General features: G+C 64.3%; 85 protein-coding genes and 1 tRNA gene (1 of these 86 running past the window's edge). 32 read left to right on the plus strand and 54 right to left on the minus strand.

Features of this window, described 5'->3' with window-relative positions; all coding sequences use genetic code 11:
• From HYH07_RS20645 to murJ, 6 genes are all read right to left on the minus strand, one after another.
• On the minus strand, positions 1–428 hold the 5' portion of the coding sequence (locus HYH07_RS20645) for a Fur family transcriptional regulator (RefSeq protein WP_220004221.1). Its footprint begins 28 nt before the window's first position; only the first 428 of its 456 coding nucleotides appear in the window; it begins with the start codon at positions 426–428; its stop codon lies beyond the left edge, outside the window.
• Between the two features lie 38 nt (positions 429–466).
• A complete protein-coding gene (gene rimI, locus HYH07_RS20650) occupies positions 467–952 on the minus strand; it encodes a ribosomal protein S18-alanine N-acetyltransferase (protein ID WP_220004222.1) in 486 nt (161 codons plus the stop codon).
• A complete protein-coding gene (tsaB, locus tag HYH07_RS20655) occupies positions 949–1,641 on the minus strand; it encodes a tRNA (adenosine(37)-N6)-threonylcarbamoyltransferase complex dimerization subunit type 1 TsaB (protein ID WP_220004223.1) in 693 nt (230 codons plus the stop codon). The genes rimI and tsaB overlap by 4 nt, the downstream gene beginning before the upstream one ends.
• Positions 1,642–1,843: 202 nt before the next feature.
• A complete protein-coding gene (locus HYH07_RS20660) occupies positions 1,844–2,413 on the minus strand; it encodes a NifU family protein (RefSeq protein WP_220004224.1) in 570 nt (189 codons plus the stop codon).
• A 198-nt stretch (positions 2,414–2,611) separates the two neighbouring features.
• A complete protein-coding gene (trpS, locus tag HYH07_RS20665) occupies positions 2,612–3,664 on the minus strand; it encodes a tryptophan--tRNA ligase (protein WP_220004225.1) in 1,053 nt (350 codons plus the stop codon).
• A gap of 67 nt (positions 3,665–3,731) precedes the next feature.
• On the minus strand, positions 3,732–5,264 hold the full coding sequence (murJ, locus tag HYH07_RS20670) for a murein biosynthesis integral membrane protein MurJ (RefSeq protein WP_220004226.1): 1,533 nt from the start codon (positions 5,262–5,264) through the stop codon (positions 3,732–3,734).
• Positions 5,265–5,390: 126 nt separating this feature from the next.
• On the opposite strand from murJ, the gene HYH07_RS20675 reads away from it, so the two are divergent.
• Entirely contained in the window at positions 5,391–6,392 is a 1,002-nt protein-coding gene (locus tag HYH07_RS20675) for an adenosine kinase (RefSeq protein ID WP_057746929.1), read from the plus strand.
• Between the two features lie 188 nt (positions 6,393–6,580).
• Here HYH07_RS20675 and HYH07_RS20680 read toward each other — a convergent pair whose 3' ends face one another.
• On the minus strand, positions 6,581–7,774 hold the full coding sequence (locus HYH07_RS20680; RefSeq protein WP_220004227.1) for a serine hydrolase: 1,194 nt from the start codon (positions 7,772–7,774) through the stop codon (positions 6,581–6,583).
• Between the two features lie 338 nt (positions 7,775–8,112).
• On the opposite strand from HYH07_RS20680, the gene HYH07_RS20685 reads away from it, so the two are divergent.
• Together HYH07_RS20685 and HYH07_RS20690 are read left to right on the plus strand one after the other, a co-directional pair.
• Positions 8,113–8,433, plus strand: a complete 321-nt coding sequence (locus tag HYH07_RS20685; RefSeq protein ID WP_057746926.1) for a hypothetical protein — start codon at positions 8,113–8,115, stop codon at positions 8,431–8,433.
• Between the two features lie 160 nt (positions 8,434–8,593).
• Complete coding sequence (locus HYH07_RS20690; protein ID WP_220004228.1) at positions 8,594–10,087, plus strand: NAD-dependent succinate-semialdehyde dehydrogenase; 1,494 nt, start codon at positions 8,594–8,596, stop codon at positions 10,085–10,087.
• A 154-nt stretch (positions 10,088–10,241) separates the two neighbouring features.
• Here the strand turns inward: HYH07_RS20690 and HYH07_RS20695 are convergent, their stop codons facing one another.
• Together HYH07_RS20695 and HYH07_RS20700 are read right to left on the minus strand one after the other, a co-directional pair.
• Positions 10,242–11,156, minus strand: coding sequence for a phosphoribosylaminoimidazolesuccinocarboxamide synthase (locus tag HYH07_RS20695; RefSeq protein ID WP_220004229.1), 915 nt, complete (start codon positions 11,154–11,156; stop codon positions 10,242–10,244).
• Positions 11,157–11,219: 63 nt separating this feature from the next.
• Entirely contained in the window at positions 11,220–12,137 is a 918-nt protein-coding gene (locus HYH07_RS20700; protein ID WP_057746920.1) for a pirin family protein, read from the minus strand.
• Between the two features lie 411 nt (positions 12,138–12,548).
• Here HYH07_RS20700 and HYH07_RS20705 point away from each other — a divergent pair, with 411 nt between their 5' ends.
• Together HYH07_RS20705 and HYH07_RS20710 are read left to right on the plus strand one after the other, a co-directional pair.
• Positions 12,549–13,610 (plus strand): helix-turn-helix domain-containing protein, encoded by a 1,062-nt coding sequence (locus HYH07_RS20705; protein WP_220004230.1) that lies wholly within the window; start codon positions 12,549–12,551, stop codon positions 13,608–13,610.
• Positions 13,611–13,754: 144 nt separating this feature from the next.
• Positions 13,755–15,182, plus strand: coding sequence for a serine hydrolase (locus tag HYH07_RS20710; RefSeq protein ID WP_220004231.1), 1,428 nt, complete (start codon positions 13,755–13,757; stop codon positions 15,180–15,182).
• A 4-nt stretch (positions 15,183–15,186) separates the two neighbouring features.
• Here HYH07_RS20710 and HYH07_RS20715 read toward each other — a convergent pair whose 3' ends face one another.
• Complete coding sequence (locus HYH07_RS20715) at positions 15,187–16,557, minus strand: MmgE/PrpD family protein (protein ID WP_220004232.1); 1,371 nt, start codon at positions 16,555–16,557, stop codon at positions 15,187–15,189.
• Positions 16,558–16,680: 123 nt separating this feature from the next.
• Here HYH07_RS20715 and HYH07_RS20720 point away from each other — a divergent pair, with 123 nt between their 5' ends.
• The gene (locus HYH07_RS20720; protein WP_220004233.1) at positions 16,681–17,796 is read left to right on the plus strand and encodes an aromatic acid exporter family protein; all 1,116 of its coding nucleotides are present in this window, start codon (positions 16,681–16,683) and stop codon (positions 17,794–17,796) included.
• A 24-nt stretch (positions 17,797–17,820) separates the two neighbouring features.
• On the opposite strand, the gene HYH07_RS20725 is transcribed toward HYH07_RS20720, so the two are convergent.
• From HYH07_RS20725 to rpsT, 12 genes are all read right to left on the minus strand, one after another.
• On the minus strand, positions 17,821–18,309 hold the full coding sequence (locus tag HYH07_RS20725) for a DUF2867 domain-containing protein (protein WP_220004234.1): 489 nt from the start codon (positions 18,307–18,309) through the stop codon (positions 17,821–17,823).
• Positions 18,306–19,697: an MATE family efflux transporter gene (locus tag HYH07_RS20730; RefSeq protein ID WP_220004235.1), complete on the minus strand. Its 1,392-nt coding sequence runs from the start codon at positions 19,695–19,697 to the stop codon at positions 18,306–18,308. Before HYH07_RS20730 ends, HYH07_RS20725 begins: the two co-directional genes overlap by 4 nt.
• Before the next feature lie 302 nt (positions 19,698–19,999).
• Positions 20,000–21,295: a UDP-N-acetylglucosamine 1-carboxyvinyltransferase gene (murA, locus tag HYH07_RS20735; RefSeq protein ID WP_220004236.1), complete on the minus strand. Its 1,296-nt coding sequence runs from the start codon at positions 21,293–21,295 to the stop codon at positions 20,000–20,002.
• Positions 21,296–21,562: 267 nt separating this feature from the next.
• Entirely contained in the window at positions 21,563–22,201 is a 639-nt protein-coding gene (locus HYH07_RS20740; protein ID WP_228749674.1) for a phospholipid scramblase-related protein, read from the minus strand.
• A gap of 284 nt (positions 22,202–22,485) precedes the next feature.
• Positions 22,486–24,921, minus strand: coding sequence for a DNA topoisomerase (ATP-hydrolyzing) subunit B (gene gyrB / locus HYH07_RS20745; protein WP_220004238.1), 2,436 nt, complete (start codon positions 24,919–24,921; stop codon positions 22,486–22,488).
• Positions 24,922–25,337: 416 nt separating this feature from the next.
• Positions 25,338–26,021, minus strand: coding sequence for a hypothetical protein (locus HYH07_RS20750; protein WP_220004239.1), 684 nt, complete (start codon positions 26,019–26,021; stop codon positions 25,338–25,340).
• A 133-nt stretch (positions 26,022–26,154) separates the two neighbouring features.
• Positions 26,155–28,320: a hypothetical protein gene (locus tag HYH07_RS20755; RefSeq protein ID WP_220004240.1), complete on the minus strand. Its 2,166-nt coding sequence runs from the start codon at positions 28,318–28,320 to the stop codon at positions 26,155–26,157.
• A gap of 155 nt (positions 28,321–28,475) precedes the next feature.
• Positions 28,476–29,234: a hypothetical protein gene (locus HYH07_RS20760; protein ID WP_220004241.1), complete on the minus strand. Its 759-nt coding sequence runs from the start codon at positions 29,232–29,234 to the stop codon at positions 28,476–28,478.
• 120 nt (positions 29,235–29,354) lie between these two features.
• Positions 29,355–30,491, minus strand: coding sequence for a DNA replication/repair protein RecF (gene recF / locus HYH07_RS20765; protein WP_220004242.1), 1,137 nt, complete (start codon positions 30,489–30,491; stop codon positions 29,355–29,357).
• Positions 30,492–30,748: 257 nt separating this feature from the next.
• Positions 30,749–31,867 (minus strand): DNA polymerase III subunit beta, encoded by a 1,119-nt coding sequence (dnaN, locus tag HYH07_RS20770; protein WP_057754036.1) that lies wholly within the window; start codon positions 31,865–31,867, stop codon positions 30,749–30,751.
• A 426-nt stretch (positions 31,868–32,293) separates the two neighbouring features.
• Positions 32,294–33,706: a chromosomal replication initiator protein DnaA gene (gene dnaA / locus HYH07_RS20775; protein WP_220004291.1), complete on the minus strand. Its 1,413-nt coding sequence runs from the start codon at positions 33,704–33,706 to the stop codon at positions 32,294–32,296.
• A 1,319-nt stretch (positions 33,707–35,025) separates the two neighbouring features.
• Positions 35,026–35,292 (minus strand): 30S ribosomal protein S20, encoded by a 267-nt coding sequence (rpsT, locus tag HYH07_RS20780; protein ID WP_057754033.1) that lies wholly within the window; start codon positions 35,290–35,292, stop codon positions 35,026–35,028.
• A gap of 389 nt (positions 35,293–35,681) precedes the next feature.
• Here rpsT and HYH07_RS20785 point away from each other — a divergent pair, with 389 nt between their 5' ends.
• The 3 genes from HYH07_RS20785 to HYH07_RS20795 all read left to right on the plus strand — a co-directional run bounded on the left by HYH07_RS20785 (position 35,682) and on the right by HYH07_RS20795 (position 37,825).
• Positions 35,682–35,999, plus strand: coding sequence for a hypothetical protein (locus tag HYH07_RS20785; protein WP_057754029.1), 318 nt, complete (start codon positions 35,682–35,684; stop codon positions 35,997–35,999).
• Positions 36,000–36,202: 203 nt separating this feature from the next.
• Positions 36,203–36,859, plus strand: coding sequence for a peptide-methionine (S)-S-oxide reductase MsrA (gene msrA, locus HYH07_RS20790; RefSeq protein ID WP_220004243.1), 657 nt, complete (start codon positions 36,203–36,205; stop codon positions 36,857–36,859).
• A gap of 246 nt (positions 36,860–37,105) precedes the next feature.
• Positions 37,106–37,825 carry a polysaccharide biosynthesis/export family protein gene (locus HYH07_RS20795; RefSeq protein WP_220004244.1) on the plus strand — a complete coding sequence of 240 codons (720 nt, stop codon included), beginning with the start codon at positions 37,106–37,108 and terminating at the stop codon, positions 37,823–37,825.
• Between the two features lie 195 nt (positions 37,826–38,020).
• Here the strand turns inward: HYH07_RS20795 and HYH07_RS20800 are convergent, their stop codons facing one another.
• The 3 genes from HYH07_RS20800 to HYH07_RS20810 all read right to left on the minus strand — a co-directional run bounded on the left by HYH07_RS20800 (position 38,021) and on the right by HYH07_RS20810 (position 40,050).
• Positions 38,021–38,692, minus strand: coding sequence for a dienelactone hydrolase family protein (locus HYH07_RS20800; RefSeq protein WP_220004245.1), 672 nt, complete (start codon positions 38,690–38,692; stop codon positions 38,021–38,023).
• 228 nt (positions 38,693–38,920) lie between these two features.
• Positions 38,921–39,262, minus strand: a complete 342-nt coding sequence (locus HYH07_RS20805; RefSeq protein WP_220004246.1) for a hypothetical protein — start codon at positions 39,260–39,262, stop codon at positions 38,921–38,923.
• Between the two features lie 23 nt (positions 39,263–39,285).
• Positions 39,286–40,050: an alpha/beta fold hydrolase gene (locus HYH07_RS20810; RefSeq protein WP_220004247.1), complete on the minus strand. Its 765-nt coding sequence runs from the start codon at positions 40,048–40,050 to the stop codon at positions 39,286–39,288.
• A 426-nt stretch (positions 40,051–40,476) separates the two neighbouring features.
• Between HYH07_RS20810 and HYH07_RS20815 the strand changes: the two genes are divergently transcribed.
• The 8 genes from HYH07_RS20815 (at position 40,477) to HYH07_RS20850 (ending at position 47,665) form a co-directional block, all read left to right on the plus strand.
• Positions 40,477–40,968 (plus strand): (2Fe-2S)-binding protein, encoded by a 492-nt coding sequence (locus HYH07_RS20815; protein ID WP_057754010.1) that lies wholly within the window; start codon positions 40,477–40,479, stop codon positions 40,966–40,968.
• Positions 40,965–43,259 (plus strand): xanthine dehydrogenase family protein molybdopterin-binding subunit, encoded by a 2,295-nt coding sequence (locus HYH07_RS20820; protein ID WP_220004248.1) that lies wholly within the window; start codon positions 40,965–40,967, stop codon positions 43,257–43,259. The genes HYH07_RS20815 and HYH07_RS20820 overlap by 4 nt, the downstream gene beginning before the upstream one ends.
• 391 nt (positions 43,260–43,650) lie before the next feature.
• Positions 43,651–44,745 carry an HD-GYP domain-containing protein gene (locus HYH07_RS20825; RefSeq protein WP_220004249.1) on the plus strand — a complete coding sequence of 365 codons (1,095 nt, stop codon included), beginning with the start codon at positions 43,651–43,653 and terminating at the stop codon, positions 44,743–44,745.
• Between the two features lie 73 nt (positions 44,746–44,818).
• A complete protein-coding gene (locus HYH07_RS20830) occupies positions 44,819–45,034 on the plus strand; it encodes a hypothetical protein (RefSeq protein ID WP_220004250.1) in 216 nt (71 codons plus the stop codon).
• A 1-nt stretch (position 45,035) separates the two neighbouring features.
• Positions 45,036–46,010, plus strand: coding sequence for a tripartite tricarboxylate transporter substrate binding protein (locus HYH07_RS20835; protein ID WP_220004251.1), 975 nt, complete (start codon positions 45,036–45,038; stop codon positions 46,008–46,010).
• A gap of 102 nt (positions 46,011–46,112) precedes the next feature.
• On the plus strand, positions 46,113–46,565 hold the full coding sequence (locus tag HYH07_RS20840; protein ID WP_220004252.1) for a helix-turn-helix transcriptional regulator: 453 nt from the start codon (positions 46,113–46,115) through the stop codon (positions 46,563–46,565).
• Positions 46,565–46,909 carry an SRPBCC domain-containing protein gene (locus tag HYH07_RS20845; protein WP_245317233.1) on the plus strand — a complete coding sequence of 115 codons (345 nt, stop codon included), beginning with the start codon at positions 46,565–46,567 and terminating at the stop codon, positions 46,907–46,909. The genes HYH07_RS20840 and HYH07_RS20845 overlap by 1 nt, the downstream gene beginning before the upstream one ends.
• Positions 46,910–46,930: 21 nt before the next feature.
• Positions 46,931–47,665: a thioredoxin family protein gene (locus HYH07_RS20850; RefSeq protein WP_220004253.1), complete on the plus strand. Its 735-nt coding sequence runs from the start codon at positions 46,931–46,933 to the stop codon at positions 47,663–47,665.
• Positions 47,666–47,727: 62 nt separating this feature from the next.
• Here the strand turns inward: HYH07_RS20850 and HYH07_RS20855 are convergent, their stop codons facing one another.
• Positions 47,728–48,978 carry a S1C family serine protease gene (locus HYH07_RS20855; protein ID WP_220004254.1) on the minus strand — a complete coding sequence of 417 codons (1,251 nt, stop codon included), beginning with the start codon at positions 48,976–48,978 and terminating at the stop codon, positions 47,728–47,730.
• A gap of 198 nt (positions 48,979–49,176) precedes the next feature.
• Here HYH07_RS20855 and HYH07_RS20860 point away from each other — a divergent pair, with 198 nt between their 5' ends.
• The 4 genes from HYH07_RS20860 to HYH07_RS20875 all read left to right on the plus strand — a co-directional run bounded on the left by HYH07_RS20860 (position 49,177) and on the right by HYH07_RS20875 (position 51,517).
• Positions 49,177–49,794, plus strand: a complete 618-nt coding sequence (locus HYH07_RS20860) for a hypothetical protein (protein ID WP_220004292.1) — start codon at positions 49,177–49,179, stop codon at positions 49,792–49,794.
• Positions 49,781–50,155: a transcriptional regulator gene (locus HYH07_RS20865; protein ID WP_057754138.1), complete on the plus strand. Its 375-nt coding sequence runs from the start codon at positions 49,781–49,783 to the stop codon at positions 50,153–50,155. Before HYH07_RS20860 ends, HYH07_RS20865 begins: the two co-directional genes overlap by 14 nt.
• Positions 50,156–50,185: 30 nt before the next feature.
• A complete protein-coding gene (locus HYH07_RS20870; RefSeq protein WP_220004255.1) occupies positions 50,186–50,926 on the plus strand; it encodes a di-trans,poly-cis-decaprenylcistransferase in 741 nt (246 codons plus the stop codon).
• A gap of 105 nt (positions 50,927–51,031) precedes the next feature.
• Positions 51,032–51,517, plus strand: coding sequence for a Crp/Fnr family transcriptional regulator (locus HYH07_RS20875; RefSeq protein ID WP_220004256.1), 486 nt, complete (start codon positions 51,032–51,034; stop codon positions 51,515–51,517).
• Here HYH07_RS20875 and HYH07_RS20880 read toward each other — a convergent pair.
• Positions 51,456–52,283: a metallophosphoesterase gene (locus HYH07_RS20880; protein WP_220004257.1), complete on the minus strand. Its 828-nt coding sequence runs from the start codon at positions 52,281–52,283 to the stop codon at positions 51,456–51,458. The genes HYH07_RS20875 and HYH07_RS20880 overlap by 62 nt on opposite strands.
• Before the next feature lie 202 nt (positions 52,284–52,485).
• Here HYH07_RS20880 and HYH07_RS20885 point away from each other — a divergent pair, with 202 nt between their 5' ends.
• Together HYH07_RS20885 and HYH07_RS20890 are read left to right on the plus strand one after the other, a co-directional pair.
• Positions 52,486–53,175, plus strand: a complete 690-nt coding sequence (locus tag HYH07_RS20885) for a DNA-3-methyladenine glycosylase I (protein ID WP_220004258.1) — start codon at positions 52,486–52,488, stop codon at positions 53,173–53,175.
• 234 nt (positions 53,176–53,409) lie between these two features.
• Positions 53,410–53,703, plus strand: coding sequence for a hypothetical protein (locus HYH07_RS20890; protein ID WP_057753974.1), 294 nt, complete (start codon positions 53,410–53,412; stop codon positions 53,701–53,703).
• Between the two features lie 93 nt (positions 53,704–53,796).
• On the opposite strand, the gene HYH07_RS20895 is transcribed toward HYH07_RS20890, so the two are convergent.
• The 4 genes from HYH07_RS20895 to HYH07_RS20910 form a co-directional block, all read right to left on the minus strand.
• A complete protein-coding gene (locus tag HYH07_RS20895; RefSeq protein ID WP_057753964.1) occupies positions 53,797–54,390 on the minus strand; it encodes a TadE/TadG family type IV pilus assembly protein in 594 nt (197 codons plus the stop codon).
• Positions 54,387–54,947 carry a TadE/TadG family type IV pilus assembly protein gene (locus HYH07_RS20900; protein WP_220004259.1) on the minus strand — a complete coding sequence of 187 codons (561 nt, stop codon included), beginning with the start codon at positions 54,945–54,947 and terminating at the stop codon, positions 54,387–54,389. Before HYH07_RS20900 ends, HYH07_RS20895 begins: the two co-directional genes overlap by 4 nt.
• 9 nt (positions 54,948–54,956) lie before the next feature.
• A complete protein-coding gene (locus HYH07_RS20905; RefSeq protein WP_220004293.1) occupies positions 54,957–56,339 on the minus strand; it encodes a TadE/TadG family type IV pilus assembly protein in 1,383 nt (460 codons plus the stop codon).
• A 336-nt stretch (positions 56,340–56,675) separates the two neighbouring features.
• Complete coding sequence (locus HYH07_RS20910) at positions 56,676–57,215, minus strand: DinB family protein (RefSeq protein ID WP_220004260.1); 540 nt, start codon at positions 57,213–57,215, stop codon at positions 56,676–56,678.
• A 94-nt stretch (positions 57,216–57,309) separates the two neighbouring features.
• Here HYH07_RS20910 and HYH07_RS20915 point away from each other — a divergent pair, with 94 nt between their 5' ends.
• A complete protein-coding gene (locus HYH07_RS20915) occupies positions 57,310–58,185 on the plus strand; it encodes a LysR substrate-binding domain-containing protein (RefSeq protein ID WP_220004261.1) in 876 nt (291 codons plus the stop codon).
• A gap of 13 nt (positions 58,186–58,198) precedes the next feature.
• On the opposite strand, the gene HYH07_RS20920 is transcribed toward HYH07_RS20915, so the two are convergent.
• The 19 genes from HYH07_RS20920 to sthA form a co-directional block, all read right to left on the minus strand.
• Entirely contained in the window at positions 58,199–59,005 is an 807-nt protein-coding gene (locus HYH07_RS20920) for an ABC transporter permease (protein WP_220004262.1), read from the minus strand.
• Positions 59,002–59,598, minus strand: a complete 597-nt coding sequence (locus HYH07_RS20925) for an ATP-binding cassette domain-containing protein (RefSeq protein WP_220004263.1) — start codon at positions 59,596–59,598, stop codon at positions 59,002–59,004. Before HYH07_RS20925 ends, HYH07_RS20920 begins: the two co-directional genes overlap by 4 nt.
• 3 nt (positions 59,599–59,601) lie before the next feature.
• Positions 59,602–60,633, minus strand: coding sequence for a Cj0069 family protein (locus HYH07_RS20930; protein WP_220004264.1), 1,032 nt, complete (start codon positions 60,631–60,633; stop codon positions 59,602–59,604).
• A gap of 139 nt (positions 60,634–60,772) precedes the next feature.
• Positions 60,773–60,849 (minus strand) — tRNA-Arg (locus HYH07_RS20935).
• A 66-nt stretch (positions 60,850–60,915) separates the two neighbouring features.
• The gene (locus tag HYH07_RS20940) at positions 60,916–61,983 is read right to left on the minus strand and encodes a diguanylate cyclase (RefSeq protein ID WP_220004265.1); all 1,068 of its coding nucleotides are present in this window, start codon (positions 61,981–61,983) and stop codon (positions 60,916–60,918) included.
• 1 nt (position 61,984) lies between these two features.
• On the minus strand, positions 61,985–65,092 hold the full coding sequence (locus tag HYH07_RS20945) for an EAL domain-containing protein (protein ID WP_220004266.1): 3,108 nt from the start codon (positions 65,090–65,092) through the stop codon (positions 61,985–61,987).
• A 184-nt stretch (positions 65,093–65,276) separates the two neighbouring features.
• On the minus strand, positions 65,277–66,362 hold the full coding sequence (locus HYH07_RS20950; protein ID WP_220004267.1) for a branched-chain amino acid ABC transporter permease: 1,086 nt from the start codon (positions 66,360–66,362) through the stop codon (positions 65,277–65,279).
• The gene (locus HYH07_RS20955; protein WP_220004268.1) at positions 66,359–67,369 is read right to left on the minus strand and encodes a branched-chain amino acid ABC transporter permease; all 1,011 of its coding nucleotides are present in this window, start codon (positions 67,367–67,369) and stop codon (positions 66,359–66,361) included. Before HYH07_RS20955 ends, HYH07_RS20950 begins: the two co-directional genes overlap by 4 nt.
• Positions 67,366–68,088, minus strand: coding sequence for an ABC transporter ATP-binding protein (locus HYH07_RS20960; protein WP_220004269.1), 723 nt, complete (start codon positions 68,086–68,088; stop codon positions 67,366–67,368). The genes HYH07_RS20955 and HYH07_RS20960 overlap by 4 nt, the downstream gene beginning before the upstream one ends.
• Positions 68,085–68,861: an ABC transporter ATP-binding protein gene (locus HYH07_RS20965; protein WP_220004270.1), complete on the minus strand. Its 777-nt coding sequence runs from the start codon at positions 68,859–68,861 to the stop codon at positions 68,085–68,087. The genes HYH07_RS20960 and HYH07_RS20965 overlap by 4 nt, the downstream gene beginning before the upstream one ends.
• A 168-nt stretch (positions 68,862–69,029) precedes the next feature.
• On the minus strand, positions 69,030–70,214 hold the full coding sequence (locus HYH07_RS20970; RefSeq protein WP_220004271.1) for a substrate-binding domain-containing protein: 1,185 nt from the start codon (positions 70,212–70,214) through the stop codon (positions 69,030–69,032).
• Positions 70,215–70,325: 111 nt separating this feature from the next.
• Complete coding sequence (locus HYH07_RS20975) at positions 70,326–72,353, minus strand: acyl CoA:acetate/3-ketoacid CoA transferase (RefSeq protein WP_220004272.1); 2,028 nt, start codon at positions 72,351–72,353, stop codon at positions 70,326–70,328.
• A 118-nt stretch (positions 72,354–72,471) separates the two neighbouring features.
• Entirely contained in the window at positions 72,472–73,773 is a 1,302-nt protein-coding gene (locus HYH07_RS20980; RefSeq protein ID WP_228749675.1) for an MFS transporter, read from the minus strand.
• A 195-nt stretch (positions 73,774–73,968) separates the two neighbouring features.
• On the minus strand, positions 73,969–75,411 hold the full coding sequence (locus HYH07_RS20985) for a sigma-54-dependent Fis family transcriptional regulator (protein ID WP_220004274.1): 1,443 nt from the start codon (positions 75,409–75,411) through the stop codon (positions 73,969–73,971).
• A gap of 222 nt (positions 75,412–75,633) precedes the next feature.
• Positions 75,634–77,370, minus strand: coding sequence for a bifunctional diguanylate cyclase/phosphodiesterase (locus HYH07_RS20990; RefSeq protein ID WP_220004275.1), 1,737 nt, complete (start codon positions 77,368–77,370; stop codon positions 75,634–75,636).
• Positions 77,371–77,736: 366 nt separating this feature from the next.
• Complete coding sequence (locus tag HYH07_RS20995; RefSeq protein WP_057753908.1) at positions 77,737–78,702, minus strand: sensor histidine kinase; 966 nt, start codon at positions 78,700–78,702, stop codon at positions 77,737–77,739.
• 546 nt (positions 78,703–79,248) lie between these two features.
• Positions 79,249–80,625, minus strand: a complete 1,377-nt coding sequence (locus HYH07_RS21000) for a cytochrome P450 (RefSeq protein WP_220004276.1) — start codon at positions 80,623–80,625, stop codon at positions 79,249–79,251.
• Between the two features lie 128 nt (positions 80,626–80,753).
• The gene (locus tag HYH07_RS21005; RefSeq protein WP_220004277.1) at positions 80,754–81,989 is read right to left on the minus strand and encodes an LLM class flavin-dependent oxidoreductase; all 1,236 of its coding nucleotides are present in this window, start codon (positions 81,987–81,989) and stop codon (positions 80,754–80,756) included.
• Positions 81,990–82,389: 400 nt separating this feature from the next.
• Positions 82,390–83,781, minus strand: a complete 1,392-nt coding sequence (sthA, locus tag HYH07_RS21010; protein WP_220004278.1) for a Si-specific NAD(P)(+) transhydrogenase — start codon at positions 83,779–83,781, stop codon at positions 82,390–82,392.
• A 168-nt stretch (positions 83,782–83,949) separates the two neighbouring features.
• Here sthA and HYH07_RS21015 point away from each other — a divergent pair, with 168 nt between their 5' ends.
• Together HYH07_RS21015 and HYH07_RS21020 are read left to right on the plus strand one after the other, a co-directional pair.
• Positions 83,950–85,362 carry an MFS transporter gene (locus HYH07_RS21015; protein ID WP_220004279.1) on the plus strand — a complete coding sequence of 471 codons (1,413 nt, stop codon included), beginning with the start codon at positions 83,950–83,952 and terminating at the stop codon, positions 85,360–85,362.
• A 140-nt stretch (positions 85,363–85,502) separates the two neighbouring features.
• Entirely contained in the window at positions 85,503–86,687 is a 1,185-nt protein-coding gene (locus HYH07_RS21020) for a PHB depolymerase family esterase (RefSeq protein ID WP_220004280.1), read from the plus strand.
• A 12-nt stretch (positions 86,688–86,699) separates the two neighbouring features.
• On the opposite strand, the gene HYH07_RS21025 is transcribed toward HYH07_RS21020, so the two are convergent.
• Positions 86,700–87,383 carry an MBL fold metallo-hydrolase gene (locus tag HYH07_RS21025; RefSeq protein WP_220004281.1) on the minus strand — a complete coding sequence of 228 codons (684 nt, stop codon included), beginning with the start codon at positions 87,381–87,383 and terminating at the stop codon, positions 86,700–86,702.
• A gap of 169 nt (positions 87,384–87,552) precedes the next feature.
• Between HYH07_RS21025 and HYH07_RS21030 the strand changes: the two genes are divergently transcribed.
• Entirely contained in the window at positions 87,553–89,154 is a 1,602-nt protein-coding gene (locus HYH07_RS21030; RefSeq protein WP_220004282.1) for an alpha-amylase family glycosyl hydrolase, read from the plus strand.
• Positions 89,155–89,352: 198 nt separating this feature from the next.
• Here the strand turns inward: HYH07_RS21030 and HYH07_RS21035 are convergent, their stop codons facing one another.
• Positions 89,353–91,050: an alpha-amylase family protein gene (locus HYH07_RS21035; RefSeq protein WP_220004283.1), complete on the minus strand. Its 1,698-nt coding sequence runs from the start codon at positions 91,048–91,050 to the stop codon at positions 89,353–89,355.
• Between the two features lie 281 nt (positions 91,051–91,331).
• Here HYH07_RS21035 and HYH07_RS21040 point away from each other — a divergent pair, with 281 nt between their 5' ends.
• A complete protein-coding gene (locus HYH07_RS21040) occupies positions 91,332–91,823 on the plus strand; it encodes an MmcB family DNA repair protein (RefSeq protein ID WP_220004284.1) in 492 nt (163 codons plus the stop codon).
• 126 nt (positions 91,824–91,949) lie between these two features.
• Here HYH07_RS21040 and HYH07_RS21045 read toward each other — a convergent pair whose 3' ends face one another.
• Both HYH07_RS21045 and HYH07_RS21050 read right to left on the minus strand, forming a co-directional pair.
• Positions 91,950–92,504, minus strand: a complete 555-nt coding sequence (locus tag HYH07_RS21045; protein WP_027531452.1) for an ActR/PrrA/RegA family redox response regulator transcription factor — start codon at positions 92,502–92,504, stop codon at positions 91,950–91,952.
• Positions 92,505–92,607: 103 nt separating this feature from the next.
• Positions 92,608–93,918, minus strand: coding sequence for an ActS/PrrB/RegB family redox-sensitive histidine kinase (locus HYH07_RS21050; RefSeq protein ID WP_220004285.1), 1,311 nt, complete (start codon positions 93,916–93,918; stop codon positions 92,608–92,610).
• Between the two features lie 214 nt (positions 93,919–94,132).
• Here HYH07_RS21050 and HYH07_RS21055 point away from each other — a divergent pair, with 214 nt between their 5' ends.
• The 4 genes from HYH07_RS21055 to HYH07_RS21070 all read left to right on the plus strand — a co-directional run bounded on the left by HYH07_RS21055 (position 94,133) and on the right by HYH07_RS21070 (position 98,527).
• Positions 94,133–94,933, plus strand: coding sequence for an ABC transporter ATP-binding protein (locus HYH07_RS21055; RefSeq protein WP_220004286.1), 801 nt, complete (start codon positions 94,133–94,135; stop codon positions 94,931–94,933).
• Between the two features lie 153 nt (positions 94,934–95,086).
• Positions 95,087–95,905 (plus strand): ABC transporter permease, encoded by an 819-nt coding sequence (locus tag HYH07_RS21060; RefSeq protein WP_220004287.1) that lies wholly within the window; start codon positions 95,087–95,089, stop codon positions 95,903–95,905.
• Between the two features lie 120 nt (positions 95,906–96,025).
• Positions 96,026–97,354, plus strand: a complete 1,329-nt coding sequence (locus HYH07_RS21065) for a polyhydroxyalkanoate depolymerase (protein WP_220004288.1) — start codon at positions 96,026–96,028, stop codon at positions 97,352–97,354.
• Between the two features lie 333 nt (positions 97,355–97,687).
• Entirely contained in the window at positions 97,688–98,527 is an 840-nt protein-coding gene (locus HYH07_RS21070; protein WP_220004289.1) for a M48 family metallopeptidase, read from the plus strand.
• Positions 98,528–98,650: the final 123 nt, after the last annotated feature.

Genomic DNA, 98,650 nt, shown 5'->3' on the forward strand with positions numbered 1-98,650 from the left:
GGGACGCAATAGAGCTCGAGCCTGTGATCGACCAGCTTGTAGCCGAGCTTGCGGGCGATCTCCGCCTGCAGTTTCTCGATCTCTTCCGAGGTGAACTCGATCACCTTGCCGTCGCGCAGGTTGATGAGATGGTCGTGATGGCTGTCGCGCATCGTCTCGTAGCGCGCGCGGCCCTCGCGGAAATCGTGGCGTTCGATGATGCCAGCGTCCTCGAACAGCTTGACGGTGCGATAGACGGTCGAAATCGAGATCTTGTCGTCGACGGCGGCACAGCGCCGGTACAATTCCTCGACGTCGGGGTGATCGACCGCTTCCGCAAGCACGCGCGCGATCACGCGGCGCTGCTCGGTCATGCGCATGCCGGTGGCGGCACAGCGCGCCTCGATGCCGGTCGCCTTGGATGCCGAAGAAGGTTTAAGTCCGGTCATGGTGTGTCCGCCTGCGGGGGCGCTTTCTGCCATCGATGTTACGACAAGTCACGCCGCATCAGAAGCGCGTTCAATTGTTCCCCGTTCGGCTGCTTATAGTAGCGTTCGCGGCGCCCGACCACCACGAATCCGGCCCTGTCATAGAGCCGTCGTGCGGGCTGGTTGTTCTCCTCGACCTCCAGAAAGATCGTGCGCACGCCGCGGCCCGCGAGGTGACCGAGATGGGTCATCAGCAGCGTGCGGGAGAGGCCGCGGCCGCGGTGGGACTGGTCGACCGCGACCGAGAGGATTTCGGCTTCGTCCGCGCCGATCCGCGACACCGCAAAGCCGACGATTTTGCGCCCCACGCGCAAGCGGTGCACCAGCGTGTTGCGCTCGCTGAGCATGGTCTCGAATTCGCTCTCGCCCCAGCCATGCGCAAAGGACGCGCCGTGAAGCTGCGCCAGCCGTCCAGCGTCGCGTGCCGATGCCGGCTCGACGGCGGCCGTGCCGCCGCGCCACCAGTCCGAAAACCATCTCATCATGAGCTTGCGGCTGAAGCGAGCGGCGGCAATGCGGCCGGCTTTGCGTCGGGCGCCTTCAGATAAAACGGCCGCGCCGGGGTCGTGTCGGGATTGGCCGCGGCGCCGAGCCATGCGACCCAGCCGATGTCGGGTGCGGGCTGTGCATCGACGGTGACAGGCTGTGGAGCATCCTTCGGCCAGCGCTCGGCGAGAAGGTTCGCGGCGTTGCCGACCAGGTGTGGCGCGCCGAATCGCGCCGCTGCGATCGCCTCATCGATGGGGGCGATGCCTGGCTGCACCAGCTGGCTGCCGTCGCCGCCGACGATCTGGAAATAGACGTGGTCATGCCGCGCATCGATCGCCGAGATCACCGGCACCGAACCGCTCCGGCCAATGATGGGGGCCGCATAGGCCGACAAGGTCGTCAGCCCCACCGCCGGCCGCTTGGCTGCGAGCGCTAGACCGCGTGCCGCCGAAATGCCGACGCGCAAGCCGGTGAAGCTGCCGGGACCGACGGTCACAGCGATGCGGTCGAGTGCAGTGAAAGCAAGGTCCGCCGATTGCATCACGCGCGCGATCATCGGCATCAGCGCCTCGGCGTGACCGCGCTTCATCAGCATCTGCTCCTGCGCAAGGAGCTCGCCGGCGTCGGTATCGAGCACTGCGGCCGCGCACGCCTCCAGCGCGGTATCGATGGCAAGGATCAGCATGAAAAAGCGAATGACTGATGGCGAATGGTGGGCAGTCTACCGAACCAGGCGCCTGTGCGCCATGTGTCATTCACTATTCGTAGCCCCGTGGCGCCGCACTTCGTAGGGTGGGCAAAGGCGCCGTTGCGCCGTGCCCACCATTGCTATCCTACGGCAGGGAAGGTGGGCGCGCTTCGCTTTGCCCACCCTACGGCACCCGTGCTCACATCGGCCGGACTTCGACCACGTCGGGCACGAAATGCTTGAGCAAATTCTGAATGCCGTGCTGCAGCGTCGCGGTCGAGGAGGGGCAGCCCGAGCAGGCGCCCTTCATGTTGAGATAGACGATCCCGTCCTTGAAGCCGCGGAAGGTGATGTCGCCGCCGTCATTGGCGACCGCCGGCCGCACCCGCGTCTCGATCAGATCCTTGATCATGTCGACAGTCTCGGCATCTGCTTCGTCGAAGAATTCGTCCTCGTCGTCGAGATCGATGTCGCCCTGCGCTTCGCCGCCGGCGAGCAGCGGCGCGCCGGACATGTAGTGCTCCATGATGGCGCCGAGGATCGCGGGCTTGAGCTGCTGCCATTCACCGTCCGCCTTGGTGACGGTGATGAAGTCCGATCCGTAGAACACGCCGGTGACGCCGGGCACGTCGAACAGCTTTTCCGCGAGCGGCGAACGGGTTGCGGCTTCGCGGCTCGAAAATTCCATCGGGCTGCCGTCGGACACGACGCGGCCGGGAATGAACTTCAGCGTGGCGGGATTGGGGGTGGCTTCGGTTTGAATGAACATGGGTTTCTCCAGACGTCGCCGGTTCAAGGCCGGCGCGTGGCCTCTTCCCTAGCAGATGGCGACGGAGAACGCACGATCAAGACCGTTTTGCAGATAAATCAGCAAGTTAGGACCCTATTTGCCGTCCTCGCGCGCTTCTGGTTCAGTCACGCCGGGTTCGCCCTGCGGGCGCCCCGGAATGACTGTGACGATAAGCAATCACCGCCGGCGGATGAAGCCGACGATGTCCTTGGAGAGCTTCATGGTCTCCTCGGCGATGGCGCGGGCCCGGTCGGAACCCTCGTTCAGGATGGTCTCGATGTGGCCGGGGTCCGCAACCAGGCGCTTCATCTCGCCGGCGATTGGTGCGAGCTTGCTGACGCACAGCTCGGCCAGCGCGTTCTTGAAGCTGGAGAACTGGCCACCGCCGAATTCGCGGAGCACGTCGGCCTTGGAGCGGTCGGAGAGGGCGGCGAAAATGCCGACCAGATTGTCGGCCTCGGGGCGCGCTTCCAGGCCTTTCTCTTCGCTCGGCAGCGGCTCCGGGTCGGTCTTCGCCTTGCGGATCTTCTGCGCGATGGTGTCGGCGTCGTCGGTCAGGTTGATGCGCGAATTGTCCGACGCATCCGACTTCGACATCTTCTTGGTGCCGTCGCGCAAGCTCATCACCCGCGTCGCCGGCCCCGTGATCAAGGGTTCCGGCAGCGGGAAGAACAGGCCGTCATTGTTGCCCTGGGCGCGAATTGAATCGCCGAAGTCGTTGTTGAACTTCTGAGCGATGTCGCGCGAGAGCTCGAGATGCTGCTTCTGGTCCTCGCCGACGGGAACATGGGTGGCACGGTAGAGCAGGATGTCGGCGGCCATCAGCACGGGATAGTCGAACAGCCCGACCGAGGCGTTCTCGCGGTCCTTGCCGGCCTTCTCCTTGAACTGGGTCATGCGGCCGAGCCAGCCCATGCGCGCGACACAGTTGAAGATCCAGGCCAGCTCGGCGTGGCCGGAGACCTGGCTCTGGTTGAACACGATGTGCTTGTTCGGATCGATGCCGGCGGCGATAAACGCCGCGGTCACCTCGCGGGTGTTGCGCGCGAGCTCGACCGGTCCGCCCCAGACGTCCAGGCCTTGCGTGATCGCGTGCATGTCGACGACGCAATAGATGCAGTTGTGGGTTTCCTGCATCTTCACGAAGTTGACGATCGCGCCGAGGTAATTGCCGAGGTGCAGATTGCCCGTCGGCTGGACGCCTGAAAAGACCCGTTCAACGAATGGCATGGTCAGCTTCCCATAGGTATTTGGCCGTCGTTTCCAACAGCGAGGCTGCCCCGTCAAGGGCAATTCGCTAAGCGGCCCGCCTCAGTGCGGCAGCCGCCTCGCGCCAGGAGGCCGCGCCGAGGATTTGCAGGAGCAGGCCGTAGACGGCGATCCCGGCCGCGATCTGAAGGCCCAGCACCAGGAAGCGAACCAGGCCATGGGCCTCTGATGGCATCAGATCCCTGGTCAGCCAGAGCAGGGCACCCATGGCAGCTGCGGCAAGCACGATCCGCGGCAGCCGCTTGCGGGCGGTGGCGTCAAGCGAGAAGCCGAATTCGCTAGTACCTTTTCGCAGCAAGGAGGCTGCGCTGCTCCAGGCTCCAGCGGCGATACTTGCGGCAATGCCACTTGCACCGAAAAAATGCCCGAGCAGCACGGCGAGGGCGATCGCGACCACAAGGCCTTTGGCAGTTGCGAGCAGCGGCGTCATCGTGTCGCCGCGGGCGAAAAAGGCCGGCGACAGCGCCTTGATCAGCACATGCGCGGGCAGGCCCAGCGCCAGCCACATCAGCGCATGCGCTGTGGCCGCGCTGTCCTCAATGCCGAAGGCGCCATGTTCGAACAGCAGCCGCACGATCGGCTCTGCCAGCACGGCAAGGCCCAGCGTGGCCGGCAGCGCGAGCCCGCTCGCCAGTTCCAGCGCGCGCGATTCGGCATGCGCCATGGCGTCGCGGTCGCTGCTGCCGATGGCGCGAGTCAATTCCGGCACCAGCACGGTACCCATGGCGACGCCGACAATGCCGAGCGGCAGCTCGATCAGGCGGTTGGCGAAATAGAGCCAGGACACGGCCGATGGGATCGCGGAGGCGGTGATCGCGCCCGCCACCATCAGCCATTGCGGACCCGAGCTTGCGATCATGCCGGGAATGGCCTTGGCGAAAAACCCGCGCATCTCCTGGTCGAAGCTTGCGCGCAGCGGCCTCGCCAGGCGCGCGCTTCGCTGCGAGCCCAGCATCACCAGTTGCAGCAGGCCGGCAATGCCCACAGTCGCGGCCAGCATCCATGCGGAGCGAGCGGCATCGGCATGCCACAGCAGCAGCGCGGCGATGACGGCAATCAGGGCGATGTTGAACAGCAGCGGCGAGAACGCCGTGAGCGCGAATTTCCCTTGCGCATTCAGCAGCCCCATCAGCACCGTCACCGGGCCGGCAAAGGCGAGATAAGGCAGCATCAGCCGCGCGTTCTGGACGGAGAGATCGAGCGTGCCGCTGCCGACGAAGCCCGGTGCGATGATCATGATGATCAGCGGCATCAGGAGCGCAATCCCGATCGAGATCACGATCAGGGATGCGCTGACCGTGCCAAGCACGCGCCCGGCGAAGGCCGAGGCGGCCTGTTCGCCATCGCGCTCACGGACGCGCAGCCAGGCCGGGATCAGGGCGGCATTGAGTGCCCCTTCGCTGAGCAGCCGCCGCACCACGTTGACGAGCTGGAAGGCGGCCAGAAACGCATCCGCCACAGCGCCGGTGCCGAGCAGCGCCGCGATCAGGGAATCGCGGGCAAAGCCCAGCAGCCGCGAGGCCAGTGTTCCTGTGGAGACAGTCAGGAAGGAGCGGATCATCGGAGCCGTTATAATACCGTTGCTTGCCCGCGAAGGGCCGGTCGTGATAGGCCGCGAGCCAGATTTCAGCTCGACAGGAAGCGGATTTCCTCGGGGTTCGCAATCCGGCAAACAGGATCAAAGTGAATGGCTGACGTGAAATATGACGTTCTCGGCATCGGCAATGCGCTGTTCGACGTGCTGGTCCGGACCGATGAGGCCTTTTTGGTCAAGCACGGCATGACCAAGGGCAGCATGTCGCTGATCGACGAGGCGCGGGCCGCGGCCATCTACAATGACATGGGTCCGGCGACGGAAGTCTCGGGCGGGTCTGCCGCCAACACCATTGTCGGCATTGGCAGCCTGGGCGCGCGCGCTGCCTATGTCGGCAAGGTCAAGGACGACCAGATCGGCAAGCTCTATGTCCACGACATCCGCGCCGCCGGGGTCGCGTTCAATACACCGCCCGCGAAGGACGGTCCCGCCACCGGCTGCTCCTACATCCTGGTGACGGGTGATGGCGAGCGCACGATGAACACCTATCTCGGCGCGGCGCAGGACCTGTCGCCGGCCGATATCGATCCGGCCGAGATCGCCGCTGCCAAGATTGTCTATCTCGAAGGTTATCTCTGGGATCCACCGGGCGCCAAGGAAGCCTTTCTGAAAGCCTCCAGGATCGCCCACGAGGCCGGCCGCAAGGTGGCGCTGACCCTGTCGGATTCCTTCTGCGTCGGCCGCTACCGCGACGAGTTTCTCGAGCTGATGCGGGGCGGCACCGCCGACATCGTGTTCGCCAACGAGTCGGAGCTGCACTCGCTCTACGAGACCTCCGATTTCGACACCGCGCTCAGGCAGCTGCGCAGCGACGTCAAGCTCGGCGTGGTCACCCGCAGCGAGAAGGGCTGCGTCGTGGTGACGCCGACCGATGCGGTCGCAGCACCAGCCTCGCCGATCACGCAGCTGGTCGACACCACCGGCGCCGGCGACCTGTTCGCGGCGGGCTTCCTCTACGGCCTCTCGCGCGACCTCTCGCACAAGCAATGCGGCGAGCTCGGCGCGCTTGCCGCCGCCGAAGTCATCCAGCACATCGGCGCGCGCCCGCAGGTGTCGCTGCGGGAGCTGGCCCAGCAGCGCGGGCTGACGGTTTAGGGCGCTCTCTCTCCGTCATTGCGAGCGTCGTTCTCCGCTGTCATCGCCCGGCCAGTGCGCAATTGCGCACTAGGGCCGGGCGATCCAGCACTCCGAGGCCGTCGCGATTGAATCGATGCGCTGCGGCGTACTGGATCCCCCGCCTTCGCGGGGGATGACAGTCTTCGTGTTGTGAGAGCCGCAGTCCCTCACGCCGCCTTTTGCCCGCTTCCGGCATCGAGCCCGGCATAGACGCCGCGCTCGAATCCCGCGAAGGCCTGCAGGCATTTCGCATCGACAAATGGCAGCAGCTGCATCAGGATCACGCCGGTGACATCGCGCGCCGGGTCGATCCAGAAATAGGTGTTGGCGAGGCCCGCCCAGGCGAGGCTGCCGGCGCTGCGCCCCTCAGCGGTCCTGGCGGTGTTGATCATGAAGCTGAGGCCCCACTTCTTCACCTGATCCGGATAGAGATCGACGTCGTTGGTGTAAACAGGCGCCGCCGTCGTCATCTTGGTCATGTTGAGATCGCCCATCTGGTTTTGTCCCATCATGGCGACCGTCTCTGATTTCAGGACCTGATTGCCGTTGCCGCGGCCCTTGTTCAGGATCATCTGCGTAAATTTGATGTAGTCGCCCGCGGTCGAATAGAGGCCGCCGCCACCCATGTGGAATTCCGGGGTCTGCTCGAGTTCGAACGGGATCGCGGCAAGCGCGCCATCCTCGCCGCGGGCATGCATGCCGACGAGGCGCTTGCGCATGTCGTCGCTGATCTTGAAGCCGGTGTCGCTCATGCCGAGCGGCGCGAACAGATTGTCGCGCAAGTAGGCATCGAGCCGCTTGCCGCTGACGGCTTCCACGGCCTTGCCGACGAAATCGATATTGGTGCCGTATTCCCAGCGCGTGCCGGGGTCGGACACCACAGGCGTCTTCAGTGCCGCGTTCTGGCAGGTGATGATTCCGGGCGTGCCTGTTTTCTCCATGTAGCGCGCGAATTCGCCATTCCACATGTCGTAGCAGAAGCCCGCCGTGTGGGTCATGAGCTGGCGCAGCGTGATCGCGCTTTTCGCCGGCCGCAGTCTTGGCTCGCCCTTGGCATCAAAGCCTTCCAGCACTTGCGGATTGGCGAGGTCGGGCAGCACCGATCCGATCGGCGCATCGAGCGACAGCTTGCCCTGCTCGACCAGCTGCATCGCGCCCGCCGCTGTCACCGCCTTCGTCATCGAGGCGATCCAGAAGACGCTATCAACAGTCATCGCATCGGGCTTGGACAGGTCGCGCTTGCCGAACGCGCCCTGATACAGAATGTCGCTGCCGCTGGCGGCGATCGCAACAACGCCGGGAATCTCCTTGGCATCGCTTGTCTTGCGCAGAATCTCGTCGATCTGGGCTTTGCTTTGCATCAGCGTTTCCTCCGGTTTGATGATTGTTGGAAGTATTCGGATTGTCCTCCCGCGGATCGCGTGCGGCAAGCGTGGCGATATGCATCCTGTGGTCGCGATGTCGTGATTTGACGCTCTGCGTTCCGCGCGGGAGGACTGATCTGCAACACGTCTTCACAATCTGCGGTGGATGCCGCAACTGGCCGTGACCTTGGATAGGCCCGGGCGAGATGTTTTCCTGTGTTTGAAACACTTGAAACATTTTGTGCGTTGCGGCGTTCAGCTCGCGGCCCGATCGGCGGCCGACGTTTAAGACTTGAAGCAAATTTGGCGGCCGACCGGCCGCGAGGGGGCATCAGATGATTTCGACCTGGAGCGAATGGAAGCGCTATCCCCGTCCCGGACGGGGCGAAAATCTGGAAGCGCCGATCTCGCCTGGCATTTACGAGGTGCGCATCGCCGGATCAGGCGCGCTCTATTCGTTCGGCGCAGTCGACAATCTGGCCCAGGCACTGGCGCTGCTGCCGGTCGGCTCAAAGTCCTGGTTCGGCCGCCGCGATACCTCCGACGCGCCCGATCTCGAATACCGGACGTGTGCGACCTCCTCGAAGGCCAGCGCCAAGGCCGCGGCCGAACGCATGATCGGCCGCCGCGAGACCTATATGAGCGGCGCAGCCTGATCATCTCAGCACTATGAGCGCTATACCTCTCCCCCTCGGGGAGAGGTGAAGAACTGAGCGCTCTAACTTTAGCTGTCGGCAGATGTGCGTTGCGGGGCGGTGCATTGCGCGCTGTCTCTCCTTATATTCCGGGCCAATCGATGACCCCAGGAGCAACGCTATGACCCCGACCGCCGCTGCACGCGCCCAGCACGCCACCGTCAACCTGCGTGACCGGTTGAAGGACCCCTCGCTGCTGAAGCAGGCCTGCTACATCGACGGCGCCTGGGTCGGCACGCCGGTGTTCGCCGTGAACAATCCCGCAACGGGGGTCGAAATCGCAAAAGTCCCGCAGCTTGGGGCCGACGACACCACCAAGGCCGTCGAAGCCGCCCAGCGCGCATTTCCGGCCTGGGCCAAGCACACCGCCAAGCAGCGCTCCAACATTTTGCGCAAATGGTTCGAGCTGATCATCGCCAATCGCGAGGATCTCGCGCTGATCCTGACCTCCGAGCAGGGCAAGCCGCTGTCAGAAGCGCTCGGCGAGGTCGACATCGGCGCTGCCTATATCGAGTTCTTCGCGGAGGAAGCCCGCCGGGTCTATGGCGAGACCATCCCGACGCAGCGGCCCGATGCGCGGCTGCTCGCGATCAAGCAGCCGATCGGCGTCTGCGGCGCCATCACGCCGTGGAATTTCCCGAACTCCATGATCACGCGCAAGGTCTCGCCGGCTTTGGCCGCGGGCTGCACCGTGGTGCTGAAGCCCGCCAACGAGACGCCGCTGTCGGCGCTGGCGCTGGCGGTGCTCGCCGAAAAGGCCGGCATTCCCAATGGCGTGCTCAACATCATTACCGGTGATGCGCCGCCGATCGGCAAGGTGCTGTGCGAGCATCCGGCGGTGCGATTCGTCGGCTTCACCGGCTCGACCGCGGTCGGCAAGATTCTCTACCAGCAGGCCTCGGTCGGCGTGAAGCGGCTCGGCCTCGAGCTCGGCGGCAATGCGCCATTCGTGGTGTTCGACGATGCCGATATCGACGCGGCCGTCGAAGGTGCGATCGTCTCGAAATACCGCAACATGGGCCAGACCTGCGTCTGCGCCAACCGCCTCTACGCCCAGGACAAGATCTACGACGAGTTCGTCAAGAAGCTGTCGGCGAAGGTCGCGGCGATGAAGATCGGCGACGGCACGGAAGCCGGCGTGACGCAGGGCCCGCTCATCAACATGAAGGCGGTCGACAAGGTCGAGCGGCACATCGCGGACGCCGTCAAGCGCGGCGCGAAGGTGGTGACCGGCGGCAAGCGCAGCGAGCTCGGGCGTTCCTTCTTCGAGCCGACCGTGCTCGCCGACGTGAAGCCGGACTCGCTGGTCTCCCAGGAGGAAACCTTCGGCCCGCTCGCGCCCGTCATCCGCTTCAAGGACGAGGCCGATGTGATCGCGATGTGCAACGCCTCGCCGTTCGGTCTTGCCTCCTATTTCTACTCCCGCGACATCGGCCGCGTCTGGCGCGTTGCCGAGGCGCTGGAATCCGGCATGGTCGGCGTCAACACCGGCCTGATCACGACGGAGGTCGCGCCGTTCGGCGGCGTCAAGGAAAGCGGCCTCGGCCGCGAAGGCTCGCATCACGGCATGGAAGAATATGTCGAGATCAAATACGTGATGATGGCGGGGGTGTAGCCCCCGACTCCTCCACGTCATTGCGAGCGAAGCGAAGCAATCCGGAATCCCTCTGCGGATTCAGTCTGGATTGCTTCGTCGCATCAGCGCAAAATTGCTTCGCAATTTTGTCGCGCGCTCCTCGCAATGACGGAACGAGACGAAATAGCGCGGCCTAAATCTTCAGCTCTTTCCCCGTCACCCGCCGATAGGCTTCCAGGTATCGCTTGCTGGTTGCCTCCACCACGCTCGCGGGCAGTGGTGGCGGCGGGGCGTCGCCGTTCCAGCGGCCGGCGCGGCGCTCGGCGTCGAGATAGTCGCGCAAGGGCTGCTTGTCGAAGCTCGCTTGCGGCTGGCCGGGCCTGTAGGCATCGACCGCCCAGAAGCGCGACGAATCCGGTGTCATGACTTCGTCGATCAGGATGATGCGGCCGTTCTTGTCGCGGCCGAACTCGAACTTGGTATCGGCGATGATGATGCCCTGCTCGCGCGCCAGCTCCTCGCCGAGCGTATAGATCGCGCGCGTCATGCTCTCGAGCGTGTAAGCGACCTCGTCGCCGACAACTTCGCGCATCTTGGCGATGGTGATGTTCTCGTCATGGCCGGTCTCGGCCTTGGTCGCCGGACTGAAGATCGCAGGCTCCAGCTTCTCGCTCTCGACGAGGCCGGCCTTGAGCTTCTCCCCCGCCAGCGTGCCGCTCGTCGCATACTCCTTCCAGGCCGAGCCGGAGAGATAGCCGCGGATCACGCATTCGATCGGAAACACGGTGGTGCGGCGGCACAGCATGGCGCGGCCGAGGATCTCGGCGCGATGCGGCTTCAACGCCGGTACGGCTGCGACGATCTCGTCGGCATCGGCGCTGATCATGTGATGCGGCACGATGCCTTCGAGCTTTCTGAACCAGTAGGCGCTGATCTGCGTGAGGACCGCACCCTTCATCGGAATGGTCTCGGCCATCACGACGTCGAAGGCGCTGATGCGGTCGGTGGTCAGCAGCAGCAGGCGGTCGTCATCGACGGCGTAGATATCGCGCACCTTGCCGCGGCCGATCTTGGTCAGGGGCAGGTCGCTGGAGAGCATGGTGGTCATCAGCACAGCTTTCGGAAGGGATATCCGGTCGCGCCTGATGGCACGACCGGAAACGGGATTAGCCTATTCCGGCAGTGGAATGAACTCATGTTCCTGCGGAACTGTGGCGAAGCGGCCGGTTTTCCAGTCCTGCTTGGCCTGCTCGATCCGCTCCTTGCTGGAGGAGACGAAATTCCACCAGATGTGGCGTGGGCCTTCCAGTGCATCGCCGCCGAGAAACATCATCCGCGTCGCCTTGAGCGCCTTCACGGTGATGCGGTCGCCGGGGCGGAAGATCAGCAGCCGTGGTCCCTCGTAGCGCTCATTGGCGATCTCGACCTCGCCGTCGACGACGTAGATCGCGCGCTCCTCGTGATCGGGGTCGAGCGGCACACTCGCGCCCGCGGCGGCCGTGACCTCGGTGTAGAACCAGGGCGAGACCATTTTCACCGGCGAGGTGATGCCGAAGGCGGAGCCTGCGATCACGCGCGCGGTAAAATCGCGCTCGGAGATCATCGGCAGGTCGCCCGCCGCATAATGCTGGAACGAAGGATCGATCTCCTCGGAGCCTTCGGGCAGCGCGATCCAGCTTTGCAGGCCGAGCATCTTCTGGCCCGAGGCGCGTTGCGCATCCGGCGTGCGCTCGGAATGGGCGATGCCGCGCCCCGCGGTCATCAGGTTCATCGCACCCGGTGCGATCTCCTGCACGTTGCCTTCGCTGTCGCGATGCATGATGGACCCGTCGAACAGATAGGTGACGGTGGCAAGCCCGATATGCGGATGCGGCCGCACGTCCATGCCCTTGCCGGAGACGAACTGCACCGGGCCGAAATGATCGAAGAAGATGAAGGGTCCGACCATTTGACGCTTGCCATGCGGCAGCGCCCGCCGCACCTCAAATCCGTCACCGAGATCGCGGGTGCGCGGCACGATGACGAGATCGAGCGCGTCGCATGTTTTGGGATCGCCGAGCACGGGATCGTTATCAGGCATCCAGCTCATGACGGGCTCCTTCCTTATTCAGCAAGCCCGATCGTAGCAGGATTTGGCGTCGTCGTCGCGACAAAGGCCGGCCATAGACTCCGCTGTCATGCCCCGCGCAGGCGGGGCATCCAGTAGGCCGCGGCCTCTCGATTCAATCATTGCTGTCTCGGCGTACTGGATCGCCCGGTCAAGCCGGGCGATGACAGCGCTGGGCACCGCTCCAGAGCTGCCGTAGGGTGGGCAAAGGCGCGTCAGCGCCGTGCCCACGGTCTTCCTCTAATCGAGAAGAAGCCGTGGGCACGCTTCGCTTTGCCCACCCTACGATTTGTGAAACTGGGCGATGACGGTCGACGTGCGGATCGTCCTTGAAAAAGTCGGAGCAACGAACGATGTTCGACCGAACGCAATCGCGATCGATCGCATCATCCGATGACCCTTGCCACTCTCGACCTCGCCTTTCGCGCCGCCAGCGTCGCGCTGCTGCTGATGCTGGCGGCGTCGCTGTTACATGACTATCGCAACGTGCTGGCTGCCCGCCTTGGCGCGGCCTTCGTGCTGGGCTCGGTCGCGCATGCGGTGAGCTATTCGCTGGATGTCACGTCGCGGGTCCCGCTCTGGCATGCGCCGCTGATCGCAATATCGACCGCCACCATCGTGGTGTTCTGGTTGTTCACGCGCGCCCTGTTCGAGGACGAGTTCCGCCTGCGCTGGTGGCATGGTTTGATCTGGGCAGCGGTCGCGGCCTACAGCTTCGCGGGCTGCGTCTGGATTGCACCGAGCGGCCATGTGCGGTTCTCAGTCACGGTGGTCAATCTGATCGTGCTCGGCTTCATCGCGCTTGCGGTCGGGCAGATGATCGCCTCCTGGCCGGCCGACCTGGTCGAGCGCCGCCGCAGCGCTCGCGTCTTTATCGTCTGCGCCATCGCGCTCTATGGCGGGCTCAACGCGGTGCTCCAGATCGCCGCTGCCGGTTACCATGTCGGCGCCGTCGCCGAAACCATCAGCGCTGGCGCGCTCACCTTGACCGTCGCGGCGATCGTCTATGCCATGATGCGCGTTGACGGGGCGGATCTGTTTCCGGCCGCCGCGGAGCCCGCAATCCCTGTTGCTTCCAGTCAGCCTGCGGTCGATGACGCCGCCGATCAAAAGCTCATCGACGCCCTGATGCGGCTGATGGCGGACGAGCGGATCTATCGTCAGGAGAACATCACCATCGGCGTGCTGGCGGGCCGGCTGAAGATTCCGGAATACCGGTTGCGTCGGCTGATCAACCAGCGGCTCGGTTACCGCAACTTCAATGTGTTCCTGAACAACCATCGCATCGAGGAGGCCAAGGCCGCGCTGGCCGATCCCGCCCAGGTCGAGGTTCCCGTCATCACCATCGCGATGGATGCCGGCTTCCAGTCCCTCGGCCCGTTCAACCGCGCCTTCAAGGCGGTGACCGGCGTGACGCCGACCGAGTACCGCCGCCTGAAGGCCGACGCGGCCTAGATTTCAGGCCCTTGAAATCACATAGGAATTCCGAAATCAATCAGCCCCGATCAGTTTCGACGAGGTCGATTTTCAAATCCGGCGAGCGCCTATCGCCCACCTCCGGCTTGCTCTCCTGCAGTCGCCCCCAGCCGGAGAAAGCCCGTGACCCGTCGCCGCAAGATCCTCCTCCTCACCACCACGATTGCCTGTGGTATCCTCGCGCTCGGCGCGGCGCGGGCCCGCGACGTGCCGAAGGTTGCCACCGGCTTCATCGCCCACACACTCTGCTCGGACATTTTCGTCTCCGGCCTCGATGTCAGGCGCGACCTCGCTGACACCGCCGATGCGATGCCCGGTGCGGGTCTTCTGACCTGGGCGATGGATCTTCGGGTCGATCGTGCGCGCAAGGACGTCACTGTGTCCCTGTTCGGCATCGGCCGCAGCCACGCCGTCTATCGCGAGGGGCTCGGTTGCACGCTGGAGCACGGGCAGGGGATCGCCGATGTCGCATTGCCGTCCGACGACAAGCAGCCCGCGTTGCTCCCCGAAATCGCCGGCCCGGGACTTGTAGCCCCGCAAAGCGAGGGCCTGGCGGCCGCGCTCGATCGCGCCTTTGCCGAGCCCGCGCAGCCGCCTTATCGCCGCACCCGCGCGATCGTCGTCATGAAGGCCGGCCGCGTCATTGCCGAGCGCTATGCCGACGGGATTGGGCCGCAGACGCAGCTGCTCGGTTTCTCCATGACGAAGTCGGTGACCTCGGCGCTGACGGGCATCCTGGTGCGCCAGGGCAAGCTGAAGCTCGACGTATCAGCGCCCATCGCCGCCTGGCAGGATCCCCGGGATCCGCGCCATGCCATCACCGTCGATCAATTGTTGCGTCACAGCGCCGGCATCGCACTCGGAAGCTCGTTGGAGGCCAGGCTTGGCTCGGTATTCGAACCGGTCAACACGATGAAATATGCCGAGGACGATATGGCGGGCTTTGCCGAGCGCGCGCCGCTCGCCACTGTGCCGGGCACGGCGTGGAATTATCACGACGGCAACTTCCTCATCCTCGCGCAGCTGATCCGCAACGCCGCCGGCGGCAAGCCCACTGACGCGCTCGCCTTGGCGCGCCGCGAATTGTTCACGCCGCTTGGCATGCACGACGTCACGCTGCAGCTCGACGCTTCAGGCACGATCGAGGGCTCCGGCGAGATGATGGCGTCCGCGCGCGACTGGGCGCGGTTCGGCCAGCTTTATCTCGACGACGGTGTCGTCGGCGGCAAGCGCATCCTGCCGGAGGGCTGGGTGAATTATTCGGCGTCCGCCACGCCGAACGCCTGGGTCGGCATCGGCGCCGGGTTCTGGACCAACCAGGGCAACAGTTTTGGCGCAAAATTTCGCGTCGACCACGGCTGGCCGCGCGATGCCTTCTTCGCCAAGGGCACGATCGGGCAGTACACGATCGTGATCCCCTCGGAGAAGCTCGTGATCGTACGCCTCGGCCGCTCGCCGAACTTTCCGCCGCAAGCCGACGGCGTATTCGATCTCGTCCGCGAGGTCGTGGCTGTCACGCGCGAGAATGGGAAGCTGGCGGGCGTGAATTAGGCGGCTATTGCCGTCCCAGCTCCGTCGCCCTGGCGACGCGGTCGAACCGCTCCAGCGTCATGATCGCGTCGGCGAATTTGTCGGCCCGTGCCTTCAGCACGGGCCGTGCCAGCGTCAGAAACTTCTGCTGCATCGCCTGCGCATCAGGGAATGAGTTCGGCTCGCCGGAGGGATCGGCGTAGAGCCGCTCGTGCACGCCGTCTTCAGTGGTGATGCTGACGCGGGCCCCGAAGGGATGGGTGCGGCCGACCTCTAGCCGGTCATCCTGCACCACGTCGAACTTGTCGGCGAGCGCGTCGATGGCGGCATCGCCCAGCCTTGCGTAATCGTCCCAGCCGAACGAGCCCTGGTCGAGCGCGAGCGCGCCGGTGAAGAACATCGAGAACTGGCCGCCGACAACAGAGGTCGGATGCCGCTTGGTGGCGGCGTCACCAGTCAGCGTGATGCCGTTGCGATGCAGGCCGATCTCGACGCGCTTGACCTGGTTGGGCGTCAGATTGTGCTCGCGCCGCATCGCGATCAGCGCGTCGATCGCGGCATGGGTGTAGCGGCAGCTCGGATAAGGCTTCACGCCGATCTTCATGGTCTCGTAGGTCTTGCCGAGCCCGGCGACCGCCTTGTCGGGATGCGCGTCGTCGGTGTAGCCGGCGAGCAGGCCGTGCTTGCCTTCGACCGATTCCGTCGCACCGACGAAATCATTGCGCGCCAAGGTCGCGGCGACCACGCCGTTCATCGCGGCGGCGCCGACCTGGTAACGCTTGTTCCAGGCGCCGTTGACAAGGAATTGCAGCGAGCCCGCAGCCTGGCTGCCGGCGACGCCGAACGCGGCGATGATTTGTTTCTCGGACAGCCCGAACAATATCGCCGCCGCAGCTGCCGCGCCGTAGGTGCCCGCCGTCGCGGTCGGATGGAAGCCGCGCGCATAATGCGAGGTGGGGTCGAGCGCGTTGCCGAGCCGGCAGCACACTTCATAGCCCGCGACGATCGCCGTCAGCACATCGCGCCCTGAAGCGCCGACCATCTCGCCGACGGCGAAAGCGGCCGGAACCACCGGTGCGCTCGGATGCAGCGAGGAATCCGCATGCGTATCGTCGAAATCGAGGGAATGGCCAAGCGCCCCGTTGAGCAGCGCCGCCACGGCCGGGGTCCAGGTCTTGGAATCGCCGAACACGGTGGCCTCGCCCCTGGCGTCGAGCGACAGCGCTTCCAGCGTCTTCAGCAGCGACGGGGTGGATTCGGCCTCGCGCCGCGCCCGGATCGCGCTGCCCAGAAAGTCCAGCGTCAGCACCTTGGCGCGGTCCAGCACCTCCGCCGGGATATCGGCGAATTTCAGCCTGGCGACATAGGCGGCGAGCGTTGCGGTTTCGTGGGCCATCGTGTTTCCTCGTTTTGGCCGGCAAGTTAGGCGGGCTGATTGTGCCTTTCAAGCAGCCAGAGGGCTGCGGGCATCAGCTATGCTTTTGGTTGGCGCGAGCGGATGGCGCAGGGGCGTTTGACGATGATTTCAGCAAGAGAACTGTTCGACCGGGTCTGGTCGCGCAGGACGCAATTGGGGCTGGCGGTCCGGGTCACCGTTGCGGCCACCGGGGCCTATGCGCTCGCCACCGCGCTGCATCTCATGCTGCCGCTCTGGGCCGTGCTGACGTCGATCATCGTGACCCAGATGAGCGTCGGCCGCTCGCTGAAGGCGACGCGCGACTACATGCTCGGCACGATCGGCGGCGCCATCTATGGCGGCGCGATCGCCATCCTGATTCCCTATTCCAGTGAACTCGGCCTGCTGGGCTTGCTGGTGCTGGCCGTGGCGCCGCTTTCCTTTCTCGCCGCGATCTATCCGAATCTCAGCTCCGCGACCGTGACGGCGGTGATCGTGCTGGTGCTGCCGTCGATGCATCATGCCGATCCCATGGCCTCGGCGATCGACCGCGTCTGCGAGGTTTCGGTCGGGGCGGTGACGGGCCTCCTGGTCTCCTTCCTGGTGCTGCCCTCGCGCGCGGTGCGCCAGATTCGCCCCAGTGCAGCGAAACTGCTCGATCTGATCGCGGAGGCCTTCGGCGAATTGCTCGCGGGCCTGACCCGCGGCCGTGACAATGATGCGCTGCATCGGATCCAGGACGGCATCGGCACCGCCATGGTCGGCATGAACACCATCGGCGCTGAAGCCGAGCGCGAGCGTTCGGCGCGGCTGTCGAGCGGCCCCGACACCGGTCCCCTGCTGCGCACGATCCTGCGGCTGCGCCACGACGTCGTGATGATCGGGCGCGCCACCGTGGTGCCGCTGCCGGCCGAGGTGCAGGTCAGGCTCGCAGGCCCCCTGGCAGAGGTGAGCGCGGCGATCCTGCGCTTCCTCAAATCTGCGGCGGAAGCCCTGCGCGAAGGCAGCGGCGCGCCGCCGATCCATCCCGTGCACGTCGCGCTTCAGCATTATTCCGAGGCGGTGGCGGCGGTGCGCCAGGATGGACTGATCCGCGGCCACACCAGCGACACCGCCGAGCGCTTCTTCGCGCTCGGCTTCTCGCTGGAGCAGATGCACCAGAATCTCTGCGACCTCGACCGTGTCGTCGGCGAATGGTCGGAGGCGGCGGCGGACGGGCCGGTGAAGGTGGCGGAGTGAGTTAGCGACAGCAAAGCAGCGGCGTCATCGCGCCGGCTGCGCGATGTCTGCCATCATGCTGCGGGCCACGAGCTTGTGGAACGGTACGATCAGCGCGAGGTAGGTCCGCCCGAGCAGATTGTTGGTCCGCACCAGCGTGGTCAAGGTCACCTGCTGGTCCGCCGCGTCACCGGCGACGTCGACCACGACGCGGAAATCGAGATGGTAGTCGTCAAACCCGGCGATCAGCCGCTCCGGCGTTTCGCTCAGCACCGGAAACAGGCCGATCATCCCGTGCGGAGCCGGAGCACCCTCGCCCGACGTCTTCAGTCCCAGGGGTTTCACCAGGAGGTTGCGCAAGCGCGTCAGCGCATCGACCCAGCGCGGCCCATGCACCACCATTCTTGTGCAGGCCTCGCGCGCGCTCAATTGCCTCGCCCCGACCTCGACACAAAAAGCATCGATGAACTGCGCGCCTGCCAGCACCGCGCCGGCATCGACATCGGGAGTGATTTCGCGAACGGTTCCTGTCATCCGGCCAGTTTGCGCGTCAGCATCCGGAATCGCAAGACCAGGAGTCCGGCATAAACGAATGATCCGATCGACAGCCCGGTCCAGACGCCGACCGCGCCGAGATCGGCGTGGAAGGCGAGCATCCAGGCGATCGGAAAGCCGACGCACCAATATCCTATTGCCGCGAACGCCAGCGTCATCCTGGTGTCATTGATGCCGCGCAGGGCGCCGCCCATGATGGTCTGGAGCGCATCGGCGATGAAGAAGGTGGCGCCGACCAGCAGCAGTGTCGCAGTGAGCTCGATCGTCGGCGCGCTGGCCGCGTCGCTGCCGAAGAACAGTCGCCCCAGCTCGTAGCGGCCAAGGACGATGCCGACAGTCAGGGCCGCCACGAACGCAATGCCGAGCACCGCCGCGACGAGCCCCGCGCGCCGAACGCCGGCCGGATCGTCACGGCCAAAGGCGTGGCCGACCCGCACCGTCGCAGCCATGCCGATGCCGAGCGGAACCATGAACAGCACGGCCGTGACCTGCAGCGCGATCTGGTGCGCGGCAAGCGCCGTGGTCGAGATCAGTCCCATCAGCAGCGCGGCCGAAGAAAACAGGCCGTATTCCAGCAGCAACGAGAACGAGATCGGCGCGCCGATCGCGATCAGCTGGCGCGTCAGGGGCCAGTCGATTCGCCAGAGGCGCGTGAGCGGATGATAGTCGGCGAACGGCTTGCGCCATCCAGCAATGGCAAGCGCGGCGATGAAGGTGCCTAGATTGATCAGCGTGGTCGCAAGCCCCGCCCCGAACAGACCGAGCTCCGGCAGCCCGAACAGGCCATGGATCAGGCAATAGACCAGCGCGAAATTCGCGGGGATCGCCGCGAGCGTGATCCACAGCGGCGCCTGCGGCCGGTTCACCGCGCTCATCATGCTGCGGATCGCGATGAAGCCGAGCGCGGGCGCGATGCCCCAGGCAAGACCATTCAGATAGCGCTGCGCCAGCGCGGCCGAGTGCGGCGCCTGTCCGAGCGCGATCAGGATGTGCTCGCCATAGAGCGGCGAGGCCATCATCGGCAGCGAGATCAGCAGTGCGACCCACAGGCCGACGCGCAAGGAGAGGCGGATGCGCCTGATGTCGCCGGCGCCGAACGCCTGGGCTGCCAGCGGCGATACCGCGGCCATCAGACCGAGCCCGAAGGTGAAGCTGACGAAATAGACGGTGTGCGCAAGTGCCGCAGCCGCGACCGCATCCTCACCGAGCCGCCCGATCAAGGCGAGATCGCTGGTGATCATCGCAATCTGTCCGAGCTGCGTCAGCATCATCGGCACGGCCAGCCGCAACGTCTCGGCGAATTCCTGCGCGAGATGGCCTTGCACGCCGGTTTGCGGCGGCTGTCGTGGTTGGACGCTGTCGAGCATGGCGGCTGCAATAGCACGGCCTCACGTCGAAAACATGGCTCGCGTGTCCCGGACGCGCGAAGCGCGAGCCGGACCCAGAAGCCGCGGGCACCGCTCGTCGCTGCATGGGCCCCGGCTCAGCAGCGCACCGCTGAAGAGGTGCTGCGCTGCGTCCGGGGCACGACACTGTCTTCAGCTTTGCAGTCTCGTAGGGTGGGCAAAGGCGCAATTGCGCCGTGCCCACGTCCTGTCAATGATTGAGAGAGATGGTGGGCACGCTGCGCTTTGCCCACCCTACGACACTGTCGTCGGGGAGAGAGCCCTCACCCCTTCCGCTCCGGCACGCGGCGGATCTTCGCGCCCAGCGCGTTCAGCCGCTCGTCGATGCGCTCATAGCCGCGCTCGATCTGGTCGGCGTTGTTGATGGTGGAGGTGCCCTCGGCGCAGACGGCGGCGAGCAGCATCGCCATGCCGGCGCGGATATCGGGCGAGCTCAGCGTCGCACCGTGCAGCCGGCTGGGGCCGGCGATGATCGCGCGATGCGGATCGCACAGCACGATGCGCGCGCCCATCCCGATCAGCTTGTCGACGAAGAACATCCTGGACTCGAACATCTTCTCGAACATCAGGATCACGCCCTCGCATTGCGTGGCGGTGACGATCGCGATCGACATCAGGTCGGCCGGGAAGGCCGGCCAGGGCTGGTCCTCCAGCTTCGGCACATGGCCGCCGAAATCGTCCTGGATCTTCAGCGTCTGGTTCGACGGAACGATCAGATCGTCGCCCTCGACGCGGCACACGATGCCGAGCCGCTCAAAGCCCATGCGGATCGAGCGCAGATGCTCGACGCCTGATCGCACGATGCGCAAGGGCGAGCGCGTCACGGCGGCCAGCCCGATCAGCGAGCCGACCTCGATATGGTCGGGCTGGATCCGGTAGGTCGCAGAGCCCAGCGTCGCCGGGCCATGGATCACCATGGTGTTGGTGCCGACGCCCTCGATTCTGGCGCCGAGCGCGACCAGGAAGTTGGCGAGGTCCTGCACATGCGGCTCAGAGGCCGCGTTGCGCAAATAAGTGACGCCATCGGCGGCGACGGCGGCGACCAGCGCATTCTCGGTCGCGGTGACGCTCGGCTCGTCCAGGAACACGTCGGCGCCTGTCAGCTTGGGGCAGCGGAATTCCAGCCGGTCCGTCGCGGCGACTTTGGCCCCCAATTGTTCCAGAGCCAGCACGTGGGTATCGAGCCGGCGCCGGCCGATCACGTCACCGCCGGGCGGCGGCAGCATCACCTCTCCGCAGCGCGCGAGCAGGGGACCTGCCAGCAGGATCGAGGCACGAATGCGGACGCAGAGCTCGGGGTCGAGATCGGCGGCGCGGATGCTCTTGGCGTGGATATGGAGCGTGTTGCGGTCAGTCCATTCCGCCGCTGCGCCGACCGAGCGGACCAGCTCGACCAGCGTCTCGGTGTCACGGATTCGCGGCACGTTCTGGAGCGTCACCGGATGCTCGGTCAGCAGCGCGGCGGCGATGATCGGCAGCGCCGAATTCTTGTTGCCGGCCGGCTCGATCGAACCCGAGAGCCGGTGACCGCCCTCGACGATGTACTGAATGGGCGCCACTGGGATCTCTCCGTCCTGTTACGGTGGGGCGGTCTGCTTTGGGGGCGGAAACTATAGGGAATTGAGCGCGGTAGCAATTGCGCTGGCAAGCTCCGAACTCGCTATTAGCCCCTCATGGTGAGGAGCGCGGAACGCGCGTCTCGAACCATGAAAGGCCCGGCTTTCGCCCGTGGCCGTCCTTCGAGATGCCCGCTGTCGCGGGCTCCTCAGGATGAGGACCTGAGTGTGAGGCGGGCAGCCCAGCCCGATGAGAGTTTGCACCGCGCCTCAATTGCGGAGCAAATTGATCACGCCGCCTTCGCCTTTGGCTTCGAAATACATGAGATCGATGTAGATCGCAGCTGCGAGAACCAGTGCTCGCTCATCTTCTGTCAGGCTGCGTTCCAGATATTCCACCAGAAAATTGTCGCGGTCGGTGAACAGTTCGGAGCCGAGGCCAGACCATTTTTTCGCAACGCGCGCGCGCTCTTGCCCTCCGCGCATGAATGGAAAGGTCCAGACGCGCCAGAAGGGCGATGTGACTTCGAGCACCACTCTCCCCTGCGCATCGTGCACGTGGAAGCGCTTGGTCAGAATCGAAAACTGACGCTCGATGGTCCCGATGAGGCGGCCGTCGCGCGAACGCAGCTCCAGGCACTGAAAGAACCAGCGGAAGGGATGAATCCCGCGCATGACGGGCTGTCGCGAATTGTCGAAAAAATGGACCTCAAAGGAGCGCCAATGGCCAAATACCTGGCGCCCCAGGAAGCCGAGAAGTCCTTTCTGGTGCTCGGCCGCATAGAGCAGATCGCGGCCATTTTCATCGCGAATGCGGTATTTGTTGCGGGTTTCGAAACCGAACAGTTCGGCCATTTCGAAGACCTGCTGCACGTACATCCGGCTCTGTCCAGCTAGCGTCGGCAACATTCGTTCGAACCTCTTCCAGAGCCGCCTACGCCATTTCGTCGCGATTGGCTGGGGTGAGGTTCAGGAGGGGGGTGTTGCCGGCGAGGGCGGTGTGCTCCCTCCCCCGCTTGCGGGGGAGGGCAGGGGAGAGGGTGTTGCCGCGGTTGGGATTATCGAAATTTTACGGAGAATATCCCCTAGAGGAGGAAACCCTCACCCGGCGCTTCGCGCCGACCTCTCCCGCAAGCGGGAGAGGCGCACCACCGAGCGCTTGGCTAGCAGATCGAGTCCAAAGACACCGCGCCTCAAATATCGATCGTCGCGCTCAGCGAATGTTCCTGGATGAAGTCGCGGCGCGGCTCGACCACGTCGCCCATCAGCTTGGTGAAGATGTCGTCGGCCTCGTCGACCTCCTTGACCTTCACCTGCAGCAGCGAGCGCGCCTCGGTGTCGAGCGTGGTCTCCCAGAGCTGCTCGGGATTCATCTCGCCGAGGCCTTTGTAGCGCTGCAGCGTGATGCCCTTGCGGCCGGCTTCGGTCACCGCCTCGAACAGATCGGACGGACCGTGCACCACGTGCTCCGCGTCCTTGCGCCGCAGCTTGCCGGCGCGGGCGTAGACGTCCTGGAGCTTGGGCGTGTACTCGTCGAGCTTGCGCGCCTCGGCCGAGCCGAGCAGCGCGTCGTCGATCACGGCGGCCTCCTTGACGCCGCGCACGGTGCGCTCGAACAGGAAACCCTGGCCCTCGACGAATTGCCCGGTCCAGCCGCGCTCCACCTCCTCGGACTGGCTGTCCAGCCGGGTCGCGATGTACTGCGCCGCGGCCTTGGCGTTCTCGGGATTGCCGTAGACCGACTTGTTCAGCACGCCGGTGATGGCGGCCTGCTCGACCACCTTGCGGTTATAGCGGCTGTGCAGGTTGCGCAGGATGCTGCGGACCACGCGGGCGTCGTCGACCAGCTGGCGCAGGTCGCGGCCGGAGCGGTCACCACCGGTCCCCGGGATGTAGACGCAGTCGTCGAGGCCGGCGTCGATCAGATAATCTTCCAGCGCCCGCTCGTCCTTCAGATACTGCTCGGACTTGCCGCGTGAAACCTTATAGAGCGGCGGCTGGGCGATGTAGAGATAGCCGCCGTCGATGATGTCCCGCATCTGCCGGTAGAAGAAGGTCAGCAGCAGCGTGCGGATGTGGGCGCCGTCGACGTCGGCGTCCGTCATCACGATGATCTTGTGATAGCGCAGCTTCTCGATCGAGAACTCGTCGCTGATGCCGGTGCCGAGCGCGGTGATCAACGTGCCGATCTGCTCGGATGACAGCATCTTGTCCGGACGCACGCGTTCCACGTTGAGGATCTTGCCGCGCAGCGGCAAGACGGCCTGGAATTCGCGGTTGCGGCCCTGCTTGGCGCTGCCGCCGGCCGAGTCGCCCTCGACGATGAACAGTTCCGATTTGGCCGGGTCCTTTTCCTGGCAGTCGGCGAGCTTGCCGGGCAGCGAGGACACCGAGAGCGGGCTCTTGCGGGTCAGCTCGCGCGCTTTTCGCGCGGCTTCGCGGGCGGCAGCGGCCTGGATCACCTTGCCGACGATCATCTTGGCCTCGGACGGATGCTCCTCGAACCAGGCCTGGAGCGCCTCGTTGAGGACGTTCTCGACCACGGGACGCACTTCCGAGGACACCAGCTTGTCCTTGGTCTGCGACGAAAACTTTGGATCCGGCACCTTCACCGACAGAACCGCCGTCAGGCCTTCGCGGCAATCGTCGCCGGTCAGCGCGATCTTTTCCTTCTTGGCATTGGCCTCGGCATAACCGTTGACTTGGCGCGTCAGCGCGCCGCGGAAGCCGGCCAGATGGGTGCCGCCGTCACGCTGCGGGATGTTGTTGGTGAAGCACAGCACGTTCTCATGGTAGCTGTCGTTCCACCACAAAGCGGCCTCGACGCCGATGCCGTTGGCTTCCGCACGCACCATGATCGGCGAGGGCACCAGGGCCTTCTTGTTGCGGTCGAGATATTTGACGAATTCCTCGACGCCGCCGGAATAATACATCTCCTCGCGCTTCTCGACCGCGTGACGCATGTCTGACAGCGCGATGTTGACGCCGGAATTGAGGAAGGCGAGCTCGCGCAGGCGATGCTCGAGCGTCGCGAAATCATATTCGATGTTCTTGAAGGTCTCGCTCGAGGCGAGGAACGTCACCTCGGTGCCGCGCTTGCCCGGCGCATCGCCGACGACCTTGAGCGGTGCCACCGCATCGCCATGGGCGAACTCGATGTAATGTTCCTTGTCATCGCGCCAGATGCGCAGGCCGAGCTTGCTCGACAGTGCGTTGACGACGGAGACGCCGACGCCGTGTAGGCCGCCGGAGACCTTGTAGGAGTTCTGGTCGAATTTTCCGCCGGCGTGCAGCTGGGTCATGATGACCTCGGCCGCCGAGATGCCTTCGCCCTTGTGGATGTCGACGGGAATGCCGCGGCCGTCGTCCCGGACGGTGACGGAATTGTCGGCATTGAGGATCACATCGACGCGCGTGGCGTGGCCCGCCAGCGCCTCGTCGATGGCGTTGTCGACGACTTCGTACACCATGTGATGCAGGCCCGAGCCGTCATCGGTGTCGCCGATATACATGCCGGGGCGCTTGCGGACGGCGTCGAGCCCCTTGAGCACGCGGATCGATTCCGCGCCGTATTCGCTCGCGGTGGAGGGCTCGTTTTCGGCAGCTTGCTGCCGAGCAGGTTCTGTCATGAGAGGCCTTCGAAATGTCGCCCGAATCAGCCGCGCAAAAGGCGCTGATCAGGATGCTCTTTGTGCCACGAAAGAGAGTTTGCGCCTAGCGCAAAGTATCTCCCGGCAACCCTTTGATCAGATAGGATTTTTTGGCCGGATTTCAAGCCGTTCGAAGGCCGATTCCCGGGGGCTCGAAAAGCCCGATTCGAGGCTCTGTTTTGGCTCCTCAAAGACGTGGATCTTGCGGGGGTCCGGGGCCTTTTCGGAGCCGCTGCGGCGGCCCTGGAACAGGCGGAGCAACGCATATGGCGTGCACGATGCGGGCGGCTTGGAGCGACTGCGCTCCCTCTCCCGCTTGGCAAGCGGGAGAGGCGGAGCCAAGCCCGCAGACAATCGTCGTGAAATCTACATGCGATTGGCCTGGGGCCACGGGTTCAGTAGATCTGCGACGGCATCTTGTCGTCGCTGAGGCTCCAGGCCTCGCCTTTGGCCAGCGTGATCGTATCGGCGCGCACCCGAAGGCCTGACACAAGCAGCTCGTAGGAATACGTGCCCGGCGGCAGATCCAGCCTTTGTGGATGATTTTCGCCGCCTGCGATCTCAATGATCTGAGCGTTGATCACAAGCGAAGCCACGTCGGGCCTGAGATAGCCGAATATCAGCCGCGCTTGTCCTGATGTCGGCAGGATATCGGCCTTGGCCGCGGCTTCCGGATTCCTTCGCGCCAGGCTGATCGTGGTCTCGCCCTTGGCGCGGCCGAGCTTCAGCACCGCCGGGCCTTTCGGGGAGATGAAGGCCAGCTGCACGCGATCGGCGGCGATGATTGCGTCATCCGGCTGCTCCCGCCAGCCGCGCTGCCCGAGCTCTCTGCGGTAGAAGGCGAGCACCTCGCCGAGCTCCGCGGGCACGCGTGCTTCGACCTCGGTCCGGAGCGGGGCCTCGGCGCCATGCGCCCGCGTGGTGCGGAATTGACTGAAGCTGCTTTGCTTCGGTGCCGGCATCTCGACGTTGGGATCTGCCGTCAGCTGTTCCTTCGAGCACCCCGCCAGAAGAATGAGGGCGCATAGCAGCAGCCGCCATCGTGCCGGGACGTTCGGCCCGCGTTTGACCATCGTCATGCTCATTCTCCAGGGACGCCGCGTCGTGATCTTCGTGCGATGCGAAGGCTGCGGCGATGCGCAGCCTCAGGACCACTAGTCGCCGCGCGAACCGCTCAGGTTCAAGCCGGCCGTGACTGGCAAAGGCTGCGGATCAATACATTTGCAGCGGCAGCACCTCGCCGGTCGGACCCACCATCAGGCCCCAGGCATCGCCCGCGGCAAGCTCGATCGTGGCGTTCCGGCCGGGTTGCCCTGCGACCTTCAGCGCGTACTGATATTTGCCCGGAGGCAGGTCGAGCATCGGCCCCTTCGGCGATTGAGGGTCACCGGCGCCAGCCGCGACCTTGACGGTCTGCTTGTTGATGGTGAGCTGTACGTCCTGACCGCCCATGTTGCCGAGCAATAGCTTGGCCTGACCTGGTTTCGGCATGATGTCCGCCTTGGCCGCGGCTTCAGGATTCTTCTGCACGAGGTCGATCGACGTCTCGCCATTGGCGCGGCCGAGCTTCAGCGTCGCCGGTCCCTGCGGCGAGGCGAAGGCGAGCTGGGCGCGATCGGCGGTCGTGATCGCGCCTTCAGGCTTCTCCTGCCAGCCGAGTCTTTTCAGCTCGCTGCGGTAGAAGGCGAGCACGTCGCCGAGCTCGGCCGGCACGCTGGCTTCGAGCTCGCGGCGGAACGGCACCTCGATGCCCGGCAGCTTAGCCGTGCCCAGCGAGGTCGAACTGTGCTGCTTCGGCACCGGCAGCGCAGAGTCCGGATCTGCTTCCAGCGGCGCGGATGCTCCGGGCTGCGTGGCAGCAGGATCGTTGCTCGCCGCTTGGCTGGTGACGGCAGGCTTGGCGGCAGCCGTCCGCAGGCCGGATCCGTTGGCGCTGACGTTCACCTTCGGGCCCATCTGCATCAAGGTCATCGAGATCGACTTGCCGGCCTTGGAAAATTCCAGCACCGCCATGTTGGGCTGGTTGATGACGGAGGGCTGCTCCTTCCAGCCGGCGGGTTTCAGCGAGGCGCGGTAGAAGGCGGCCAGCGCCTTCACGCTCGAGGTCGAGTTGAATTCGAGCCGGCCGTCGCCGGACTCCACCTCCTGCGCGTTCTCAGGGACGGCCAGCGGCGCGTTGCTGCCTGCGAGCGCCTGCAGCGGCGCATCGGACAGCGTTGCGGCCTGCACCTTGCGACGTGCCGCGTCCTCGGCGAGGACCCGCTTCGTCATCGCCTCCGCGTCCTTCATGAACTGGTCGTCGGCGTCCTTCTTCGCCTTGGCGCGGGCGGCGAGCACGCTCTCCTTCACCTGCGCGGTCAGATGGACCATCGTGAAATCGTATTTGCGGCCGAGATGCAGCACGCCGTTCTCCTCCGGCGAGGAGAATTTCAGCGCGACTTCGTCGCCCGGGGCAAGAGGCGCATTTCCCTCTTCCGTCCAGCCCCGCGCGGCAAATTCACGATGGTAGAAGGCCTCCACAGTGGGCAGATCGGCGAGGGCTGCAACGATCAGCTCGCGCGTTGATGTTCGCGCGTTGGCCCGGCCCGAGGACGATTTGTATGGCTTCGGCTCCGGCAGGCCGGCCGTATCGCCGGCCTCGAGATCGGTGGGCAGCGCGAACGGCGCGATCCTGATGTCGACATTGGTGCGGCCGTCGTCGCGGCGGGTCAGCGTCAGCATCACCGGCTTCTGCTTGTAGAACTGCGTCGTATCGCCCTCGGGATGGTCGTAATAGGTGCGCACGCCGTTCGGGATGACCGCAGAGAGGTCCGCGTTCAGCCAGCTTGCGGCTGTCTCGGGCGTCAGCCTGCGCCAGCCGATCGCGGCCATTTCCTTCGCATAGAAATCCTGTACCGCCTCGAGCGTGGCCGGCGCGATGCAGCCGAGATAGGGCCGGGTCTCGTCGAACACGAGATCAACAGCGCCCTCGGGGAACGGCACGTTGGAATAGATCCGGTTCGGGGAGTAGGTGACCGCGGATTGGTCCGGTCGGCCGAGGCCCTGCGTGAAGGAGACGGACAGGCCCTGCCGCCCCTTCTTGAAGGCAAGACTGGTGTTGGCCTCGTCGAGCGGGCGGACATAGGGCACCCAGCCCTCGGCGATGAGCATCTTCTTGACGGCCGCCGATGTCACCGCGACCACGGTCGGCACGCCATATTGCACCCGGGAGGGATCGGAGGTGTCCTCGACCGCGCCTGGCAGCCTCGGCAGCGTGTGGGGATCAACATAGCCGGCGTCGAATTGCGCCGCGCGTGCGGTGCTTGCCATCAGCACCAGGCCAAAGGCGAGCAGCAGCCCACGTGCCGGGACCTGCATCCCGCGCTTGATCATCGACATCGGCAGCACTCCAGGATTTCGCGAGATCTCTCGCTCTTTGCGTCATGTGCGGGCTGCGACGTCATCGCGCGGCCCAGACAGCTAGTCGTCGGTGGAACCGGGCAGGTTCAACAGCGGTCTCTCGGCCTGCCGGGTCGGATCGGGAGAGGGGGAGCTCAGTAGAGCTGGAGCGGCGACCACAGATCGCCGTCGGGGCCGACCGTGACCTCCCAGGCATCGCCGGCCGCCAGCTCGATCGTGGTGTCGCGGTCCGCTCCGCCGCCGATCTTCAAGGCGTAGGTGTATTTGCCCGGGGGCATGTTGAACAGCGGCGCCTCGGGGCGTTCCTTGCCGGCGCGGGCCGGCAGCGTGACAGTGTGATTGTCGAGCGTGAGCACGGTTTCCTGGTCGCCGAGATTGGTGAACATCAGCGCCGCGCGGCCGGGCGTCGGCATCACATGCGCCATGGTCGCGGCCTGCTGGTTTCGCTGCACCAGATTGACCGAGGTGCTCGCGCCCTTGCGGTCGAGCGCCAGCGCGGCCGGCCCCAGCGGGGTCGTGAAGGCGAGCCGGACGTGATCGCTGGCGATGTCAGCGCCATCGTGCTGCTCCTGCCAGCCGAGCTTGCCGAGCTCGGTGCGGTAGAAGGCGAGCACGTCGCCGAGCTCGGCGGGAATGCGGGCCGTGAGCTTGGTCCGCAGCGGCGCGTCGATGCCGAGCATTTTCGTGGTGCCGATCTCGCGATAGCTGGTCCGGGTCGGCGCGGGCAGCACGGCGTCGGGATCCGGCGTGAGCGCGGACGAGAACAGAGGCGGCAGATGCGGCGTCCATCCGCTCGCGCCTGCCGCCGCCATGCCGCTTGCGAGCAAAGCGAGGCCGCACACGAACAGCCGCCATCGTGCCGGGACTTTCATCCCGCGCCTTACCGTCGTCATGGTCTTTCTCTCCAGGGATCTCGCGCCTGTCGATCGCGCGATTGCAACGGCTGCGACACCGCTAGCAGCGGCCTCACAGTCCTAGTCGCGATCCGAATGGGCCGGGTTCAACACATCAGGCTAGCGCCGGGCGGAAACGCGTCCGCTCTCGACGTCAAAGACTTCGCCGCCCGCGCCGATCTCGGCAAAGGCGGCCGGGTCCGCACCGGTCAGCCACACCTGCGCGCCGAGCTTGCGCAGCTCGTCGAACAGCGCGGCGCGCCTGTTGGGATCGAGATGGGCGACCACCTCGTCGAGCAGCAAAAGCGGCACGATGCCGGTCATCTCGGCGACCAGCGTCGCATGCGCCAGCACGAGGCCGATCAAGAGCGCCTTCTGCTCGCCGGTGGAGGCATCGCGCGCCGGCATGCTTTTCGGCGCGTAGATCACCTGCAGATCGGTCAGATGCGGACCTTCAGTGGTGCGGCCGGCGATGGCGTCGCGCGGGCGGTTGTCGCGCAGGATCTGGCGATAGCGGTCCTCGACCGAGGTCGCCGTTTCCGTCAGCAGCGCGTTCTCCATCCAGCCGTCGAGCGCGATTTGCGCGGAAGGAAAAGCCGAGGCTTGCGCGCGCGCGTTGAGCATGCCGGTCAGGCGCGCCGCGGTCTGGCCGCGTGTTGCGGCGACCGCGACGGCAAGCTCGGCCGTCTCGCGCTCGATCGCGTCACACCAATGGTCGTCGTAATTGCGCGTCTCGAGCAGGCGGTTGCGCGAACGCAGCGAGCGTTCCAGCGCGTTGATGCGGCTGGAATGCTCGCTGTCGATCGCCAGCACCAGGCGGTCGAAGAAGCGCCGGCGCTCGGACGCGGCACCCATGAACAGCCCATCCATCGCCGGCGTCAGCCACACCATGCGGATGTGATCGCCGAAGCTGGCCGCCGAATTCACCGGCTCGCGGTCGATGCGGCAGCGCCTGATCACCGGGCTATCCGCGCGCGGCGGCTCGATGCCGGTGCCGAGCGTGGCGAGGCCCAGCGCGCCCTCGACCTGCGCCGAGACGGCCCAGGAGCCGTCGCCCTGGTTATCGGCGACATCCTCCAGCGTGGCGCGGCGCAGGCCGCGGCCCGGCGACAGGAACGAGATCGCCTCGATGCAATTGGTCTTGCCCGCCCCGTTCGGCCCGACCAGCGCCACCATGTCAGCCGCCGTCTCGAGCCCCGCCGCCCGATAGTTCCGAAAATGCGTCAGCGTCAGGCGATGGATGCGGGAGGGGGTCATGGTCATTCGTTATGGGCGCGCGCGCTCCCCTTGAGAGCATGCCGTAGGGTGGGCAAAGGCGCGCTCTGCGCGCCGTGCCCACGTCTCGCGGCGATTCGTGCTGCTCGATGGTGGGCACGCTTTCACCTTCGCTCTTCGAGCTCCGGCGCAAGCTTTGCCCACCCTACGGCTGCGGTGGATGGCCGGGTCATAGGCGAGCGAAGCGACGCCGTCCTTCGGACGGCTACGCCCGGCCATGACGAGGGGAGAAACACCCCTCACACCCGCATCGGCATCAGCACGTACAGCGCGCTCTTGTCGTCCTTGTCCTGCACCAGGGTCGGCGAGCCGGGGTCGGCCAATCTCAGCACCGCGACGTCGCCTTCGATCTGGGCGGCGATGTCGAGGAGGTAGCGGGAGTTGAAGCCGATATCGAGCGCGTCGGAGGCGTATTCGACCTCGAGCTCTTCGGTTGCGCTGCCCGAGTCCGGATTGGTCACCGACAGCACCAGCTTGCCCGCCGACAGCGACAGTTTTACCGCGCGGCCGCGTTCGCTCGAAATCGTCGAAACGCGGTCGACCGCGTTCTCGAAATCCTTCTTGTCGACCACGAGCTCCTTGTCATTGCCTTGCGGAATGACGCGGCCGTAATCGGGGAAGGTGCCGTCGATCAGCTTTGAGGTCAGCACGACATTGCCGATGGTGAAGCGGATCTTGGCCTGCGACAGCTCGATCGTCATCTCGGCTTCGGTGTCCTCGATCAGGCGCTGCACCTCGCCGACGGTCTTGCGCGGCACGATGACGCCGGGCATGCCCTCGGCGCCCTTGGGCTGGACGAGATCGAGCTGGGCGAGGCGGTGGCCGTCGGTGGCGACGCCGCGCAAGGTCGCGGCGGTCGCGGTGCCGGCGGCGTGCAGATAGATGCCGTTGAGGTAATAGCGCGTCTCTTCGGTCGAGATCGCGAACTGGGTGCGGTCGATCAGCCGCTTGACGTCCTTGGCGGCGAGATTGAACGAATGCGAGAGGTCGCCGGCGGCAAGGTCCGGGAAATCGTTCTCCGGCAGGGTCTGCAGCGTGAAGCGCGAGCGGCCGGCGCGGATCGCCAGCACCGCGCGGTCGCCGTCGGCCTCCAGCACGATCTGCGAGCCGTCCGGCAGCTTGCGCACGATGTCGTAGAACATGTGCGCCGGCACCGTGGTCGAGCCGGCAGTTGCGGTTTCCGCCGGCAGCGTCTCGGTCACCTCGAGGTCGAGGTCGGTCGCCTTCAGCGACAATTTCGCGTTCTCGGCGCGCACCAGCACGTTGCCCAGGATCGGAATCGTGTTGCGGCGCTCGACCACGCGATGGACATGGCCCAGTGATTTCAGGAGTTGCGCGCGTTCGACCGTAACCTTCATTGCACCACTCGCCCGATCCCCAAAGATGGAAAAAGCCGGGCGAAGGACAGCGCGCCGCGGCACCGAAGACCCTGGTAAGGCCGGGTCATCGAGCCGATATGACCAAAGCCGTCAGGGTCGCGCAAGGTGGCGCGGATGGCCCCGGGATTCAAGGGATCGGGAGCCAGTTCCCCACGATTTACCCGCCAAACGAAGTCTGCCGCTTGGAGCATGGGTCTACCCCCTGACCCCGCGTGCTGTGGGCCGCTCGGGGCAGCGATCGTCCGTACAGCGTCATGGCCGGGCCTGTCCCGGCCATCCACGGCTTGCCACGCGGTGCAAAGAACGTGGATGCCCGGGCCTTCGCCTCGCCGAAGCGGCTTCGGCCGCGCAGGCGGGACAAGCCCGGGCGTGACGATCTCTGCTGAAGGTGAAAGAGATAGGCGTTTATTCCTGCAGCTGGCGCTTCAGCGACTCCACTTCCTCGGACAGCGCATTGTCCTTGGAGACCAGCGCCTCGATCTTGCGCACGGCGTGCAGCACCGTGGTGTGGTCGCGGCCGCCGAATCTGCGGCCGATTTCGGGGAGGGAGCGCAGGGTCAGCGTCTTGGCGAGGTACATCGCCACCTGGCGCGGACGCACCACATTGGCGGTGCGGCGCGAGGACAACAGGTCGGAGCGGCTGACATTGTACTGCCGCGCCACCACGCGCTGGATGTCCTCGATCTTGATCCGCTTCGGCTCCGAGGGGCGGATCAGATCGCGCACCTCGCGCTCGGCCATCTCCAGCGTCACCGGCTGGTTGTTGAGCTTCGAATGAGCAAGAAGCCGGTTGATCGCGCCTTCAAGGTCGCGGCCGTTATGGGTGATGGCGCGGGCCAGATAATGCAGCACCTCCTCCGGCACGTCGAAGGTCGCGTGATGGGTGCGGGCGGCTGCGACGCGCGACTTGAGGATGCCATGGCGCAGCTCCTCGCCGAGCGAGCCCATCTCGACCACGAGGCCGCCGGCGAGGCGCGAGCGGACGCGATCGTCGAGGCTCTCGAGATCCGACGGCGGACGGTCGGCCGCAATCACGACCTGACGGCCGGCATCGATCAGCGCATTCAGCGTGTGGCAGAATTCGGCCTGCGTCGACTTGCCCTGCAGGAACTGGAGATCGTCGATGACGAGCACGTCGATGCCGCGCAGCGCTTCCTTGAAGGCGAGCGCCGTCTGCGTCTTCAGCGCGGCGACGAAGCCGTACATGAATTTTTCCGCGGTGAGATAAAGCACCTTGCGCTCATTGCCGGAATTGCCGGCCCAGGTCACCGCCTGGAGCAGATGCGTCTTGCCGAGCCCAACGCCGGCATGGATGTAGAGCGGGTTGAACATCACGGGGTCGCCGCGGCGGCCTTCGGCGACCTGACGCGCGGCCGCATGGGCCAGCGTGTTGGAGCGGCCGACGACGAAGCTTGCAAAGGTCAGGCGCGGATCGAGCGGCGAGCCGCCGAGCGCGTCATGATTGGCGGAAACGGGCGCGGTCGCGGTCGAGCGCAGCTCCGGCGCGGGGGCGCGGCGCGCCTCGACCGGCGCGGGCGCTTCCTTCGGCTGGACCACGGGACGCACCGCGGAACGGACGGTGAGATCGATGCGATGCACTTCCGGCATCTCGGCCTGCCAGCACGACAGCACGCGCTCGGCATAATGGGCCTGGATCCAGCTTTTCAGGAACCGCGTCGGCACCGACAGTCGCACGCTTTCGTCCTGCACGCCTTCCAGATCCATGCGCGCGAACCAGCTCGTATAGACGTCTTCGCCGACGTTCGAGCGCAGGCGATTCTTCACGCGCGACCAGCGATCCTGTTCCGAGTTCGTCATCATTTGAAAACTTTTCTTGAGAGATAAGGTTGCGTGGTGAGCGCCATGCAGAGTTCCTGCCATGCAGGGCGCGACCTCGAGCGAGTCCATCATTCGGGCATAGCTCGACCCTTCGCGGAAGCGCCGCGGGTCAGGCCAGCGATGTCGGAGATGGAGGGTTCGCGAGGTCAGCGCGTACTCGACGCGTCGTCGCAAATGGGAGGCTGGTCGCAGGACGGATTGGAAACGGCATCGTTGGACGATGAAGCGAAAGTCAATACCGCGTTGAATCCGTAGGCCATGATACCTCCCCGTCCTGCCGTGATCGCTCACGGCAAGGTCCTGCGTAAAAGAACCTCCGCGCTGTACTCAACTCGCGGATGTCCAGCCCGTCTGCTCGTGTCGTCCGTTCGGCCACGCCATCATGCGCGTCGGGGTAGTCTCAAGATGCCTCTCATGTGATCTTGTACATGGGCGGGATCGCAAAGATCCCGCTTGGAGAGGTCAAGACAAAGAGCTACCGTTCCCATATTGCTACGGGTTTATCCGACTATCGCTTGTTGGAGCGTCGCCTACGTGCACACCGCCGCCGATTTGCACGCTCGCCTCGTTCTTAAACCGCGCTGGTCTGAAGATCGTGGGCGCCGCGAACGACTTAAGGAATACACTAAGCGGAAAGACTCGCAACGAAATTGATTCACACTCGAGGCATCAAAAAACTTGACCAGCGTTAACGCCGCGCACGAGTTGTTCACAGGCGTGAGAGCAAGTTTTTGGATTCGTGCACAGATTCGAAAATCGCGCGTGTCATGTGACAGCGACGCCGCCGCCGCCAAAAAAAATTTACAAAATCGTCACGCGCGCGACGTGCAAGCGAATTTTCCAAATGCTTGTCGCCGCTATGTCGATAAGTGATTAGCGAGACACCGTTTTTTGAGTCTCGTTTCACAGGGTAACCCGAGCAGAAAACAGGTTCCGGTGAAACTACGGTGTGCAGAACTTTGCTTCGCGCGAATTCAATTTAGGCCCGCGCCGCAGTGGTTTTTCGCACCGCAGCGTAGCGCAATCAAAGGTTTCAGCTGTTGCAAAACAATGGCAGGTAAAACCAATGGCAGGTAAAACTACGGGCGCGGCATGGCGAAGCCGATGATCCTCTTCCAACGCAAGATCGGTCGCGCAAAGACTGCAAGGGTGAATTGTAACAGGCAGCAAAAAGCCCGGCGTGAAAGCCGGGCTGATCGAGACTTGCGATATCTGCTTCAACCAATCGAATGACGCGATTGGCTTGGCGCGAACAAATCTACTTCGCGAGGATTATTTCGCGACCTTACTTCGCGAGCTTACTTGGCGAGCTTGGCGATCTGCGCGGTGAGGCGCGAGACTTTGCGGCTGGCGTTGTTCTTGTGAATGATGTTGCGCTGGGCGGCGCGCATCAGCGCGGGCTCGGCAGCGGCCAGCGCCTTCGCGGCGGCGGCGCGGTCGCCGCTCTTGATGGCTTCTTCGACGGTACGCACGGCGCCGCGCATCTGGGTGCGGCGCGACTTGTTGACGGCGGTGCGGCGGGCGATCTTGCGCGTCGCTTTCTTGGCGGAGGTAGTGTTGGCCATGGTCTCAATGTCCTTTGCGGGTACCGGTCGCGTCTTGGTCGGGTAGCGCCGGCAGCTTGACCGCGGAATCGACGCTCGGATTTAGGGTGTTCGGTTGCTGGGCCGTTCCCGGAACATGAGCGATGAGCCTTGCGGTCATCTCTGCGGCCCCAAAAGAGCCTGCAACTGCTCAAAGAACAGCGGCGGCAGGATTGCGCCCACCGCCAGTTGGCGCCCTTATAGAGGGGGTCTTTGGCACCGTCAACGCTTTAGGGGCTGGAAAAGCAGGCTTCCAGGCGTGCCAAAAGGGGCTGTAACGCTCTGATGAGGTTGAATTTCTGCCGTCTCTTGGCTATTGGCTGACGGCGTTTATCGCCGTCATCCGATCGGGTGACCATATTGGGTGGGGTATGATCCGCGGCTTTTTCCGACTGATTGGCTTGCTGCTGCTGGCCGGCGGATTCTTCTTCATGGTCTATGACGGCGCCCGCTGGGTGGCCGACCAGACCCTCCGCTTCACCCGGTTCGGCCAGTTCTGGAACGACATCAACCAGGCCAGCCAGTCCGCCTTCCGGACCTGGGTCGAGGCCAAGGCGCCCTGGCTCTGGACCTCGGTGATCCGCCTGGTGCTGGACCAGCCGGTTTTCGCCGTGCTCGGCCTGCTCGGCATCCTCCTGATGATCCTGTTCCGCCCGCGCAAGCCGCTGATCGGCTATTCCCGGGATTGATCTTTCAATTCCCGCCGGGATTGATCTTTCAATTCCCGCCCGGATTGATCTTTCAATTCCCCCCGGGATCGAGCTCGGAACGAGGGGCGGCGTAACAAGACTGCCGCTGCTTGCGTAAAGACCTATATTCCCACGCAATCGCGAGCCCGCCGCCTGAGCACCTGGCTGACGCGCGCGCCAGCTCGTTTCTCGGAGGTTCCATCATGCTGTTCACGCGCAAGTCCACCGCATTGCCTGGTGCAGCTGAGGCGCTGCCCGGCCGCGCGCAGGCCATCCCCACGGCGAGCATCCATTTCGTCAATGGCAGTAAACTGAAGCCGCCCTACCCTGATCGCCTCGAGCAGGCCGTGTTCGGGCTTGGCTGCTTCTGGGGCGCCGAACGCAAATTCTGGGAGCTTGGCGAGGGCATCTATACGACCGCTGTCGGCTATGCCGGCGGTCACACGCCGAACCCGACCTATGAAGAGACCTGCTCGGGCCGCACCGGCCACACCGAAGTGGTGCTGGTCGTGTTCGATCCCAACAAGATCTCTTACGAGAAGCTCTTGAAGACGTTCTGGGAGAACCACAACCCGACGCAGGGCATGCGCCAGGGCAACGATGTCGGCACACAATATCGGAGTGCGATCTGTACGTATTCCGACGCGCAGAAGAAGGCCGCCGACGAATCCAGGGCGCTCTATCAGAAGGCGCTCAAGGCAAAGGGCTTGGGAGCCATCACCACCGAGATCGCGCCTGCGGGTCCGTTCTACTTTGCCGAGGATTATCATCAGCAATATCTGGCAAAGAACCCCGCCGGCTATTGCGGCCTCGGCGGCACCGGCGTGTCGTGTCCGATCGGTGTTGGTGTGAGTGCGTAAGGCTTCCACCTGTCATTCCGGGGCGCGCGCCAGCGCGAACCCGGAATCCAGAAATTGCAGCGCGAGATTCTCAGGTGCGCAATTGCGCACCATAGTTCGACGCTGACGCGTCGCCCCGGAATGACACCAAGCCGCTGGCGCCACCACCCCTCAACCCTTTGTTAACCATACCGGGTGCATCACAGGACCTGTCTCGTTTTCAGGGATGGTCCGGTGCGGGTTCAGCGCGCGTTTCGGTGGTCGATCATGACAGTGTCCTTGGCAGCGTCCGCCGCGCTGACCCTGGGCGGCTGCATGCAGACCACAGGTCCCGTCGCTTACGTGCAGCCTCGCCCCGATCTCGACACCATGGCCTATGGCTCCCCCTACAGCGCGCCACATCCGGTCGTCGTTGCCAACAGCGGCGGCGGCGCCATCGATGCGCTCACGAATTCCTTTGCCTCGATGCCCGCACCCCAACCGGTCGCTTATGGCGGACCGGTGATGGCTGCTCCCATCCGCTATGACACCTCCTACCACCTCGATGCCGGCGACAAGCTGCGTGTCGTGGTCTACGGCCAGGAAGGTCTCACCAACAGCTACGCCATCGATGCCGGCGGCTCCATCACCATGCCGCTGATCGGTGCGGTGCCGGCGCGTGGCCGCACCACGGCAGGCCTTGCCGGCGAGATCGGCGCGCGCCTGCGCAACGGCTATATTCGCGAGCCCTCGGTTGCTGTGGAGATCGAGTCCTACCGCCCGTTCTTCATCCTCGGCGAAGTCGCCGCGCCCGGCCAATATCCCTACGTGCCCAACATGACGGTCGAGAGCGCCGTCGCGATCGCCGGCGGTTTCTCGCCGCGCGCCAAACGCGACATGGTCACCGTGACCCACGCCGAAGCCGGCGGCGCCATGCGCGCCGTCGTGCCCTTAGGCACCCCCGTCAGCCCCGGCGACACGGTGTTCGTCGGCGAGCGCTGGTTCTAGTTTCAGCCCGACCCTCTCCCCTCGTCATTCCGGGGCGCGCGTAGCGCGAGCCCGGAATCCATTGATCTACGAACTCTGACGCCCAATGGATTCCGGGCTCGACGCTGGCGCGTCGCCCTGGAATGACCGTGTGAGGATGAGGCGCGAGATTCCGAGTTCGATGCTGCGCATCGCCCCGGAATGACGCCTGCGGCGTCACTTCAAATGCTTCGCCAGGAACGCCATGCTGCGCGGCCAGGCGATATCAGCGCTGGCCTTGTCGTAGCTCGGCCGCTCGTCGCAATGGAAGCCGTGCTGGGCGCCGGGATAGATGAAGACCTCGACGTCGGGCCGCTTGGCCTTGACGGTCTCGACATCGGTCAGCGGAATGCCGGCATCCTTCTCGCCGAAATGCAGCTGGGTCGGCACCTTCGGGGTCTCATCGGCAAAGCGCACGACGGCGCCCCCGTAATAGCCGATCGCGGCCTTCAGGCCGTTGAGCCGCGTCGCAGCCACAAAGGCGATGCTGCCGCCAAGACAAAAGCCGATGATGCCGACCGGGCCGACATCCTTCACGGCGTCGATCGCGGCTTGCGTATCACGCAGCATCGCCGCCCAATCCGGATTGGCGACGAATTTTCGCGCTTCCGCGATCTCGTCGGGCGTATAGCCGGACTGGAAGCCCGGTGACGTCCGGTCGAAGATCGACGGCGCGATCGCGACATAGCCCTCGCCGGCGAGACGGTCGCAGACCGAGCGGATGTGATGATTGACGCCAAAAATCTCCTGGATCACCACCACCGCGCCCTTCGGGCTGCCAGTGGGATCGGCGCGATAAGCGCCAAGCTGAAAATTGTCCGATGCCGTCAGTTTGATGTCTTGTCCCACGCGGGTTGTCCTTCTTGGTTGTCGTGAATCCTGGCAGCTCCAGAAATCGTCATGCCCGGGCTTCCACGGTCTTCGTGCAGTGCCGTAGGGTGGGCAAAGGCGCGCAGCGCCGTGCCCACGATCTTGTGCTTGCAGGCACTGCGGTGGGCACGCTTTGCTTTGCCCACCCTACAGCACCGTTTTGCTTGGCCGACTTCGCTACCGCCTCCGAGAGGGGAGGGATACGCCTCACTCCCACATCCAGTTGTCGCCATAATCCTCTTTCCATCCTGCCAGCCGTCCATGACGGAATTGCAGGAACAGGCGATGACGGGACGGCACCAGTCCGCTGCCACCGAGATCGCGAAGCGCGAGGTAGGTCTCGTTGCCGGGCCGTCCCTTGACGTATTGCAGGGACTGTCCGAGCGCATGCGCGGTCTGATCCGCGTCCATCCCGAAAGCCAGGGGCGTATTGTTCGACAATGTGTCGACGAAGGGACGTCGCAGCGGCACGGTGCCGAGCGGCTCGGCCTGCACGGATGCCGCCATGATGAGAAGCGCTGCGCCCGCCGCCAAGATGACCCGCTTCATCGCCCGTATCCTCGTCTCGCCGTCTATGCCGGCAAGTTCTTCAGGAAAGGTAGCACGGCGTCAACAAATGCCTTGGGCTGATCGATGTTGACGGCGTGTCCGGCCGCGGGGATCACGACCTTTTGTGCGCCCGGGATTTTTGCCGCCATGTAATCCGACGCCGCCAGGAACGGCGTGTCGTCGGCGCCGACCACGATCAGTGAGGGCACCTTGATGTCGGGCAGCAGCTCCATCACGGCTGAATCGCGCTGGGTCAGCATGCCGCGGGCGGCCAGGGCCAGCCCTCTGGCATTGCGGTGGCTGGCGGTGGCGCGCTCGCGCGTTGCCGCTTTCAGCACAGCGAGACCTTCCTGGTCGAGCTTGTCGGCGGTGGCGAGCGCCCGCGCATTCCAGGCCTCGCGCGCGTCGTCCTTCTTGAAGCCCGGACCGGTGTCGATGATCAGCAGCGCGCGCGTGCGCGTGGGATGGGCGCGATAGAACGCAAGCGACATGTAGCCGCCGAGCGACAACCCGCCGATGATGGCGCACTCGGCGCCGACGACATCGAGGATCGCAGCGATGTCGCCGACAGTCAGCGCTTCGCTGTAGGCTTTGGGATCATCAGGGTAATCGGACTGCCCGTGACCGCGCATGTCCCACAGTACGAGCTTGTGGTCTTTCGCCAGCGCCTCGATCTGGCCATGCCACATCGCCGAGGTCGAGGAATAGCCATGGGTGAGCAACAGCGGCGGCCCGTCGCCGTGTACTTCGTAATAGATGCCGACGCCGTCCCGATCGATCCTTGGCATTGTTTTCGCCCTTTGTTGTCCTTGTCTGCGAGCCCGGAATCGTAGTGTGGGCAAGGGCGCACTTGCGCCGTGCCCACCACCTGTCTCCGATTGCAACGAATGGTGGGCACGCTTCGCTTTGCCCACCCTACGACACTGTCTCGTTCTCTGCATGCTAGCCCGCAAGGTTACTTCGCGGAAACCGCCGCGATCGCGATGCATGTACACCTCGCGCGCCGCTTGTTGCGTCCAGCCGCTAACTTCAGCGCCGTTGTCGCAACGCACAACACGTGACTGGCTGGTTGGTTTCGATCGATTCCAAATTGCATTTGCCTCTGTGCGCGAACGCGATCATTCTTGCGCGCAAGGCGGGGGCCAGCCCGGTGGGCGTCCGTCGATCAAGTTGCCGCCGTAAGCGGCTTCATGCACCGGCAGGGGAAGACGCCTATGCCAACGCTCACGATCAACGGGCGGAGTATGTCCGTGGATGCGGCGAACGACACGCCGCTCCTTTGGGCCATCCGCGAACAATTGCAGATGACCGGCACGAAATTCGGCTGCGGTGCCGGCCTGTGCGGTGCTTGCACCGTGCACGTCAACGGCGAAGCCGTGCGGTCGTGCCAGACCATGGTTGGCGATGTCGCCGGCAAGAAGATCACCACCATCGAAGGTCTGTCCGCCAAGGGCGATCATCCCTTGCAGAAGGCATGGATCGCCGAGCAGGTGCCGCAATGCGGTTACTGCCAGTCGGGGCAGATCATGCAGGCGGCTTCGCTGCTGGCGAAGAATTCCAATCCGACCAAGGAAGAGGTCGTGGCGCATATGGACGGCAATCTCTGCCGTTGCATGACCTATTCGCGGATCCAGAAGGCCATCATGCGCGCCGCCACCGAGATGCGCACTGCATCCGCCGCCGGCAACGAGCGGAGGCCCACATGAACAAGCACGTGAAGACCATCACACCAGAGACATCGGATCTCAGCCGCCGCTCCTTCCTGGTCGGCACCGCCGCAACCGGCCTCGTGCTCGGCTATGCCGGCGTGCCCGGCATCGGTGAAGCACTCGCCGCGGCGCCCGTCAATTTCGAGCCGAGCGTCTGGTATTCGATCTCGCCGGATGGCTTGGTCACCGTGACCTGCGGCAAGGCCGACATGGGTCAGCACATCGCCTCCACCATGGCGCAGATCGTCTGCGAAGAGCTCGGCGCGAAGTGGAGCGACATGCGGGTCAACCTCGCCTCCAACGATCCGAAGTTCAACGATCCGGTGCTCGGTGCGCAGATCACCGGCGGCAGCTGGTCGACCATGATGAACTTCGAGGCGATGAGCCGGGCAGGCGCGGCCGGCCGCATCGCCCTGACGGAGGGCGCTGCGGCCGCCATGGGCCTGCCGCCCTACTTCAAGGACGAGCTGGTCGTGCGCGACTCCATGGTCACGCATCCGAAGTCCAAGAAGTCGATGAGCTTCGCCGACATCGTCAAGAGCGGCAAGGCAACGAAGACCTTCACGCCCGACGAGCTGAAGGCGATCAAGCTGAAGACACCTGATCAATACACCATGATCGGCGTGTCGGTGCCGCAGATCGACATCCCCTCCAAGACCAACGGCACGGCCAAATACGGCATCGACGTGATGATTCCGGGCATGGCCTATGGCGCGATCGTCACGCCGCCGGTGCGCTACGGTGCCACGGTGAAATCGGTCGACGACTCCGCCGCGAAGTCCGTGCCGGGCTTCATCAAGGCCGTCATCCTCGACGACAAGACCCAGACGACGACGGGCTGGGTGGTCGCGGTCGCGAGCACCTATGCCAACGCCAAAAAGGCGGCGGCGGCGCTGAAGATCAGCTATGACGGCGGTCCGAATGCAAAGCTGTCGAGCCAGTCGTTGCTTGATGAGGCCAAGCGGCTTCAGGGGCTCGACGATTCCGGCCAGTTCTTCGTCAAGGACGGCGACGTCGCAGCCGCGCTCGGCTCGGCGGCCAAGGTGCTGGAGGCGGAATACACCACCAGCATCAACATCCATGCGCCGATGGAGCCGATGAACGCCACCGCGGAGTTCAAGGGCGACATCCTGCATATCTATTCCGGCAATCAGTTCGCGACGCGCTCCGGCGCGATCGCGGCGGGCGCTGCCGGGATCGATCCGAAGTTCGTGGTGATGCACCAGATGTGGCTCGGCGGCGGTTTCGGCCGCAGGCTGGACGCCGACATGATGGTGCCGGCGGTGCAGGCGGCGAAGGCCGTGGGCAAGCCGGTGAAGGTGATCTACACGCGCGAGAACGACATGACGATGGATTTCTCGCGTCCGCTCACCTACCAGAAAGTAAAGGCCGGCGTGGACGGCGACGGCAAGCTCGTCGCGCTCAGCCACGACGTCGTGTCGGCCTGGCCGACCCAGCGCTGGGGTATCCCCGACTTCCTGTCGCCCTCGGTCGACAAGAAGGGCCCGCTCGACGCGTTCACGGTGAACGGTTCGGACTTCTTCTACACGGTGCCGAACCACAATGTGCGCGCGATCAAGAACGAGATGGCGCACAACGCCACCCCGTCGGGCCAGCTCCGCTCGGTGGCGCCGGGTTGGACCTTCTGGGCGGTCGAAAGCATGATCGACGAGATCGCGGCTGCGACCGGCAAGGACCCGGCGCAATTCCGCATCTCGCTGCTCGACGGCGCCGGCAAGAACGACGGCGGCGCGCAGCGGCTGCGCAACACGCTGCTCGCCGCGATGGGCCTTGCCGGCTACGGCACCAAGAAGCTGCCGAAGGGTGAAGGCATGGGCGTCGCCTGCGTGTCGTCGCAGGAGCGTGCGACCGCAAGCTGGACCGCCTGCGTCGCGCATGTTGCGGTGGCGCCCTCGGGCGAAGTGACCGTGAAGAAGCTCACGGTCGCAACCGACGTCGGCACCCAGGTGCATCCCGACAATATCCGCGCCCAGGTCGAGGGCGCGGCGCTGTGGGGCTTGTCGCTGGCGATGTACGAGAAGGCGACGCTGAAGGACGGTGGCATCGAACAGACCAATTTCGATGGCTACACGCCCTTGCGCATGAGCCAGATGCCCGAAGTCGCGGTCGCCGTGATCGCCAATGGCGAGAACGCCACCGGCGTCGGCGAGCCCGCGGTGACGGTGGTGGCGCCCGCCATCGGCAACGCCATCTTCAACGCCTCCGGCGCCCGCGTCCGGGCGCTGCCGATCACGGCGGAAGCCGTGAAGGGGGCGATGAAGGCGTAAGCTGTTGCTCGTGAGCCGAGATGATCCGCCGGAGGGCCCACCTCCGGCGGATTTGTTTTGGGAGCCGTTTCCACACCCTCGCTGTCGTGCCCCGCGCAGGCGGGGCATCCAGTACGCCGCGGCTTCTCGGCTCCAGCCTCGCTGCCTCGGCGTACTGGGTCGCCCGGACAAGCCGGGCGACGACAGCGGAGTGGATGAGAGCGTTCGAAATTCCCCTTATTCTTCAATGGCCCTCCTACTGTGCATGGGGTTGTTTTCGCGCTCGCGGGAACCTCGATCCTTAAAATTGAGCACAATTCCGGCAGGTTCGGTTGAGCACGCCTCTTAAGGGCCGGAGAACCTGATCCGGCTTAGCCTGACGCCAAATACACTCCCGTGCCTTGGGGAAGCCATGAACGCGCCAGCCAAATCCGCCAACAAACGCCGGCTTCTGCTTGCCTCCGACCGCAGCGATGCAAGCACCGAGCTCGCCAGCATCCTGAAGGCGGTCGGCGAGGTCTCGACGGTGACCACGCAGGAGATTCCCGAGCAGCCCTCGCGCGATCTCTCCGGCCTCGTCGTCGATATCAACCTCCGCTCGCCCGATAGCGTGCAGCGCGTGCGCAACAAGCTGCGCGGCGAGGCCTATCGTTCGATGCCGCGGCTGTTCGTGCTGGCCGATGCGCTGCATCACGGCACCATGCAGGCCTGGGCGCTGGGCGCCACCGACACCATCTCGCGGCCGCTGCAGGCCGAGGCGATCCTGCAGCGCATCCGCGCCGCCTTCCCGGACACCGCCGTCTATGACGCGACCGATCGCGGCAAGACGCTCAACCGCGGCGTCGAGGCGGCGCATGCGGTGCTGAAGAAGATGTTCGAGAAGCTGCCGCTCGGCGTGCCCCTGACCTTCGACGACGTCATCGCCGCCGAGAACAAGATCCTGAAGGCGATCAAGCACTCCTCGCTGCGCGAATGGCTCACCACCGTCGGCTGCCACCATGTCGGCAGCTACAGGCACTGCCTGTTCGTCACCGGCTTTGCGGTGTCCTTCGCCCAGCATCTGGGCATGCGCGAGGACGACCAGCGCCGCCTGACCCGCGCGGCGCTGCTGCACGATGTCGGCAAGGCCTTCGTTCCCTCCCACCTGCTCGACAAGCCCGGCAAGCTCACCGATGAGGAGATGGCCGAAGTCCGCCAGCATCCCCGCCGCGGCTATGACGCGCTCGCGGCCCAAGGCGGCTTCCCGCCGGAGATGCTTGACGTCGTGCTGCATCACCACGAATTCCTCGACGGCAGCGGCTATCCCAATGGCCTGTCGTCGAACCAGATCAGCGACATCGTGCGCGTGACGACGATCGTCGACATCTACGCGGCGCTCGTCGAGAAGCGCGCCTACCGCATGCCGTTCACGCACGCGCGCGCCTTCACGATGATGGAAGGCATGGGCGGCAAGCTGGATCAGCAGCTCTTGCAGGCGTTCCGCCCGGTGGCGCTGGGATCGTTCTGAGGCAGCATTCTCAGCTGCCGTAGGGTGGGCAAAGGGACTTGTCCGCCGTAGCTCGAAGAGCGAAGGCGGAAGCGTGCCCACCACTTCCAAGAACGTGGGCACGGCGCTGACGTGCCATGTCGGCAACGTTGATGACGAGGTGATCGAGGGCCTGAACCTTCACCGGCATGCCTTATCCTTTCGTCACCATGAACCCTGCGCACTTTCCGCAGCAGATGAGCTTTGTTACAACGCCGCCGCCGTCTTCAAGACGTCAGGCCTTCAAGAACAACACTGGGAGAACCCTTGAAATGATCACTCGCCGTACCGCGCTGGGCCTGCTCGCCGCGACTCCGCTCGCGGCCAGTCCGCTGTCGAGGGCTTTTGCAGCGGATTATCCGTCCCGGCCGGTGAAGTTCGTGGTGGGTTATCCGCCCGGAGGCGCCACCGACATTCTGGCGCGCCTGATCGGCCAGCGGCTGTCGGAGCGGCTCGGCCAGCAATTCGTGGTCGAGAACAAGCCGGGCGCCGGCAACAATATCGGGACCGAATCCGTCGTGAATGCCGAGCCCGACGGCTACACCGTGCTGCTGGTCAATCCGGCGAACTACATCAACACCACGCTCTACGCCAATCTCAAGTTCAACTTCATTCGTGACATCGCGCCGATCGCCGCGTTCCAGCGCGTGCCGAACGTGATGACCGTCAACAAGGACGTGCCGGCCAAAACTGTCGCCGAGTTCATCGACTATGTGAAGGCCAATCCCGGCAAGGTGAACATGGCTTCCTCCGGCAACGGCACCTCGGTGCATCTGTCCGGCGAGATGTTCATGGCCATGACCGGCTGCAAGATGCAGCACGTGCCCTATCGCGGCGCCGCGCCCGCGATCACCGACATGCTCGGCGGCCAGGTGCAGGTTATCTTCGACAACATGCCTTCGATCATCCAGCACATCCGCTCCGGCTCGCTGCGCGCGCTCGGCGTCACCACGGCGCAGCGCTCGCCGCAACTGCCTGATGTGCCCGCGATCGGCGAGACCGTGAAGGATTACGAGGCGAGCGCGCTGTTCGGCATGGGCGCACCGAAGAACATGCCCAAGGACCTGATCGCCAAGCTCAACAGCGAGATCAACACGCTCATGAAGGAGCCCGAGATGACCAAGCGCCTGGTCGAACTCGGCGGCGATCCGCTGGTGGAGACGCCGGAGGCGTTCGGCAAGGAGATCGAGGCCGAGACCGCCAAGTGGAAGAAGGTCGTCGAGTTCGCCGGCCTCAAGGTCGAATAGCGATCGCGTGATTGCGTGCCCATGAAGCCCCGCCGAAACGCGGGGCTTTTTCTTGCGTGGTTCCGGCTTGACGAGCCGGCGTTTGCGCCTATACTAAACCTTATGGTTAAGTATCTAGACGAGACGCTTGATCGCACCTTTGCGGCACTGTCCGATCCGACACGGCGCGCGCTGCTGGCGCGTCTCGGTAAAAAGGATGGCCTATCGGTGAGCGAGCTGGCCGCGCCGTTTCCGATCTCGCTGCCGGCGATCATGAAGCATCTCGACGTGCTTGACGATGCGGGCCTGATCGTGCGCGAGAAGACCGGGCGTACCGTGTCCTGCCGGCTCACCGCGCAGCCGATGGAGCAGGCGATGAACTGGCTCAATCGCTACGCACAATTCTGGTCCGAGAGCTTCGATCACCTTGCCGCCTTTGTGGAGGACAAACCATGGTCAACGCAGTCGCCGGCGCCGCCGAACGCGCAAACGAAGGTCCAAGCCTCACACTCACGCGCCGGCTCCGCGCGCGGCCGGAAAAGGTCTTCGCCGCCTGGACGCAAGCACCGCAGCTAGTGCAATGGTTCGGGCCGCCGAACATGAAGCCGGCGACCTTGAATGCGGAGCTCGACGTGCGCACCGGTGGCCGCTACCGCATCTCATTCACTCGCGACGACGGCGAATATTTCGAGGCCGGCGGCATCTACCGCGAGGTGGTGCCGAACGAGCGGCTGGTGTTCACCTGGGCCTGGCACTCGACGCCGGAGCGCGAATCGCTGGTGACGATCACGTTGAAGCCCGACAGCGCCGGCACGCTGATGATCTTCCATCATGCCCAGTTCTTCGACGAGACCGCGCGCGATAACCATCAGCGTGGCTGGAATTCGTTCTTCGACAAGCTCGACAGCTTCGTCGCCTGATCTCGGTCAAAGGAGGATACCATGCAGCAACATCAGATCGTCTCCCGCGAGCAATGGGTCGCAGCCCGCAAAGCCCATCTGGCGCATGAGAAAGAATTGTCGCGGGCGCGCGAGCGTCTGGCCGAGGAGCGTCGGGCCTTGCCCTGGGTGAAGGTTGACAAGAATTACGTATTCGACGGACCGAACGGCAAGGTGACGCTTGGCGATCTGTTCAAGGGACGCCCGCAGCTCGTGGTCCAGCACGTGATGTTCGCGCCGGATTGGGAGGCCGCCTGCAAGAGCTGTTCGTTCTGGGCCGACGGCTTCGAGCGCATGGTGCCGCATCTGGCGGCGCGCGACACCACGATGGTCGCGATCTCACTGGCACCCAGCGCAAAACTCGAAGCGTTCAAGAAGCGCATGGGCTGGACATTCGACTGGGTATCGTCTGGCAATAACGACTTCAACCACGATTACGAAGTCTCGTTCACGCGTGAAGAGATCGACAAAGGCGTGCCAAAGTACAATTTCGGCACCACGCCGTTCTATGGCCCGGAGCTACCCGGCATCAGCGTGTTCTTCCGCAACGAGGCCGGCGAGATCTTTCACACCTATTCCTGTTTCGCCCGCGGCCTCGACATGATGAACGCGGCCTATCAATATCTCGACCTCACCCCGCTCGGCCGTCACGAGGAGGGTCTGCCCTATCCGATGGACTGGGTGCGTTTGCGCGACCAGTACGAGCCGCAGGCGCAGGGCGCGTGCTGCCACGGGTGACGGGGCGGCGCGCGCCGCGCGGCTCGCACCTCAGGATGACGGGATCGAGCTGCGTCGATTTGCTATTTCTTCGCCTCGGCCTGCTCCGTGCCCTTGCACGAGATCAACATCGTGTAGGCCCGCGCGTTGCCGGCGATCTCGGGGGTCTTGAGCTCGCCCCTCGGTTCGGCGGTCTGGTACGGCACCACCGAATTGTCGAGGAAGTCGCGCAGCGCGCCGGTCTTGATCGCGAAGTTGATGTTTTCGGGAATGCTGCCGGTGGCTGCGGCGACTCGCAACCCATCGAGCTTCCCGGTGACGACGCCGACAAGCTGACCGGTGGTGTCGAACAGTGGACCTCCGCTGTTGCCAGGCTGCACGGGCGCACTGATTTGCAGGAAACGCGAATCGTTGCGCATGCCGCTGAGCGAACTCACAATGCCGGTCGTCACGGTGAAGTCCGAGGTCAGCAATCCGTGAAATGGAAAGCCGATCGCGACGACGGAATCGCCTGACCGGATCGAGCGGTCACGGATCCGGGCAAACTCCTTGAACGTCGCCGTCGACGGCGCCTGCAAAAGGGCAAGATCGTTGTTCGCATCGGCAGACACGACACGCAGCACCATCGCGGCTTCGCCAGTGAGATTGCCCTTGAGTTCGCTGCAGCCCTCGATCACGTGGTTGTTGGTGACGATGTGTCCGGCAGCGCTGACCACAAAGCCGGTGCCGAAGCCGCTCTTGGCACCTTTGCCGGGCTTGCTCGCCGGCGGCGCGCCCTGCTTGTCTGCCGTGGCGGCCGGCTTCGCCGCGCCCTTGGTGAAATCGCCGGCCTTGTCGAGCCCGTCGGCCTTCACCTTGGTCACGCAATTGGCCAACGCGGCGATCACTGGTCCGGTCGATCTCAGGTCGAAGTTCAGGACGGCCTGGCCGGCCGTCGCGACCATCAGGCTTGCCTTCTGAAACGTGCGCACGACATTGAGCGGCATGACGGCCGTGAGCATGTCGGGCCGGTACGCCGTGGCGTACAGCCTGGCTTGCTCCTGCCCGTCAAAGGTCACGTCGATGGCGGCGTTCTCGCTCTTGTTGAAGTGATAGTTGGGACTCGCAAAGGCGAGCGACCATATGCCGGCGGCATTCTGGCTCACGACGAGGATGACGCCGTTCGCATAAGGCGCCGTCGCCGCGCAATGGGAGAAGGCACCCGTCTCGTCGTTGCTGAAGGCGCCGCCGACCCAGCCGCCGACATTGACGGTGCCAAATGGTCCTTTCGCATGCGCTGTCCCAACAAGACACACCTGCAGCAGAGCTGCAGCGACGAACGACCTTAACCGCATGACTTCCCCCAAGGGCACCTGGCCGCATCTTAGCCGGGCCGGTGGCCGGTACGCAACCGGCAGTTGTCCGCGCGGCGTTCGTCCGCGGCAGGCGATTTCCCGGCTTGTGTTTACTTTGTAACGCGGTATACTTTGCAGTACAAAGTGACCGGGCAGCCGGTCCGTGGGCGTGGGTGGAGCGGAGCTTTGGCATTGCCGATGCGCGATCTCGACAGGGCGCTGGCCGACATCGTGGCGATCCGCAGCCAGATTGCGGCCGGCACGGCGTTCCGCGGTTACGGCCCGGCAACGATGGCCGCGACCGGCGCGGTCGCGCTTGTCACCGCCATCCTGCAATTCTGGCTGCTCGGCGACCCCACCGGCGAGCCGCTCGGCTTCTTTCTCGGTTGGTTCGTCGCGGCGACCCTGTCAGGCCTGATCATCTGGATCGAGATGCGTGCGCGTTCGCGTCGTCATCATTCCGGGCTCGCCGACGCGATGATTCATCAGGCGATCGAGCAGTTCCTGCCCGCGGGCGTCGCCGGCGTCCTGCTCGCAGTGGTGATGTGGAGGTTCGCTTCCGAGGCGCTGTGGCTGCTGCCGGGACTGTGGCAGATTCTGGTGTCGCTCGGCATTTTCGCGTCCGTTCGCTCGCTGCCGCGCAGCGTGGCGTTCGCCGGGGCCTGGTACTTCATCTCCGGCTTCGCCGTGGTGGTGCTGGCGAGCCGAACCCACATGCTGTCGCCATGGACGATGGGGCTGCCTTTCGTGATCGGCCAGTCGGTGATGGCGGCCGTTCTGTATTTCGCGTCCGGAGACAATGATGTCGAAGACTGACAGCGCACCTTTTTCCTATGAAGGGCTCGACCGTGTAATCCACGAGAAGGCAAGGCTCGGACTGCTGACGTCGCTGATGGCTCATCCGAAGGGACTTGCTTTCGCTGACCTCAAGCAGCTCTGCGGCCTCACCGACGGCAATCTCAGCCGGCACCTTGCCGTCCTCCAGGAGGCCGGCCTTGTCGAGGTGACCAAGGGTTATGAAGGCAATCGCCCGCACACAACCTGCCGCCTGACCAGGAGCGGCCGCCGGCGCTTCCTCGACTATCTCGCCGTGCTCGAACGTCTCGTGCGCGACGCCGCCAAGGCCGCCGGCCGCGAGGCGCCGCCGCTTGGCCGTCTCGGGATCCTTCCGATCTGATCGCCCCCCTTTTTGACCGGAGACTTTGCGATGCAAAGTGACATCACGACCCACAACGAAAAGCTCCATGTCGGCATCATCATGGACGGCAACGGGCGATGGGCGACCCGGCGCGGCCTGTCGCGTGTCCGCGGTCACGAGGCCGGCGTCGAGACCATCCGCCGCATCGTCGAGGCCGCGCCCAAGCAGGGCATCGGCACGCTGACGCTCTATGCGTTCTCGACCGACAATTGGCGCAGGCCCAAGGCCGAAATTGCCGCGTTGATGACCTTGCTGCGCTTCTATCTCGCCAATGAAGTGCAGAGCCTGGTCAGAAACGGCGTGCGGCTCAACGTCATCGGCCGTCGCGATCGCCTGCCGGACGGGATCGCAGCCGCCATCGCGCGCGCGGAGGAGGCCACCGCAAACGGCAGCACGCTTCACTTGCGCATTGCGGTCGACTATTCCGCGCGCGACGCCATCCTCAATGCTGCGGCCAAGGCGGCCGCGCTGACCAGCCTGACCCGCGAAGCCTTCTCGCAACTCGTCACCGGCGAGGTCGGCTTGCGCGACGTCGATCTCATCATCCGCACCTCAGGCGAAAAGCGGTTGTCCGACTTCCTGCTCTGGGAGGGCGCCTATGCCGAGCTGCATTTCACCGAGCGGATGTGGCCCGAATTCGACGCAGGCGATCTCGCCGCGGCGCTGGCCTCCTTCCACGGCCGCGAACGCCGATTCGGTGGTCTCCAGGCCATCATGCCGGAGGAGGTGCCCTCACTCTCTCGGGCGTGACAGGGCCACGGAGCTTCCTATTTTTTCAGCCGCACGAACAGGTGGTTGATTTGCCGGGCGCCACGGATCGTGCTCTACTCTTTCTCCTGACGGGAGCTTTCGGCGATGCGCGCGGTTCTGGACTATTGCACCGGCGGAACGGAGCGGCAGGTTGCGGCTGGCACGCACCTTTTGACCGAAGGCGGCGCCTCCGGACATCTCTACGTGCTGATGCAGGGCAAGCTCGAGGTGCTCAAGGGCGAGATGGTGGTCGCCACCGTTGCCGAGCCCGGTGCGGTGGTGGGCGAGATGTCGGTGTTGCTGGGAGTGCCGCATACGGCGACGGTGCGGGCCTGCGCCGACACGGTGGTTTACGAGTTCGAGGATGCCGCCTCGCTGCTCAAGCAGGAGCCGGAAATCGCGCTGCTGCTCGCGCGCATGCTGGCGCAGCGGCTCAATGTCGCCAACACCTATCTCGCCGATCTCAAGCGGCAATATGCCGGCCACGGCACACATCTCGCGATGGTCGGTGAGGTGCTCCAGAGCATGATCAACCTGCCGCCGCTTGAGGTCTCGCCAGGCTCGGATCGGCAATCCGATCCAAGGACGTGAGCCAGTCCGGCGGTTCGTCGATATAAGACGCGGGCCGCTTCAGCGGTGCGCCGAGATCGATCCACTGCGCTTCGCCCGCTGCCAGCCAGAACGCCTTGTTCGCATCGAAATCCAGCACGATGTGCGTCGGCGGGCGTCCCGGCTGCAGGCCGGCGTTGAACACCCAGGTCTGGCCAAGCCGGTCGTACCACGAGCCGTCCTTGATGAAGGGCGATTGATGGACATGGCCGGAGATGACCATCGACGGCTGATATTGCATGATCCACTGCACCAGCTCGACATCGCCGAAGAAGCGCTTGCCGCCCCAGCTCGTCGGCGAATTAGCCGGCGGCGCATGATGCGCCCAGATCCATCGCTGCGGATGGTGGAGCGAGGCATCACGCAGCTGATTGGCGATGCGCTGCTTGACCAGCGGTCCGTCCCACCACGGGCACACCGTGAACAGCGTGTTGCCGATGATCAGATTGTCCCCGTCGCAGGCGATGCCTGTTGCCTGCACCTCCGAGATCCAGCGCGAGATCTTCTCGCCCTCGGCATCGCGCTCGTCGAGGTCGTGATTGCCGGAGCAGAGAATGACCTTGGTCTGCGCCGCGATCAGCGCGAGGTACTTCTTCACCACCACGATCTGTGCGCGGAAATCCACCGTCGAGCCGATGTCCAGCGCATCGCCGGCGAAGATCACCAGGTCGAATTGCGGCGCGGCGCTGACCAGCCAGTCGAGCTGCGGCAGCGAGTAGTGCAGATCGGCCACGACCAGGCAGCGCATAGAGAATCCGTCCGCGAGAGAATGAAAATATCCGGGAATTCCAAAATCTTATAAAGCAAGAAGCAGACCAGCATCGCTGCCGTCAATCCGGCAAAGCGCAGCATGCTGCGGCGGCCGGCGGCGCACAAGTGCCGATCGTGTCGCAGGGCTGGACCGTATCGCCGAATTCTGCTGACGTGGCGGTTTCAATGCCGGTGATCGCATGACGTCCTTCAAGACCATTCGTGCCCGCGCCGAGAAGCGCAAGGGGGGACCCAAGGCGCTCGACAAGCTGATGCCTGTCAAGCCGGACTTGAAGCGTCTGGCAAAGCTCGGCGACGACCGCATCCTCGCGGAGATGACGAAGCGCGTGTTTTGCTCCGGGTTTGCCTGGAACGTGATCGAGGCGAAGTGGGACGGTTTCGAAGACGCCTTCCTGCGCTTCAAGCCGGCCACGCTCAGCTTCCAGCCGGAAGATTATTGGGACGGCCTGCTGCGCGACGCGCGCATCGTGCGCAATGGCGCCAAGATCATGTCGGTACGCGACAACGCCGTGTTCGTGCAGGATATCGCGAGGGAGCACGGCAGCTTCGGCAGGTTTCTGGCAAAATGGCCGCCGTCCAACGAGATCGGCCTGCTCGATCTCCTGGCCAAGCGCGGCTCCAGGCTCGGCGGCAATACCGGCCAGATGCTGCTGCGCTTCGTCGGCTGGGACGGCTTTGTCACCTCGAAGGACGTCGTCGCCTGCCTGCGCGATGCCGGTCTCGACATCGCCGAAGAGGTCAAGTCCAAGGGCGATCTTGCCAAGGTGCAGGAGCAGTTCAACGCCTGGGCCGAGGAGACGGGGCTGCCCTACACCTATCTGTCCCGCATCTGCGCGCTGTCGGTCGGTGAAAACAGGAGCGAGCATTAGCCCGCGACAAACAGCAGGCCGCAGCTTCGGTGACCGGATCGTGGACATGGTGTGGCAATCTCGCGCCGTCGGCGCGGCAGATGCCGCGCGCGATCACGAAATGCATTTCGCAGGAACATTTGTGCGCAGCACCCGTTCGGGACATTGAACCAGGCAACACGGCGCAGGGAACACGCTCGCTCCGGCCAAACCTGGCTCAAGCCACGAAACTCGAACGACAGAACGGAGCAGCTCATGAAGCTCACATCCGAACAGGTGAAGCAGACCATCAACCAGCTCGGCGCCCAGGTGCTGCCCGACGAGCATCCCGCCATGCCCCAGCTCAACAGCATGTTCGGTGAGCACACCTTCTTCGTCGACGAGACGGGCTTGAAGGTCCTCGAGCCGACGCCGTCGCTCAGTGCGGAGCGACAGACGGGTGAAGTCGTCAGCCTCGCCGACTGGAGCGATGCGGATCTGACGCGCCTGATGGCACACGAGCCCGAGCCGACCGGCGTGATCGTGGTGTTCGAGCACGTGAGGCATTGACGGGATCGCACAAACGACCACCCTTCCGCAGTGCCGAAGGGTGGTTGGATCGGGCGTATGATCCGTGGCGGAAATCAGATCCGGTCGCCGTCATCACGACGTCGGACAGGACGTCGTCGGGACGGGCGGCGTCGATCCGCTCGTGATGGTCGGGACAAAGTTGGTCTGGCGCGGGTACAGATAGTAGCTGTCGCGGAGCGTGACGGTGCCGCTGATGGTGTAGCCGAGATTCGGGGTATAGGCGTAGGTTGCCTCACCGAGGATGAGCCCGCTGGTGGTCGGCACCCCCGTCAGGGAGGTCGGCAGGGTGACGGTGGAGCCGGCGGTCCTTGCGGCGCCGTTGAGCGACTGGCTCCAGATCACCTTGGCCGTAACGTTGTCGCCGGTCGGCTGCACCTCCGAGACGGTCACGACCGCTTTGGTGACGTCATACGGGGAGAGAACTTTCGACGATGCGTTGAGAATGCCGGTGACATCGCTCGTGGTCACGCACTTGTTCTGCGACAGAATGTCGGCAATGGTATGTACCGTGGCCGTGACCTTGACGTTGATCGAAAGGGCGTTGCCGAGTTCGACACCGCCCATGCACAGCAGCAGCATGAACGGCAGCACGATGGCAAACTCGATGGCCGCCACGGCGTCTTCGTTGGCTCGGAACCGCCTCAGGCGCACAGGCAAGCGGGTCATTGATAGGGCTCATTCTGGAAAGCAGCGGACGCCGTGATCTGGCGATTGCCGTTCGGCAGGTTTGCCAGGGTAAAGCCGAGCGGTCCGCCGAAAACCGGCCATTGGTAGATCACCTCCAGCACGACCTTGTCGGACGGGCCGCCCGGATTGTAGGGCCAGTTGTTGGAGACGGTGCCATCGGCATTGAACGTCAATGTCGGGGCAGCCGCGCTCAACGCCGACCAGCTGCTCGCCGACTGGACGCTGATCATCAGATTGTTGCAGCTGAAGATGATGCGGACCTGCGAGCAGACCAGGGTCGAAAACTGGGTCTGCGTCATCCCGGCCCCCTGCACCTGACCCGTCATGATCTGCCGGGCGGACTGCTGCACGACCTGCTGGAGCAATTGCTGAGCGAAGAAAACCATGAAGATCTGGATGATTCCGACCAGCAACGCGATGAAGATCGGCGCGACGAGGGCGAATTCGACCGCGTTCGCGCCGTTCTCGTCGTTGCGGAACGCTGCGAACCTCTGGCGAAGGCGTCGCTGTCCGGATACCGCTCGCAACTTGGGCATGACGTTCGCTCAGTTGGTCAGGTGAGGGGCCGTTTCCACGACCAACAGGAACAGTTGCCGGAGCGCCGCGGTGATGTCGCCGCCCGATTGCACGTCATAGAACAGGCCGGGCGAGGCGCAGGATTTTGCGTTTTGAGCGATCTGTCCGGTCGACGACGACGGATTGTTGAATGGCGCGATATAGGAATTGTACCAGCCGTTGCTTGTGAGCGGCAGGTACTCCGTATAGAGCACCGCGATACGAATTCCCCGGCTCTTGATCGTCGTGCAGATCGAGGTGTTGATCGGTTGCTGACACCGATATTTGGAGCCGGTGGCAATCGGCGTTCCGCTGCAGGACGAGCTCATCGATACGATCTTGTCGTCAACCCCGTCGGTGACGAGGAACACCACTTCCTGAGGCGTATCCCCGGTTTGATTGCTGCCTCCGCCGGGAGCGGGCATGAGAGCGTTGACGCTCGTCAGCGCATTCTCGATGTCCGTGCCATAGTCGGTGCTGATGGGACATCCCGAGGCCACGCAGTTCTGATGATCGACGGTGACAAGCGAAATATTATTGGCAGCCTGGCTCGCGGCGGTCGATAGGTCGGCAGACGGCAGCCCCGACGGCGCATAGATCGTGTTGAAGCCATAGTCGAACGTGTAGATCGCGGCCTTGTAGGTGTTGTTCTGCTGCGCTTCGGTCTGTTGCGCCGTGCTCATCAGGCTCGCGGTCGCCTGGGCCACCAGGTCGATACGCAGCGTGATGTTGTTGTTGCGTGCGATGGTGAGGTTGTCCTTGGTCGACGCGCTCGCGCCAGGGTCCTTCTCGGGATGCGACTCATGACAGGCGAAGGCGCAGTTCCTCGAGCCGGAGGGCTGGCTCGCGGTTGCGGTGATCATGTTGGTAATACCGGTCGACGTCGCAGCGATGCCCATCGACGGCGAATCGTCGAGCAACAGATAGAAGTTGATGTTGGGCGCGCCCGAAGCGCTGGCCGTCGCGGAGCCCTTGATCGGCCACACGGAGGTGCCGAGCAGGCTCGGGAAGGCGTTACTGGAGTTTGCGGTGTAGGTGACGGTCGCGGTGCGCACCAGGCCGACATTTCCGACATTGATCGTCAGCGCGGGAGCCCCTGACAGGCCTCCGGCGATGGCGTTTGCGGTCGCGTTGAAGATATTCGTGGCGGTGGTCTGGGCGACGGTCGTGCTCTGGGCCATCATCGACGGGGTCACAGCCGCGATCGCGGCGGCATCGGCTGCGGCGTCCAGCTGCGATTGCCGCCGCTGCGCCTGCGTGTAGTCGAGCGTCATGCCCAGCAGATACACGGTCGGGAACAGCAGGATCGCGAATATGACGGCAACGTTGGCCTTGCGATCTCTGACAAACCGATAAAGCGAGGCGCGCAGCATGACCTTCATCCTAATCGCCGTTAACCACGGCACAGGCAATTCCCCGTCAGTTTGGGTATCGCGTGCCGGAACGGGGCGGATCGAAAAGCCTCCGCCTGTCTCTCGGCAGGGGAACTTTGAAAGCTGGCTATTTAAGCAACACTTACTGGCGCCGCGCGAATATGGGGTGCCTGATGTCGCATGCGTCGGATTGAAGCGACGCAATTAACCGGCCGTAAAAACGTCACCGCAAAGCGGCGGTATTGAGAGCCGCGGCCTTGTCGGCCATTGGCGCACCCGACGCTATCAGGGCAATTTGAGCAGGCTAGGTGAAATCGCAACGGTCCGATTGCACGATCACGCCGGCGTGGACGCGCCCAAACGGCCGGCGAGATCAGGCGGCGGAAGCCCCCGCTGCATCATGAGCAGATCGAGCGAGGGCGGCTCCTGCCTGGTCAAGATCGACAAGCATGCATGAGCCTGGCCGCGGTGGTGCGTTTGATGATTGAAAAGGTGCAGCAGGATGTCCGATAGCGGCTGTTCCTGCGGCTTTCCCGACGTCGTCTGATAAGCGTGAGGCCGCGCCAGCGCTTCCTCGTCGTAACCGCTGACCACCGCGATGAGGCGCGCGTCCTCGGCAAGGCGCGCCAGCGTCAGCTCCCGGCGATCCTCAAACAGGATCTCATCGAGCCGCTTGGGCTGCTGGCCGACACCGGTGAGCCGGGTCAGCCAAAGCCTGTCCGTCAAGAGGAGATGGTTCAGCGTCCCATGCAGGCTGCGGAAGAACACGCCTATGTCGGTGCGATAAAGCTCCTCCGGCAGCGCCAACGCCGCCTCGTAGAGTCGGGCATTGGCCCAGGAATTATAGGCAGCAAGCTGTTGGAACAGATTCGGCATCGGGCGGTCCTCCCGCCTTGTCGGTAGCAGTTTGCCGCGGGATCGAAGCGTGAGATAATCTCACCTGTCATCACCAGTTGGTTCGGCCCCAGTCATGCTTCCGTCGCTCAGAGGTTTGCAGGCGCTTTCCCTGCTGTCGCAGACCGGCAGCCTCACGGCAGCAGCTGATGTTCTGGGCGTCAGCCGCTCGGCGCTGTCCCATCGGGTCGCAGATCTCGAGCGCCAGCTCGGCGTCGTCCTCATGCAGAAGCAAGGGCGCAGTGTCGTGCTGACCGATGATGGCGAGGCGCTTATCGCGGTGATGGGCGACGCCCTTGACCGCATCGAGGCGGCTGTCGAACCGATCCGCCGGCGACGCTCCCAGTTGCGCATCAGCACGGTCGCGACCTTGGCGTCGCACTGGCTGCTGCCGCGGTTGCCGGAATTCCGAGCCCTGCATCCCGACATCGAGGTTGCGCTCACGACGACGCGTCGGGCTATTGATCTCGAGGCCGAGGATTTCGACTGCGCCATCAGGCACGGATTGGGCAACTGGCCCGGGCTGACCGCGACCTTGCTGTTTCGCGAGACCCTCGCGCCCGTGGCCGCGCCGGGCGCCGATCAGAACCTTGAAGGAAGCTCCATCATCCGTGCCCGTTCGCGCTTTCGGGACTGGTCGCGTTGGTGGACGGCATCCCGGCGCGCTGGAAGGCCTGATGACGGCGGCCTGGTTGTCGAGTCACGCGCGCAAGCGCTCGAGGCGGCGCTTGCCGGCGGGGGCATCGCGATGATCGACATGGCCTATGTCGACGAGCACCTTTCGAGCCGGCGCCTACAGCTCCTCGCGCCACCGATCACGCTTGATGAGGGCTACTATCTGCTGCGCCGATCCGTTCGCCGAAACGATCGGCTGCTCGGCGCATTCGAGCAATGGATTGTTGCGGTATCAGCGCGATCGAGGGCGGAAGCCGGCGCCGCTACATCGCAATGAAGCGCTGAAGCCTTCAACTGAAATTGTCCAGGGTCATTCGATCGAGACGCAGCCGGTGTCGATGATCGGTCAGCAGGTGTGCGCCACCCAGGACGGCAGCAAGCGTTCCGAGCCCGGTGCCGCCGGCGATCAGGAACATGATCAACAGTTGATACTTGACCGCATCGACCGGAGCGACACCCGCAAGAATCTGGCCAGTCATCATTCCCGGCAAGGAAACCAGGCCGATCGCCGCCATGCTGTTCATGATCGGCATGAAGCCGCTTCTTAACGCATCCCGTATGACCGGCAGCAGAGCCTGATATCGGGTGCCACCGAGTGCGAGACACGCTTCCACGGCGGCGCGTTCGCGCACCAGGCTATTCGTCAGCACGTCCAGGCCGAGGCTTATTCCGGTCATGGTGTTGCCCAGGATCATGCCCAGCAAAGGCAACGCATAGCGCGGGTGATACCATGGATCGGGGCGCAGCTCCGTCAGGAGCGCGAACATCGTGACCGTACCGGCGGCGAGCAGCGTGCATCCCGCGCCGAGGCCATAGCTCCAGATGCCCGGCAGCCGCCGCTTCTGCCGCGCGACGATCTCCCGAGAAGCGAACAGAACCATGATGCAGGCGGCGACCGCGGTCCAGAGCGGCGACACTGCGGCGAACAGGAAGGTCAGCACGTATCCGACGAGGACGAGCTGAAGCACCATGCGCACCGTCGCGATGGCAAGTTGTCTTTCAAGCTTGAGGCGGAGAACGATCGAGAGAATGCCATCCATGGCGACAAGCAGAGCGGGGAGGGCGAGATCACCATACGAAAGCTGAATGTAGGTCACGGCCGGCTTTCCTCGATGCGGCCGTCGGGCCTCATGGCAAATATCCTTGAGCTCACACGGCGGGCTTGGGCATCGTCGTGGGTGCTCCAAACGACGCTCGTTCCATCCGCGGTGCGTGCGGCGATCAAGGATTCCACGGCCGCGGTGGATGCCGTATCGAGCGCCGAGGTCGGCTCGTCCAGCAGAAGCACCCGCGAGCGCAGCATCAGCGCACGCACAAGCCCCAATCGCTGTCGCTCGCCGGTCGAAAGTCTTTGCACCGGCCACGGTCCGCAGTCCTCCGGCAGCCCCAGGCATTTGACCAGCGACAGGGCATCATTCCAGGCCGTGAAGTGTTCCTGCACGGTGTCGGACCACCAACCAGGCTCGGTGGCCAGGTAGGTCACCCGTTTTCGCCACGCCGGGGCAGGCATCTGTTCTCTGAGCGCGCCATCGAGCCTGACCGTTCCTTCGTTGGGATCGAGGTCCGCGATGGAGCGAAGCAGCACGGTCTTCCCGACGCCGGAGGGCCCCTGCAAGGCGACGCATTCGCCGTCCTGCAAGTCGAATGACACGGAGATGTGCAGGCGCTTGAGCCCACTGACTGTCAGCATGTGTCAACGCTTGCGCTGCAGCCGGTCGGCAACCCATCTGGCGATGTGCACCGGCGCCTCGCTCGGGTAGGGGTGCACCGAGCTGACATTGATCTCGCCGAGCACGTAGCTGTCGCTCCCATCGGCCTCGACGGGGCCGAGCATGAAGTCGGCGTCCCAGATCGCGGGCAGGTCATCTCTCGCGATACCCATCAACGACGTCAGCTGCGGCGTCCACTCGTCTTCCATCAACCGGCGCAGCCGCTGGAAGCGCGGGTCTGCGTTGGATGTATAGAGCCGCGGTCCGGCCCCGGAACGCGCGGCCGGTGTATCGACCAGTGCTTTGACTTTGTGGTGGCCGAAGCCGGCGCAGCGATCGCCTGCCATGTAGCAACGCACCACGCCCTCGCTCAGGCGAGGCTGGAAGGGTTGGTCGATCACGCTGCCGTTCTCGAAATACTCCGCGCAGCGACGGACAAAATCATCCAGCGTCAGCTCCTCGGGGACGTCCTTGGTCGCGTCCAGCACTCTTATCATGGAGGAGGTCGGGAGCTTTTCGACCTTCCAGACGCCCTGGCCGCCATTGCCCCGGTTGCGCTTGATCACGCGCGGGCCGCTCGCGAGCCTGTCCGGCAGCTCGGCGCGCATCGCCGCGGCGCTTCTATACAGCGCCGTGTCGCTTCCCCACCCCATGGAGCGGGTCTGATAGAGCACCTCCTTGGTGCCCATCTTGAGGATCACATCGGGGTGCGCGCTCACCCACACGCCTTTGGCGGCAACGTCGCGCAGCAGCGCGTCGAGACCGCCGCGGTCTCGACCATCTTGGATCGGGTTGACCCAGACGAGCACGCCGTCGACCGCGAGCAATTGTTCGCGGACCTGATCGGCGAAGCCTTCATCATAGATCGCCGGGCGTGCCTCGATGCCGAGGGCGGCGAGCGCTTCGAAGATGTTGGCGAAGCGGCTGTTCTGAGCGGTCGTATCCCGGCGGGCTGCGGCGTCGCCCCGCGAAAGAATAGCCACAGAATGCAGGGGAGGTGATTGACGTTCGATCATGCGCAAGCTCCACGTTTTGCGTGCTGCACAGAGCTTGGACCGAAGTCTCACGGGGAGTCTGCTTGTCCCCTCCCGCACATTCTACGGGAGATCGTCCGACCGTTTCAAGGTGGCTAATGGCGCCCCCGCGACGCCGAGATGGCGCGCCCGACACGATTCGAACGTGTGACCTTTGCCTTCGGAGGGCAACGCTCTATCCAGCTGAGCTACGGGCGCAACGAGGCCTCATTTAGCCTAATGGCGAGGGGCGGGCAACGGTCTCGCCGCCGCAATATCAGCGCTTTAGGCCGATTTGCGTGGAGCGAGGCCAGGAACTTGACCGCTAACCGGCTCGTTTTCCCGGCCAAGGCCGGTAAATTCGGCCAGCACCCGATCGGAGCAGACCACGCGGTTGCGGCCGAGCCGCTTGGCGGCATAGAGCGCCTGATCGGCCGCGTTCAGCAGGCCATTGGGGGTGCCGTCGGCCTCGCCGGGAACGTGACAGGCGACGCCCACACTGAGGGTCACGCGGTCGCCGGCGCCATGGGCGCCATGGGCGATCTGCAAGGCCATCACGGCGCGGCGGATCTCCTCGGCGATGGTGCAGGCATCGTCGCAGCCCATCTCGGGCAGGATCAGAGCAAATTCCTCGCCGCCATAGCGGCTGGCGAGGTCGAGCGGACGCAAGGCGTAGCGCCTGACCACGCGGGCGACCGCGCGCAGGCACTCGTCGCCGCTCTGGTGGCCGTGCTCGTCATTGAACAGCTTGAAATGATCGACGTCGACGAACAGCAGCGCTAACGGCTGCTGCGTCCGCTGCGCGCGGGCCCATTCGCTCGTCAGCATCTGGTCGAATGCGCGGCGGTTCGACAGGCCAGTCAGCCCGTCCTTGGTGGCAAGCTCCTTCAGCGCCGTTTCGGCACGCTTCTGGTCGGTGAGGTCGCGCAGTGTCTCCACCACGGCAATCAGATTGCCGGCCTCGTCGTGGATGGGGCCGGCGTCGATCGCAAGATAGAGCTGGTTGCCGAGCTTCGGCATCACACACCAGTTTTCCGCGGAGAAGCCGAGCCCGTTATGGCCGCGCGCGGCATATTCCGAATAGAGCTCCGGCAGCTGCTCGGGCTGGTCGAGCGCGACCAGATCGGCAAGGCAGGGGCGCTTGGTCTCGTAGAACGCCTGCCAATGCTTGTTGGTGCCGATCACCTCGGAGGCGGCAACGCCGGTCAGCCGTTCGCAGGCCTTGTTCCAGATCACCACGCAGCGCTTCGGATCGATCACGAAGGTCGGCACCACCAGATGCTGCATCAGCCGCACCGCGTAGGAATCGGCGACATCGACAGTCGTCGCGGGCGTCTTGCCGAGCTTTGCCATCTCAGGCCACCGCTGCCACGGGAACGGCACCGCCTGGGCCGAACAGCTCACGCACCTCGGCGGCCGGTCTCGGTCTGCTGAACAAATAGCCCTGCATCTCGGTGCAGCCGAGAGCACGCAGCATCTCGCGCTGGGCCTCGGTCTCGACGCCTTCGGCAACCGTGGTCATGTTGCTGGCGGAGGCGATGTTCACCACCGCCTGCACGATCACGGGCGCGCCGTCGGCGTCAGCGATGTCGGCGACGAAGCAGCGGTCGATCTTGATCTTGTCGAACGGGAACCGCTTCAAATAGCTCAGCGACGAATAACCCGTGCCGAAATCGTCGAGCGCGATGCGCACGCCGATCGAGCGGAGCTGGTGCAGGATCGCGAGCGCCGCCTCGTCGTCGCGGATCAGCACGGCCTCGGTAATCTCGAGCTCGAGCCGCCGCGGATCAAGCCCGGACGCATCGAGAGCGCCGGCGATCCGGAGAGCCAGCGTGCCGCATTTGAGCTGCACGGGAGAGACGTTGACCGCGAGGCGGACATGGCCCGGCCAGGTCGCGGCCTCGTTGCAGGCCGTGCGCAGCACCCAGTCGCCCAGCTCGTTGATCAGGCCGGTGTCCTCGGCGATCGGAATGAACTCGGCCGGCGAGACCATGCCGCGTTCGGGATGGCGCCAGCGCAGCAGCGCCTCGCAGCCGGAGACCTCGCCCGAATGCAGATTGACCAGCGGCTGGTAGTGGATCTCGAAGCCGCCATTGACCAGCGCCTGGCGCAGATCCTGCTCCATGGTGAGGCGGGCCTTGGCGCTCGCGTCCATCTCCGGCACGAAGAAGCGGTAGGTGCGCCGTCCCTCCGCCTTGGCGCCGTACATGGCGAGGTCGGCACTCTTGATGAGCTGATCGAGATCGGTGCCGTCCTGCGGCGCCAATGCGATGCCGATGCTGGCGTCGGTCGAGAGCTGGTGGCCCAGGCATTGATACGGTTGGCGGATCGCCTGGTAGATCCTCGTCACGAAGGAGAGCACGTCCGTGGGGGACTGAATCCCGGCCTGGATCACGGCGAATTCGTCGCCGCCGAGCCGCGCGATCAGATCGCCCTGCTCGAGACAGCCGCGCAGGCGGGTCGCAATCGCCTTCAGCAGCTCGTCGCCGACGTGATGGCCGAGCGAATCGTTGATGCCCTTGAATTCGTCGACGTCGATATAGAGCAGCGCGAACTGCTCGCCGTCTGCGACCTTCTCCAGCTCGCGCTCGATCTGCTCGCGGAACAGCGCGCGGTTGGGCAGGTCGGTCAGCGCGTCGTAATGCGCCATATGCGCGATCTTCTCGGCGGTACTGCGCTGCTCGGTGACGTCCTCGATGACATTGATGATGTAGCGGGGATCTCCGGCCTTGTCGCAGATGCCGATGCGCTTTGAAATGGTATGGCGCTGGCCTTCGGTCGGGGTCTTCCAGCTCTGCTCCTTCTGCAGCAGCCGGTCCGGCGCCTGCAGCACCGCATCATCGTCGCGCGTGACGATGTCGGCGTCCGCTTCCGGCAGGATATCGGCCGCGGTCTTGCCGACGATCGTCTTGCCGCCTTCCCCAAAAATATCCTCGGCAATCCGGTTGACCAGAAGGTAGCGCCGCGTGTGAGCGTCCTTCACCGTGATCTGCGAGGGAATGTGGTCGATGATCTCGCGGAGGAACGTGTAGTTGCGGTCGCGCTCCTGCTCCAGATTGCGCCGCTCGGTGATCTCCTCGATGGTGGCGACGCCACCCTGTGCGATCGGGGTGTTGATGACCTGGAAGGTCCGGCCATTGGGAAGTTGATGAGTTTGGGTGGAGACGGTGCCTTCGGCGACGACTCTCATGACCTCGGCGTAGAATTCATCCACATCGCCGTCGAACGCGCCGCGCTCCTTGCGGTGGCGCATCGCTTCGAGGACATGGCAGCCCGGCTTGATGACGTCGTGCGAAAGGCCGAACATGTCGGCGTAGCGGCGATTACAGGTGACGATATAGCCGTCGGCGTCGTACAGGATCAGCGCCTGGGACATGTTGTTGAGGGCGGTGTCCAGCCGCAGCCGTTCCGCCTCCAGCCGCTGCTGCGCCTCGTGGTTCTGCCTGACGATCTGGCGGATGATCAGGAAGAGAATCAGCGCGATCACCGCCGCCGACACCGTCGCGGTGGTGACCATGAAGCCGGTTTGTTGCCGCCAGTCGGCCAGTGCGGCCGACGTGGTGTTGGTCGCCACGATGACCAGCGGGAAATGGGTCAGCGCAACCGCCGAGCCGAGCTTCTCCGTGCCGTCGACCGGGCTCTTGACACGAAGCGTGTGCTGACCTCCGCGGGCCAAAACCGTCTGCATCAGCGGTCCGCCCTTGTAGCTGGTGCCGATCATCGATTCGACGTGCGGGTAGCGCGCCAGCATGACACCTTCGCGGTCGAACAACGTGATGGCGGCGCCTTCGGCGAGCGCGACCGAAGCGAAGTAACGCTGATAGCTGTCGGGATCGATCCGCCGGACCATCGCGCCGACGAAGGTGCCGTCCGGCAGGCTCAGCCGGCGCGCGACGATCGTGGTCCATTTGCCGATGAGAAAGCTGCGCACGGATTCCAGCAGCACCGGCTCCGACATCGGGTTGGTCTTGAAGGTCTGGAAATAAGCGCGCGAGGAGATGTTGATCTTGGGCAGCGGTTCCGCGCGTGACCAGGCGATGATCTCACCGTCGGCGTCGTAGATGGCGATGTCGCCGAGATAGGAGACGGGGCTGATCTTGCCTCTCAGCATCCTGTTCGCTTCGGGGCCGGACATGCGCTCGCGGAACATCTGCGGCGAGGTGATCTCGGGCAGATTCATCTGCCTGATCAAATCGGCTGCGACGACGTCCGAATCTTCAAACTGCTGATCGAAGTGACGTGCAATCAGCTGAGCGGTGTTTTCCAGCTCGCGCTCGCGGTTGGCCAGCGTGCGCTCGCGAAACTCGCCGACCGCCATGGCTGTTGCGCCGAAAATGCCGACGACCAGCAACATCCCCGAGAGGGTCAGCCACAGCACCGGCCCACGACGCATGGCGGCGTCCCAGCCGCCCTTCGCGGCCCGGACCATAGCAGCTGCCATCTGTTGAAAAACCTGGCGCATCCCACCCCCTGCAGGAACAGAAATACTACCGACAGATGGCGCAATGCTTAGGAAAGCCGGTTACTCATGGCTTAAATCGGTTGCGGGACTTCTAGGGATATAAAGCAAAGCGGGAACCGCTTGGCATTGCGTCGCGGTCGCGCAACGCCTGCGAGGGACGCTGCGCTGCATCGTTAATCGAAGCCTAATGCGACGTGCCAGCACTCTTGTCGCCACGGCTGTGACGTAGCCGCCCGACCACGCCGGTCGGGAAGAAATACACGCTGGCAATGAAGAGCAACCCGAGCCAGAGCAGCCAGCGGTCGGGATGCAGCAGCCCCGGCAGCAATGGCAGGCCGGCTTCGCTCGCGGCTTTGGAGGCGACGCCCATCAGCGATTGCAGATAATTCTGGGCAAGGATGAAGATCGTGGCGCCGATGATCGCGCCGTAGATCGTGCCCATGCCGCCGATCACCACCATCAGGAGAATGTCCAGCATGATGGAGAAACTGAGCGAGGTGTCCGGCCCGGCATAACGCAGCCACAGCGCGTTCAGGATGCCGGCGCTGGCGGCGACCAGGGCCGCGAGGCAGTTGGCGTAGGTCAGATGGAATACGGTGCGGAAACCGAGCGCCTCGGCGCGAAAGCGGTTCTCGCGGATCGCCTGCAGCACGCGGCCGAACGGCGAGTTCACCACGCGCAGCAGGGCCAGGATCATCAGGGCCGAGATCGCGAACACCAGATAGAAGGTCAGGATGCGGCCGTTGACCTCGAAGCCGAACAGGTTTTTGGAGATCAGCACCGTGCCGGGGCGCAGCAGCTCCGGCAGCTGGAAGCTGCGCCCGTCCTCACCGCCGGTGAGCCATGACAATTGCGAGGCCAGGACCTGGAAAGCGGAGGCGACGGCGAGCGTGATCATCGCAAAGAAGATCGCGGCCACCCGCAACGAGAACAGGCCGATCGCAAGCGCAAGCAGTGCGGCCAGCGGCAGGCCGATGACAATGCCGGTGGCGACCGCGGCCCAGTTCGCACCCATGCCATACAGCGCGATCGCGATCGCGTAGCTGCCGATGCCGTAGAACATGGTGTGCGCGAACGACACCGTGCCGGTGTAGCCGAGCAGCAGGTCATAGGACGCGACCAGCGCGGCAAAGACGCAGATCTTGGCCGCGACGTTCAGCGCCTTTGCTCCCGGAAACAGAAACGGCGTTGCCGCCAGCGCCAGGATGATGACGACGAGAATGAGCGTGAGCACGCGGCTGCGCGGCGGATCGCCTGAGAGAAGCATCATCGGCTGGTCACCGCATAGAGGCCGCGCGGGCGCCACATCAGAACGGCGACCATCAGCAGGATGTTGGAGACGAGGGCGAGCTTCGGCACCAGGAAGCCGCCGTAATTGGCGACCATGGCCACCAGGATCGCGCCGATGAAGCAGCCGCCGATCGAGCCGAGGCCGCCGATGATGACGACGACGAAGATCAGGACGGTGAGCTCGTCGCTCATGGAGGCATGGACCTGCTCGCGATAGAGCGCCCACATCACGCCGCCGAGGCCGGCCAGCGCCGATCCTGTCATGAACACGCCCAGGAACAGCCGGCGGATGCGATAGCCGAGCGCCTCGACCATCTCGCGATTCTCGACGCCGGCGCGGATCAACAGGCCAAGCTTGGTGCGGTTGAGCACCAGCTGGATGGCGACGAAGACGGCCAGGCCAATCAGCATGGCCAATACGCGGTATTTCGCGATCGCGACGTCACCAAGGATGAAGGAGCCGCGCAGCGAGGCCGGCAGCGGCATCGGAATGATCTGCGGCCCCCATAGCGCATACAGCGTCTGCTCGGCGACGATCAGCCCGCCTGTTGTCATCAGGATCTGCTTCAGGTGCTGGCCATAGACGGGCAGGATCAGCACGCGTTCGACAACGAGGCCGAGCGCGCCGGAGACCGCCATCGACAGCAGCGCCGCTGGCGCCAGCACGGCGAGGTTTACCCAGAGCGAATCCGTCTGCACCGAGGCCGCAAATGGCGCAAAGACCAGCGTTGCGACATAAGCGCCGACCGCGATGAAGGCGCCATGGCCGAAATTGAGCACGTCCATCAGCCCGAACACCAGCGTCAGCCCCGAGGCCATGATGAAGATCATCATACCCATGGCGAGGCTCGCCGCCGTCAGCGTCAGCCAGGTCGAGGGCGAGCCGACCAGAGGGATCATGGCTAGCGCGAGCGCGACCGGTAGCAGGATCGGCGCGAGGTCGCGCTTCGGCTTCGGCAGCGGATCTGATGCAGCGAGTTCAGTCACTGATGTGCCTCCAGGCTCAGGCCGAGCAACCGTTCCTGCAGCGGCACGTCGGCGGCCAGCGCCGCCATCTCGCCGCGATGGACGATGGTGCCGTTGTCCATCACCAGCACGCTGTCGCCGAGCTCGCGCGCTGCAAAGAAATTCTGTTCGACCAGGAGAATGGTCGCGCCCTTGCGCTTGATCTCCTTCAGACACTCGATCAGCGCGATCACGATAGCCGGCGCCAGGCCCTTGGTCGGCTCATCGATCAGCAGCAGCTTGCGCGGCTCGATGATGGCGCGCGCAATCGACAGCATCTGCTTTTGCCCGCCGGAGAGACTTCCGGCGCGCGACAGCCAGAACCGGCGCAGCGCCGGGAAGAAGCCAAAGATCCATTCCAGCTGTCTGTCGTCCATCGCCGCATCGCGCGCCGCGAGAACGAGATTTTCCTTCACCGTCAGATCGGAGAACACGGCCATGCTCTCGGGCACGTAGCCGACGCCCAGCCGCGCAATGTCGGGCGTGGCGAGGCTCTCGATGCGCATCCCGCCGAGCGTAATCTCTCCTGAAGAGGCCTGCCACAGGCCCATGATGGTGCGCAGCGTCGTGGTCTTGCCGGCGCCGTTGCGGCCGAGCAGCATCGTGACCTGCCCCTGCGGGACGGCGAGATCGATGCCCTGGAGGATATGGTAGCGGCCGATATGGGTGTGCACGCCGGAAAGTTTGACCAGGTCGGTCATGCGGCGCCCCCTGCAACCTTCCTGGGGGCTACGCCGAGATAGGCTTCCTGCACGATCGGCGAGGCGATCACCTCGGCAGGCACGCCGTCGGCGACGAGCTGGCCGTTGTGCAGCACGATGATACGGTCGGCGAGCGAGCGCACCACGTCCATCTTGTGCTCGACAAGGAGGATGATCTTGCTCTTGTCCTGCTTGAGCTGAGCGATCAGGTTCAGCACGACAGGCACCTCGTCGATGCTCATGCCGGCGGTCGGCTCGTCGAACATGAACACTTTTGGTTCCAGCGCGATCATCAGCGCAACTTCGAGCTTGCGCTGGTCGCCATGCGACAGCGCGGTCGCGGCGACGCTGCGGCGGTTGCCGAGCGCGACCTGGTCGAGGATGGCATCGGCACGCGCGATCAAATCACGGCGGACCATCCAAGGCCGCAGCATGTCGTAATGGGTGCCGCTCGCCGCCTGCACCGCGAGGCGGACGTTTTCTTCCACCGTCAGATTCGGGAAGAGATTTGTGAGCTGAAACGCGCGCCCGAGACCTGCGCGGGTGCGCAGCGGCGCGGAATGCTGGGTGATGTCGGCGCCGTCGAACAGGATGCTGCCGCTGGATGCGCGCAGCTGGCCGGAGATCAGATTGAAATAGGTGGTCTTGCCGGCGCCGTTCGGCCCGACAATGGCGGTGAGCTCGCCCGGGCGGAACGTGCAGCTGACATTGTTGACCGCGACATGCCCGCCGAAGCGGATGGTGAGGTCACGGGTTTCGAGGGAGAGGGGCATTGGTCTGGCAAATGATGAGAGAGCAATAATTCCACGATCTCGCTGCGCTCCCTCCCCCACTTGCGGGGGAGGGTCGGGGAGAGGGTATCTCCTCTGGGCGAGAACCCCCAAGAGGTTAGGGCCCTCTCCCGACCTCTCCCGCACGCGGGAGAGGTGAAGGAAGAAAACTCACCGCTTGTTCTTGATCGGAACGTCCATGTCCTCGATCTTCAGCTCGCGCACCGGCTCGAGCACGGCCCAGGCGACGTTCGGATCGACCTTGACCTTGAAGTGATACATGCTCTGCAGCGCCTGATGGTCCTCCTTGCGGAACACCATCTTGCCCTTCGGCGTGTCGAACTCCATGCCTTCCATCGCCGTGATCAGCTTCTCGGTGTCGGTCGACTTCGCCTTGGTGACGGCGGTCACGACGGACATGGCGGCGGCAAAGCCGCCTGCGGTGAAGAAATCCGGCGGCGCGTTGAAGCGCTTCTGGTGCTCGGCAACGAACCAGTCATTCACCGGATTCTTCGGGATGTCGTAGTAATAATAGGTCGCGCCTTCCATGCCGGGCAGGCTCTTGTAGGCGGCGAGCGCCGGCAGGATATTGCCGCCGGTCGAGAGTTCGATGCCGTAGCGCTTCGGATCCATGTCCTGGAGTTTTGCAAGCGGATTGCCGGCGCCGGCCCAGATCACCCAGATCACCTTGCGGCCCGGCTTGTCCTTCAGGGCATCGAACAGGCGCTGGCCGACCGCGGTGAAGTCGGTGGTGCTGGTTGGCGCGTACTCTTCCGCGGCGAGCGTCGCGCCGGTCTTGGCGAGGGCCTCCTTGAAGGCGGCGACGCCGTCGCGGCCGAAGGCGTAGTCCTGCGCCAGCGTGGCCACGGTCACGCCCTGCTTGCCGATCGCGACCGCGTTCGAGATCGCGTCCTGCGATGAATTGCGCGCGGTCCGGAAAATGTAGCGATTCCATTTCTCGCCGGTAATCTGGTCCGCGACCGCCGGCTCGACGATCAGGATCTTCTTGTTCTCTTCCGCAACGGGGAGAATGGCGAGCGCGGCGGCCGAGGAGGTGGTGCCGATGGCGATATCCGCCTTGTCATCCTGATAGGCTTCGGCGAGCGCTGCCTTGGCAAGGTCCGGCTTGCCCTGGTCGTCCTTGGTGATGATGACGATCTTGCGGCCGTCGAGCGTCATGGTGCCCTTGGTGGCGTATTCAAAACCCATCTGCAGGCCGGTCTCGGTCTGCTTGGCATAGGCTTCGAGCGGGCCGGTCTTGCCGTAGATCAGTGCGACCTTGAGATCGTCGGCGTGCGCGGCAGTCGCCGCAGCGAGGGCGAGAACGGTTGTTGTTATGATGTGTGATCGACGCACGATGGTCCCTCCTGACTTGATTTGTTGGGCAATAGCGATTTGCACAGCCTGACGGACATTGCAATTCGACCTTACGGCTGAGGCGGCTGCTCGCAAGCTCTGCATGATTTTTTAACGCCGCCGCGCCGCGAGCCGCGCACTGCCGGCCTCGGTCTGCCAGTCCGACCGCGCCTCTTCGGCGCTCTCGAAGATGTGCGGCGCGACACCGCGCCGCTCCAGCGCTTCGCCGAGCTTGATGCGCAGGAAACCCGACGTCGTGTAGCGCGACACGCCGATATAGAAGCGGTCGACCAGGCTGCGCACCATGGCCGAGTAATCGTCCAGCAGCTCCGGCAGGATCGAGAAGTTGTCATAATTTACGATGGCGTAAACCTTGCGGCCGAGCGGGGCGAGCCTGGCCTCGACAATGCGCGCGATCGCGTCGATATCGGCCTTGCTGCGCAAGGGATAGCGCTCCAGGTTGATGAAGAACAGGTTCTGCTGCTCGTCCAGCGCAAAACGCTGGTCGAGCGGAATGGTCAGCAGCCGCTCGCGCAGATCCATGGGACCGTCGCGGAAGATGCGGGCATCCATCGGGCTCGGCTCGCGCGGGATCAGCGGCTTGAAATCCATCAGGCGCAGGATGTCGCGGTCGATATCGATGCCAGGCGCGACTTCGGTGAGCTCGAGCCCGTCGGGCCGCAGCGCGAAAACGCAGCGCTCGGTGACATAGAGCACAGGTTGCCCGCGCGCCGCGGCAAAGCGGCCGCTGAAGGTCACATGCTCGACCTTGTCGACGAACTTGCGCGACTTCGCCTCCTCCACGATGGCGAGCTTGCCGTCGTTGACGGCGATGCGTTGCCGGCCGGCGGCAAAGGTGCCGACGAACACGACCTCCTTGGCATTCTGGCTGATGTTGATGAAGCCGCCGGCACCGGCCAGCTTCGGCCCGAACTTGCTGACATTGAGATTGCCGGTACGATCGACCTGCGCAAGCCCGAGGAAGGCGGCGTCCAGCCCGCCGCCGTCATAGAAGTCGAACTGATAGGGCTGGTCGATCACCGCCTGGGTATTGATCGCCGCGCCGAAATCGATGCCGCTTGCGGGGATGCCGCCGATCACGCCGGGCTCCGCAGTCAGCGTGATCAGGTCGATGATGCGCTCTTCATTGGCGACGGCGGCGATTCCCTCGGGCATGCCGATGCCGAGATTGACGACGCTGTTGGCCTTCAGCTCGAAGGCGGCGCGGCGGGCGATGATCTTGCGCTCGCTCAAGGGCATTTCAGGCAGCGATGTCGTCCGCACTTTGATCTCGCTGGAATAGGCCGGATTATATGGCGTGCCAAACGTCTGCCAGTGATGCTCGGGCTTGGCCACGACGACGCAATCGACCAGCACGCCGGGGATCTTGACCTGTCGCGGATTGAGACTGCCGCTCTCGGCGACACGCTCGACCTGGGCGATGACGATGCCGCCGGAATTGTGCGCGGCCATGGCAATCGCCAGCGCTTCCAGCGTCAGCGCCTCTTTCTCCATGGTGAGGTTGCCGTCGGGATCGCCCGTGGTGGCGCGGATGATCCCGACATTGATCGGGAACGTCCGATACAGCAGGCACTCTTCGCCGCGCAGATTGATCAGCTCCACCATGTCCTCGGTGGTGCGCGGATTCAGCTTGCCGCCGCCGTTGCGCGGATCGACGAAGGTGCCGATGCCGACGCGGGTGACGTGAGCCGGACGGTGCGCGGCGATGTCGCGGAACAGATGCGTGATCACACCCTGCGGCAGATTATAGGCTTCGATCTGGTTCGCGATCGCGAGCTGCTGCAATTTCGGGGCAAGGCCCCAGTGTCCGCCGATGACGCGGCGGACCAGGCCCTCATGGGCAAAATGGTTGAGGCCGCGGTGCTTGCCGTCGCCCTGACCCGCGGCATAGACCAGCGTGAGGTTGCGCGGCTTGCCTTGCGTGTAGGGCGCATCGCCCTCATTCGCCAGATAGAGCTCCTCCAGCGCGATCGCGATCTCCTCGGCAAAGCCGATGCCGACGAAGCCGCCGGTCGCGACCGTGTCGCCGTCGCGAATCAGCATGACGGCTTCAGCCGCCGTGACGATCTTGCCCTTCTCTGAATGGGGCAGGTAAGCCAAGGCTGGGTGCTGGCTCATCGCGTTCCCTCCCGTATTTTCTGCGGATCCTATGGTCCGCTCTTCTTGCTTGGTTTGATCTGTATCACGGGAGCGGCGAGCCGCTCCCGTGCCGTGAGCGCTGGCTCATTCAGGGCTGTCAGGCCTTGCGCGTTTCGGTGGCGAAATAGACCGAGACCACCGTGATGATCGCGAGCCCGATCATGTAGAGCGAGATCGGCCAGGTCGCGGGCGCATAGGCGGTCATAAGCCCCGTCGCGATCAGCGGTGACAGCGCGCCGGCGAAGATCGAGGCGAGGTTGTAGCCGAGCGAGACGCCGCTGTAGCGCACCTTGGTGCCGAACAGCTCGGACAGGAAGCTCGCCTGCGGGCCGTACATCGCGGCGTGACCGATGGCGAGGCCGAGCACGATCGCGATCCATGCATATTGCGGGTTCTTGGTCGCCAGCAGCATGAACAGCGGGAACGACATCAGCGCCGAGAACACCGCGCCGAAAATATAGACCGGCCGGCGCCCGACCTTGTCGGACAGCGCACCGAAGGCCGGAATGGTGAAGGTCTCGATCGCGGCTGCGATCAGCACCCCGTTCAGCATATCCTGCTTTTGCATGCCGAGCGATTGCGTCGCATAGGCGAGCACGAAGGTGGCGTAGATGTAGAAGAAGCCGTTCTCCGCAAAGCGCGCGCCCATCGCCAGCAGGATGTTCTTCGGATACATCCTGATCGCCTCGAGGATCGGCATCTTCACGTCCTGCTTGGTGTCCTTCACCTTCTGGAATTCCGGCGATTCCGCGATGGTGAAGCGGATCCAGAGGCCGACCAGCACCAGTGCGATCGAGAACAGGAACGGAATGCGCCAGCCCCAGGCCAGGAGCTGCGCGTCCGTCAGCATCGCCGAGACCACCGAGAACACCAGCGTGCCGAGCACGAGGCCGAGCGGCGCGCCCAGCTGCGGCCAGCTGCCGTAGAAGCCCTTCTTGTCCGCCGGTGCGTGCTCGACCGCCATCAGCACCGCGCCGCCCCATTCGCCGCCAAGGCCAAAGCCCTGGACCAGGCGGCAGGTGATGAGCAGGATCGCGGCCCAGATGCCGGCGGTGTCGTAGGTCGGCAGGAATCCGATCGCCGCCGTCGCCGCGCCCATGATCAACAGCGTGAGATAGAGCATGGTCTTGCGGCCGATCTTGTCGCCGTAATGACCGAACACGACCCCGCCGAGCGGACGGGCGATGAAGCCGAGCGCATAGGTCGCGAACGCCAGCAGCGTGCCGATCATCGGGTCGAAAGTCGGAAAGAACAGCTTGTTGAAGATCAGCGCAGCGGCCGTGCCATAGAGGAAGAAGTCGTACCACTCGATCGCCGTGCCGATCAGGCTGGCGGTGGCGACGGTGACGTGTGACGGGTGTCGTGCTTGAAGCTGATTGACGGCGATCGCTCCACTCATCTGGCGTTCTCCCTGGTTGCGAATGCGCATGTGCAGCATGCGTCATTGTGCAAAGCGAAGAGCAAGCTCTGCGCCAGATGCCATAGGTTTGCGCAAATGGGCGGAAAATCCAGCAGATTCAGCATGGACGGCGTCGCCAAGGTGCAATGCGCCATGTCAGGAATCCGAGACTCCGGACACGCTCTGTCTCGAAACTCAGACGGATGTGGCGCCCGAGGCGAGGCCGAACTTGGCGAGCTTCTTGTAGAAGGTTGCGCGCGAGATCTGGAGCATCTTGGCGGCTTCCGAGATCTGGCCGTTGCTGGCGGCAAGCGCCTGCTCGAGCGTGTGCTTCTCGAACTCGGCTTCGGCCTCGGCATAGGGCAGGACGAGACCGGTCGGTCGCGATGGTGCCGCCGGTATCATCTCCGCATTCACGGGGAGAATGCGATCGAAATCGTCGCTGGTGAGGCGTCCCGAATCGCTCAGGATCAGCGCGCGTTCCAGGATGTTGCGCAGCTCGCGGACATTGCCGGGCCAGCCGTACCGCGCCAGCGCAGTCAGACCGCTCGGCGTGATCCTGGCGTTGAGATAATCGCCGGATGCGCTGATGTCTTCGAGCAGCCGGCCGCAGATCTCCGGCAGGTCTTCCAGGCAATGACGCAGCGGCGGCAGCACGATCGAGAGCACGTTGAGCCGGTAGTAGAGATCGGCCCGGAATGTCCCCTCGCTGACCCGCTTGTGCAGGTCGACATTGGTGGCGGCAATCACCCGCACGTCGACCTTGGTGACCTTGTCGGAGCCGAGCGGCTCGATCTCGCGCTCCTGCAGAACGCGCAGCAGCTTGGCCTGCAATTGCAGCGGCATCTCGCCGATCTCGTCGAGAAACAGCGTGCCGCCGTCGGCGATCCGGAATTTTCCGTCGCGGCCCTTGCGGTCCGCACCGGTGTAGGCGCCCGGTGCCGTACCGAAGAACTCCGATTCGATCAGCGTGTCCGGGATCGCCGCGACATTGACGCTCACGAAAGGCTTCTCGGCGCGTGCGGACGCATTGTGGATCGCCTGCGCCAGCATCTCCTTGCCGGTGCCGGTCTCGCCCGTGAGCAGGACCGTCACGTTTTGGCGCGCGGCGCGTGCTGCGAGCGTCTTGGCCTGCGCGATGCCTGCGGTGCTGCCGACATAGTCCTCGAAGGTGAAGCGCGCGGCGCGCGCGTGGGACAATTGCCGCCGCGCCAGCCGCAGGTCGTTCTCGAGCTGGGCGACGCGACCGAGCAGCGGCTTCAGGCCTTCGAGGCGATCATAGAGCACGAAGCCGATCGCACCGATGATGTTCCCTCTCTCGTCCTCGATCGGCATCCGGGTCACGACGAGTTGCTGGCCGCCGAGCTCCATGATGTCGAGGATGATCGGCTCGCCCGTTTCCACGACCCTGCGCAACAGGCTGTTGGGGATCACCTCTTCGATCGGGCGGCCGAGCGCCTCGGATTCATGCGAGAGGCCGATCGCGGTGACGTATTTTTCGTTGACATAGACCACGCGCCCGCTGCGATCGATCGCGATGGCGCCCTCGCACAGATGCTCCAGCCGCTCGAACAGCGTCTCCATGGCGCGTGCGCGGATATAGGCGGGATCACTGACGACGGAAGAGGGACCGGACATGGCGTACCTCGGGAGGTCTGCCTGTGTATTACCAAAAGGGCAGCGATTTCAAAGGGGGAAATGGGCTGGGGACCCGGGCCGCGACCGCCACTGTCGTGCCCCGGCTTGTCCGGGGCATCCAGTACGCCGCGGCCTCTCGATTCAACAACGACTGTCTCTGGAATACTGGGTCGCCCGGCCGAGCCGGGCGACGACACCGGAGATTGCAGCGCCGTCGCGCCCCTATCGCCGATACCGGCTCGCCCGTGAATAGCCCTGGCGGTTCTGCTGCATGGGGCGGGCGGAGACGCTGGCGCGGGATTCGCTGGAGACGGGGCTGGCGAGCTTCAGCTCCTCCAGGAAGATGGGCCGCGCGAAATAATAGCCCTGCGCGTAGCGGATCTTGGTCGCGGCCTGCAAATAGGCGAGCTCCTCATAGGATTCGATCCCTTCGGCAATGACCGTCATGCCAAGCGCTTCGCTCAAGGATTCGATCGCGCGCAGAATGCCCTGGCTGCGCGGCCGCTTATGGATGTCGGTGATGAAGGAGCGGTCGATCTTGATCTCGTCGGCGGTGATGTCGGCGAGGGCCGACAGCGAGGAATAACCGGTGCCGAAATCGTCGATGGAGATGCCGACGCCGAGCTTGCGGAATATCGGCAGGATCTCGGCCTGGAAGTGGTTCTTGGCGACGAAGGCGTCCTCGGTCACCTCGATCATGAACCGCTGCGGGAAGCCGGTGTCATCCAGTGCCTGTGCAAAGCTGCGCATGAAGTCTGGATTGCCGGCCTGCTTGGCGGCGACGTTGATGCTGATGGTCGCTTCCGCACCGAAGGTCTCGTTGATCAGGTCGATCGACTTGACGATCTCGGCGAGCACGAGATGAGTGAGCTCATCGATCAGGCCGAGCTCACCCGCCAGGTTGATGAACGAGCCCGGCGCCTGGATGACCCCCTCGTCGTCGCGCAGGCGCACCAGGGCCTCGATGCCCTTCACGGCCTGGGTGCGGATGTCGACCTTGGACTGGAAGGCGCAGCAGAAGCGCTTCTCGAGGATGGCCATCCGCAGCGACTGCTCGATCTTCATCCGCGCCAGCGCCTCGCGCTCCATGCCGGTATCGAAAAAGCCGCAGGATCCCTTGCCGTTGTTCTTGATGCGGTACATCGCGATGTCGGCGTTCTGGCGCAGCGTTTCGAAGCTGCTTCCATGGTCGGGATACAGGCTGACACCGACCGAGGTCGAGGCGAACACTTCCGAATTGTCGATGAAGAACGGAGCCGTCAGCCGCTGCAATGTCGTTGATATGAATTCGGCGACTTCCTCCTGGCTCCGGATGGGCGAGAGCAGCAGCAGGAATTCGTCGCCGGAGATGCGCGCCAGCATGTCGGACTCGCGCAGGTCTCGCGCCAGCCGTTTCGAAAGCTCGACCAGCAGCGCGTCGCCGACGGCGTGGCCGTAATAGTCGTTGATATGCTTGAAATTGTCGACATCGAGAAATGCCAGCGCGAAGCGCTCGTCGCTGCGATCGCGCCCGAGCAGGCTGTTGGCGCGATGTTCGATCACGCGCCGCGAGGGCAGTCCGGTCAGCTCGTCGAAATAGGCCGAGCGAAACAGCTGGTCTTCGAAATTCTTCTGCTCGGTGATATCAGCGGACGCCGAGATCAAGAGCTCGCGGCCGGCGAGGCGGACCGGTCTATGGGTGGTGAGCAACACCTGGCGTGCGGCGCCGTCTTGAAGCGCTTCTTCGGAGACAACAGGATGACCGGCCCTGAGCGCGCGCTCGCAGGCCTCGCGGCGCTGCGCGAGATCCGGCGACGGACGGCTGCCGTCCATGCCGAGCTGGGCGGCGGCGACATCGTTAACCAGCAGAAGCTTGCCCTGCGCGTCCTGCACGGTGAGGCCGGCAGGCAGCATTCTAACGATTTCCTTGAGAAATCCGAGCTCGGCTTCGCTCGCGCCGTCATATGCATTGTCGTTCATAGAATTCATGAATCTTGTTGTTTCAGCGCGCCTTTGCAATGGGCGCGATCATGCGCAGTTCCCTCTTAGGTTTGGTTAAGGGGTCCGCTGAAATACGGGGGTGTTTCGGGGAGAAGCGTGGTGCCGCGAGGCGCGCTGTCGATCGTCATTAACAGAACGTCAACGGCACTTGCGAAAACGCGAGCGAAGCGCGTGGTCGGTTTTCGCATTCCCCGCGGTGCATCCTTCGAGACGCCCGCCTTTGGCGGGCCCTCAGGATGAGGACTGAGCGTGTGGCAGCTGTTTGAGCGCGCGGCGATGCTCATTCAGCCTCATCCTGAGGAGACCGCGCAGCGGTCGTCTCGAAGGACGAGGCGTGCGCGCAGGTTATTCGCTCTTGGGAATCCTGCACTGCATGATGCAATGCAGGCCGGTCTTCAAATACGAGATCTCGCTCTTGCCGTCGAAGGCGGACAGCGCCGACTTCAACAGCTTGGTACCGAAGCCGGGCGTGGAGATTTCGCCAACGGTCGGCCCCTCGGTTTCGTCCCAGGTGATGGTCAGACGGTCGTCATTGACGGTCCATGACACCTGCAACAATCCGCGTGGTGAGGAGAACGCGCCGTATTTGCCGGCGTTGGTGGCGAGCTCGTGAAACATCAATGACAGTGTCACCGCGAGCTTCGGCGGCAGGAACAGCCGCTCTCCATTGAGGGTGAAGCGGACATGGCCGTACGGGCCGAGCTCGGAGATCAGAAGATCGCGGATGTCGCAACCGCCCTTGTCGATCCGCGAAATCAGATCGTCGGTCGCGGCCAGCGAGCGCAGTCGCGGGTCGATCCGGGCCCAGACCTCCGGCTGGTCGTGCAGCACCTGGTGCATCACTGCGTGCACCGTCGACAGCTTGTTCTTCAGCCGGTGCTGCAGCTCGTCGACCAAGAGCTTGCGATACTCTTCCTCCTCGATCAGTCGCCTGGAGATCCGGCGCTGCTCGGCAAGCATCGTCCGATAATGCTCGACGCCCCAGATGGTCAGCGCGCAGACGCCCCAATAGAGCGTCAGCAGCACGAAACGCGCACGATCGGCAAACGCATCGCCGAAATTCAGGACGAAGCCGAGCACGCCGCCGACCAGCGCGGTCACGATGCCGACCCGGAATCCTCCGAAGGCGGCCGCAAAGAACACGGCGGGGAAGTATGGCGTGAAGTAGACGTCGGGGCGCACTTGCGCGAGCCCCCAGCGCGCCAGGGTCGAAAGCAGCAGGCAGGCCAGCGCGAACGCAAGGCTCAGGCCGAGCGGAGGTGTCGCAACGCCCTGCCAGCCCTTGCGGAATTCCTCGATCAGCTTCCCCATGCGCAGCCCGGTTGCGATCTTCGTCCGAAAATCGAGAGGCAGGCCACGATGTTACGCATCCCGGATGCGCAAGCAAAGCTTGCCTTGTCGCCAGGCAGAAGGAACAGTGACGGTTGCGGCGCCCGATGTCGCAGTGGCGTCATCGTTAGGTGTCCGCCATAGGCATCAAAATCATTGGAAAACAGGCACATTCGAGGGCAAGGTTGCGGCGATCGCGGGAAGCGACGAGCGGGCTGGATTCCGTGGAAGTCTTCGTTGCCGAAGGTGCCAAAATTGTGATCGCGGGCGGGCGCATCCCGCAGGGCGAGACGAGATGCCGTAGGGTGGGTTAGACGGCGGCTGCGCGAAGCGCAGTCGCTGGCGTAACCCACCATTGTTGTTTCCCCGGAGATGAAAGAGGTGGGTTACGCCGTGGAAATTGCGCTTCGCGCAGTGCCGTAGGGTGGGCAATGGCGCGCTCTTCGCGCGCCGTGCCCACCATTGCTCCCAAGTGAAAGATGGTGGGCACGGCGCTGCGCGCCTTTGCCCACCCTACGAGAGCGGCGGCTAAACCGCCTTCATGCGCACCCTCAACCCATCCCGCGGCTTCGGGATCGGCCACATCTGCCACTCCGGCTTGTAGCCAGGATCGAGCGAGACCTCGATGTTCTGCAGGAAGTGCCGCGCAAAGCATTTCGCCTGCATGTAGGCGAAGTGCAGGCCGAGGCACATATGGGCACCGCCGCCGAATGGAATCCAGGCGAAGCGATGCCGATTGCGCTGGGCTTCCTCGGTGAAGCGCAAGGGATCGAAGCGATCCGGCTCCGGCCAGATATCCTTCATGTGGTGCGTGTAGAGCGGATTGACGCCGACAGCGGTGCCGGCGGGAATCGCAAAACCCTTGAAGCTGAAATCGCGCATCGCACGCCGCGGCATCGAGGGCACCGGCGGCTTGATCCGCAATGCTTCCTTGAAGGCCATTTCCGACAGCGGCATCTTCTCGAGAGCGTCGAAGCTGCTGGGCGCATCCGGCGCGAGCCCGAGCGCGAGAACTTCGTTGCGCAGCCTGCTCTGCCAGTCGGGGTTGGCGGCGAGCTCGCCGATGAAGGACGTCAGCGACGAGGTCAGCGTGTCGTGCGCAGCCATCATCAGGAAGCTCATGTGGTCGATGATGTCCTGGTCGGACAACAGCGCGCCATCCTCATGGGTGGCGCGGCAGAGATGCGAGAACAGGTCATCGCCGCCGTGATTGCCACGGCGCAGCGGAATCTGCTCGCGGAAATAGGCGATGATGCGCTTGCGCCCCCTCACGCCGGCCGCCATCTGCGTGCCGGGCAGCGGACGGCGGATCGGGGCGACCGCAGCCGCCACCATGTCGACGAAGGCGCGGTTGATCTCGTCGACCTCGGGTCCGATGTCGGCGCCGAGAAAGGACGTCGCGGCGAGATCGAGCGTGAGCTGCTTCATTGCCGGATAAAGCCGCATCTCGCCGGGCCTGGACTTCCATCGCGCGACGCGCGCGGAGATGCCGCGATCGAGATCGCTCAGATAGGACTTCATCGGCCCGGACTTGAACGCGACCGACAGCGCCTTGCGATGCAGCCTGTGCTCGTCGAAGTCGAGCAACATCAGGCCGCGCGGAAACAGGAGTCCAAGCACGTTGTTCCAGCCGTGGGTCGACGAAAACAGCTTTTGCTGGTCGAACAGCACGAGCTCGTTGGCCTCCGGGCCGAGCAGCACGATGTTGGTCTCGCCGAAAATATGGGTGCGGTAGACCGGACCGTATTTGGCGCCATTTCGCTCGATATGCCCCTTGGGATCGGCCAGCACCTGAAACGTCTTGCCGATGATCGGCCAGCCCTCGTCGCCCGGGATGTGTGTCAGCGCGTTGCGTTTGGGCGCAGTGTACGGAAGCGCCGACGTGGCCATATTCTGCATCGACATGACGATTGCTCCGGATGGCTGACCCGGAGGATATAGCACAATTCGGGTGCGATGATGCGACGGTTGTTTGGCGCGCGGATTACCGCAAGCGAGATCGTCGTCCCGGCTTTCGCTGGGACGACGAGTGCCTACCGCTTCGCCGCCTCCTTCTGCAGATCCGGCGCGTTGACGGCGGGAATCGCGACGCGGCCGGGGCCGGTCACCTTCAGCGCCTCGGCGGCCTTCTCGTTCTCCATGATCTTGGCCATCACGGCCTGGCCGGCACGCTCGAAGATCGCGCGGTTCTCGATCACGAATTTCTGCGACTTGCGCAGGCCATCGATATAGCCGTTGATTTCAGGCACGACATAGCGCGCCACCATGTCCCAGCTGCGGCGCGTGGCTTCCGGATTGGCCCAGTCGTGCACGAAGCCGATGATGGCGCCGACGCCGCCGGACACTTCCATCACGTTCTTGATGGTTTTGACGAGATCGTCGGGCGTGCCGATGGTGGAGGCGGCGCCGTCGACGAAGGCGGTCTTGTCCACGGCTTCATCCGGTGACGAGAACGCCTCAAGGCCCGGCCGTTGTAGCGTGCCGACGTTATATTCGTTGTGCCAGCGCATCAGCCCGGCGCCAGCTTCTCTCCGCGCCTGCTCGCGGCTCTCGGCGATGTGGAAGGTCAGCAGAACGCGCCAGTCGGCGCGGTCGACTTTCGTGCCGTGCTTCCTGGCGGCATCCTCGGCGAATTGCCATTGCTGTTGCAGCGACATCAATCCCTGCGTCGTCATCGAGCCCAGCGAGATGATGCCGATGCCGTATTTGCCGGCCAGCGTCATGCCTGACGGCGAGATCTGCGAGGCCACCACGAACGGCATCTCCTCCTGCAACGGCAGGAGCTGCAGCGCAGCGTCGTTCATGGTGAACCAGTCGCTCCTGGCGGTGACACGCTCGCCGTTGAAGAGGCGGCGGATCATCGCGATCGCCTCGTCCTGGCGGTCGCGCTGCGTCATCGGGTCGATGCCGAGCGTATGTGCGTCCGAGGCCAGTGCGCCGGGGCCGGAGCCGAAGATGGCGCGGCCACCGGTCATGTGGTCGAGCTGCACCATGCGCTGGGCGACGTTGAAGGGATGGTGATAGGGCAGCGAGATCACGCCGGTGCCGAGCTTGATCCGCTTGGTGCGCTCGCCGGCCGCGGCCAGGAACATCTCGGGCGAGGCGATCATCTCCCAGCCGGACGAATGGTGCTCGCCGCACCAGAACTCGTCATAGCCGAGCGCATCGAGCTGCTCGACCAGGTCGAGATCGCGCCGGAACTGGAGCATCGGATGCTCCCCGATCGGGTGATGCGGGGCAAGGAAAGCCCCAAACTTCAGGCGCGCCATGGCGTTCTCTCCGGTTGAGTTTTTTGTTCGTTGGTTGTGTCAGGCTACGTGCCCGATGGCACGAACGCAATCGCGCGATGTCCCGCGCGGCGGAATGAAAGGCATGCGTCGAGGCAAGAGTAAGCTGCGGTAGCCCGGATGGAGCGCAGCGCAAGGAGCCTCCGCGGGGAGGGCGGTCGTTGGAATCTCGAGATACCCCACACCGCCATTGCGAGCGAAGCGATCCAGAATCCCTCCGCGGAAAGGTTCTGGATTGCTACGTCGCTTCGCTCCTCGCAATGACGTGGTTAGAAAGCGTCGTCTAGGGGGCATTCGCCCCGCGGAGAGTCTCCCTCACCCGGAATTCAAACGCAGTTTGAATTCCGACCTCTCCCCGCAAGCGGGGCGAGGTGAAGAAAGATCACCGCGTCATCCTGTTCCACGCATCGAGGCCGGCGATCTTGTACGCTTCCGCCAGCGTCGGATAGTTGAACGTGTTCTGGATGAAATAGTCGATCGTGCCCTTCAGGTTCAGCACGGCCTGGCCGATATGGATCAGCTCGGTGGCGCCTTCGCCGAGGATGTGCACGCCGAGCAGGCGGCGGGTCTTGGTGGAGAAGATCATCTTCATCATGCCGCTGTTCAGCCCCATGATGTGCCCGCGCGAGGTCTCGCGGAAGCGGGCAATGCCGACCTCGTAGGGAATGCCGCGCGTGCGCACCTCTTCTTCCGTCAGGCCCGCGGTTGAGATCTCCGGTACCGAATAGATGCCGTAGGGAAAGAATTCCGGCGGCGCCAAGGGCTCCATGCCGAGCGCGTGGCAGGCGGCGACGCGGCCCTGCTCCATCGAGGTCGAGGCGAGGCTCGGAAAGCCGATCACGTCGCCGGCCGCATAGATATGCGGCACGCTGGTCTGCAAGGTGACAGGGTCGACCTTGATGCGGCCGCGATGGTCGACGGCGATGCCGGCAGCCTCCAGGTTGAGCCGGTCGGTGGCGCCGACACGGCCCGCCGCGAACAGCAGCATCTCGGTGCTGACGTGCCGCCCGTCCGACAGATGCGTGACGATGCTGCCCTGCGCATTCTTCTCGATCGACGTCACCTTGGAGCCGAGCCGCAGTGCGATGTTGCGGTCGCGCAGCTCGTGCATGAACTCGTCGATCAATTCCTTGTCGATGAAATCGAGGAAGGTCGGCCGCGGTTCGATCAGGGTCACGGGCACGTCGAGCGCGCTGAAGATGGTGGCGTATTCGACGCCGATCACGCCGGCGCCGATCACGGCGAGGCTGCGCGGCAGCTTTGGCAGCTCGATGATCTCGTCGCTGTCGAGCACGGAATGGCCGTCGAATGGCACGTCGTCGGGCCGGAACGGCCGGGTGCCGCAGGCGATCAGAATGAAGGCGGCCGACACGATCTTGGTCTCGCCGATGGCGCTGGTGATCTCGACCTCGTGCGGCGAGACCAGCCGTGCTTCGCCATTGGCGGTGCGGACCAGGTTGCGGCTGAACTGATGCTCGAGCACCTCGACCTCGTGGTCGAGTGTCTTCTGCAAGCGGGTCATCAGATCGCTCGCCGCGATGTCCTGCTTCACCCGGTAGGAGCGGCCATAGAAGCCGCGCTCGCGCCAGCCGGAGAGATTCAGCACCGTCTCGCGCAGCGTCTTCGAGGGGATCGTGCCGGTGTGAACGGAGACGCCGCCGACCCGCCGGCCCTTCTCCACCACCAGCACGGCCTTGCCGAGCTTGGCGCATTGCACCGCGGCCCGGCGCCCCGACGGGCCCGAGCCGATCACCACCATGTCGTAATCGTACATCGGATTCGCTTCCAAACCGACTTGCCTTCAAGGCCTTGCAATCTCAGCGGGAACCGACATGCAGCAATCGGGCCAAAGGGCGGCCAGCCCTACCTCCGAGGTAATCGCGCCGATGACGGCGATATGCGAGCTTTGCGCGCAAATAAATCGCGGAAGGTTCGCGCGAAAATGCACCAAACCGTCACAAAGCCCATCGATTCGACCCGCCGCTGGTGGGTGCTGGCGATCGTCGTCGCCGCGCAGTTCATGTTCGGCGTCGACGCCTTCATCGTCAACGTCGCCATTCCCACCATCGCGGCCGACCTGCACGCGAGCCCGGCGCAGATCGAATCCGTCATTGCGATCTATCTGATCGCCTATGCCACGCTGGTCGTCACCGGCGGCCGGCTCGGCGACATCCACGGCACCAAGACTCTCTTCCTCGCCGGTGTGCTCGGCTTCACCGTGACCTCGCTGTGGTGCGGTTTGGCGCATTCGGGCATGGAGCTGATCATCGCCCGGCTGGCACAGGGCGCCACCGCAGCGTTGATGGTGCCGCAGGTGCTGGCGACCTTGCATCTGCTCTTCACCGACGAGTCGCGCAGCCGCGCCTTCGGCATCTATGGCATCGTGCTCGGGCTCGCGGGCGCTGCCGGCTTCTTGCTCGGCGGCCTGCTGCTCACGCTCGACCTGGCCCATACCGGCTGGCGTTCGGTGTTCTTCGTCAACGTTCCTTTCGGCCTCGTGATCGCGGCGGCTGCGTGGCGAATCATGCCGACAGTGCCGCGCCGAGCGGGCACCAGGCTCGACATCGCGGGCAGCATCGTGCTGTTCGCGGGGTTGCTGTGCCTGATCGGGCCGCTGCTGTTCGGCCACGATGTCGGCTGGGCGCCGTGGCTGTGGGCGGTAATGGGGAGCGGCGGCGCGATCCTGTTCGCATTGGTCAAGCTCGAGCACGTCGTCGCGCGTGCCGGCGGCATGCCGCTGATCGATCTGACGCTGCTGGCGGATGCCGCGTTCCTGCGCGGGCTTGGTGCTGCCCTCTTTTTCTTCGCGGCCAATCTCTCGTTCTATCTTGTCGTGACGCTGTTCATGCAGCGCGGCCTGAAGATCGCGCCGCTCGCGGCCGGCCTTACCTTTGTTCCGCTCGCGTTGGCTTTCGTCGTCGCCTCGCGCCACAGCGGCGCGCGGGCAAGGCATCGCGGCACCAGGGTTTTGATCGAAGGCTGCGCGTTGCAGATTGCAGGCCTCGCCGTGCTCGCGCTTGTCGCCGGCATGCTCGATGCGCCAACACCGGTCGCGCTCGCACTCATCATGCTCGTCTTCGGCTACGGCCAGGGCCTGGTGATGGCGCCGCTCTCGGGCGCGGTGCTCTCGACCGTCAAGCCTGTCGCGGCAGGCTCAGCGTCGGGCATGTACGGCACGACAGCGCAGATCGGAAATGCGGCCGGAGTGGCCGCGATCGGCGCGGTGTTCTTCGCAATCGAATCGTTGCAATCAGCGCGCGCAGGATTTCTCGTCTCGCTCGCGCTGTTTGTGACATTAATCATGATGTCAGCCGCATTCCTGACGTGGATGCGCCGCGCATCTGCACGAAGTTGAGGCATTGCGGTTAATACGTACGGAAATCTGCGGGAATCCGCGCGATTCCTGCGGGGTGGACAGCACACGGGCTTTTCATTTCGCACTGCAGCAACTATCTGGTCGGGTAAACGTTGAAAGCCGCCCACCAGGAATTTGCCGTGTCGCTAGCCAGAAATGTCGATCTATTGAGACGTCTGCCAAGGATGGATGGTCTGCGCCTGCCCGACTTCGGCGCAAGCGCCGATTCGTCCAGTCCGTTGCAGGAGATCACCGGCTTCGGCGACAATCCCGGCGCCTTGCGCATGTTCGCGTTTGTGCCGGCGCAACTGCAGAAGCCGCGCGCGCTGGTCGTCGTGCTGCACGGCTGCGGCCAGACGGCCGCGGCTTACGACCTCGGTGCGGGCTGGTCGACCCTCGCGCGTCACTACGGCTTTGCGCTTGTCATGCCCGAGCAGCAGCGCATCAACAACGGCAACACCTGCTTCAACTGGTTCAATCCTGATGACACCGCGCGCGACTCTGGCGAAGCGAAGTCGATCCGCGAGATGATCGCGCATATGGTGCAGACGCATCGCATCGATCCCAGGCGCATTTACATCACCGGCCTTTCCGCCGGCGGCGCCATGACCTCGGTGATGCTCGCGACCTATCCGGAAGTGTTCGCGGCCGGCGCGATCATCGCAGGACTGCCTTACGGCATCGCCTCGAACTTGCGCGAAGCGCTGGACGGCATGTTTCATTCGCCTGCGCGGCCTGAGCGCGAGCTCGGCGACTTCGTGCGGCGGGCCACCGACCATCGCGGGCCCTGGCCGAAAGTGTCGGTGTGGCACGGCAGCGCCGACCGCACCGTCAATCCCGGCAATGCCAACGAAATCGTCAAGCAGTGGCTCGATCTGCACGACCTGCCGCTGACGCCGATGGCCGAGACCAATGTCGACGGCTATCCGCGCCAGGCCTGGTGGAACGGGGACGGCGAGACGCTGGTGGAGTCCTACACCATCACCGGCATGGCCCACGGCACGCCGCTCGGCCTTGCCGACAACGACCAGCGCTACGGCCTCGAAGGCGCCTTCCTGATCGAGGCCGGCATCTCCTCGTCCTACCACATCGCAAAGTTCTTCGGCCTCACCGGCTGGATCCAGGAGGCAAAGAGGAAGGTCGAGGCGAAGCCGGTCGCTCCGGCAAAGGCAGTTCCCGTGCGCCCGCCGGCGCCGCATCTTGCCCGCACGATCCGTGTGAAGGTCGCCGAGGAGAAGGCCGCGCCGAAGCGCGAGCAGGCCAGCCGCTTCGATCTCGGCCAGATCATCACCCGCGCGCTGACGGCGGCGGGATTGATGAAGTAGCGCGTCGCGCCCTCACATCTCGCCGGTAATGAACGGATTGGTCATCCGCTCCTGGCCGATGCTCGAGCCGGCGCCGTGGCCGCAGATGAAGCCGACATCATCGCCGAGCGGCAGCAGCTTCGTCAGGATCGAGTTGATCAGCGTGGCGTGACTGCCGCCGGGAAGGTCGGTGCGGCCGACCGAGCCGGCGAACAAGACGTCGCCGACATGGGCAAAGCGCAAATCCCCGTTGAAGAACACCACGCTGCCCGGCGAATGTCCGGGGCAGTGCAGGATGTCGAAGCTCAAGGCGCCGATCGAGACGCTGTCGCCCTCGTCGAGCCAGCGGTCCGGCGCGAAATTGCGCACGCCGGTCATGCCGAAGCGCGCGCCGCTCTCGACCACGTTGTCGAGCAGGAATTTGTCCGCGACATGCGGGCCCTCGATCGGCACCTTCAGCGCATCGCGCAAGTCCGCCGCGCCGCCGACATGGTCGATATGGCCGTGGGTCAGCCAGATCTTCTCCACGGTCACGCCGGTTTGCTTGATCGCGTCCAGGATCTTCGGCACGTCCCCGCCGGGATCGATCACCACGGCCTTCTTGGAAGGCTCGTCCCAGATGATGGTGCAGTTCTGCTCGAACAGCGTTACGGGGACGATGATCGCGCCGGCCTTCGGCGCTTCAGATTTGGCTTTGGTGCCATTTTGTTCGGTCATGTCCTCACAATGCCGATTTTTGCTGCGCCGCCAAGCAAAATAGTCGTGGTCGCCAGCGGAACAGCCGCGCCTGCCGTCACACGGTCGTCCCAATTGGCGTGGCTGTTTGAACCGGAGGCGTTGCTGCCGCGTTCTCTCGCGCGAAGCAGATGACCAGGTGGGATTTCCGATGGCACAGGGCGACGAGATTTGGTGGCGCGACGGCATCTTCTATCAGATCTATCCGCGCTCCTTCCAGGACTCGGATGGTGATGGCGTCGGCGATCTCGCCGGCATCCTGCGGCGGCTGCCCTATGTCAAATCGCTCGGCGTCGATGCGATCTGGCTGTCGCCGATCTTCCCCTCGCCGATGGCCGATTTCGGCTACGACATCTCCGACTATACCGGCATCGATCCCTTGTTCGGCACCATGGCGGATTTCGATGCGCTGCTCGCCGCCGCGCACGACAATGGATTGAAGCTGATCCTCGATCTCGTCCCGAACCACACCTCCGACCAGCATCCCTGGTTCATCGAGAGCCGCTCTTCGCGCGACAATCCCAAGCGCGACTGGTACATCTGGCGCGATCCGGCACCGGATGGCGGCGTCCCGAACAACTGGCTGTCCGAATTCGGCGGCAGCGCGTGGCGTCTCGACGAGGCCACCGGCCAATATTACTACCACGCTTTTCTCGCCCAGCAGCCGGACCTCAACTGGCGCAACCCTGACGTCCGCGCGGCGATGTACGACGTGATGCGGTTCTGGCTCGAGAAAGGCGTCGACGGCTTTCGCGTCGACGTGATCTGGCACCTGATCAAGGATGCCGAGTTTCGCGACAACCCGCCAAACCCGCACTATGTCGAGGGCCGGCCGCCGAACGAAAAAATCCTGACGCAATATTCTACCGATCAGCCGGAAGTGCATGATGTAATCGCGCAGATGCGGCGCGTCACCGATGCCTATTCGGCGCGCGTCTTGATCGGCGAAATCTATCTGCCGCTGCACCGCCTGATGGCCTATTACGGCAACGACCTCACCGGCGCGCAGATGCCGTTCAATTTCGCGCTGCTCTCGACCTTCTGGAGCGCGCGCTCGATCGAGAAGATCGTCGAGGATTACGAGAAGGCGCTGCCCACAGGCGCCTGGCCGAACTGGGTGCTCGGCAATCACGATCGCCCGCGTGTCGCCAGCCGCGTCGGGCCGGAGCAGGCCCGCATCGCCGCCATGCTGCTGCTGACCCTGCGCGGCACGCCGACGCTGTATTACGGCGACGAGATCGGCATGCACCAGCTCGCGATCGCGCCGGAGGACGTGCGCGATCCCTTCGAGAAGAACGTTCCCGGCATCGGCGTCGGGCGCGACGGCTGCCGCACGCCGATGCAGTGGGATTCATCAAACTTCTCCGGCTTCTCGGACGTGAGGCCATGGCTGCCGCTGCCGGAGGATCACGTCCATGAGAACGTCGTCAATCTCGACGCGGATTCGCGCTCGATCCTGAGCCTGTACAAGCGCCTGATCGCATTGCGGAAGAATTCACCGGCCCTCGTCGCCGGCGACTACCACCCGATCGCCGCACAAGGCGACCTCCTGATCTATCGCCGCGAGGCCCAGGACAGGGCACTCATCATCGTGCTCAATCTCGGCCCTGAACCGATTGCGGTAACGACGAGCGCGATCAAGTTCGGCAGCGAGATATTGATCTCGACCTTCCTCGACCGCGAGGGCGAGAAGCTCGAAGGCGTGCTGGATCTGCGAGGAAATGAGGGCGTGGTGGTCGTGCCGCCGAGCTAGCTGCCGCTTCCTCTGGAACAGCGGGATGAGATCACCGACGGGCTCTCCCCGTCATTGCGAGGAGCTCTTGCGACGAAGCAATCCAGAGTCCCTCCGCAGAGGCAGTCTGGATTGCTTCGCGGAGCCTGTCATCGGGCCGCGCTTCGCGCGGACCCGTTGGCTCGCAATGACGGTCGTTGAGGCCGCGGTGTAAATCAGCTACCCCGGATGCTTCTTTCCCCGCATCCCCTCATCCACCTCACTCCGCTTCAGCAGATAATCCAGCCCGCCGACCCGGTACCAGCGATAGCCATAGGGCTCCAGCACGACGCGGTGCTGGCCGCGCTTGTCGGCGTGGCTGTGGTCTTCCGCGAGAAGGTTGATCAGGTGCGCGCCGGCATCGTCAGGCAGCCCGGCCGAGAATGCGATCTCGCGCGGCTTCTCGTCGAGATTGTGCACGAACAGCACGGAATTGTTGCGCCAGTCGTAGCGGATGATGAACACGGCGGGATCGCGTGTCGGGATGACCGCAAAGTCGCCCCAGCCGATCTCGGGGACCTCCTTGCGCATGCGGACGATGCGTTCGGTCCAGTTCAGCATCGAATTCGGATCGCGCCGCTGCTTGGCAACGTTGACATGCGGATAGCCGTAAGGGCCCTGATCGATCACAGGGCATGCCGGCTTGCCGGATTTGGTGAAGCCGCCTTGCGGCTCGGTCGACCATTGCATCGGTGTGCGCGCGCATTGGCGTTCGGGCAGAGAGAGATCGTCGCCCATCGCGATCTCGTCGCCGTAACGGATCACGGGCGTTCCCGGCAGCGTGCACATCAGGCTGTAGGCAAGCTCGAGCCGCCTGCGGTCGCCGCCGAGCATCGGTGCAAGCCGCCGTCTGATCCCGCGGTCGTAGAGCTGCATGTCCTTGTCGGGGCCGAAGGCCTTGAACACCGCCTCGCGCTGCGCCTTGGTCAGCCGTCCGAGGTCCAGCTCGTCATGATTGCGCAGGAACAGGCCCCATTGCGCCGAGGCCGGTCGCGGCTTCGTGGCCTTCAGCGCCTTCGCCAGCGGACGCGAGTCGCCGGACGCCAGCGCGTAGAACAGGTGCTGGTTGACATGGAAGTTGAACATCATGTGCATGCGGTCGGCGGCCTTGCCGAAATAGTCCATGTCGGTATCAGGCAGCACGTTGGCCTCGGCGAGGATGATGGCATCGCCCTCGCGCCATTGCAGGAATTCGCGGAAGGTGCGCAGCATGTCGTATTGCTCGACCGGCTTTCTCGCCTTCGCGCCCTTGGTCGCGATCACGAAGGGCACGGCGTCCATGCGAAAGCCGGAGACGCCGAGCTGGATCCAGAAGCCCATGATCTTGAGGATCTCCGCCTGCACGTGCGGATTCGACGTGTTGAGGTCAGGCTGGAAATCGTAGAAGCGATGGAAATAATACGCGCCGGCCTCCTTGTCGCGCGTCCAGGTCGATTTCTGCACGCCGGGAAACACCATGCCCTTGTTGGCGCCCGCCGGCTTCTTGTCCGACCAGACATACCAGTCGCGATAGGGTGAATTCCTGTCGCGCCGCGCCTCCTTGAACCAGTGATGCTGGTCGGAGGTGTGGTTGACGACGAGGTCGATGATGATGCGGATGCCGCGCTGCTTGCAGCCATGGGCGAACTCGACGAAATCGCCGAGCGTGCCGTAGCGGGGATCGACGCTGTAATAATCGGCGATGTCGTAGCCGTCGTCGCGGCCCGGCGAGGTCTGGAACGGCATCAGCCAGATCGTGGTGATGCCGAGGCCGTGCAGATAATCGAGCCGGCGTAACAGTCCCTTGAAATCGCCGATGCCGTCGCCATCAGCATCCATATAGGTGCCGACGGAGAGGCAATAGATGATGGCGTTCTTGTACCAGAGATCGTCGATCATGCGCGCGCAGCCTCGGTGGTCCCGCCGAGGGGTGCGGCGGCTGCGTGATAAGTACGTGAGGAAGGGGAGGTTCCGCCTCTTGTCGTCCCGGCGAAGGCCGGGACCCATACCGCGTGATCTATCGGTGCGGTTGACAGGAATACCGAGGTACGAGTCTTCGCCAAACTCCTCCCTGTGGTTAAGGGTCCCGGCCTTCGCCGGGACGACAGTGGAGAATGAGGCCGCAACTCGCCTCTATCGACCAGTGTCCGCACCTACTGGAATCGGCTACTCTCCCTACCATGGACCACCCCGCCCGCAACATCGCCCTCGTTCCGCCACCCGACCGCCGGCAGTCCGAAACCGCGATCGCGATCGCGCGCGGCACGGCGCGGCTGCTGCGCTCGCTCGGCTTTTCCTGCATCAGCGAATTGCCGTTGCCGTCGGGCCGGCGCGCCGATCTGGTGGCGCTGAACGAGCGCGGCGAGATCTGGATTGTCGAGATCAAGTCGTCGGTCGAGGATCTGCGCGCCGATCGGAAATGGCACGAATACCGCGCCCATTGCGACCGGCTGTTCTTCGCCTTCACGCAGGACCTGTCCTGCGAGATCTTTCCTGAAGATACCGGCCTGATCATCGCCGATGCCTATGGCGCGCACATGCATTGCGAAGCGCCCGAGCACAAGATCGCCGCCGCCACGCGCAAGCAGATGACCGTGCGGTTCGGCATGGCGGCGGCGTTGCGCATCAACCGCCTGGTCGATCCGCAAGGGCATGCGGATTTCTGGGAGTAGGCGGTGCCGCGAGCAACGGTGCCGTAGGGTGGGCAAAGCGATAGCGTGCCCACCAAACCTAGCGATGAACTTCGGAGAGAAGCCGTGGGCACGGCGCTACGCGCCTTTGCCCACCCTACGGCACCGTTACCTTGGCGCGCGCTTGGCCAAAATGCGCTGCAACGTCCGCCGGTGCATGTTCAGCCGCCGCGCCGTTTCCGAGACGTTGCGGTTGCACATCTCGTAGATGCGCTGGATGTGCTCCCAGCGCACGCGGTCGGCCGACATCGGGTTCGCCGGCAGCTCGGACTTGTCCGTGCTGGTCGAGAGCAGCGCGGCGACGACGTCGTCGGCGTCCGCAGGCTTCGACAGATAATCGATCGCGCCCATCTTCACCGCGGTGACGGCAGTGGCGATGTTGCCGTAGCCGGTCAGCACGATGGCGCGGGCTTCGGGCCGCTTCTTCTTCAGCGCGGAGACGACGTCGAGACCGTTGCCGTCGCCGAGCCTGAGATCGACCACGGCGAAGGCCGGTGCGGACTTGCCGATTTGCGCAAGACCATCCGAGACCGTGTCACATGACGTCACCGCAAAACCGCGTGTCTCCATGGCGCGCGACAGGCGCTCCAGGAACGGCTTGTCGTCCTCCACGATGAGAAGCGAGCGGTCGGTCTGTTCATTCAGTTCGGCGATGGCGTTCAAGGTTTTGTCCTCTCTCCTGCACATCTACATATGGCGTCGCAATCAGGCGGTGTGAAGGCCGCCATTGGTCGATCGGGCCTTATGTGCGACGCAAGGTCGCGGCCTATCCTATTGTTTCCTCTAGGCTCTCGATAGCCTCAAAACGATCGCGCGGCCACGCAATCTGGACCACCGCGCCGTGTTCCGGAAAGGTCCTGTTGGTAAACGAGACCTTGGCGCCGGTGCGTTCAAGCAAGGTGCGGGCGATGAACACGCCAAGTCCGAGGCCGCCGCCGGAATCCTGGGCGCGCCGCCGCGACAGATAGGGTTCACCGATGCGGTTCATGAGATCGGGCGGAATGCCCGGGCCGTCGTCGGAGATCACGATCTCGATCGTGTCGTTGTTCCACCACGCGTTCACTTCCACCGTCGAGTTGGCGAAGTCGACGGCGTTCTCGATGATGTTGCCGACGCCATAAAGCACCGCTGGATTGCGTGATCCGACCGGCTCGGCTGTTGCGGTCACGGCAATCCGCACCTTGATGGCGACGCCGAAATCGCGATGCGGCGCCACCACCTCCTCGATCAGCTCGGACAGCTTCATGCGGTCGAACGGCGCGCCGGTGGAGGAGAGCTGGGTGATCTTGCCCAGGATGTCGCGGCAACGCTGCGTCTGTTCGCGCAGGGTCTTCAGGTCGGCGGCGAACGCCGGGTCTTTCACCGTCTTCTCCAGCTCGCGCGAGATCAGGAAGATGGTCGCGAGCGGCGTGCCGAGCTCGTGCGCGGCGGCCGCGGCCAATCCGTCGAGCTGGGTCAGATGCTGCTCGCGCGTCAGCACCAGCTCGGTCGCGGCGAGCGCGTCCGCCAGCTTGCGCGCCTCCTCGGTCACCTGAAACGAGTAGAGGCTGGTGACGCCGATCGCGAGCACGATCGAAAGCCAGACGCCGACAAGATAGATCGGCGGCAGCACCACGGGATCTTCGGAGTCCCAGGGCAGCGGGAAATGAAAGAAGAACAGGATCGAGGCGCAGGCGACGGCCAGGATGCCGAGGCCAAAGGTCAGCCGTGCCGGCAAGGCGGTGGCCGAAATCAGGACAGGCGCGAGGAACAGAAACGAGAACGGGTTCTGCAATCCGCCGGTGAAGAACAACAGCCCGGCCAGTTCCACGATGTTGAGGGCCAGCAGTCCGGCCGCCTGGATCGGCTCCAGCCGCCGCATCGGATTGACGGCGGTCTGGAGCGCCAGATTGAGCGTGGCCGACAGGCCGATGATGCCGACGCAGGGAACGATCGGGACATCGAACTCGAGCCCCTGCGCCACGATAAAGATTGCAGCCAATTGGCCCAGCACCGCAAGCCAGCGCAGCCGCAGGATGGTGTCCAGGCGGATGTGTCGTTGCGACGGGCGGAAGTCGGAAGCGGCGGTCTCGGTCATTGCAAGTCAATCTAGCGGTGCACGTGTCCGATCACAAACAGGCGGCGGCATCGGCGCTGCGCTCCCTCTCCCGCTTGCCAAGCGGGAGAGGCGGAGCAAGCCCGCAGACAATCTCCGTACAATCCATATGCGATCACCCTGCGGTTCAAAGGGCGGAAGTCCCCGACATCAAGCCTTGCACTCCACCGCGCAATGGCGGAAGAACGCCTGCAGCATGACCGGGAATGACAACGCTTCAAGCTGGCCGACTGTCGCTGAGGGCATTTCGTCCGCGGCCATTGAGGTCGATCGTCTCGTCAAGGTCTACAAGCAGACCCGCGCGGTCGATGGCATCTCCTTTTCGCTGCCTCGCGGCAGCATCACCGGGCTGCTCGGCGGCAACGGCGCGGGCAAGACCACCACCATCGCGATGATCATGGGGCTGGTGCTGCCGACCTCCGGCCGGGTCCGTGTGCTCGGCCATCGGATGCCGGAGGAGAGCGCCGAGGTGCTGGGGCGGATGAATTTCGAAAGCCCCTATGTCGACATGCCGATGCGGCTGACGGTGCGGCAGAACCTCACCATCTTCGGCAAGCTCTATGCCGTCAGGCACCTTGCCGACCGCATCGCAAAACTGGCCGACGATCTCGATCTCACCGATTTCATCGACCGCGCCAATGGCAAGCTCTCGGCCGGGCAGAAGACCCGTGTTGCGCTGGCGAAGGCGCTGATCAACCAGCCCGAGCTGCTCTTGCTGGACGAGCCGACCGCCTCGCTCGACCCTGATACGGCCGATTGGGTGCGCAGCCATCTGGAGCGCTACCGCAAGGACAACAACGCCACCATCCTGCTGGCGTCGCACAACATGCTCGAGGTCGAGCGTCTCTGCGACCGCGTCATCATCATGAAGCGGGGCCGCATCGAGGATGACGACACCCCCGACGCCATCATGGCCCGCTACAACCGCACCACGCTGGAGGAGGTGTTTCTGGACGTCGCGCGCGGCCGGGCCAACGGCGCGAAGGAGGGGGTGTGATGAGGGAGCTCCTGTGTCTCAGCCGTCATTCCGGGGCGCGCGAAGCGCGAATCCGGAATCCATTTCCCGCGTGTGCTGCGGGCCGATGGATTCCGGGCTCGATGCTGCGCATCGCCCCGGAATGACGGGTCCTTTCAAGACTGATGAACGGCCATGACCGAGCTTTCCCTCCACCACGGCATCTCCCTCCAGCGCATCGGCGCGATGATCCTGCGCTATTGGTATCTGCTGCTGTCGTCCTGGCCGCGGCTGATCGAGCTGTTGTACTGGCCGGCGCTGCAGATCATCACTTGGGGCTTTCTTCAGCTCTACATCGCCCAGAACGCCAATTTCTTTGCGCGCGCCGGCGGCACGCTGATCGGCGCCGTCATCCTCTGGGACATCCTGTTCCGCGGCCAGCTCGGCTTTTCCATCTCCTTCCTCGAGGAGATGTGGGCCCGCAACCTCGGCAACCTCATGATGAGCCCGTTGCGGCCGATCGAGTTCCTGCTCTCGCTGATGGCCATGAGCCTGATCCGGCTCGCGATCGGCGTCATCCCGATGACGCTGCTCGCGATCGCGTTCTTTCATTTCAACGTCTACAGCCTCGGCCTGCCGCTGATCGCCTTCTTCTGCAATCTGATCTTCACCAGCTGGTCGGTCGGCATCTTTGTCTCCGGTCTGGTGCTGCGGAACGGCCTTGGCGCCGAGAGCATCGTCTGGACCTTGATGTTTGGAATCATGCCGCTCGCCTGCATCTATTATCCCGTCAGCGTGCTGCCGGGTTGGCTGCAAACCATCGCCTGGTTGCTGCCACCGACTTACGTGTTCGAGGGGATGCGCGCGCTGCTGATCGAGAACAGCTTCCGGACCGATTTGATGCTGGACGCGTTAGCCATCAATGCGGTGCTTCTGCTGGCCTCATTTGGGGCATTCCTTGCCCTTTTGCGCAGCGCCCGAAAGCATGGCTCGCTGCTCTCGGGCGGTGAATAACGTCACTTTCTCGTGGATTCAGGCTGATTTGGCTGCTCAGGCCACGTAGATGTACGGAACCATGCATTGACGCAATATTGCGCATTCGGCAGTATGCTGCGATGCGAAGAGGATTATAATATGCCTATTGGTGAGTTTGGCGGCGCGCCGCCCCTGGCGGCAGAAGGCAGCCCGGTCCTGACCACGCCGATGTACTGGATGTACGAGATGGCCCACGCCTCTCTCAATCCGGCGCGCGCAGTCACGGACGCAACCAAGCTGCTGTTTCAAAATCCGCTGAATCCCTGGGCGCGCACCGAAGTCGGCAAGTCGGTCGCCGCGGCCTGCGAACTGTTCGAGCGCACCACGCGCCGCTACGGCAAGCCGGAATGGGGCCTCAACGACACCGAGGTCAACGGCATCCGCGTCCCCGTCGAGGTCCGCTCGGTCTGGGAAAAGCCGTTCTGCAACCTGCTTTACTTCGATCGCAAATTCGCCCGCCCGTTGCGCAGCCCGCAGCCGCGCGTGCTGATCGTGGCACCGATGTCCGGCCATTACGCAACGCTGCTGCGCGGCACGGTCGAGGCCTTCCTGCCGGCGCATGAGGTCTACATCACCGATTGGGCCGATGCGCGCATGGTCCCGCTCAGCGAAGGTCGCTTCGATCTCGACGATTACATCGACTACGTCATCGAGATGCTGCATGTGCTGGGTGGCAACACCCATGTCATAGCGGTGTGCCAGCCGTCCGTGCCCGTCGTGGCCGCGGTCTCGATCATGGAAGCGCGGCGCGATCCCTTCGTGCCGACCTCAATGACGCTGATGGGCGGTCCGATCGATACGCGCCGCAATCCGACCGCCGTGAACAATCTCGCGCAGGAGCGCGGCATCGGCTGGTTCCGCAACCACGTCATCACCAAGGTGCCGTTCCCGCATCCGGGCATGATGCGCGATGTCTATCCGGGCTTCCTCCAGCTCAACGGGTTCATCAGCATGAACCTCGACCGGCACATGGATGCCCATAAGCAGCTCTTCGCCCATCTGGTGAAGGGTGACGGGGACCTCGTCGACAAGCATCGTGAGTTCTATGACGAATATCTCGCGGTGATGGACCTCTCGGCCGAATATTACCTGCAAACGGTCGACACCGTCTTCGTGAAGCACTCGCTGCCGAAGGGCGAGATGACCCATCGTGGAACGCGCGTCGATCCCTCCAAGGTGACGCGCGTCGCGTTGATGACGGTCGAGGGCGAGAACGACGACATCTCGGGTCTCGGCCAGACCGAAGCGACACACACCTTGTGCAGCTCGATCCCGGATCATCGACGCGTTCATTACGTCCAGAAGGGCGTCGGACATTACGGCGTGTTCAACGGCTCGCGCTTCAAGTCGGAAATCATGCCGCGCATCCATGATTTCATGGTCTCGGCAGCAAATCCGAGCTCGTTGAAGGCGCTTGCGGCCGAATAATGCTCCTCATGGTGAGGAGCGCGGAATGCGCGTCTCGAACCATGAAGGCCCGTATCTTGCCGGCGACTCTCCTTAGAACGCCCGCTGCGCGGGCTCCTCAGGATCAGGACGGAAACAGCTGTTTTTCGGCTTTCCCGCTGAATCTGAGGGCCTGCCAAGGGGCTCCAGGAGGCCCTGGTTCCCGCCAGAATCGAGGTATTTAGGTAGCGATCTAGGAGTGAGTCTCCCCTCACCCCTTGGGGGTGTCGCATGCGTCCAGCGGGGGCGAAAAAAGCGGGTTCCAACCCCAGTCTGTAGGGTCTCCCGGACGCCAGACCCCTGTATATTGGGCAAATGATTTGTTTTTGCGCCGAGCGCTTTCCCTGGCGGCGGTTATGGCAGAATCCGGGCGACCTCCTGCTCCCCGGACTGACAGACATGGCCACACGCGCACTCCTCTATCGGCGGCCCCACGAACCGAAGACCCTCGTCATCACCCATGGATCGCAATTCTTTGCGATTCGGCTGCGCAGGCACCGCCGAGCGCGTCGCTACACGCTTCGAATCCATCCGAGTGATCGTGAAGCCATCCTCACGATGCCGCCGCGCGGCACGCTCGCCGAAGCCAAGGACTTCGCGCAACGTCATGGTGCGTGGATCGCGGCCCGTCTCGGTCGTCTGCCGAAGGCTGCACCGTTCCAGCCTGGCACAGTGATACCGCTCCGCGGCGTTCCTCATCGCATCGTGCATCGCGCAGGCAGCCGCGGCACGGTTTGGGCGGAAATTCGCGACAGCGGTGAACGCATTCTCTGTGTTGCCGGCGGCCTCGACTATGTCGATCGCCGCGTCAGCGACTTCCTCAAGCGTGAGGCGCGCAAGGATCTGCAGCGTTCGGCGGAGATCCATGCCGCCGAGCTCGGCGTCAAGGTGAAGCGGCTCTCGATCCGCGATCAGTCCAGCCGCTGGGGCTCCTGCACCTCGGCCGGCTCGCTGTCATTCTCCTGGCGCCTGATCCTCGCTCCGCCCTATGTGCTGGACTATCTCGCCGCGCACGAAGTGGCCCATCTCGTCGAGATGAACCACTCGGCGAAGTTCTGGCGCGTCTGCGGCAAGATCTGCCCGTCCATGGAGCGCGCCAAGAAGTGGCTCGACACCTGCGGCAACGATCTGCACCGGTACGGGGTCGAGGATTAGGGCGCGCTCGTACCTCATCTGACGCTGTCATCGCCCGCCCTGTGCGCACTTGCGCACTGGAGCGGGCGATCCAGTATTCCAGAGACGCTTCTTGTTTAGCCGGGAAGCCGAGGCGTACTGGAT

The organism is Bradyrhizobium sp. BR 10261 (genome assembly GCF_019455395.1).
In the GTDB taxonomy this organism is placed as follows: Bacteria; Pseudomonadota; Alphaproteobacteria; order Rhizobiales; family Xanthobacteraceae; genus Bradyrhizobium; species Bradyrhizobium manausense.

What these genes read in the sequence shown, in the direction of transcription:
- HYH07_RS20860 (WP_220004292.1), top strand. Translation starts at nt 49,177, where the DNA reads ATGCGCGATCTCGACAGGGCGCTGGCCGACATCGTGGCGATCCGCAGC.
- HYH07_RS20675 (WP_057746929.1), top strand. Translation starts at nt 5,391, where the DNA reads ATGGCTGACGTGAAATATGACGTTCTCGGCATCGGCAATGCGCTGTTC.
- HYH07_RS21060 (WP_220004287.1), top strand. Translation starts at nt 95,087, where the DNA reads ATGACCGAGCTTTCCCTCCACCACGGCATCTCCCTCCAGCGCATCGGC.
- HYH07_RS20980 (WP_228749675.1), bottom strand. Translation starts at nt 73,773, where the DNA reads ATGAGTGGAGCGATCGCCGTCAATCAGCTTCAAGCACGACACCCGTCA.
- HYH07_RS20870 (WP_220004255.1), top strand. Translation starts at nt 50,186, where the DNA reads ATGCAAAGTGACATCACGACCCACAACGAAAAGCTCCATGTCGGCATC.
- HYH07_RS20720 (WP_220004233.1), top strand. Translation starts at nt 16,681, where the DNA reads ATGATTTCAGCAAGAGAACTGTTCGACCGGGTCTGGTCGCGCAGGACG.
- HYH07_RS20660 (WP_220004224.1), bottom strand. Translation starts at nt 2,413, where the DNA reads ATGTTCATTCAAACCGAAGCCACCCCCAATCCCGCCACGCTGAAGTTC.
- HYH07_RS20690 (WP_220004228.1), top strand. Translation starts at nt 8,594, where the DNA reads ATGACCCCGACCGCCGCTGCACGCGCCCAGCACGCCACCGTCAACCTG.
- HYH07_RS20960 (WP_220004269.1), bottom strand. Translation starts at nt 68,088, where the DNA reads ATGACCGACCTGGTCAAACTTTCCGGCGTGCACACCCATATCGGCCGC.
- recF (WP_220004242.1), bottom strand. Translation starts at nt 30,491, where the DNA reads ATGACCCCCTCCCGCATCCATCGCCTGACGCTGACGCATTTTCGGAAC.
- HYH07_RS20940 (WP_220004265.1), bottom strand. Translation starts at nt 61,983, where the DNA reads ATGGCAAAGCTCGGCAAGACGCCCGCGACGACTGTCGATGTCGCCGAT.
- HYH07_RS20835 (WP_220004251.1), top strand. Translation starts at nt 45,036, where the DNA reads ATGATCACTCGCCGTACCGCGCTGGGCCTGCTCGCCGCGACTCCGCTC.
- HYH07_RS20825 (WP_220004249.1), top strand. Translation starts at nt 43,651, where the DNA reads ATGAACGCGCCAGCCAAATCCGCCAACAAACGCCGGCTTCTGCTTGCC.
- HYH07_RS21000 (WP_220004276.1), bottom strand. Translation starts at nt 80,625, where the DNA reads ATGTCGATGCAGAATATGGCCACGTCGGCGCTTCCGTACACTGCGCCC.
- HYH07_RS20945 (WP_220004266.1), bottom strand. Translation starts at nt 65,092, where the DNA reads ATGCGCCAGGTTTTTCAACAGATGGCAGCTGCTATGGTCCGGGCCGCG.
- HYH07_RS20725 (WP_220004234.1), bottom strand. Translation starts at nt 18,309, where the DNA reads ATGACAGGAACCGTTCGCGAAATCACTCCCGATGTCGATGCCGGCGCG.
- trpS (WP_220004225.1), bottom strand. Translation starts at nt 3,664, where the DNA reads ATGCCATTCGTTGAACGGGTCTTTTCAGGCGTCCAGCCGACGGGCAAT.
- HYH07_RS20795 (WP_220004244.1), top strand. Translation starts at nt 37,106, where the DNA reads ATGACAGTGTCCTTGGCAGCGTCCGCCGCGCTGACCCTGGGCGGCTGC.
- HYH07_RS21050 (WP_220004285.1), bottom strand. Translation starts at nt 93,918, where the DNA reads ATGACCGAGACCGCCGCTTCCGACTTCCGCCCGTCGCAACGACACATC.
- HYH07_RS20715 (WP_220004232.1), bottom strand. Translation starts at nt 16,557, where the DNA reads ATGGCCCACGAAACCGCAACGCTCGCCGCCTATGTCGCCAGGCTGAAA.
- HYH07_RS20730 (WP_220004235.1), bottom strand. Translation starts at nt 19,697, where the DNA reads ATGCTCGACAGCGTCCAACCACGACAGCCGCCGCAAACCGGCGTGCAA.
- HYH07_RS20950 (WP_220004267.1), bottom strand. Translation starts at nt 66,362, where the DNA reads ATGATGCTTCTCTCAGGCGATCCGCCGCGCAGCCGCGTGCTCACGCTC.
- HYH07_RS20925 (WP_220004263.1), bottom strand. Translation starts at nt 59,598, where the DNA reads ATGCTGACAGTCAGTGGGCTCAAGCGCCTGCACATCTCCGTGTCATTC.
- HYH07_RS21035 (WP_220004283.1), bottom strand. Translation starts at nt 91,050, where the DNA reads ATGATCGACGATCTCTGGTACAAGAACGCCATCATCTATTGCCTCTCC.
- dnaA (WP_220004291.1), bottom strand. Translation starts at nt 33,706, where the DNA reads ATGACGAACTCGGAACAGGATCGCTGGTCGCGCGTGAAGAATCGCCTG.
- HYH07_RS20855 (WP_220004254.1), bottom strand. Translation starts at nt 48,978, where the DNA reads ATGCGGTTAAGGTCGTTCGTCGCTGCAGCTCTGCTGCAGGTGTGTCTT.
- HYH07_RS20975 (WP_220004272.1), bottom strand. Translation starts at nt 72,353, where the DNA reads ATGAGCCAGCACCCAGCCTTGGCTTACCTGCCCCATTCAGAGAAGGGC.
- HYH07_RS20910 (WP_220004260.1), bottom strand. Translation starts at nt 57,215, where the DNA reads ATGCCGAATCTGTTCCAACAGCTTGCTGCCTATAATTCCTGGGCCAAT.
- murJ (WP_220004226.1), bottom strand. Translation starts at nt 5,264, where the DNA reads ATGATCCGCTCCTTCCTGACTGTCTCCACAGGAACACTGGCCTCGCGG.
- HYH07_RS20700 (WP_057746920.1), bottom strand. Translation starts at nt 12,137, where the DNA reads ATGAGCTGGATGCCTGATAACGATCCCGTGCTCGGCGATCCCAAAACA.
- HYH07_RS20815 (WP_057754010.1), top strand. Translation starts at nt 40,477, where the DNA reads ATGCCAACGCTCACGATCAACGGGCGGAGTATGTCCGTGGATGCGGCG.
- HYH07_RS20890 (WP_057753974.1), top strand. Translation starts at nt 53,410, where the DNA reads ATGAAGCTCACATCCGAACAGGTGAAGCAGACCATCAACCAGCTCGGC.
- HYH07_RS20875 (WP_220004256.1), top strand. Translation starts at nt 51,032, where the DNA reads ATGCGCGCGGTTCTGGACTATTGCACCGGCGGAACGGAGCGGCAGGTT.
- HYH07_RS20755 (WP_220004240.1), bottom strand. Translation starts at nt 28,320, where the DNA reads ATGTCGATGATCAAGCGCGGGATGCAGGTCCCGGCACGTGGGCTGCTG.
- HYH07_RS21065 (WP_220004288.1), top strand. Translation starts at nt 96,026, where the DNA reads ATGCCTATTGGTGAGTTTGGCGGCGCGCCGCCCCTGGCGGCAGAAGGC.
- HYH07_RS21070 (WP_220004289.1), top strand. Translation starts at nt 97,688, where the DNA reads ATGATTTGTTTTTGCGCCGAGCGCTTTCCCTGGCGGCGGTTATGGCAG.
- HYH07_RS20990 (WP_220004275.1), bottom strand. Translation starts at nt 77,370, where the DNA reads ATGAACGACAATGCATATGACGGCGCGAGCGAAGCCGAGCTCGGATTT.
- HYH07_RS21055 (WP_220004286.1), top strand. Translation starts at nt 94,133, where the DNA reads ATGACCGGGAATGACAACGCTTCAAGCTGGCCGACTGTCGCTGAGGGC.
- HYH07_RS20965 (WP_220004270.1), bottom strand. Translation starts at nt 68,861, where the DNA reads ATGCCCCTCTCCCTCGAAACCCGTGACCTCACCATCCGCTTCGGCGGG.
- HYH07_RS20885 (WP_220004258.1), top strand. Translation starts at nt 52,486, where the DNA reads ATGACGTCCTTCAAGACCATTCGTGCCCGCGCCGAGAAGCGCAAGGGG.
- HYH07_RS21040 (WP_220004284.1), top strand. Translation starts at nt 91,332, where the DNA reads ATGGACCACCCCGCCCGCAACATCGCCCTCGTTCCGCCACCCGACCGC.
- HYH07_RS20695 (WP_220004229.1), bottom strand. Translation starts at nt 11,156, where the DNA reads ATGACCACCATGCTCTCCAGCGACCTGCCCCTGACCAAGATCGGCCGC.
- rimI (WP_220004222.1), bottom strand. Translation starts at nt 952, where the DNA reads ATGATGAGATGGTTTTCGGACTGGTGGCGCGGCGGCACGGCCGCCGTC.
- HYH07_RS20785 (WP_057754029.1), top strand. Translation starts at nt 35,682, where the DNA reads ATGATCCGCGGCTTTTTCCGACTGATTGGCTTGCTGCTGCTGGCCGGC.
- HYH07_RS20895 (WP_057753964.1), bottom strand. Translation starts at nt 54,390, where the DNA reads ATGACCCGCTTGCCTGTGCGCCTGAGGCGGTTCCGAGCCAACGAAGAC.
- HYH07_RS20880 (WP_220004257.1), bottom strand. Translation starts at nt 52,283, where the DNA reads ATGCGCTGCCTGGTCGTGGCCGATCTGCACTACTCGCTGCCGCAGCTC.
- HYH07_RS20705 (WP_220004230.1), top strand. Translation starts at nt 12,549, where the DNA reads ATGACCCTTGCCACTCTCGACCTCGCCTTTCGCGCCGCCAGCGTCGCG.
- HYH07_RS20810 (WP_220004247.1), bottom strand. Translation starts at nt 40,050, where the DNA reads ATGCCAAGGATCGATCGGGACGGCGTCGGCATCTATTACGAAGTACAC.
- dnaN (WP_057754036.1), bottom strand. Translation starts at nt 31,867, where the DNA reads ATGAAGGTTACGGTCGAACGCGCGCAACTCCTGAAATCACTGGGCCAT.
- HYH07_RS21005 (WP_220004277.1), bottom strand. Translation starts at nt 81,989, where the DNA reads ATGGCGCGCCTGAAGTTTGGGGCTTTCCTTGCCCCGCATCACCCGATC.
- HYH07_RS20740 (WP_228749674.1), bottom strand. Translation starts at nt 22,201, where the DNA reads ATGTTGCCGACGCTAGCTGGACAGAGCCGGATGTACGTGCAGCAGGTC.
- HYH07_RS20915 (WP_220004261.1), top strand. Translation starts at nt 57,310, where the DNA reads ATGCTTCCGTCGCTCAGAGGTTTGCAGGCGCTTTCCCTGCTGTCGCAG.
- HYH07_RS20805 (WP_220004246.1), bottom strand. Translation starts at nt 39,262, where the DNA reads ATGAAGCGGGTCATCTTGGCGGCGGGCGCAGCGCTTCTCATCATGGCG.
- HYH07_RS20820 (WP_220004248.1), top strand. Translation starts at nt 40,965, where the DNA reads ATGAACAAGCACGTGAAGACCATCACACCAGAGACATCGGATCTCAGC.
- msrA (WP_220004243.1), top strand. Translation starts at nt 36,203, where the DNA reads ATGCTGTTCACGCGCAAGTCCACCGCATTGCCTGGTGCAGCTGAGGCG.
- HYH07_RS20850 (WP_220004253.1), top strand. Translation starts at nt 46,931, where the DNA reads ATGCAGCAACATCAGATCGTCTCCCGCGAGCAATGGGTCGCAGCCCGC.
- HYH07_RS21030 (WP_220004282.1), top strand. Translation starts at nt 87,553, where the DNA reads ATGGCACAGGGCGACGAGATTTGGTGGCGCGACGGCATCTTCTATCAG.
- HYH07_RS20865 (WP_057754138.1), top strand. Translation starts at nt 49,781, where the DNA reads ATGTCGAAGACTGACAGCGCACCTTTTTCCTATGAAGGGCTCGACCGT.
- HYH07_RS20930 (WP_220004264.1), bottom strand. Translation starts at nt 60,633, where the DNA reads ATGATCGAACGTCAATCACCTCCCCTGCATTCTGTGGCTATTCTTTCG.
- tsaB (WP_220004223.1), bottom strand. Translation starts at nt 1,641, where the DNA reads ATGCTGATCCTTGCCATCGATACCGCGCTGGAGGCGTGCGCGGCCGCA.
- gyrB (WP_220004238.1), bottom strand. Translation starts at nt 24,921, where the DNA reads ATGACAGAACCTGCTCGGCAGCAAGCTGCCGAAAACGAGCCCTCCACC.
- HYH07_RS20750 (WP_220004239.1), bottom strand. Translation starts at nt 26,021, where the DNA reads ATGACGATGGTCAAACGCGGGCCGAACGTCCCGGCACGATGGCGGCTG.
- HYH07_RS21015 (WP_220004279.1), top strand. Translation starts at nt 83,950, where the DNA reads ATGCACCAAACCGTCACAAAGCCCATCGATTCGACCCGCCGCTGGTGG.
- HYH07_RS21025 (WP_220004281.1), bottom strand. Translation starts at nt 87,383, where the DNA reads ATGACCGAACAAAATGGCACCAAAGCCAAATCTGAAGCGCCGAAGGCC.
- HYH07_RS20840 (WP_220004252.1), top strand. Translation starts at nt 46,113, where the DNA reads ATGGTTAAGTATCTAGACGAGACGCTTGATCGCACCTTTGCGGCACTG.
- sthA (WP_220004278.1), bottom strand. Translation starts at nt 83,781, where the DNA reads ATGTACGATTACGACATGGTGGTGATCGGCTCGGGCCCGTCGGGGCGC.
- HYH07_RS20985 (WP_220004274.1), bottom strand. Translation starts at nt 75,411, where the DNA reads ATGTCCGGTCCCTCTTCCGTCGTCAGTGATCCCGCCTATATCCGCGCA.
- HYH07_RS20900 (WP_220004259.1), bottom strand. Translation starts at nt 54,947, where the DNA reads ATGCCCAAGTTGCGAGCGGTATCCGGACAGCGACGCCTTCGCCAGAGG.
- HYH07_RS20685 (WP_057746926.1), top strand. Translation starts at nt 8,113, where the DNA reads ATGATTTCGACCTGGAGCGAATGGAAGCGCTATCCCCGTCCCGGACGG.
- HYH07_RS20995 (WP_057753908.1), bottom strand. Translation starts at nt 78,702, where the DNA reads ATGGGGAAGCTGATCGAGGAATTCCGCAAGGGCTGGCAGGGCGTTGCG.
- rpsT (WP_057754033.1), bottom strand. Translation starts at nt 35,292, where the DNA reads ATGGCCAACACTACCTCCGCCAAGAAAGCGACGCGCAAGATCGCCCGC.
- HYH07_RS20760 (WP_220004241.1), bottom strand. Translation starts at nt 29,234, where the DNA reads ATGACGACGGTAAGGCGCGGGATGAAAGTCCCGGCACGATGGCGGCTG.
- HYH07_RS20680 (WP_220004227.1), bottom strand. Translation starts at nt 7,774, where the DNA reads ATGCAAAGCAAAGCCCAGATCGACGAGATTCTGCGCAAGACAAGCGAT.
- HYH07_RS20905 (WP_220004293.1), bottom strand. Translation starts at nt 56,339, where the DNA reads ATGCTGCGCGCCTCGCTTTATCGGTTTGTCAGAGATCGCAAGGCCAAC.